119 protein-coding genes, 3 tRNA genes, 1 other RNA gene and 1 riboswitch (2 of these 124 only partly in view) are annotated in these 115,343 nt (G+C 39.3%); of the genes, 52 read left to right on the top strand and 71 right to left on the bottom strand.

The genetic code is table 11. The features are described 5' to 3' along the window. The 10 genes in view from murG to mraZ are tightly spaced (at most 28 nt apart) and all read right to left on the bottom strand, a layout consistent with a single transcriptional unit that may run on beyond the window. Nucleotides 1-444, bottom strand: the beginning of a protein-coding gene (murG, locus tag AC5NT5_RS03100; RefSeq protein ID WP_494513352.1) for an undecaprenyldiphospho-muramoylpentapeptide beta-N-acetylglucosaminyltransferase. The gene continues 633 nt to the left of window position 1, outside the view; the window shows 444 of its 1,077 coding nt (coding positions 1-444); the start codon lies at nt 442-444; the stop codon falls past the left edge of the window. Further along, nucleotides 441-1,616: a cell division protein FtsW gene (gene ftsW / locus AC5NT5_RS03095; RefSeq protein WP_024606332.1), complete on the bottom strand. Its 1,176-nt coding sequence runs from the start codon at nt 1,614-1,616 to the stop codon at nt 441-443. The genes murG and ftsW overlap by 4 nt, the downstream gene beginning before the upstream one ends. Next, complete coding sequence (murD, locus tag AC5NT5_RS03090; RefSeq protein ID WP_494513351.1) at nt 1,613-2,947, bottom strand: UDP-N-acetylmuramoyl-L-alanine--D-glutamate ligase; 1,335 nt, start codon at nt 2,945-2,947, stop codon at nt 1,613-1,615. The genes ftsW and murD overlap by 4 nt, the downstream gene beginning before the upstream one ends. After that, entirely contained in the window at nt 2,948-4,030 is a 1,083-nt protein-coding gene (mraY, locus tag AC5NT5_RS03085; protein ID WP_002957990.1) for a phospho-N-acetylmuramoyl-pentapeptide-transferase, read from the bottom strand. Then, complete coding sequence (locus AC5NT5_RS03080; protein WP_494513350.1) at nt 4,030-5,412, bottom strand: UDP-N-acetylmuramoyl-tripeptide--D-alanyl-D-alanine ligase; 1,383 nt, start codon at nt 5,410-5,412, stop codon at nt 4,030-4,032. Before AC5NT5_RS03080 ends, mraY begins: the two co-directional genes overlap by 1 nt. Further along, a complete protein-coding gene (gene murE, locus AC5NT5_RS03075; protein WP_494513349.1) occupies nt 5,409-6,887 on the bottom strand; it encodes a UDP-N-acetylmuramoyl-L-alanyl-D-glutamate--2,6-diaminopimelate ligase in 1,479 nt (492 codons plus the stop codon). The genes AC5NT5_RS03080 and murE overlap by 4 nt, the downstream gene beginning before the upstream one ends. Next, nucleotides 6,880-8,697 carry a peptidoglycan glycosyltransferase FtsI gene (locus AC5NT5_RS03070; RefSeq protein ID WP_002957987.1) on the bottom strand — a complete coding sequence of 606 codons (1,818 nt, stop codon included), beginning with the start codon at nt 8,695-8,697 and terminating at the stop codon, nt 6,880-6,882. The genes murE and AC5NT5_RS03070 overlap by 8 nt, the downstream gene beginning before the upstream one ends. Then, on the bottom strand, nt 8,694-9,020 hold the full coding sequence (gene ftsL, locus AC5NT5_RS03065) for a cell division protein FtsL (RefSeq protein WP_002957986.1): 327 nt from the start codon (nt 9,018-9,020) through the stop codon (nt 8,694-8,696). The genes AC5NT5_RS03070 and ftsL overlap by 4 nt, the downstream gene beginning before the upstream one ends. Beyond that, nucleotides 9,017-9,955: a 16S rRNA (cytosine(1402)-N(4))-methyltransferase RsmH gene (gene rsmH, locus AC5NT5_RS03060; RefSeq protein ID WP_024606338.1), complete on the bottom strand. Its 939-nt coding sequence runs from the start codon at nt 9,953-9,955 to the stop codon at nt 9,017-9,019. The genes ftsL and rsmH overlap by 4 nt, the downstream gene beginning before the upstream one ends. 28 nt (nt 9,956-9,983) lie before the next feature. Next, complete coding sequence (gene mraZ, locus AC5NT5_RS03055; protein ID WP_007582904.1) at nt 9,984-10,442, bottom strand: division/cell wall cluster transcriptional repressor MraZ; 459 nt, start codon at nt 10,440-10,442, stop codon at nt 9,984-9,986. Nucleotides 10,443-10,938: 496 nt separating this feature from the next. On the opposite strand from mraZ, the gene AC5NT5_RS03050 reads away from it, so the two are divergent. From AC5NT5_RS03050 to AC5NT5_RS03040, 3 genes are read left to right on the top strand one after another with little or no spacing between them, the layout of a single operon-like run. Further along, a complete protein-coding gene (locus AC5NT5_RS03050) occupies nt 10,939-11,277 on the top strand; it encodes a hypothetical protein (protein ID WP_002957982.1) in 339 nt (112 codons plus the stop codon). 6 nt (nt 11,278-11,283) lie between these two features. Next, nucleotides 11,284-11,739, top strand: a complete 456-nt coding sequence (locus AC5NT5_RS03045) for a threonine/serine exporter family protein (protein WP_494513348.1) — start codon at nt 11,284-11,286, stop codon at nt 11,737-11,739. Nucleotide 11,740: 1 nt separating this feature from the next. Further along, on the top strand, nt 11,741-11,983 hold the full coding sequence (locus AC5NT5_RS03040) for a hypothetical protein (protein ID WP_024596383.1): 243 nt from the start codon (nt 11,741-11,743) through the stop codon (nt 11,981-11,983). 3 nt (nt 11,984-11,986) lie between these two features. Here AC5NT5_RS03040 and AC5NT5_RS03035 read toward each other — a convergent pair whose 3' ends face one another. Both AC5NT5_RS03035 and AC5NT5_RS03030 read right to left on the bottom strand, forming a co-directional pair. Continuing rightward, the gene (locus tag AC5NT5_RS03035; RefSeq protein WP_494513347.1) at nt 11,987-12,961 is read right to left on the bottom strand and encodes a glutathione S-transferase family protein; all 975 of its coding nucleotides are present in this window, start codon (nt 12,959-12,961) and stop codon (nt 11,987-11,989) included. A gap of 21 nt (nt 12,962-12,982) precedes the next feature. Continuing rightward, nucleotides 12,983-13,825 (bottom strand): pirin family protein, encoded by an 843-nt coding sequence (locus AC5NT5_RS03030; protein WP_165743101.1) that lies wholly within the window; start codon nt 13,823-13,825, stop codon nt 12,983-12,985. Nucleotides 13,826-14,026: 201 nt separating this feature from the next. Here AC5NT5_RS03030 and AC5NT5_RS03025 point away from each other — a divergent pair, with 201 nt between their 5' ends. Together AC5NT5_RS03025 and AC5NT5_RS03020 are read left to right on the top strand one after the other, a co-directional pair. Then, a complete protein-coding gene (locus tag AC5NT5_RS03025; RefSeq protein ID WP_494513346.1) occupies nt 14,027-17,131 on the top strand; it encodes a bifunctional diguanylate cyclase/phosphodiesterase in 3,105 nt (1,034 codons plus the stop codon). 88 nt (nt 17,132-17,219) lie between these two features. Further along, nucleotides 17,220-18,107, top strand: coding sequence for a LysR family transcriptional regulator (locus AC5NT5_RS03020; protein WP_494513345.1), 888 nt, complete (start codon nt 17,220-17,222; stop codon nt 18,105-18,107). Nucleotides 18,108-18,110: 3 nt separating this feature from the next. Here AC5NT5_RS03020 and AC5NT5_RS03015 read toward each other — a convergent pair whose 3' ends face one another. Continuing rightward, on the bottom strand, nt 18,111-19,064 hold the full coding sequence (locus AC5NT5_RS03015; RefSeq protein ID WP_182670939.1) for a YihY/virulence factor BrkB family protein: 954 nt from the start codon (nt 19,062-19,064) through the stop codon (nt 18,111-18,113). A 127-nt stretch (nt 19,065-19,191) separates the two neighbouring features. Between AC5NT5_RS03015 and AC5NT5_RS03010 the strand changes: the two genes are divergently transcribed. Then, nucleotides 19,192-20,271 carry a mechanosensitive ion channel family protein gene (locus tag AC5NT5_RS03010; RefSeq protein ID WP_494513344.1) on the top strand — a complete coding sequence of 360 codons (1,080 nt, stop codon included), beginning with the start codon at nt 19,192-19,194 and terminating at the stop codon, nt 20,269-20,271. A 202-nt stretch (nt 20,272-20,473) separates the two neighbouring features. Here AC5NT5_RS03010 and AC5NT5_RS03005 read toward each other — a convergent pair whose 3' ends face one another. Next, a complete protein-coding gene (locus AC5NT5_RS03005) occupies nt 20,474-21,658 on the bottom strand; it encodes a hypothetical protein (RefSeq protein ID WP_289106521.1) in 1,185 nt (394 codons plus the stop codon). Between the two features lie 215 nt (nt 21,659-21,873). Here AC5NT5_RS03005 and AC5NT5_RS03000 point away from each other — a divergent pair, with 215 nt between their 5' ends. Next, nucleotides 21,874-22,422 carry a hypothetical protein gene (locus tag AC5NT5_RS03000; protein WP_289106522.1) on the top strand — a complete coding sequence of 183 codons (549 nt, stop codon included), beginning with the start codon at nt 21,874-21,876 and terminating at the stop codon, nt 22,420-22,422. A gap of 76 nt (nt 22,423-22,498) precedes the next feature. On the opposite strand, the gene AC5NT5_RS02995 is transcribed toward AC5NT5_RS03000, so the two are convergent. The 3 genes from AC5NT5_RS02995 to AC5NT5_RS02985 form a co-directional block, all read right to left on the bottom strand. After that, on the bottom strand, nt 22,499-24,493 hold the full coding sequence (locus tag AC5NT5_RS02995; RefSeq protein WP_494513343.1) for an AAA family ATPase: 1,995 nt from the start codon (nt 24,491-24,493) through the stop codon (nt 22,499-22,501). 7 nt (nt 24,494-24,500) lie between these two features. Next, on the bottom strand, nt 24,501-25,400 hold the full coding sequence (locus AC5NT5_RS02990; protein WP_494513342.1) for a tyrosine-type recombinase/integrase: 900 nt from the start codon (nt 25,398-25,400) through the stop codon (nt 24,501-24,503). 95 nt (nt 25,401-25,495) lie between these two features. Beyond that, the gene (locus AC5NT5_RS02985) at nt 25,496-26,134 is read right to left on the bottom strand and encodes a response regulator transcription factor (protein ID WP_289106527.1); all 639 of its coding nucleotides are present in this window, start codon (nt 26,132-26,134) and stop codon (nt 25,496-25,498) included. A 142-nt stretch (nt 26,135-26,276) separates the two neighbouring features. Between AC5NT5_RS02985 and AC5NT5_RS02980 the strand changes: the two genes are divergently transcribed. The 3 genes from AC5NT5_RS02980 to AC5NT5_RS02970 all read left to right on the top strand — a co-directional run bounded on the left by AC5NT5_RS02980 (nt 26,277) and on the right by AC5NT5_RS02970 (nt 29,753). After that, nucleotides 26,277-26,822, top strand: coding sequence for a hypothetical protein (locus tag AC5NT5_RS02980; protein WP_289106528.1), 546 nt, complete (start codon nt 26,277-26,279; stop codon nt 26,820-26,822). A gap of 17 nt (nt 26,823-26,839) precedes the next feature. Further along, the gene (locus AC5NT5_RS02975) at nt 26,840-28,483 is read left to right on the top strand and encodes a histidine kinase (protein WP_289106529.1); all 1,644 of its coding nucleotides are present in this window, start codon (nt 26,840-26,842) and stop codon (nt 28,481-28,483) included. Between the two features lie 145 nt (nt 28,484-28,628). Further along, nucleotides 28,629-29,753, top strand: a complete 1,125-nt coding sequence (locus tag AC5NT5_RS02970) for a DUF2628 domain-containing protein (RefSeq protein ID WP_494513341.1) — start codon at nt 28,629-28,631, stop codon at nt 29,751-29,753. 123 nt (nt 29,754-29,876) lie between these two features. On the opposite strand, the gene AC5NT5_RS02965 is transcribed toward AC5NT5_RS02970, so the two are convergent. Next, entirely contained in the window at nt 29,877-31,499 is a 1,623-nt protein-coding gene (locus AC5NT5_RS02965) for a hypothetical protein (RefSeq protein ID WP_494513340.1), read from the bottom strand. 62 nt (nt 31,500-31,561) lie between these two features. Here AC5NT5_RS02965 and AC5NT5_RS02960 point away from each other — a divergent pair, with 62 nt between their 5' ends. Continuing rightward, complete coding sequence (locus AC5NT5_RS02960) at nt 31,562-32,833, top strand: site-specific DNA-methyltransferase (protein WP_494513339.1); 1,272 nt, start codon at nt 31,562-31,564, stop codon at nt 32,831-32,833. 49 nt (nt 32,834-32,882) lie between these two features. Here AC5NT5_RS02960 and AC5NT5_RS02955 read toward each other — a convergent pair whose 3' ends face one another. The 3 genes from AC5NT5_RS02955 to rsmI all read right to left on the bottom strand — a co-directional run bounded on the left by AC5NT5_RS02955 (nt 32,883) and on the right by rsmI (nt 36,191). Further along, nucleotides 32,883-34,787, bottom strand: coding sequence for a DUF3258 domain-containing protein (locus AC5NT5_RS02955; protein ID WP_494513338.1), 1,905 nt, complete (start codon nt 34,785-34,787; stop codon nt 32,883-32,885). Between the two features lie 127 nt (nt 34,788-34,914). Continuing rightward, nucleotides 34,915-35,292: RNase P RNA component class A (gene rnpB / locus AC5NT5_RS02950), an RNA gene on the bottom strand. Between the two features lie 41 nt (nt 35,293-35,333). Next, complete coding sequence (gene rsmI / locus AC5NT5_RS02945) at nt 35,334-36,191, bottom strand: 16S rRNA (cytidine(1402)-2'-O)-methyltransferase (protein ID WP_024595588.1); 858 nt, start codon at nt 36,189-36,191, stop codon at nt 35,334-35,336. A 61-nt stretch (nt 36,192-36,252) separates the two neighbouring features. Between rsmI and AC5NT5_RS02940 the strand changes: the two genes are divergently transcribed. Genes AC5NT5_RS02940 through dolP form a run of 4 tightly spaced genes read left to right on the top strand, consistent with a single transcriptional unit; the run spans nt 36,253 to nt 39,711 of the window. Further along, nucleotides 36,253-38,130, top strand: a complete 1,878-nt coding sequence (locus AC5NT5_RS02940) for a penicillin-binding protein activator (RefSeq protein WP_494513337.1) — start codon at nt 36,253-36,255, stop codon at nt 38,128-38,130. A 24-nt stretch (nt 38,131-38,154) separates the two neighbouring features. Further along, nucleotides 38,155-38,526: a YraN family protein gene (locus AC5NT5_RS02935; RefSeq protein WP_002957970.1), complete on the top strand. Its 372-nt coding sequence runs from the start codon at nt 38,155-38,157 to the stop codon at nt 38,524-38,526. 32 nt (nt 38,527-38,558) lie between these two features. Continuing rightward, nucleotides 38,559-39,152, top strand: a complete 594-nt coding sequence (locus AC5NT5_RS02930) for an SIS domain-containing protein (RefSeq protein WP_002957968.1) — start codon at nt 38,559-38,561, stop codon at nt 39,150-39,152. Then, a complete protein-coding gene (gene dolP, locus AC5NT5_RS02925) occupies nt 39,145-39,711 on the top strand; it encodes a division/outer membrane stress-associated lipid-binding lipoprotein (protein ID WP_002957967.1) in 567 nt (188 codons plus the stop codon). The genes AC5NT5_RS02930 and dolP overlap by 8 nt, the downstream gene beginning before the upstream one ends. A gap of 60 nt (nt 39,712-39,771) precedes the next feature. On the opposite strand, the gene AC5NT5_RS02920 is transcribed toward dolP, so the two are convergent. From AC5NT5_RS02920 to zapE (AC5NT5_RS02885), 8 genes are all read right to left on the bottom strand, one after another. Continuing rightward, the gene (locus AC5NT5_RS02920; protein WP_002957966.1) at nt 39,772-40,209 is read right to left on the bottom strand and encodes a ClpXP protease specificity-enhancing factor; all 438 of its coding nucleotides are present in this window, start codon (nt 40,207-40,209) and stop codon (nt 39,772-39,774) included. After that, nucleotides 40,209-40,835 (bottom strand): stringent starvation protein SspA, encoded by a 627-nt coding sequence (gene sspA / locus AC5NT5_RS02915; protein WP_002957965.1) that lies wholly within the window; start codon nt 40,833-40,835, stop codon nt 40,209-40,211. The genes AC5NT5_RS02920 and sspA overlap by 1 nt, the downstream gene beginning before the upstream one ends. Nucleotides 40,836-40,915: 80 nt before the next feature. After that, nucleotides 40,916-41,665 carry a cytochrome c1 gene (locus AC5NT5_RS02910; RefSeq protein WP_002957964.1) on the bottom strand — a complete coding sequence of 250 codons (750 nt, stop codon included), beginning with the start codon at nt 41,663-41,665 and terminating at the stop codon, nt 40,916-40,918. Continuing rightward, on the bottom strand, nt 41,662-42,927 hold the full coding sequence (locus tag AC5NT5_RS02905; RefSeq protein ID WP_002957963.1) for a cytochrome b: 1,266 nt from the start codon (nt 42,925-42,927) through the stop codon (nt 41,662-41,664). Before AC5NT5_RS02905 ends, AC5NT5_RS02910 begins: the two co-directional genes overlap by 4 nt. Then, on the bottom strand, nt 42,927-43,517 hold the full coding sequence (gene petA / locus AC5NT5_RS02900) for a ubiquinol-cytochrome c reductase iron-sulfur subunit (RefSeq protein ID WP_002957962.1): 591 nt from the start codon (nt 43,515-43,517) through the stop codon (nt 42,927-42,929). Before petA ends, AC5NT5_RS02905 begins: the two co-directional genes overlap by 1 nt. A gap of 581 nt (nt 43,518-44,098) precedes the next feature. Next, on the bottom strand, nt 44,099-44,491 hold the full coding sequence (rpsI, locus tag AC5NT5_RS02895) for a 30S ribosomal protein S9 (RefSeq protein WP_024595789.1): 393 nt from the start codon (nt 44,489-44,491) through the stop codon (nt 44,099-44,101). Nucleotides 44,492-44,499: 8 nt separating this feature from the next. Beyond that, complete coding sequence (rplM, locus tag AC5NT5_RS02890; protein ID WP_002957960.1) at nt 44,500-44,928, bottom strand: 50S ribosomal protein L13; 429 nt, start codon at nt 44,926-44,928, stop codon at nt 44,500-44,502. Nucleotides 44,929-45,210: 282 nt separating this feature from the next. After that, the gene (gene zapE, locus AC5NT5_RS02885; RefSeq protein ID WP_002957958.1) at nt 45,211-46,299 is read right to left on the bottom strand and encodes a cell division protein ZapE; all 1,089 of its coding nucleotides are present in this window, start codon (nt 46,297-46,299) and stop codon (nt 45,211-45,213) included. 134 nt (nt 46,300-46,433) lie between these two features. Here zapE (AC5NT5_RS02885) and AC5NT5_RS02880 point away from each other — a divergent pair, with 134 nt between their 5' ends. From AC5NT5_RS02880 to AC5NT5_RS02870, 3 genes are all read left to right on the top strand, one after another. Beyond that, the gene (locus tag AC5NT5_RS02880) at nt 46,434-46,877 is read left to right on the top strand and encodes a Z-ring associated ZapG family protein (RefSeq protein ID WP_002957957.1); all 444 of its coding nucleotides are present in this window, start codon (nt 46,434-46,436) and stop codon (nt 46,875-46,877) included. 129 nt (nt 46,878-47,006) lie between these two features. After that, a complete protein-coding gene (locus AC5NT5_RS02875; RefSeq protein ID WP_024606350.1) occupies nt 47,007-48,359 on the top strand; it encodes a Do family serine endopeptidase in 1,353 nt (450 codons plus the stop codon). Nucleotides 48,360-48,461: 102 nt separating this feature from the next. Continuing rightward, on the top strand, nt 48,462-49,544 hold the full coding sequence (locus tag AC5NT5_RS02870; RefSeq protein WP_024595792.1) for a trypsin-like peptidase domain-containing protein: 1,083 nt from the start codon (nt 48,462-48,464) through the stop codon (nt 49,542-49,544). A gap of 86 nt (nt 49,545-49,630) precedes the next feature. Here AC5NT5_RS02870 and murA read toward each other — a convergent pair whose 3' ends face one another. The 7 genes from murA to AC5NT5_RS02835 are packed head-to-tail and all read right to left on the bottom strand — an operon-like array spanning nt 49,631 to nt 54,295. Beyond that, nucleotides 49,631-50,890: a UDP-N-acetylglucosamine 1-carboxyvinyltransferase gene (gene murA, locus AC5NT5_RS02865; protein WP_002957954.1), complete on the bottom strand. Its 1,260-nt coding sequence runs from the start codon at nt 50,888-50,890 to the stop codon at nt 49,631-49,633. Between the two features lie 13 nt (nt 50,891-50,903). Next, nucleotides 50,904-51,161, bottom strand: coding sequence for a BolA family protein (locus AC5NT5_RS02860; RefSeq protein ID WP_002957953.1), 258 nt, complete (start codon nt 51,159-51,161; stop codon nt 50,904-50,906). A 5-nt stretch (nt 51,162-51,166) separates the two neighbouring features. Further along, on the bottom strand, nt 51,167-51,460 hold the full coding sequence (locus AC5NT5_RS02855) for an STAS domain-containing protein (protein ID WP_002957952.1): 294 nt from the start codon (nt 51,458-51,460) through the stop codon (nt 51,167-51,169). Beyond that, a complete protein-coding gene (locus AC5NT5_RS02850; protein ID WP_039485391.1) occupies nt 51,453-52,133 on the bottom strand; it encodes an MlaC/ttg2D family ABC transporter substrate-binding protein in 681 nt (226 codons plus the stop codon). The genes AC5NT5_RS02855 and AC5NT5_RS02850 overlap by 8 nt, the downstream gene beginning before the upstream one ends. 5 nt (nt 52,134-52,138) lie before the next feature. Continuing rightward, complete coding sequence (gene mlaD / locus AC5NT5_RS02845; protein WP_002957950.1) at nt 52,139-52,687, bottom strand: outer membrane lipid asymmetry maintenance protein MlaD; 549 nt, start codon at nt 52,685-52,687, stop codon at nt 52,139-52,141. Nucleotides 52,688-52,700: 13 nt separating this feature from the next. Further along, nucleotides 52,701-53,480, bottom strand: coding sequence for a lipid asymmetry maintenance ABC transporter permease subunit MlaE (gene mlaE, locus AC5NT5_RS02840; RefSeq protein ID WP_335676691.1), 780 nt, complete (start codon nt 53,478-53,480; stop codon nt 52,701-52,703). After that, complete coding sequence (locus AC5NT5_RS02835) at nt 53,480-54,295, bottom strand: ATP-binding cassette domain-containing protein (RefSeq protein ID WP_080945050.1); 816 nt, start codon at nt 54,293-54,295, stop codon at nt 53,480-53,482. Before AC5NT5_RS02835 ends, mlaE begins: the two co-directional genes overlap by 1 nt. 255 nt (nt 54,296-54,550) lie before the next feature. On the opposite strand from AC5NT5_RS02835, the gene AC5NT5_RS02830 reads away from it, so the two are divergent. The 13 genes from AC5NT5_RS02830 to AC5NT5_RS02770 all read left to right on the top strand — a co-directional run bounded on the left by AC5NT5_RS02830 (nt 54,551) and on the right by AC5NT5_RS02770 (nt 64,473). Further along, nucleotides 54,551-55,519, top strand: a complete 969-nt coding sequence (locus tag AC5NT5_RS02830; protein WP_335676692.1) for a calcium/sodium antiporter — start codon at nt 54,551-54,553, stop codon at nt 55,517-55,519. 3 nt (nt 55,520-55,522) lie between these two features. After that, nucleotides 55,523-56,494 (top strand): KpsF/GutQ family sugar-phosphate isomerase, encoded by a 972-nt coding sequence (locus tag AC5NT5_RS02825; RefSeq protein WP_494513496.1) that lies wholly within the window; start codon nt 55,523-55,525, stop codon nt 56,492-56,494. Further along, complete coding sequence (gene kdsC, locus AC5NT5_RS02820) at nt 56,495-57,046, top strand: 3-deoxy-manno-octulosonate-8-phosphatase KdsC (RefSeq protein WP_007580311.1); 552 nt, start codon at nt 56,495-56,497, stop codon at nt 57,044-57,046. Beyond that, on the top strand, nt 57,043-57,597 hold the full coding sequence (gene lptC, locus AC5NT5_RS02815; protein WP_002957944.1) for an LPS export ABC transporter periplasmic protein LptC: 555 nt from the start codon (nt 57,043-57,045) through the stop codon (nt 57,595-57,597). Before kdsC ends, lptC begins: the two co-directional genes overlap by 4 nt. Beyond that, nucleotides 57,587-58,132, top strand: a complete 546-nt coding sequence (lptA, locus tag AC5NT5_RS02810) for a lipopolysaccharide transport periplasmic protein LptA (RefSeq protein ID WP_335676693.1) — start codon at nt 57,587-57,589, stop codon at nt 58,130-58,132. The genes lptC and lptA overlap by 11 nt, the downstream gene beginning before the upstream one ends. Further along, nucleotides 58,129-58,854: an LPS export ABC transporter ATP-binding protein gene (lptB, locus tag AC5NT5_RS02805; protein WP_002957942.1), complete on the top strand. Its 726-nt coding sequence runs from the start codon at nt 58,129-58,131 to the stop codon at nt 58,852-58,854. The genes lptA and lptB overlap by 4 nt, the downstream gene beginning before the upstream one ends. Nucleotides 58,855-58,923: 69 nt before the next feature. Then, nucleotides 58,924-60,423, top strand: coding sequence for an RNA polymerase factor sigma-54 (locus AC5NT5_RS02800; RefSeq protein WP_002957941.1), 1,500 nt, complete (start codon nt 58,924-58,926; stop codon nt 60,421-60,423). Between the two features lie 26 nt (nt 60,424-60,449). Beyond that, the gene (gene hpf, locus AC5NT5_RS02795; RefSeq protein WP_007580301.1) at nt 60,450-60,737 is read left to right on the top strand and encodes a ribosome hibernation promoting factor; all 288 of its coding nucleotides are present in this window, start codon (nt 60,450-60,452) and stop codon (nt 60,735-60,737) included. Nucleotides 60,738-60,741: 4 nt separating this feature from the next. Further along, nucleotides 60,742-61,194, top strand: coding sequence for a PTS IIA-like nitrogen regulatory protein PtsN (gene ptsN, locus AC5NT5_RS02790; RefSeq protein WP_024595797.1), 453 nt, complete (start codon nt 60,742-60,744; stop codon nt 61,192-61,194). 18 nt (nt 61,195-61,212) lie between these two features. Continuing rightward, entirely contained in the window at nt 61,213-62,058 is an 846-nt protein-coding gene (gene rapZ, locus AC5NT5_RS02785) for an RNase adapter RapZ (protein WP_002957938.1), read from the top strand. Between the two features lie 42 nt (nt 62,059-62,100). Further along, on the top strand, nt 62,101-62,373 hold the full coding sequence (locus AC5NT5_RS02780) for an HPr family phosphocarrier protein (protein ID WP_002957937.1): 273 nt from the start codon (nt 62,101-62,103) through the stop codon (nt 62,371-62,373). A gap of 131 nt (nt 62,374-62,504) precedes the next feature. Beyond that, entirely contained in the window at nt 62,505-63,863 is a 1,359-nt protein-coding gene (gene mgtE / locus AC5NT5_RS02775) for a magnesium transporter (protein WP_002957935.1), read from the top strand. Between the two features lie 202 nt (nt 63,864-64,065). Next, nucleotides 64,066-64,473: a protein disulfide oxidoreductase gene (locus AC5NT5_RS02770; protein WP_494513336.1), complete on the top strand. Its 408-nt coding sequence runs from the start codon at nt 64,066-64,068 to the stop codon at nt 64,471-64,473. 170 nt (nt 64,474-64,643) lie between these two features. Here the strand turns inward: AC5NT5_RS02770 and AC5NT5_RS02765 are convergent, their stop codons facing one another. Beyond that, nucleotides 64,644-66,821 carry a YgiQ family radical SAM protein gene (locus AC5NT5_RS02765; RefSeq protein WP_154903848.1) on the bottom strand — a complete coding sequence of 726 codons (2,178 nt, stop codon included), beginning with the start codon at nt 66,819-66,821 and terminating at the stop codon, nt 64,644-64,646. 131 nt (nt 66,822-66,952) lie between these two features. Continuing rightward, nucleotides 66,953-69,142, bottom strand: a complete 2,190-nt coding sequence (locus AC5NT5_RS02760) for a bifunctional diguanylate cyclase/phosphodiesterase (RefSeq protein ID WP_335676694.1) — start codon at nt 69,140-69,142, stop codon at nt 66,953-66,955. Between the two features lie 111 nt (nt 69,143-69,253). Here AC5NT5_RS02760 and AC5NT5_RS02755 point away from each other — a divergent pair, with 111 nt between their 5' ends. Together AC5NT5_RS02755 and AC5NT5_RS02750 are read left to right on the top strand one after the other, a co-directional pair. Next, a complete protein-coding gene (locus AC5NT5_RS02755) occupies nt 69,254-69,835 on the top strand; it encodes an SRPBCC family protein (protein ID WP_182715711.1) in 582 nt (193 codons plus the stop codon). Continuing rightward, nucleotides 69,804-70,691, top strand: coding sequence for a TIGR03899 family protein (locus tag AC5NT5_RS02750; protein WP_494513335.1), 888 nt, complete (start codon nt 69,804-69,806; stop codon nt 70,689-70,691). The genes AC5NT5_RS02755 and AC5NT5_RS02750 overlap by 32 nt, the downstream gene beginning before the upstream one ends. A 33-nt stretch (nt 70,692-70,724) precedes the next feature. On the opposite strand, the gene AC5NT5_RS02745 is transcribed toward AC5NT5_RS02750, so the two are convergent. From AC5NT5_RS02745 to AC5NT5_RS02705, 9 genes are all read right to left on the bottom strand, one after another. Next, complete coding sequence (locus AC5NT5_RS02745; protein ID WP_002957929.1) at nt 70,725-71,495, bottom strand: TIGR04219 family outer membrane beta-barrel protein; 771 nt, start codon at nt 71,493-71,495, stop codon at nt 70,725-70,727. A 3-nt stretch (nt 71,496-71,498) separates the two neighbouring features. Then, the gene (locus tag AC5NT5_RS02740) at nt 71,499-72,485 is read right to left on the bottom strand and encodes a DUF2333 family protein (RefSeq protein ID WP_024603343.1); all 987 of its coding nucleotides are present in this window, start codon (nt 72,483-72,485) and stop codon (nt 71,499-71,501) included. 8 nt (nt 72,486-72,493) lie between these two features. Beyond that, a complete protein-coding gene (locus AC5NT5_RS02735) occupies nt 72,494-73,003 on the bottom strand; it encodes a copper chaperone PCu(A)C (RefSeq protein WP_494513495.1) in 510 nt (169 codons plus the stop codon). 79 nt (nt 73,004-73,082) lie between these two features. Continuing rightward, nucleotides 73,083-73,409, bottom strand: coding sequence for a hypothetical protein (locus AC5NT5_RS02730; RefSeq protein ID WP_002957925.1), 327 nt, complete (start codon nt 73,407-73,409; stop codon nt 73,083-73,085). A 172-nt stretch (nt 73,410-73,581) separates the two neighbouring features. After that, nucleotides 73,582-73,788 carry a PspC domain-containing protein gene (locus tag AC5NT5_RS02725; protein ID WP_002957924.1) on the bottom strand — a complete coding sequence of 69 codons (207 nt, stop codon included), beginning with the start codon at nt 73,786-73,788 and terminating at the stop codon, nt 73,582-73,584. A gap of 9 nt (nt 73,789-73,797) precedes the next feature. Next, a complete protein-coding gene (locus AC5NT5_RS02720; RefSeq protein ID WP_494513334.1) occupies nt 73,798-74,478 on the bottom strand; it encodes a PspA/IM30 family protein in 681 nt (226 codons plus the stop codon). Nucleotides 74,479-74,701: 223 nt separating this feature from the next. Then, the gene (locus AC5NT5_RS02715; protein WP_182716915.1) at nt 74,702-76,075 is read right to left on the bottom strand and encodes an IS4 family transposase; all 1,374 of its coding nucleotides are present in this window, start codon (nt 76,073-76,075) and stop codon (nt 74,702-74,704) included. Between the two features lie 143 nt (nt 76,076-76,218). Continuing rightward, nucleotides 76,219-77,151, bottom strand: coding sequence for a tRNA dihydrouridine(20/20a) synthase DusA (dusA, locus tag AC5NT5_RS02710; protein ID WP_494513494.1), 933 nt, complete (start codon nt 77,149-77,151; stop codon nt 76,219-76,221). Nucleotides 77,152-77,274: 123 nt separating this feature from the next. After that, nucleotides 77,275-77,895 carry a MarC family protein gene (locus AC5NT5_RS02705; protein ID WP_002957920.1) on the bottom strand — a complete coding sequence of 207 codons (621 nt, stop codon included), beginning with the start codon at nt 77,893-77,895 and terminating at the stop codon, nt 77,275-77,277. Between the two features lie 95 nt (nt 77,896-77,990). On the opposite strand from AC5NT5_RS02705, the gene AC5NT5_RS02700 reads away from it, so the two are divergent. The 3 genes from AC5NT5_RS02700 (at nt 77,991) to AC5NT5_RS02690 (ending at nt 79,396) form a co-directional block, all read left to right on the top strand. After that, on the top strand, nt 77,991-78,428 hold the full coding sequence (locus AC5NT5_RS02700; protein ID WP_002957918.1) for a transcriptional repressor: 438 nt from the start codon (nt 77,991-77,993) through the stop codon (nt 78,426-78,428). Nucleotides 78,429-78,503: 75 nt separating this feature from the next. Beyond that, on the top strand, nt 78,504-78,971 hold the full coding sequence (locus AC5NT5_RS02695) for a chemotaxis protein CheX (protein WP_024595807.1): 468 nt from the start codon (nt 78,504-78,506) through the stop codon (nt 78,969-78,971). After that, a complete protein-coding gene (locus tag AC5NT5_RS02690) occupies nt 78,968-79,396 on the top strand; it encodes a secondary thiamine-phosphate synthase enzyme YjbQ (RefSeq protein WP_024589772.1) in 429 nt (142 codons plus the stop codon). Before AC5NT5_RS02695 ends, AC5NT5_RS02690 begins: the two co-directional genes overlap by 4 nt. A 234-nt stretch (nt 79,397-79,630) precedes the next feature. Here the strand turns inward: AC5NT5_RS02690 and AC5NT5_RS02685 are convergent. From AC5NT5_RS02685 to orn, 4 genes are all read right to left on the bottom strand, one after another. Continuing rightward, a tRNA-Gly gene (locus AC5NT5_RS02685) sits at nt 79,631-79,706 on the bottom strand. Between the two features lie 43 nt (nt 79,707-79,749). Continuing rightward, a tRNA-Gly gene (locus AC5NT5_RS02680) sits at nt 79,750-79,825 on the bottom strand. Nucleotides 79,826-79,868: 43 nt separating this feature from the next. After that, nucleotides 79,869-79,944, bottom strand: a tRNA-Gly gene (locus AC5NT5_RS02675). 261 nt (nt 79,945-80,205) lie between these two features. After that, nucleotides 80,206-80,751, bottom strand: coding sequence for an oligoribonuclease (gene orn, locus AC5NT5_RS02670; protein ID WP_004336052.1), 546 nt, complete (start codon nt 80,749-80,751; stop codon nt 80,206-80,208). A 121-nt stretch (nt 80,752-80,872) separates the two neighbouring features. On the opposite strand from orn, the gene rsgA reads away from it, so the two are divergent. Together rsgA and asd are read left to right on the top strand one after the other, a co-directional pair. After that, nucleotides 80,873-81,931 carry a small ribosomal subunit biogenesis GTPase RsgA gene (gene rsgA / locus AC5NT5_RS02665; protein WP_494513333.1) on the top strand — a complete coding sequence of 353 codons (1,059 nt, stop codon included), beginning with the start codon at nt 80,873-80,875 and terminating at the stop codon, nt 81,929-81,931. A 15-nt stretch (nt 81,932-81,946) separates the two neighbouring features. Beyond that, nucleotides 81,947-82,813, top strand: a complete 867-nt coding sequence (gene asd, locus AC5NT5_RS02660; protein ID WP_494513332.1) for an archaetidylserine decarboxylase — start codon at nt 81,947-81,949, stop codon at nt 82,811-82,813. A gap of 705 nt (nt 82,814-83,518) precedes the next feature. On the opposite strand, the gene AC5NT5_RS02655 is transcribed toward asd, so the two are convergent. The 8 genes from AC5NT5_RS02655 to AC5NT5_RS02620 form a co-directional block, all read right to left on the bottom strand. After that, nucleotides 83,519-84,268, bottom strand: a complete 750-nt coding sequence (locus AC5NT5_RS02655) for a HesA/MoeB/ThiF family protein (protein WP_494513331.1) — start codon at nt 84,266-84,268, stop codon at nt 83,519-83,521. A gap of 35 nt (nt 84,269-84,303) precedes the next feature. Then, nucleotides 84,304-85,839, bottom strand: coding sequence for a thiamine phosphate synthase (gene thiE / locus AC5NT5_RS02650; protein WP_494513330.1), 1,536 nt, complete (start codon nt 85,837-85,839; stop codon nt 84,304-84,306). A 10-nt stretch (nt 85,840-85,849) separates the two neighbouring features. Further along, nucleotides 85,850-86,641, bottom strand: coding sequence for a thiazole synthase (locus tag AC5NT5_RS02645; RefSeq protein WP_138488527.1), 792 nt, complete (start codon nt 86,639-86,641; stop codon nt 85,850-85,852). Nucleotides 86,642-86,646: 5 nt separating this feature from the next. Next, nucleotides 86,647-86,841: a sulfur carrier protein ThiS gene (thiS, locus tag AC5NT5_RS02640; RefSeq protein WP_290193181.1), complete on the bottom strand. Its 195-nt coding sequence runs from the start codon at nt 86,839-86,841 to the stop codon at nt 86,647-86,649. Nucleotides 86,842-86,848: 7 nt separating this feature from the next. Continuing rightward, nucleotides 86,849-87,850, bottom strand: coding sequence for an FAD-dependent oxidoreductase (locus AC5NT5_RS02635; RefSeq protein ID WP_494513329.1), 1,002 nt, complete (start codon nt 87,848-87,850; stop codon nt 86,849-86,851). Between the two features lie 105 nt (nt 87,851-87,955). Beyond that, a complete protein-coding gene (gene thiC, locus AC5NT5_RS02630) occupies nt 87,956-89,908 on the bottom strand; it encodes a phosphomethylpyrimidine synthase ThiC (RefSeq protein ID WP_494513328.1) in 1,953 nt (650 codons plus the stop codon). A 143-nt stretch (nt 89,909-90,051) separates the two neighbouring features. Beyond that, nucleotides 90,052-90,166: riboswitch (TPP riboswitch) on the bottom strand. 107 nt (nt 90,167-90,273) lie between these two features. Next, complete coding sequence (locus tag AC5NT5_RS02625; protein ID WP_010555269.1) at nt 90,274-90,672, bottom strand: META domain-containing protein; 399 nt, start codon at nt 90,670-90,672, stop codon at nt 90,274-90,276. Between the two features lie 126 nt (nt 90,673-90,798). Then, entirely contained in the window at nt 90,799-91,197 is a 399-nt protein-coding gene (locus AC5NT5_RS02620) for an acyl-CoA thioesterase (RefSeq protein ID WP_010555268.1), read from the bottom strand. 84 nt (nt 91,198-91,281) lie between these two features. On the opposite strand from AC5NT5_RS02620, the gene AC5NT5_RS02615 reads away from it, so the two are divergent. Then, a complete protein-coding gene (locus AC5NT5_RS02615; RefSeq protein ID WP_494513327.1) occupies nt 91,282-93,399 on the top strand; it encodes a TonB-dependent receptor in 2,118 nt (705 codons plus the stop codon). 285 nt (nt 93,400-93,684) lie between these two features. Here AC5NT5_RS02615 and epmA read toward each other — a convergent pair whose 3' ends face one another. After that, entirely contained in the window at nt 93,685-94,659 is a 975-nt protein-coding gene (gene epmA, locus AC5NT5_RS02610; protein ID WP_494513326.1) for an elongation factor P--(R)-beta-lysine ligase, read from the bottom strand. 56 nt (nt 94,660-94,715) lie between these two features. Next, the gene (efp, locus tag AC5NT5_RS02605) at nt 94,716-95,282 is read right to left on the bottom strand and encodes an elongation factor P (RefSeq protein ID WP_024596699.1); all 567 of its coding nucleotides are present in this window, start codon (nt 95,280-95,282) and stop codon (nt 94,716-94,718) included. Between the two features lie 41 nt (nt 95,283-95,323). On the opposite strand from efp, the gene epmB reads away from it, so the two are divergent. After that, entirely contained in the window at nt 95,324-96,337 is a 1,014-nt protein-coding gene (epmB, locus tag AC5NT5_RS02600; RefSeq protein ID WP_033031971.1) for an EF-P beta-lysylation protein EpmB, read from the top strand. Here epmB and AC5NT5_RS02595 read toward each other — a convergent pair. Further along, the gene (locus AC5NT5_RS02595) at nt 96,334-96,543 is read right to left on the bottom strand and encodes a hypothetical protein (protein ID WP_002960797.1); all 210 of its coding nucleotides are present in this window, start codon (nt 96,541-96,543) and stop codon (nt 96,334-96,336) included. The genes epmB and AC5NT5_RS02595 overlap by 4 nt on opposite strands. 71 nt (nt 96,544-96,614) lie before the next feature. Here AC5NT5_RS02595 and AC5NT5_RS02590 point away from each other — a divergent pair, with 71 nt between their 5' ends. Further along, entirely contained in the window at nt 96,615-96,905 is a 291-nt protein-coding gene (locus AC5NT5_RS02590; protein WP_002960798.1) for a hypothetical protein, read from the top strand. Nucleotides 96,906-96,952: 47 nt separating this feature from the next. On the opposite strand, the gene AC5NT5_RS02585 is transcribed toward AC5NT5_RS02590, so the two are convergent. Further along, nucleotides 96,953-97,444, bottom strand: coding sequence for a DUF3016 domain-containing protein (locus AC5NT5_RS02585; protein ID WP_138488524.1), 492 nt, complete (start codon nt 97,442-97,444; stop codon nt 96,953-96,955). A gap of 276 nt (nt 97,445-97,720) precedes the next feature. On the opposite strand from AC5NT5_RS02585, the gene galE reads away from it, so the two are divergent. Then, nucleotides 97,721-98,737 (top strand): UDP-glucose 4-epimerase GalE, encoded by a 1,017-nt coding sequence (gene galE / locus AC5NT5_RS02580; RefSeq protein ID WP_002960801.1) that lies wholly within the window; start codon nt 97,721-97,723, stop codon nt 98,735-98,737. 272 nt (nt 98,738-99,009) lie between these two features. Here the strand turns inward: galE and AC5NT5_RS02575 are convergent, their stop codons facing one another. From AC5NT5_RS02575 to AC5NT5_RS02560, 4 genes are all read right to left on the bottom strand, one after another. After that, nucleotides 99,010-99,132 carry a hypothetical protein gene (locus AC5NT5_RS02575; RefSeq protein WP_494513325.1) on the bottom strand — a complete coding sequence of 41 codons (123 nt, stop codon included), beginning with the start codon at nt 99,130-99,132 and terminating at the stop codon, nt 99,010-99,012. 132 nt (nt 99,133-99,264) lie between these two features. After that, complete coding sequence (locus AC5NT5_RS02570) at nt 99,265-99,387, bottom strand: hypothetical protein (RefSeq protein WP_494513324.1); 123 nt, start codon at nt 99,385-99,387, stop codon at nt 99,265-99,267. A gap of 303 nt (nt 99,388-99,690) precedes the next feature. Then, nucleotides 99,691-100,371: a Fe2+-dependent dioxygenase gene (locus tag AC5NT5_RS02565; protein WP_002960803.1), complete on the bottom strand. Its 681-nt coding sequence runs from the start codon at nt 100,369-100,371 to the stop codon at nt 99,691-99,693. 88 nt (nt 100,372-100,459) lie between these two features. Beyond that, nucleotides 100,460-102,640 (bottom strand): TonB-dependent receptor, encoded by a 2,181-nt coding sequence (locus AC5NT5_RS02560; protein ID WP_494513323.1) that lies wholly within the window; start codon nt 102,638-102,640, stop codon nt 100,460-100,462. A 217-nt stretch (nt 102,641-102,857) separates the two neighbouring features. Here AC5NT5_RS02560 and AC5NT5_RS02555 point away from each other — a divergent pair, with 217 nt between their 5' ends. The 6 genes from AC5NT5_RS02555 to AC5NT5_RS02530 are packed head-to-tail and all read left to right on the top strand — an operon-like array spanning nt 102,858 to nt 107,843. Continuing rightward, nucleotides 102,858-103,631 (top strand): DUF3450 family protein, encoded by a 774-nt coding sequence (locus AC5NT5_RS02555; protein ID WP_494513322.1) that lies wholly within the window; start codon nt 102,858-102,860, stop codon nt 103,629-103,631. Next, nucleotides 103,631-104,956: a MotA/TolQ/ExbB proton channel family protein gene (locus AC5NT5_RS02550; protein ID WP_494513321.1), complete on the top strand. Its 1,326-nt coding sequence runs from the start codon at nt 103,631-103,633 to the stop codon at nt 104,954-104,956. Before AC5NT5_RS02555 ends, AC5NT5_RS02550 begins: the two co-directional genes overlap by 1 nt. Beyond that, complete coding sequence (locus AC5NT5_RS02545) at nt 104,949-105,329, top strand: MotA/TolQ/ExbB proton channel family protein (protein ID WP_002960812.1); 381 nt, start codon at nt 104,949-104,951, stop codon at nt 105,327-105,329. The genes AC5NT5_RS02550 and AC5NT5_RS02545 overlap by 8 nt, the downstream gene beginning before the upstream one ends. Nucleotides 105,330-105,333: 4 nt before the next feature. Next, a complete protein-coding gene (locus AC5NT5_RS02540; protein WP_002960813.1) occupies nt 105,334-105,738 on the top strand; it encodes an ExbD/TolR family protein in 405 nt (134 codons plus the stop codon). A gap of 1 nt (nt 105,739) precedes the next feature. Beyond that, a complete protein-coding gene (locus tag AC5NT5_RS02535) occupies nt 105,740-106,396 on the top strand; it encodes an energy transducer TonB (protein ID WP_188162397.1) in 657 nt (218 codons plus the stop codon). 19 nt (nt 106,397-106,415) lie between these two features. After that, nucleotides 106,416-107,843, top strand: a complete 1,428-nt coding sequence (locus tag AC5NT5_RS02530; RefSeq protein WP_494513320.1) for a tetratricopeptide repeat protein — start codon at nt 106,416-106,418, stop codon at nt 107,841-107,843. A 630-nt stretch (nt 107,844-108,473) separates the two neighbouring features. Here the strand turns inward: AC5NT5_RS02530 and zapE (AC5NT5_RS02525) are convergent. Continuing rightward, nucleotides 108,474-109,583: a cell division protein ZapE gene (zapE, locus tag AC5NT5_RS02525; protein ID WP_494513319.1), complete on the bottom strand. Its 1,110-nt coding sequence runs from the start codon at nt 109,581-109,583 to the stop codon at nt 108,474-108,476. 59 nt (nt 109,584-109,642) lie between these two features. Here zapE (AC5NT5_RS02525) and rsuA point away from each other — a divergent pair, with 59 nt between their 5' ends. The 3 genes from rsuA (at nt 109,643) to AC5NT5_RS02510 (ending at nt 112,146) form a co-directional block, all read left to right on the top strand. Beyond that, entirely contained in the window at nt 109,643-110,341 is a 699-nt protein-coding gene (rsuA, locus tag AC5NT5_RS02520) for a 16S rRNA pseudouridine(516) synthase RsuA (RefSeq protein WP_200219905.1), read from the top strand. A 119-nt stretch (nt 110,342-110,460) separates the two neighbouring features. Continuing rightward, on the top strand, nt 110,461-111,114 hold the full coding sequence (gene rluA / locus AC5NT5_RS02515; protein WP_494513318.1) for a bifunctional tRNA pseudouridine(32) synthase/23S rRNA pseudouridine(746) synthase RluA: 654 nt from the start codon (nt 110,461-110,463) through the stop codon (nt 111,112-111,114). An 81-nt stretch (nt 111,115-111,195) separates the two neighbouring features. Then, nucleotides 111,196-112,146, top strand: coding sequence for a DUF3530 family protein (locus AC5NT5_RS02510; protein ID WP_494513317.1), 951 nt, complete (start codon nt 111,196-111,198; stop codon nt 112,144-112,146). On the opposite strand, the gene djlA is transcribed toward AC5NT5_RS02510, so the two are convergent. The 3 genes from djlA to AC5NT5_RS02495 are packed head-to-tail and all read right to left on the bottom strand — an operon-like array spanning nt 112,129 to nt 114,681. After that, a complete protein-coding gene (gene djlA / locus AC5NT5_RS02505) occupies nt 112,129-112,995 on the bottom strand; it encodes a co-chaperone DjlA (protein ID WP_494513316.1) in 867 nt (288 codons plus the stop codon). The two genes, AC5NT5_RS02510 and djlA, sit on opposite strands and share 18 nt — an antisense overlap. A 31-nt stretch (nt 112,996-113,026) precedes the next feature. After that, nucleotides 113,027-113,683 (bottom strand): N-acetylmuramate alpha-1-phosphate uridylyltransferase MurU, encoded by a 657-nt coding sequence (gene murU, locus AC5NT5_RS02500; RefSeq protein WP_494513315.1) that lies wholly within the window; start codon nt 113,681-113,683, stop codon nt 113,027-113,029. Continuing rightward, the gene (locus AC5NT5_RS02495; RefSeq protein ID WP_494513314.1) at nt 113,680-114,681 is read right to left on the bottom strand and encodes an aminoglycoside phosphotransferase family protein; all 1,002 of its coding nucleotides are present in this window, start codon (nt 114,679-114,681) and stop codon (nt 113,680-113,682) included. The genes murU and AC5NT5_RS02495 overlap by 4 nt, the downstream gene beginning before the upstream one ends. A gap of 100 nt (nt 114,682-114,781) precedes the next feature. Between AC5NT5_RS02495 and lptD the strand changes: the two genes are divergently transcribed. Further along, on the top strand, nt 114,782-115,343 hold the 5' portion of the coding sequence (gene lptD, locus AC5NT5_RS02490; protein WP_494513313.1) for an LPS assembly protein LptD. It continues 1,691 nt past the right edge of the window; the window shows 562 of its 2,253 coding nt (coding positions 1-562); the start codon lies at nt 114,782-114,784; its stop codon lies off the right edge, out of view.

Below are 115,343 nucleotides of genomic sequence, written 5' to 3'. Positions count from 1 at the left end.
AGCACTTGGAAATGCTGCTAATACACGTGTAGCCACCTTAGCTAGCAGTTTATTACTCATACCCGCTACAGCGTTTTGCTCGTGAATAACCAGCGGAATACCTAAACTCTTTGCGGCAATTCCCGTGGGTCCCGTAACATAACCGCCCATTGCGAGTACTACATCTGGGCGCTGTTCTTTCAATACCTTACGCGCTTGCAATACTGCATTAACTACCATGAATGGGGCTTTAATAAGACGTTTTAATCCGTTACCACGAACACCTTTTACATTAATAAAATCAATATCTATATTATGCTTAGGTACAACGCTTGCTTCCATTCGATCTGGTGTGCCAATCCAGCTAACTTGCCAGCCTTGCTGTCTTAAATAATCAGCCACTGCAATACCAGGAAAAATGTGTCCGCCAGTTCCACCAGCCACTACTACTAATTTTTTACTCATCGCTTGCCTCCACGTGAGGTGGCTTGTTTGGTTGCCATTTTGGTTTCAAAATCTACGCGCAATAAAATACCCGTGGCAATGGTCATAATTAACAAGCTTGAACCACCATAAGAAATAAATGGCAGGGTTAAACCCTTAGTTGGCAAAATACCCGCGCTCGCACCTACATTCACCATGGTTTGAAATGCAAACCAAATACCAATGGCAAACGAAAAATAGCCTTCGTATTCTTTGCCACACTTAAGCGCTTGTTGGCCTATTAATAACGCTCTAAATACTAAAGTAGCTAATACCATTAAAATACTTACAACGCCTATTAAACCAAGTTCTTCACCTATTACAGCAAAAATAAAATCGTTATGCGCTTCAGGTAAATATTGCAGTTTTTGTACACTGTTACCTAAGCCTTGGCCAAACCAACCACCTTGGCTATAAGCCATTAGCGATTGAACCAACTGATAACCCTTACCAAAAGGATCATCCCAAGGGTCTAAAAAGCCAACAACACGCGCCATTCGATATGGTTCAACAATAATCAGTAATACAACTAAACCGACGCCAGTTAGAATAAGTACAAAGAACTGCCATAATTTAGCGCCAGCTAAAAACAGTAAACCAACCGTTGTTACAAACATAACAACCACTGTACCTAAATCAGGTTGTAACAAAATAAGTAGCGCATACACTGCAAATACAGCTATTGGCTTTGCAAAGCCTTTAATATTTTCTTGTACTTCTTCGCGTTTTCTTACCAAATAACCCGCAATATAACTAAAAAAGTATAATTTAGCGGCCTCAGCAACCTGAAAACCAACAGGACCAATAGGTATCCATCGTTTAGCACCATTCACTTCACGCCCAACAATCAATACAGCTATTAACAGCACCATGCCTAGTATTAATAAATAAGGGTTGGATCGTTTCCACCAATCCATTGGCACACAAACACTTATCCAAAAAAGCACAAAAGACATTGCCAAAAACATGCTGTGGCGAATAGTAATATGGTATGGGTCATCAAATAACCGCTCAGCGGTCGGCATTGAAGCGCTGGTTACCATGATAAAACCAACGCCAATTAACATAATTACGCAGTACAGCAGCGGTACATCATACAACTGACCTGAAGGTTTTGGTGTTAATGCATCTCTTATATCGGCAAAAGCAATCATAGTTGCCCTGCCATAACACATTGAATAAAGTCATCACCGCGTTGCATATAGTTGTTATACATATCAATGCTGGCACATGCGGGTGCTAACAAAACAATATTGCCAGTACTACTAAGTACGTTGGCCAAAGCAACAGCTTCTTCCATATTATTAGTTAAATAGCTCTTATTGGTAATCGCAGCTACGTCACTTGCATCTTTACCAAAACAAATTAATGCTTTTACATGTTGTTCTATGTAGGGTTTAAGTGCATTTAAATCGGTGCCTTTAGCATCGCCACCTGCAATAACAATCAGGTTTTCACCATCACTAGCCAAGCTATCTATTGCAGCAATGGTCGCTCCAACATTCGTTGCCTTTGAATCGTTAAAATACTTTACACCGTTAAGCTCAGCTACAAATTGGCAGCGATGAGCCAATCCATTAAATTGACCTAACGCGTTCTTATATTGCGCTTTACTTACTTCAAACGGACTTAAAAGCGCCATTACTGCAAGCGTATTTAAATAATTGTGCTTACCCACTACCGCAAGCGTATCAACAGGTAAAAAGGCATCGCCTTTAAGCATAAAATGAGTTTCGCCATTATGCTGCGCTAAATGGTAATCACCTTGTTGAGCACCAAAGCTGATTAGGGGGGTTGTACCACGCTCAACTGGATGTGTTTGAATATCGTCTGCATTGACAACTATCAGCTCTGCACCGTCATAAATACTTAGCTTTGAGTCTATATAAGCTTGGTAACTGTCGTATCGATCAAGATGATCTTCAGACACATTTAATACCGTTGCACTTACAGGTTTTAAACTCGTTGTGGTATCTAGCTGAAAACTAGATAACTCAAGTACATACACATCAAAATCATCGTTGAGTAAATCAAGCACCGCTGTGCCAATATTCCCACCCAAAGCAACTTTATAGCCGGCTTCTTTTAATACTTCATAAGCGAGCGTAACCACGGTTGATTTACCGTTAGAGCCCGTAACAGCAACAACTGGTTTTGTATTAATACGTGCAAATAACTCAACGTCGCCAATCACTTCAACACCTGCGTTAATTGCATTTGCAACAGCTGGTATTTTTAAGCTAAGCCCAGGGCTTATAATGATCATATTGCTTGAACAAAGCTCAGCGTCATCTAAATTACCAAAGTGGGTATCTAGATTTGGCGCATGCTCTTTTAACCAATCAATCCCCGGCGGGGTTGCTCGGCTATCAACGACCTTAGGGGCGAGGCCATGAGATAATAGAAAACGCACAATGCCCAGACCGGTTACACCGAGTCCGAGCACTGTTATTTGTTTGTTTTTTATCTCGTTTAAATACTGCATTTATCGAATCTTTAAAGTAGCTAAGCCAGCAAGCACTAGCACAACAGAAATAATCCAAAAGCGCACAATAACGCGAGGCTCTGGCCAACCTTTTAATTCATAATGATGATGAATCGGCGCCATTCTAAAAATGCGTTGTCCGCGTAATTTATACGACCCCACTTGTAATATTACCGATAGTGCTTCCATTACAAATACACCACCCATAATAATAAGTAGTAACTCTTGGCGTACTAAAACAGCAATAATACCTAATGCACCACCAAGTGCTAATGAGCCAACATCGCCCATAAATACTTGTGCTGGGTAAGTGTTAAACCATAAAAAGCCAAGCCCTGCGCCCACAATGGCAGTACACACAACGACAAGCTCACTCGCCAGCGGTAAATGTGGAATATGTAAGTAAGCCGAAAAGTTAATATTACCTGTTAAGTAAGCAATAATTGCCAATGCTGCAGCCACCAAAATAATTGGCACAATCGCCAAGCCATCTAAGCCATCGGTCAGGTTTACTGCGTTTGATGTACCTACTATCGCAAAGTACGTAAGCACAATATAAAACAAACCTAATTGCGGTAATACGTCTTTAAAAAATGGAACAACAAGAGATGTCTCAGATGCTTGAGCACTAGTAAAGTACAAAGCAGTAGCTACAACTAATGCAATGACCGATTGCCAAAAGTACTTCCACTTAGCAATTAAACCTTTTGGGTCTTTACGAATAACTTTACGGTAATCATCAACAAAACCAACAATACCTAATGAGCCAATTACAAACAGTGTTGCCCACACATATTTATTTGATAAATCGGCCCAAAGTAGCGTGCTGGTAAAAATAGCCGCTAAAATAAGTAAGCCACCCATAGTCGGTGTACCCGACTTAGACAAATGCGATTGCGGACCATCGTCGCGAACTGTTTGACCTATTTGCATACGTTGCAAACCACGAATTAACTTAGGCCCTAAATAAAGAGACATAATTAACGCAGTTAAAATACCTAAAATGGCACGTAGCGTTAAATACGAAAAAACATGAAAACCACTAAAATACTGTGTTAAATACTCTGCCAGCCAAACTAACATTATGATACTCCATTGATGGCTTGTTGCTGGCCATTAACTAAATCGGTTACTAATAATTCCATGCGAGAACTGCGCGATCCTTTCACTACTATTGTTGTTTTTTTATTCACTTTATTAATACTTTCTTGAATTTTTTGCTGCATCTGTTCGCGGCTCGAAAAGTGGCGATTAGGAAGTTCAAACACATCACTTGCGTATTTACTTAACACGCCTAATGTAAATAACTCATCAATCCCTTGTTCAAGTGCATACTCGCCAACTTCTTTATGGTACTTACGTGCATCTTCACCAAGCTCACCCATATCTCCGAGTGCTAAAATGCGGTGACCTTGCATATCACTTAACAAGTCAATCGCAGCCTTTACCGACTTAACATTAGCATTATAGGTATCATCAACCACGGTAAGTAAATCAGACACTTCAATTAAATTAACGCGCCCTTTTACATCACCCATTGTGGCAAGTGCATTGGCTATTTCTTCAAGGGTTACATCAAATTCACTGGTCAGCGCCGCAGCGATAAGTGCATTACTAATATTATGCTTACCAGGTAGCGCCAAAGTAACATGCACTTGCTTGTTTTTAGTGCAAAGCGTAAAGCTTGCACGTGCATTGGCATCAAGCGTAATGTTCTCTGCCCAAATGTCTAGTTTTTCGGTTGTAGAAAAGCGTTTAACATTACGCCCTTCAAGTTTATCTAACCAATACTGGCTAAATTCACTATCGCAATTAACAATGGCAACACCGTCATCTTTTAGGCCATCAAAAATCTCACCTTTAGCTTTTGCAACGCCCATTAAGCTACCAAAACCTTCCAAGTGAGCTGCTGCAACATTACATACAACGGCCACATCTGGTTTTGTCATTGCCGTTGTGTAAGCAATTTCACCTAAGTGATTTGCACCTAGCTCAATAACAGCAAAACGATGTTGAGGATCTAAGCGCAATAACGTAAGTGGGACGCCAATATCGTTGTTAAAATTACCTTTAGTAGCTAATACATCACCGTGAACCGACAAAATTGCCGCACACATTTCTTTTACGGTGGTTTTGCCTACACTCCCTGTAATTGCAATTGTTTTAGGCGCCACTTGTGCCATAACAGCGGTGCCAATTGTACCTAGTGCAATACGTGTATCGCTTACTATAAATTGTGGAATATCTACATCAACTTTGTGCTGAACAATAACGCCTATAGCGCCTTTTTGTTTAGCCTCAGCTATAAATTTATGGCCATCAAAATTTGGCCCTTTAAGTGCTAAAAACACTTCGCCATCGCACACTGTACGAGTATCAGTATTTATATTAAGCACGTGTTGATTATCACCTTGATAATCGGTTGTTAGCACATTAGCTAACCAATCAAAATCCATTGGGATCATTGTGTTATCCCTCTTACTGCTTTTTTTAGTTGTTCTTGTACATAGCGGCGATCGCAAAAGTCGATGCGCTTATCGCCTATAATTTGATAATCTTCGTGGCCTTTACCTGCAATCAAAATAACATCATCAGCTGTAGCGTTTTCTATAGCAAAACGAATTGCAGTTGCTCTATCTGCCTCTAAATGTGCATTTTGAGGATGGGTTAGACCGCCTGCTACATCTGCAATAATGTCATCAGGATTTTCAGATCGAGGGTTATCACTGGTAATAATAATTTTATTAGCGTTTTGCTCAGCAGCTTGCGCCATTAATGCCCGCTTACCTTTGTCTCTGTCGCCACCGCAACCAAATACACAACTTACGCCACCTGGCACATGCAACTGCAATGCTTGTAATGCAAGTGCAAGTGCATCGGGTGTATGGGCGTAATCAACAACACACGTTGGCATGCCAGCTTGACTAAAAGCTTGCATTCGACCAGCGACTGGCTGTAACTGCGCACAACCAGCAACTAGTTGCTCAAGCGGATAACCTAGCCCTAGTAATGTAGCGAGCGCTGCCGTTAAGTTATATAAGTTGAATTCGCCAAACAGAGGCGATTCAATTGAAATATCACCCCAACTTGTCGACAACTGCGCCGAAATACCTTTACTTGAATATTCAACATCAGAAAAATAAACGTATCGGGCATTCTTAGGAGCTAAGTTTTTTCGGCCATAACAAATTAGGTTATTAAAGTCATACTTTTCAAGCCATTGCTCAGCTTGAAAGTCATCTTGATTGAGCACTACAACTTGCGGTTCAAAATCACGGAAAAGCATTAATTTCGCATCACCGTAACTTGCCATATCACCATGGTAATCTAAGTGATCGCGCGAAAGATTAGTAAACACAGCCGCTTTAAACTGACATTTAGCAACGCGTTGTTGCACTAACCCATGAGATGATACTTCCATGGCTACCAGCTTTTTATGCTGCGAATTTAAATCGCTCAAAATATGCTGTAAATCAACTGTTGAAGGCGTTGTGTTTATCAGTGGAATTAAGTTATCAGGATGGCCATAACCTAAAGTACCTATAATAGCCGACTCAGTACCACAAAATTGTGCTAAGTGGGCAATCATTGCTGTGGTGGTCGATTTACCATTTGTACCCGTCACACCAATTAAATCAAGAGTCTGACTTGGTTGGCTATAAAAGCGACTAGCTAATTCTGGAAGCTTTTTATCAAGCTCTGAGACTAAATACAGTGGCTCAAAACTGCTTTCAAATTCACATAATCTGTCAGCAATGATAGCTATTGCGCCATTTTCAATTGCTTTATTAATAAATTGTCCGCCATCAAGTGTATGGCCTTTAATAGCAACAAATACATCCCCTGGCGTTACTTCACGGCTATCAAGGCGTAAATGCTTTACCAGTTGCGAGGGCGCATCTATTTCGATGTATTTTAAAATATCCTTTAAATCACGCATCGTTATCTTTACCTTGTACGTACGCAACCTCTTCCTTGTCAGGCGCTACGTTTAATATTCTTAATGCGTTAGAGATGATTTCTGCAAATGCAGGGCCAGCGGTGGCACCTCCATAGTACACATCACCACCTGGTTCATTAATCATAACTACCACGGCTAAACGAGGATTACTTGCCGGTGCTACACCTGCAAAGTAACCTACATATTCATCACCATAACCACCTGCTACGGCTTTTTTAGATGTACCTGTTTTACCGGCAGCACGATACCCATCAACTTTTATGTTGCGAGCAGTACCGTCTTTTTCAAATACACTTTCCATCATGTGGACTACGGCTTCTACGTCTTTTTGTTTAAAAATACGTTCGCCTTCAGGTATATTATCTTGCTTTAAAATAGTCAGTGGTCGATTAACTCCACCAGCGCCTAACATGGTATAAAAGCGCGCCATTTGCGCAGTACTTACCGAAATTGCATAACCAAATGATAAAGTTGCAATTTCAAAGTCAGACCAACGACGATTTGGATAAAACAAACCGCTGCTTTCACCTACCATTCCAGTACCGGTGTCACTGCCAAAGCCTACTTTTTGATATAAGCCAACAAGGTAATCTTTAGGCACTAGCTGAGTAACCTTCGCAACCCCCATATTTGAGGAGTACTTTAGTATTTCGCGCAGTGTTAGTTCGCCGTGATTACGAGTATCTCTAACTAAACTACCACCTAAACGCATCCAACCTGGGTAGGTATCAATCGTGTCATCTGCCTGAATGGCGCCGTAGTCTAGCCCAGCTAAAATGGCTAGAGGCTTAACAGTTGAGCCTGGTTCAAACAAATCTGTAATTGCGCGATTACGACGCTTATGAGGTGCAGCATCGCTTAAGTTATTTGGATTAAATGAAGGACTATTTACCATTGCCAGCACTTCACCGGTTTTAACATCAACTACCATAGCTGAGCCCGATGTGGCTTTGTAAGTCAGTACAGCTGATTTTACAGCTTTGTAGGCAATAGCTTGAATTCGTTGGTCGATACTTAATTCTATACTTTCTGGCTCTACGCGCTCACGCTCGTCAAGCACTTCTACTTCACGCCCTTGTGCGTCTTTACGTATAGTGCGGCGGCCTTCCTCGCCCGTTAAAGCGTTTTCGTATAGCTTTTCAATGCCTTCAATGCCTTTACCGTCTATATTAGTAAAACCAATAACATGCGCGGTAACCTCACCGGCGGGGTAATAGCGTTTAGATTCATCTAGTAAATGAATACCTGGTAGGCGTAAATCGCCAATATAATTTGCTACAGCAGGAGTAACTTGGCGCTTTAAATAAACAAAGCGACGCGAGGGATCGTTTAAAAGTCGAGAGTTAATCTTCTTAGGATCAATACGCAGCACATCTGCAAGCTCACGCCAGCGTAAATCGTTTTTATAATAAAGTGCAGTACGCTTATCAAGCTCGGCGGTATTTTCAGCTAAAGATAAATGATCTTCGCCGCTTTTACGTGCTTGTTTAATTACTTTAGAGACTAACGACTTGTGCAATGCTTTAGGATCAGCATATACACTTACAACAGGCACACTTACCGCTAACTCTTTACCATTACGGTCAAAAATCATCCCGCGTTGCACATGTAGTTTTTCAACGCGCACGGTACGTTTGTCACTTTCTGAACGTGCTTTATCAGGTTCTATTACTTGTAAATAAGCAGCGCGAGATACGAGTGTTACAAACACCATAAACACAACTGCACACACCAGCATGAAGCGCCATGTGATTAAATTAGTGACTGGTTTTTTGCCTCTATTTCTCATTGTACTATTATTACCTGCTCATCTTGACTCGTAGGTCTTTTCATTTTCAATTGTGATGTAGCTACTTCTTCAATGCGTGCATGTTGCGAATAAAATTCTTCTTCAACAAGTAAGTAGCGCCACTCTAAATCGAGCTCATCGCGTTCTTGTAATAATTGATCTTGCTGTATAAGTTGGCCACGAGCTAAGTGGGTTGTTTGCACAACAGCTAAACTAGAAGCGAATATCACAACCAACAAGGCCGAGGTTAGCTTATTAGCTCCTAGGCCTTTTAATATTTCAAAGAATAAATTAGGTTGCCGATAGCTCGCTTTTTTACTCATCCCAACCTCTGTGCAATCCTAAGTACAGAACTACGAGAACGTGGATTACGCTCTACTTCTGCAGCACTTGGCTTAATAGCTTTACCCACTGCTTTTAACGTCAGATTTTTATTTATTTGTGCATCAGTTAAAGGCAGACCTCTGGGTAATGCTTCTCCCTTACTCTGTTTTCTAATAAACTGTTTTACAATACGGTCTTCTAAAGAATGAAACGAAATCACCACTAAACGTCCGCCTGGCTTTAGCACTTTAACTGCAGACTGAAGCGCAGTTTGAATTTCTTCAAGCTCACTATTAATGTAAATACGAATAGCCTGAAAAGTACGGGTAGCTGGGTGTTTAAACTTATCTTTTACCGGTACAGCTTCATCAACAAGGTCAGCAAGCTGCTTGGTAGTTGTGATTGGCGTGTGCTCACGAACTTCAAGTACTTTGTGTGCAATGCGTTTACCAAACTTTTCTTCGCCCAATTTTTTAATTACGTGGGTAATATCATCCAACTCAGCCTCTGCTAACCACTGTGCTGCACTGCGACCTGTTGTAGGGTCCATACGCATATCGAGTGGGCCGTCTTTCATAAAACTAAAGCCACGCTCAGCGTCATCTAATTGTGGTGACGAAACACCAATGTCTAATAAAATGCCATCGACTTTACCGATTAGATCGTTTTGCTGTGCTACTTCGTATAAGTTTGAAAATCGAGTGTGTGCAATTGCAAAACGTGGGTCATCAGCAAACTTTTCAGCTGATTGTATTGCTTGTGGATCTTGGTCAATTGCTTGCAGGCGACCTTCATCACCAAGGCGTGCTAAAATTTGCCCAGAGTGGCCACCACGTCCAAATGTACCATCCATGTATATACCGTCTGGCTTAATTGCAAGAGCATCGATGGTCTCATCCATTAATACGGATACGTGTTCAAATTGCGCTGTCATTAGCTATTGTGTGCCTTTTTTTGTGCCGTTAGAGTGTAAAATTATCTAAATCTTGGTTAGGTTCAAAATCACCAAGCCTTTCAAGCTCAGTATCTTGCTGCATTTGCTCGTGCCAACGCGCTTCATCCCAAATTTCAAACTTATTCATCAAACCAACCAGCATGATTTTTTTGCCAAGAGATGCATGGGCACGTAATGACGGCGCAAGCAAAATTCGACCATTTTTATCAAGTTGATACTCTGTAGCATTCCCGAGCAACATACGCTGCATTCGACGGGCTCGTGGGTTCATATTGGAGATTTTAGCTAAACGGCTTTCTATTTCGAGCCACTCAGCCAACGGATATAACCATAAACACGGTTCATTTAATGCGACGGTACAAATAACTGTCCCCTGATCTTCAGACAACAGAGATTCTCGGTACTTTGTCGGTACCGCAAAACGCCCCTTATCATCCAAACTCAGTGAACTCGCGCCACGAAACATAAAAAACCTACTTTGAAATTGTTTTATTCAATTTTTTGTTTATTTTATCCAATGAGATCCACTAAAAACCACTTTTCACCACAGTGCTCCAGTTTAGGGCTTGACAAGCCATTTTGTCAAGTAAGCTGACCAGCTTTAGTGAGTCTCAAAGCTAGAAAAAATAAGGGCTCAAGCGAAGCGTTTGAATTACGTGGGAAAAAGTGGGATTGAGGTAAAGAAAAATATCAGCTTTGCTTTTATAACTTTCTGTTTACATGCTTTGCTTACTGAATAACCAATGAATATTTACAATTTTTAAGGCGTTTTTATCCTCTTTGTAAAATTTACCTAGCCGTGTAGTAATAGTTACTGTTTATTTTAAAATACTAATTATCAAAAATTAAAAAATACAAACAAAACCTATCAAATTCAGTAAGTTAAAATGAATAACAAGTTTGGTTTAATCATTGCATCATCTAAATCACTATTTAAATTTTTAACTTATTAAGGATTGATTATGGCTACTGCAACGAATACGAAACCAAATACAACTTCAGATGTTAAGCCTGACGTTAAACTAACAAATACTGAGTCTCCTCTTACAGAGAAAGCAACATCAGCGGCGCACGATGCTGTAGATGCACTTTCTAGCAAAGCTGCAACAGCTGAAAGCAGTGTGCGTAAGGGAGCTTCTAGCTCAGCAGATGCATTGAGCGAAAAACAACTTATCGCACGTGAAAAACTAAGCGAATGTACTGCAAAAACTCGTGCTTTTGCTTCTGAAAATCCATTAGCAACTGCGGGTATTGCTTTTGCTGCGGGTATGCTAATCACATCACTACTTCGTCGTAAGTAATTAGTGATGAATAACCCACAAACAACAGCAACCAAGGATGGTAATGCGCAAGACCAAACTACTGAGCAACATAGCCAAAAGGACGATTGGCAAGATCATGTTGCAATGCTTTTAGAGTATTCTAAGCAGCTCAAGGATGATTACCAAACTCAAGGAAAGATCACCCACCAGCTTGCTAAAGCTGAATGGCGGTTATCGCTTAGATCGCTTGCATTGATCACTATATTTTTAGGATGCTTTGCCAGTGGTTTGGTTTTGTTGTGGGCAGGATTTCTAGGTGCTGTTGGATACGGTGTATACGATGTTTTTGGGTCGGTATGGCTAAGTATTGCAACAGCTACTTTGCTACAAGTTGCTTGTTTAATATGGCTTTGGAAAAATACAGTTTACTTAAGCAATAAAATTGGCTTTGGTAAAACACTTAAAAGTTTAAAGCAGCTATTTAACCTACAAGGAAATTAGTATGTTAGTTAACTACTTAATTAAAGCACCTAATGAAAACGTTGATGCTCTAAGTAAGCAAATGGATACGCGCAGTGAATTGAAACGCCAACATCATGCAGCGTTCCAATATAGACTAAAGCGTTTTGCCGTAACCAAAGTTGGGCTTTCAAGTGCCTTTATCGCAGGTGCAGCAGTACAAGCGGGTAAAAGCGAAACCAGCTTCGTAAGAAAATACGGCTGGCTAGTGAACTTGATAGCTTAAGCGCTAAACATTTCTACCGTGATCAGATAAGTAATCAATACTTGGACCACTTGGCACAACTTGTGTTGGGTTGATCATTGTGTGACTAAAATAGTAATGACGCTTAATATGATAAAAATCAACTGTTTCAGCCACTCCTTTAACTTGATATAGCTCCCTAAGGTATCCACTTAATGCAGGATAGCTTTCAATTGTGCGTAAATTACATTTAAAATGGCCAACGTACACACTATCAAACCGAATGAGTGTAGTGAATAGTCGCCAATCTGCCTCGGTGAGCCTATTACCTGTTAAATAACGCTGCTTGCTCAGTATCCCTTCTACTTTATCGAGTGCTTTGAATAAATCATTAAACGCCTCTTCGTATGCATCTTGAGTTGTTGCGAATCCCGTACGATAAACACCATTATTTATATTTGGATAAATCAACGCATTTAATTCATCAATTTTTGGTCGTAGTGCCTCTGGGTAGTAATCATCGTTATTACCTGTTAATTCATTAAATGCACTATTGAACATACGTATAATATCGGCAGACTCATTACTGACAATTTTATTTAGCTTTTTATCCCACAATACGGGTACGGTAACTCGCCCGGAATACTTAGGATTATTTTTTATATACACTTGATGTAAGTAGTTACTATTAAATAAAGCATCACCAGTACTGTGGTTTTGCGTATCAAAAGCCCAACCACTATCAAGCATATCAGGGCTAACAACCGACACCGTAATTAAATCTTGCAACCCTTTTAACGCTCTAAATATAAGCGTTCGATGCGCCCAAGGACACGCAAGTGACACATATAAATGATACCTGTTCGCTTGTGCTTTAAATCCGGCCTCGCCCGTTATTCCAGCGCTACCATCAACAGTTACCCAGTGACGTAACTGCGCCGTTTCGCGTTCAAACTTACCGTTACTTGAATCAGTGTCGTACCATTTATCTTGCCACAGGCCGTTAACTAATAATCCCATAAAACTCTCCTAAAAATACCGTTAAATTTTGCCAAACTCACCGTTTTGATAATCACGCACTGCTTGCTGTACTTCTGCTTGCGTCGTCATTACAAACGGCCCCATATGAGCAATAGGTTGATTAAGTGGATCGCCTGCTAAAACCAAAACACCAGCGCCGTGCTCAGAGCTAATATTAATATCACTCCCTGGTTCTAAAATAAGTAACTTACCCGCTGGTATTGTTTGATTGTCGCTCATTATTAGTGAGCCGCTATGAATATAAAGCATTACTTTTTGTTGGCTAAGAGGCTCTAAATAAGTGCTTTTACCAGCAGGTAATGTAATATCAGCGAGCGCCGCATTAGCAGCTAAACTTTGCAGCTCGCTTGCAAGCGTTTCACTTTCGAACTGCCACGATCCCGCAAGTGCTTTTAACGTCACGCCTTGCGTATTTGTAAAACTAGGAGCTGGGTTTTTAGTCGTATCTTGATAACGTGAATCACGCATTTTTTCTGCGCTTGGCATGTTTATCCAAATTTGAAAGCCATGCAGACCATCTATAGCATCAGCGAGTGGCATTTCACTGTGCATGACGCCGCGCCCTGTGCTCATCCATTGCACATCGCCTGCTTTAATTGCTTCTTTGTTACCCATTTGGTCACGATGTTCAAAGCCACCTTTTAGAATATAAGTAAACGTTTCAATTCCTCGGTGCGGATGCTCAGGAAAGCCTCCCATATAATCTTTTTTGTCATCTGACTTAAGTTCATCAATCATCAAAAATGGATCTAAATATTTACCATCAAACCCAGGTATACGGCTAATGCTCACGCCATCGCCATCTTGAGTTGCATAAGCTGTAAGTATTTTTGATATTTTCATTTTTTAATTCACTCTAAAGAATAAGTTTATGAGGCTATTAAATCATTCATTAAACAAAACAACTATGTCTTTAAATCGAGCTTAAGGTTCTAAAAAATAGAACGACATTGATTCACTGGTTACATTTTCAACCTTATAATTACTATGGTTATTTGGAGTGAATTTGGCTACAATTGTTATTGCAAAATACGAAACTAAGGAATGGTTATTTTTACTTATTCTCTCAAACATCAGCTTTATCGTTTGCTTATATTGCTAAGTATTCCGGGCACCGCTGTAATTATTTTTACTCTGCTGCTTGAACGCCACCACTCTATTGAGCAAAGTGAAAAAAAAGTAGAAAACATTGCTAAGCAATTAATTTTACAGCAAAAGCACTTAGTCGATGATATTGACCGTTTAGCGCGTTATTTGGCTAAAGAGGAAAGTAAGAAAGAAAATTTAGCAACGTCCTGCCCTAATTATTTTAATCAATTTAGAGCTATTTATGCCCATGTTGCCAATATCGGGATTATAGATCCAAATGGCATTGTTATGTGTACAACACGCGGATTAACCAAAACAATAAGTATTGCAGATCGTGCGTATTTTCAAAATGCCTTAAAAAGTAACCAATTGTCAGTAGGTTATTTTCAGCACGATAGAAACTTGCAAAAAAACACCCTTAACTTTGCGTTACCTATCATTAATAAAAAAAATGTAATTCAGGGCGTTGTAGTTATCGTTGTTGCGCTTGACTGGTGGAACAATGCTTTTAATAATATTGAACTGCCACCTGGCTCTATTGCTGCAATCGCTGATTCTAATGGAAAAATTTTAGCGCGTTACCCACCAACAACTGCAGCCCTTGGCGATAATATTGCAAAGACTTTATTAGCAACTGATTCTTCGATTGATAATGAGGCATCAACAAAAATAAAATCTATTAAGGGTGAAGATCGAATGCTTCATCACTCTATTATTTATAAAGATCCGAGTAATAACAGCTTAAATATACATATCGCACTTCCTATTACACATGCTTTAAAGCAAATAAATAATAATTTTTTTATAGCGATTGGTGTGTTTATTTTATCACTGCTAGTGCTATGTTTAATTGCACGTAAGCTGCTTAAAACCAGTATTATCGACCCAATTAATAATCTAACAAATGCAACAAACGTGTTGGCTAAGGGCGAAATGCCGTCACAAAAAATACAGCCAAATAATCCAGAGCTAAATACTCTCTATCAGCGCTTTAAATCAATGGCGCAAACCAGGTTAACAGCCGAGGCTAATTTAAAAAACAAGCACGATGAGCTTACCAGCTTGCTTAATACTCTACCCGACAGTTACGTTAGAATTAACATCCATGGCGATATTCTCAACATAACGGGGCAATTTAAGCCTCAAGTAAACCCAAACAGCACTGCAGCACCTCATTTATCATCAATACTTTCTCACAACAATGTGCAGCTTTTGTTATCGCAGTTATCTAAGCTTGATGTTTCGAGTAATTTAGAATTTACACTCGAAAAATCAGATCCTAAACGTAGCTTTGAAGCACGTATTAGTGCAATGCAAAGTAAAAATGAATACGTTGTTGTGCTAAGGGATATAACACAACGAAAAATAAATGAAGAAGCACTCCACCTTGCCTTGCTAGTGTATAACAACAGTAGTGAAGGCATGGCAATCACCGATCCAGCGGGTATAATATTTGATGTAAACCCTGCGTTTTGCAAAACGACTTTATATAATAAAGAAGAAGTTATTGGGCGCTCCTCTTCAATTCTTTCATCAGGAAAACATGATAAGAATTTTTACAATAAAATGTGGTCTGAATTACAGCAAACAGGCCGCTGGCAAGGCGAGGTTATTAACCGTAAAAAGAACGGGCAGCTTTACTCTGAGTGGCTCACAATCGATACGGTTTATGATACAAACAACGCACCTATTCGTCGAATCGCGATATTTACAGACCTCACTGAGAAAAAACAAGCCGATGAAACAATTTGGCGACAAGCTCACTATGATCACCTAACTGACTTACCAAATCGTTTAGAGTTAAAGGAGCGATTAAATCAACGATTTTCAAGCATTGTTACTCCCGACAATCAATTGGTTGTCATGCTTTTAGATATAGATCACTTTAAAGATATTAATGACACATTAGGCCATCACTATGGCGATAACTTATTAAAACTCGTATCGCAACGCATAGTCCAGTCGGCAAAAAATGCTGAGTTTGTGGCACGTATTGGTGGTGATGAGTTTGTTATTGTGTTTAATCGTATAAAAAGTACGCGTCATATTAATCAAATTGCCAGTAATATTTTGCTTAGCCTATCGTCGGCTTTGCATCTTGAAAACGAAGAATTATTTATTAGCGCCAGCATGGGCATAGCATGCGCCCCTAATGATGGTGAAAATACTGAACAGCTTTTAAAAGCAGCCGATCAGGCTATGTATAAAGCAAAAAGTAATGGTCGTAACTGTTTTGAGTTTTTCTCTGCTGACATGCGCGAATATGCACACGCACGCATGGTGCTATTAAAAGACTTACGAAGTGCCATAGAACTTGAGCAGTTTGAGTTGTTTTATCAGCCCATTGTTGCTTTGAATGATTTACATGTTCATAAAGCTGAAGCACTTATTCGTTGGCAACATCCCGAAAAAGGCCTAATTAGCCCTGTCGCATTTATTCCACTTGCTGAGGAAACCAGGCAAATAAATGCAATTGGCCAATTTGTATTTGCTCAAACCTTGCAAACGCTTAACGATATAAAAACTCTAACCGATGATACTTTTCAAATAAGTGTTAACGTATCCCCTGTGCAATTATCCACTCCAGAGAGCGGCATAGATGAATGGTACGATATGCTAAAAGCTGCAAAATTACCTGCATCCTCAATTGTCGCAGAAATAACTGAAGGCCTAATGATTAACCCCGAAGCATTAACGCAACGTCGCTTAAAAGAAATAGTAAAATCAGGTATGCAGCTTGCCCTTGATGATTTTGGTACAGGATATTCGTCACTCGCTTACTTACAAGAAATGGATACCGATTATTTAAAAATAGATAAACGTTTTGTTGATAATATCCAAGTAGGCAGTCAAGAACTTGCACTGTGTGAAGCAATAATTGTTATGGCGCATCAACTGGGCTTAAAAGTAATCGCCGAAGGAATTGAAACTAAATTACAAATGCAGCTATTACTTGAAGCCGGATGTGATTACGGACAAGGTTATTTATTTTCAAGACCTTTAAATAAAAGCAGCTTTATGGCACTTCTATCTGATAAAAAAGTCGCTTTATTAAAATAAATAAACAAAAAATTACTGTTACGCAATAAATAATGCGTCTGCGCGGTCAAGTTAAGCAATCAGATATAAGTAGTAACAGGATTTAAAAATGGCAAAAGCAACATTAGAGCAATGGCGAATGTTTAAAGCGGTTGTGGATCACGGCGGATTTGCAGGCGCAAGTGCGGCTGTACATAAAAGTCAGTCAACCGTACACCATGCTGTTCAAAAACTTGAAGCCGCCTTGCAAATTAAGTTGCTTGAAGTAAAAGGTCGTAAAGCATTTTTAACCGATAGCGGTAAACTAATTTTACGCAGAGCTGAATTTTTAATTGAAGAAGCAACTAAAATAGAATCGGTAGCGAGCACACTAAGCGAAGGCGTAGAAAGCACATTAAAAATAGCTATTGATGAAGTTTTTCCACACACCATTTTATACCAAGCACTTGCTAAAACGAGTGAACTTTACCCGCTTTTAAAGATTGATTTAGTAGAAAGCGTGCTAACCGGTGCAAACGAATTACTACATAACTCAGTGGTTGATTTAGCCATTTCATCAATCCCTATCTATGGAATTAGTTGCAGTACGTTATGCGATATAGAGTTTATAGCCGTTGCGCATAAAGACCATGTATTACACCAAGAAACTGAACAGCTCAACTTTCGCGATTTAAAGCTACACCGGCAAATAGTAGTTCGCGACTCAGCAACCCACACCAGTCACAATGATGGCTGGTTAGGTGCTGATATGCGCTGGACAGTCAGCCATTTACGCAACTCTATTGATATGGTTAGTCAAAATTTGGGTTACGCTTGGCTGCCAAAAACACAAATAGCACACTTAATTGAAAATAAAACGCTCATCCCACTTAATTTAGACCAAGGTACAACCCGTACTCTTAATTTATATTTAATGTGCAACGACAACGACAGGCTTGGTCCTGCAGCACAAGAGTTTAAAGAGCAGCTAACGGCTCTCACTAACTTAGCTAGCTAATAGCTATTCATTTTTTACATCGAGGTGATCTGCTACATAGGCCCCTCGCTGCCCACGCTCTTTAGCTGGGCCTATAGTACTGTCTTTACCTGTTTGCTGCTCAGTAGCTGCATTAATAACAGCACCTAATGTGATTATATAAGCGCTGATATACAACCACATCAACATGATCACTACACCACCTAGTGAGCCGTAAGTTTCGTTGTAACTAGAAAAACGCGACACATAAAATGAAAAACCTATAGATGCCAAAATCCAAAGTACAGTAGCAATAGACGAACCCATAGTGATCCAACGCCATTTGGCCGGTTTACGGTGTGGGGCATAACGATATAAAAGTACCAATGCAAAATTAAAGGTAAAAGCTAATAATGGCCAAGAGATGAGTTTAATTAATAAATCTATACTTTCTTTTAGCCCCACTAAATTAAGCACAATAGGTAAAATACCAATAATTAATAACGCAAAAATTGCGACAACAATCGCCCCTACCGAAAATAAAAAGCGTACTAATTGAGCTTTAAAAAATGAACGTTTTTCATATTCACGATAACTAATATTACACGCAGTAATAAGTGCTTGGCTGCCCTTAGAACTACTCCAAATGGTAAGTATAAGCGTACCAATTGCACTTAAGCTCAAGCTGGCACTTGATGTTTTTGCAAGGCTAGAAACCTGAGATAAGATTAGTTCACTGGTACTTGGTGGGAGCAAAGTAACTATTTTACTTAAATGATCACTTATATCTGCAGGGGATGAAAAGTATGCATACACAGATACCATCGCCGCAATGGCCGGAAAAATAGCAAGTAACGCATAAAATGCCACACCCGCTGCCACTATAGATAAGTTATCTTCACTCATTTGCTTAAAAATGCGCTTAACAATATCCCACCAACCTATAAAAGGGATATGACCAGGCTGCTCAGCTTGCTGTCCTCGTTTAGCTTCTTTCATTCTAAACCTCAATATTTGTATTACATTACTACAGCAAAATGTTTGCCAAGTTAAATAAAGTATTTGGTACTAAACTTGCTGTTACCTAATATTAACGATTATAAAAACCAAACACGGACGATAAGCCATGCCTAGTAGCCAATCAAACATTATAGCTTTAAGCAATACGCTTCCCAGCACACAAAGTTTTCAAGGCGATGTGTTTACGTGGCAGTTTTTTCATGAACAAGCTGTGCAATTACTTCATGCAACAGCGCAAATATTACCCACACTATTACTCGGTATAATACTTTTAGCATTAAGCTATTTAATTGCAGGGCCACTTTCTCGATTGCTTATAAAGCCTATTGACTACATGACTGACAGTAAACTAGTTCATCTAGTTGTTAGGCGCAGTATAAGCACTTTAATTATTTTATTTGGCGTGTACTTATTCCTGCGCTTAGCAGGGCTTACCGAGTTTGCTGTTGCCATTATGAGTGGAACGGGACTAATAGGACTTATATTAGGTTTTGCCTTTAGAGACATAGCTGAGAACTTTATCGCTAGTTTATTACTGAGCATACAAAGACCTTTTAAAATCGACGATGTAATTGAAGTAGACAATCGTTTAGGTGTTGTTAAAAAAGTAACAGCAAGAGCAACCACACTTGTTGATTACGATGGCAATCATATTCAAATACCCAATGCGACGGTATATAAAAATACCATTAAAAACCTGACTGCCAATCCAAAAATGCGCGGAAAAGTAGAAATTGGTATTGGCTATGATAACGATATACGCAGCGCACAAACCCTCGCCCTAGATATTGCCAATCAACAAAATGCGGTGCTTAGCGATCCACCTGCGCAAGTTTTAATAAAAAACTTAGGCTCATCTACTATTAACTTCGTTTTGTATTTTTGGGTTAATAGCGAGCAGCACAGCCCATTAAAAGTAGCTTCCCAGCTTATGCGCGAATTAGTCAATGAATTCACAAAACAAAACATCAGTATGCCTGATGACGCACGAGAAAGAATTATACTCACCGACCCTAGTGAAAATGTTTCTAGCTTAGAGGAAAAACAACCATCGCAAATACAAAGCGAAAAAAATGAAACAGTTGATCAAACTAAAACACTTGATGATGTGAGCAGTGATACCGACGAAATACGTGAACAAGCAGAGCAATCAAGAGACCCAGAACAAGGGAAAAATATTATTTAATAATGCTGAAGTTGTATTAACTAAAATTTAAACACAAAAAAGCCCGCAGCGTTAACTGCGGGCTTTTTTGTTGAATGAGTGAGTCAGCCTATAAGTTAACAGGGAGACTTAAATATAAACATAAAAATCAATACGTTATATTAATTATGGCAAACGTAAATGTAGATTTTGGCACACTATTTGGCACAATTCCAATTACGTATTAAGGTTTTAATAAAAGCCTTTTGAGCTTTTGTAACTCAGCTAATGATCCGCCCATTAATTTATCACCAAAACCTTTTACTTCAACCTTAGCAAGATTTCGAGATAGCCTCTTCTTCTCATTAGAATTATTAAGAGTAGATCTTAATCCAACCACGCCTGAATATTTTAGAGTATTAATTTCATAATCACTAAAGTATTTATTGTCGGTAATACTATACATTCTTACTTTATTTGATTTTTCAAGAATACTACAAATGTTTTTTAACTGAACCCTTAATTTGTCTATCTTAGGTCTTTTTAATTGAACTTCAATTCTGTTAAGTGAATCTGAACAATTAGATCCTTGTTGTAAAGACTTATTATATACTTGCAATCTAAACTCACTCGCACCAACTATCTTTGTCTCCATAACTGACTCACTATTAAAATAGTTATTTAACTTAGAAGAACCACTTATATTTATTATGGTATCTTTAACTGAATCACCTTTAAAATCTAATGCAAAATCAACTCTAGAAATTAAGGACTCATTAACTATCTCACTATAATTCTTACCTACTAATGACTTTAGCTTAGAGAAAAAAAACCTAAGATATTTCTCACTTGTAAATGCAGGGTTCCACCTTACCTTTAAATAATTACGCGCCTTTCCCTTTGGAGAGTAATCAATATAAAAGTGTTCATTTTCGTTAAAAGCTTTTCGATTATAATACCGACACTTCTGTTTTTTCTTAGATCTCTTTTCTATTAGATCTTCATTTGAAAGCTCTTGAATTAATTTTTTAACATGCCTTTTTTTTACATTTAAGGTTATAGCAAAAAAATCAAGGTGACTTGAAGACTCAACACCACAGAAGTCTTTTACTGTCTTTTTGTTTTCAGCTTTAGTTTTTATAAGATTATTTATCTTTGGATGCTTAAATGAATTTTCTTTTTTCAAGTATTTGTAGGTATCTAAGCTCCAAAAAACACAGTCAATTTCTCGATAATCATAACCGTATCTCGAAATAAACTGATCAATTGAGAACTCTTTAACTTCACTTCTACCTATTGAATAGGTATATATTTTATTACTATACTCAATAACAGTATCTATTAACGATAAACTAATCGAATGTTCACCTACCTCATCATGTCCAACTAACCTGATGTTATAATTGAGCAATTCATCTGTATCTTTCATGTTTAGTCCTAACCTTTAATGTGGACTTACTTTTTACAGATTTAAATTATTAAGATTACAGGCACTGTTTCGTCACCTTTGCAAATAGTCGTAACTAAAAGACACTTGACAAAAACCGTTCCAGAACTAAACTTAACCTCATTCGTTCCGAAACGATAATGAACACAAAAAAGTTCCAGAACGAAAAAGTATAATAATGAAATTGGAGTTTTATAATGAATAGAAAGAGCATTAAAATTTGGGAATGGTATATTTCACATAATGAATTATACAATAAGGAAATTGAACCAGAGTTGAAAATTGAAATAATAAATACAAAGGAAAAAATATCAAAATACTCAAAATCAAAAATAAATAATATAAACGAATTAATTGAGACATTAACATCATTAAAAACCCCAAGTGAATTATTAGAAAATGAGCTTGAAGAAAAACTCACAGGATTAAAAAATATTTTCAATCGAGTTAAACCACTTTTAAGAATGCTAGATAAAAAAATTTGGGATAATTACCTAGCTAGAATAAGAAAGTTAAAGTTCAATAATAAAAGAATAACAATATCTATAAACAAAGGTATTTATTCTAATCTGAAGAAAATACTAAATATAGAAAGTAATATAGATGAATCCAAATATCACGATCATCTTTTTGAGCAATTAATTGCAGAGCTAGAAAAGGTTGAACATATAGAACCAATAACATTATCTGAAAGGGACATTGGTAAATCTAAAGTATCAATTGTAAGACCGCTTACAAAAAAATAGTTACAGTCTCTATAGCAATTAAACAATTGTTGCAGCTACGAGCTAGAACACATAATCTGTTACAACCTCGACTTAATTAAAAACCTATGCGCCGTTTACAATCGCCTTTCAACTTCTGCTCTTCAAACAAAAACTCTAATACTTCAATTGATGTCGGCGCTTTATTCAAAAAACGCATTTTTCGTGCTATTACGCTAAAATCACCAGGAGTTATACGATCTAAACCAGCCAATTTAGCGCTCTCACTTTTAGCTAAGCTATTTTTGCCTGTTAATTTTAATACCATTCGTGATACTTGCTCTGGTGTTAAGTAATCTAGTTCAAGCTTGAAGTCACAACGGCGAAGTAAAGCTATGTCTAAACGCTTTTTAAAGTTGGTGGCGGCAAAGAAAGGAAGTTCAAACATTTCAAGGTTACACAATAGTTGGTTTACGGATTGAACCTCCCAGCTGTTTGTGGCGCCCTCTCGGCTTGAAAATAAACTATCGGCTTCATCAATAAATATTGCCGCACCTTCTTCTGTAGCCTGTATAAATAAGTTCTTTATATTTTGCTCACTCTCCCCCACCCATTTACTTAAAATATCTGAAGCCTGAACACTAATTAGCTCAAAACCAGCTTCTTGGCATACATGGTTAACAAACGCTGTTTTACCAGTACCCGCAGGGCCAAATAATAACGTTCTTGCACCATGATGGTTATTAAGGGCGTTGGTTATATCATTAAGGTTAGAAAACGAACCCTTTAAGTTAATATTGGTATGATCAAACTTCAGCTCTGGTTTGTAATGCATTTGGTTTAAATCAATACCCGATGCAACCATTACCCCTTCAACATATGAATCTATAAACTCTTGTGCAGCTTCGCTCTCATAACCACATAAACTAGCCCCATGGCTGGCTTTACTTATATTCGCCAAGCTTAGGTGTTTGTTCGAAACTACCTTTTCAATAAAGCTTTGGCTTACTTTTAGTTCATTAAAGTACCCTACGGCATGCTCTAAACGCTTTTCCTTTGTTAGCTGGGGCATTTCAAGTACAAAATCAAAACGCCGCACACAACTTTCAGGGATCTCTTCAATATGGTTCGTTATCCATATGGCTGCACCATTAGGTTCTTCAATTAAGCTATGCAGAAGTTCTTTTGGTTCACTAGAGCCAAACATGTTTACATCGAATATGTCTTCGCATTCATCTATAAGTAACACTCCATCACGGCGTTCCCCCATTAACCTACGTGCCATAGACAGGTTATGTATACGGTAACTAGTTGAAGACTTTGTGCCTAATTGCCTTTCAACTTGTGCATCAACTTCAGAGCTAGATTTAACCTTCATTAAAACTAAGTCAGCATTACTACATAAAGACTTAGCTAATTCAGACTTACCTGTACCAACAGCCCCATATATCAATATATTTAACCCGTTATTGTTTGAGCCCTTCCAACCACTTAATAAGCTTTTTAGGTGTAATGTATCCCTATGGCCAAAAGAGCTTAACTTGTAACTAGCTGGCTCTTCATTTTTTAAAAATAATCCTAATGCATCTTTAGCCTTGTATTGTTGGCTAGTAAATAAATAATGGGCAAGTGATTTAGGGAGTAATGGTAACTCATAGTCAAAAATACGGTTTTTATATAATCCAATCGATTCAAGTGCTTCTAAACACTCCTCTAACTCAACCTCTCCAAGCCCTAATAACACAGTGAATGCATCTGAATATGAATACGCAGATTTAGCAATAAACTGTTCTATAAACTTAAAAATGGTTGGTTTGAGAGTAGCAACAACAATAAACTCAATAAGTGAGTTAGCATTGCTTGGCAAGCCAATACTTTTGCTAAAGTAACGGCTGTTTTTTGAAAGTAGCTTTTGATCAAAGCCTTTGGTTATGTCTATAAATGACTCGTATAAATCATCCAAATCAATAGGTAAATTTGATCTTTTTGAGCCAGACAGTTGTTGGACTTCCCTCTGGCTATATTGTTCAAATGTATCATCATCAAACAAGCCTGACTCTATTAATTTGATACCATAATGGCTAGTAAATTGGCTAATTAGCAACTTATTCATAATCATCTCACCCATTCACAGATAAAGTATTAACAGCGCGTTTTAAACTATCCACGCCACGTTTATCGTATAGCTGTGTGGTTATAATGCTTTTATGCCCAGCCAACTTACTCACAGTCGAAATATCCACACCATTAGCCAAGAGTGATGAAATATAGGTCCGTCTCATATCATGGGGTGTAAACTTTTCCCCTAAAACATAATTAGTTCTGGTCGTTACAATGCTATATATAGTTTCAGGTGAAATACCACGAGCTTGAATAGCTCTACCATTTAAAACCACACAAAATAATGGCCCCTCGTTTTTACCACGAACCGTTAGCCATGAGCTTAAATACGCTAATACCCACACTGGTAAATACTGAGTTCTAGTACGGTTTCCTTTTCCCTTATGGATAACAACTAGCTGATCAGCCATTGAAAAGTCACTAAGCTTTAAAGCCGAAACTTCAGATCGTCTTAATCCCGCACCAACCATTAAAGCCAATAATGCAATATCACGTGTGCTAATAATTGAAGGTGGTGTGTGGGGCTGTTTTAATATGCTTTTTAGCTGTGTGGCTGTAAGTGACTTACCTTTTAAGCTTGGTTCTATATGAGGGAGTTTAAGTACATTAAACTTTTCTAGTTCGTGCTGCTCAATTAAATTCATTAAAAAAGCAGTTTTAGCTATGGCTTTAATAACTTGAAAAGTAAGTTGGATAGTTCTAGCTGACTTATTATTAAGTACTAAGCTTTGTTTGAGCGAAGAGAGCTGCTCAAAACTTAACTTGTGAAGTGGTAATGCGGCTAGCTTATCATGCAATAATAAAGTGTTTTTAACACTTTTTATCAGTGAAATAACTGCCTTTCGCCCTGTAGGCGCTAAGTTATTTAAGTAACATTCTGTAGGGGTGTAGTTGGACATAGTAGATACCTCTTATACATAAACGTATAGTCGGTATACATGACTAACCTCTTAAAACCATGGCTGTTTTTGACTGTTTAAGGCTATTTAATTCACTAACTCAAATCTTCAACACAAATCACATGCTCAGCTAAAGCTAGCTTTGTAAGCTGTATTTGTGATGTTAAATTCAGTTTAGTCATTATATTTGCACGATGAACATGAGCCGTCTTTGGCGTTATAGCAATTTTTTGGGAAACTTGTTTAGCATTTAGTCCTTGGGCAAGCAGCTTAAATATTTCAGATTCTCTCGGTGTAAGCTTACTTAAGGTACTTCCAATTACATTCTTTGAAAAATAGCTAGTATTTATAGATGGACTAAAAAAACGTTGTCCCTTAGTGACCGCATTGATAGCAATAATCAACTCATTTGCAGCATCTCTTTTTGAGAGATAAGCATCAACTCCGAGGCCCAAAGCTTTATCAATATATGATTTTTCTTCATACATACTAAGCATAATACGTTTAACTTGAGGTAATTTTTTACCAATAAATTCTGCTACTTCAAAGCCGCTTTTATCTGGTAAAGATATATCAATAACAGCACAATCAGGTACTGAGGTTTTCAAAATTGACTCACACTCTTTAAAACTATTTGCTTCAAAGACAACACTCCAGTTAGGGCTCTCCTCTTCAATTAAAGCTTTAAAACCTTCTCGAACCATTTGGTGATCATCAATTAATGCAAACTTCATTTAAACTCCTTTTTATATGAATTGATTGTAACCTTAATTCTTCTTACCTATATAAGAGTTTTTCTTACTTCACTAGGAATATTGCCAATTAATTAACCGCCAACTCCACAGTAAGCTCACTATAAATAACAGGGAGTTAACGATGAATAAAATAGCGAGCGAAACGGTACAATTTCATAATATTTCGGTGCTGCTCCATCATATCGGCGAGTCAAACTATCGACTAGAATGGACTAGTAAAATGACAAAGGGAGCGACTAATCTAGTTAAAACAGGTAAAAACAAATATGTTGTTATTCGAAAGTGGCCTAAATCTAAAGGTCTAACTGACGTAGTAGCTAACTTCACTTCGCGCAATGCCGCTTTTGTTCACTTTATAAAAAATGTCGATGTTATAAAATGTGATGACCAACTAGTACTTAAAGCAAAACAACAATGTTTGGACTTTTTTACCCATTGCGAACATATCAAACCAACCAAAAAAACAACATTCCCTAAACCGCGACTACAAGGAGCTTTAGGCAGAGAGGTTATAGTAAAACATAAACGTAATATGTCTGATGTTGCTCAAGGGTTTTTACTACAACTTATTGGGAATAAAGCTGAAATACAAGTAACACAACGTTATACTCTTTGTAATTCAAATCCAAAACAGCGATTTGATACAACACAAGTTTACTTATTATAAAAATGGAAATCAGCTTCATGGAAAGAGTAATAGCTGGTATTAAGCTACAACACCTTTTATCACAAATAGAAGCCATAACCCCAACACAAATAAAACGTTATCTTATTATTTGTGCTCTAATAATATTTCTTGCGCCAGCTGTTGAAATAGGCTTTTACCTTTTTTCATTCAACTTTGTCGTCTATGAAAACTTTGTTAGCTGGTACTTCCCTGTGGGGGTTAGAGTTGTATGCTATTTATTCTTCCCACTTCGATATTGGCCCGCCTTAACGATTGGCTTTACGCTTGGTCAAATAATATATACTTGGCACTTCTATGATGAAGCGCTCTCTGATATCCCATATCGCTTAGCTAAATACATGTTACTAGAGTATTTAATTTTATTACCTGTAATTGCAATAAAACTATTAAAAATACCAATCAATATTAGCACTGTAAAAAATGCAGTAATTGTGATTTTTGCTGCTATTTCATACCGCTTAATTCGCTCGACTATACTCATCGCATTCAGTGACAGAAATGATAAGTACAGATTGATCGCAGATGAAGATCGCTTCGAAATGATTCTGGCACATCAACTTGGCGGAATAGTCACTATTCTAATCATGTTACTGCTGTTTTTTTCGGGAAAGATGCTATACAAAAATTGTCGCAGCCTGCTCAGTAAAGATTCAATACAATTAATAGCGCAACTTATTATTTGTTTGTGCTTATTTATTACAGCTTACCAATTAGAGCCTAAATCTCTTTACCTTTTGAGAATGTTAGCGATATTTCCATTAATCTGGTTTAGCTATTCGTTTGGTGCATTAGGTGCTTTAAGTTACGGCTCAATAACGGTTATAACCTTACTGGTTAATGTGTACGGTTCAAGCCAAACTGAATTGATGCTAAATACACAGCTTTATATTATTACTTTTAGCGTACTAGCAATCTTACTGAGTGCATTTGTAACCGAGTTAAATAAATCTAAAGCCGCACTATTAAACCAAAACAAAGAGTTAATAGAACTCAGCACGCTAACTCAAAACTTAGCCACTAAAGTTGTCAATGTACAAGAGTCAGAGCGCAGTCAATTATCTCAAGAGTTACATGATGATATAGGTCAAAACCTTACTGCTTTAAAAACTAATATTGCAATTTTAGAAAAAAAATCAGCTACCCATAATGAGTTAGACAATACGATTTTGCGACTCAAAAATGTATCAAACCATATGTACGACTCTGTTTACAGACTTATGCACTGGTTAAGACCACGTTTACTAGATGAGTTAGGCTTAAGCACTGCGTTAAAAAGTGAGCTATTTTCAGAAAACTTGAAAGATGCAGGGGTTTCATACAATTGTAAAATTAATGGCTCCATTGATACATTGACTGAAGATTACAAAATAGCTATTTTCAGAATTTGCCAAGAAGCATCTACAAATACTATCAAACACTCACTAGCAACAGAGTTTTCAATCAATATAACTTACCTCGAAAATCAACTCGAGATTATCATTAGAGACAATGGTATAGGCTTACCCGAGCAATCAAACTCTATAGTTGGATTTGGAGTTTTAGGTATTGCCGAACGAGTTTCAGTGCTTAATGGAAAATGTTATTTCACTAATAGTAAAAACGGTGGTTTAACCATAAATATTAATTTCATTACACTATAGAAAACTATTAAAGCCCCATTTTTATATAAGAATTTTTCTTATATTTACTTTGAGCTATGGGTAATATGATGCCAGTCACTGTACAAGGGAGTTAGTATTGCTCTCCTGATCACCATCAATTACGTCCAATAGGTGATATATTAATATGAGTGACTTAAAGTTTAAAGTTGTATTCAAAGGGAAAATAAACGATGGAGTTAGTAAAGAAAAGGTTGGAAAATCGCTTTGTCACTTTTTAAAAATTAACCCCAAGCATCATGATAAACTCTTTGATGGTAGAAGCTACGCCATAAAAAAACAGCTAAGTGAAGAGCAAGCTCAACGAGTCAAGCAAAAGTTACTTTCGATTGGTATTATTTCAAGTGTTGTAGCTGACGAATCTCAAAAAGCTCACAAAGTTGAAACTCAGTTAGAAACAAACCATAAGATCAAATCAACCTTTTGGCGAGAGCGCTTCGAGATTTTAGATTCGCTGCCTCAAGTTAGCTCAATATTTTCTCTTGGTAAAACCCAAGAATTTAAGTCACTAGATAAAAAAAGCTCACATAAAGTCATGTTTAATATATATGCTTTTATTTTTGGTGCATTTTATTACTTTTTTAAAGGCATGTGGGAGAAAGGAATAATAATACTATTTATTTCAATGATATATACATTTTCACTGTCTATTATTGAAGAGGTTTTTGAGTTTCAAATTTATAGTGCAATTTATTGGGTTGTTCCCTCCTCAATTATAGCGGTAATTGCTACATTCGATTACTACAAGAAAGTTTCAGAAAATCAAAGGATCTGGCCTGCTCTTCATTCATTAAATAAAAAATTCATACTCATCCCCATAGTTTTAATCTCAATTTTATTATGTATTTTCCCCTTTATAGATATTACACCTGCGAGTTACGATCGCACTATTGCTAAAGTCAAAAATGGCTTCCTTGATTACAACGAAACAACAACTGTCGGTCATGCATTTGATAACTGGTCACGCTGTAACAAGAGTAAGTGGAGTAAATTTTTAACAAAAAACAAAGTAAATGTTGTCGAGTTTGAATGCATAACTAATGCGGGTAAATTGATGAAATTAGGCGATACAATTTATACTGAAAAATCACTGACCTTTCAGTTTACATTGAACTATGACGATAGTTTTCAAATAAACAGTATTAACTACAGTGATACCCTTCAAAGTGGTGAAAAAAAAGAAGGTTCAGCAACGGTTATCTTTGGTATACAATATTGGCTATATTTGGTTTACAGTAATAGCGACAACTAAACTGCATGCCTCTGCACTCCCCCCTCCAACTAACGTTAATATGTATTAACGTTAGTTGGTTAATTTTATAGTGTACAAGTGCTCTAGGTTATTTATAGTTTTTTTGGTAATATTGGATAGAATCTAACATCTTTTTAATACCCCTTCATCGAGTAACCATTCGATATCATTTATGAAATCGAGCCCTGTTACAGTAAATTGTTTGCATTTTGAAGTAACCATATTAATTAAGCTAGACTCCAAAATACCCTTATCAGCACCATACCCTGGCACCAATAAATACTTCTGACTCTTTTTCTGAACCGCCGTAATTTCGTGACTATTATTTGCAGCTATATCCAAAATTAAAAGGCGCCTAGCGATATCAATTCTCTCATTAGAAATAGTAAATGCGCTATTATCTTCTTCTACATACCCTAAACTTATGCTCACTGATGCAATACGTTCTATTTCTTCTTTAGGATAGCCGTCAGATTCGAGTAAATTAAAAATATCTTCTTTAGTGCTTGAATCACTTACTAAAATAGCGTGCTCAAACTCCACCGGTGTAAGAAATTCTATTACCTGTAACTCACGTCTAAGCCTAACTAAGATGCTTTTAACCTGAAAGAAAGACGAAGTGTTATTAAAAGATAGCATATGAGATAGATCACCTCTGAGCGAGGCGTAATAACCAGCCCCATCTAAATACTCAACAAAGCGAGCTGCTCCATACTTATCAAGCGTAAAATCTCTTGAACTTTTTGTCTGATCAACTACCTTATGTGAGACACTTCCCGAGTCTCCAGCGTAAAATTGAGACTGTATGAATAGTTTAGGTTTCGGTTCCCAATTATCTACATTATATGGAAGTATAAAATCATAGGCCCTTGTTTTACTCTTTCTTTTCCCATTTTCAACAACTTCTTCACTACCTACATTCACATCATTCAGATTAAAGTCTAAATTTGGTCTAAGACCAATAGCTGTAAGCTTTTTTCGTAAAAGATCTTCAGTAATATGCCCTCCTGTAGCAGAAACACTTCCCCTAACTTTAAATATGGTACAAGCATTGAGTAAGTACTTCCCTAGGTTTTCACTTTCAGATGCGGAGCTCAATGCGATATAGGAATGGCATACAGCCCATAATTGCATTACTTCCTCTAAGTCTTCAAGAATCAAGGCAACGTACTCTTTTAAAAGCACCTTTGAATAAAGAGATAAATCAAAAAAAGGCTCTGTCTTGACTGTTGCATTATGCGGTTCACTAGCCCCAACAAAACACGACGCTAAAGACTTAGCAATATAATCAGACTTTGTAGTCGCTGGAATATCAATCAGTCGGAAAGTAATATTTTTCTTTGAGTTATTTTTTTTGGGGATAAGAGCCTTGATGTCATCATCTTTCAATTTAATTAAAAAATGATTTTTTAAATTGTTGTCAGTCGCACCTGTAGTTAAAAATAATAAGTTGAAGACAGCTTCAAAAAAGTTGCTAACGCGCTTTTCATCTTGGGCAAAAGAATCACCAGTAATCAATGAATTAGACACTGATATTACTGCATCGCATAACTTATCAATTTGGCAGAGTTCATGATCAGAGAAATTATCTAGATGATCTGAAAGGTCATGTATGCATTTACAAAGTGATTTGATCTCTGTACTAAACTTACTACTGTCTTTAATTCTCTCTAATTTGGCTGTAAGCCATTGATCAAACTCGGCTAACTTCTCAGAAGTATCCAAATTTTCAGGGCGTAAAAGCATCTTTAATCCTTTTGTTAAAACTGACGCATAACGTTATAATATCGTGATACTAAGGGGTTTACATGTCAATAGAAACAAAAATCAGTAAGTTAGCAAAAGAGTTAGGACTAGATACTCAACAGCAATTTGTGTTTGAAACAAGCCAAGAGTTAACTGATATTTCAGTTAACTTAGCGGATTATGATGCGAACCTCTTTATCGGTGACAATTTAGTTTACTTAAAAGAGTTATCAAAACAACAACCTGAAACTATAGACATTTGTTATATAGACCCGCCCTATAACACAGGTTCTAAATTTTTATACAATGACAACAGAAAATCTGAAGCTACTGGTATTTTCGGTACACATTCATCTTGGATGAGTTTTATGCTGCCACGCTTAGTTACAGCTAGAGATATAATGAAAAAAACTGGCGTAATAGCTATAAGTATTGATGATTATGAACATACTTATTTAAAGCTCTTAATGGATAGGATTTTTGGTGAAGAAAACTTCATTGGTAATATAGTTGTATGCCGTTCTAAAAATGGTAAAGGGAGCAAAAAGAACATAGCTTCGAATCATGAGTACTTACTTATCTATGGCAAATCGAAAGAAGTTAAACTCCGAGGTCAAAAAGACGATACTGCATATGATAAAAATGATCGCTTTGGAGATTATAGGGTTGATGGTTTATTTAGAAAAAAGGGTGAGGCTAGCTTAAGATCTGATAGACCAAATATGTTTTATCCACTTTATTATAACCCAGAGTCAGGAGAAGTGTCGGTTGACCTCATCGATGGGTGGAAAAAAGTATACCCCCTAGATTCAAAGGGTATCGAAAGAAGGTGGCTTTGGGGTTTAGAAACTGCAAAACAAAGGGCTTGGAAATTGTACGCTAGTAAGGGTGGGGTTATATATGTTAAAAATTATGCAGGTAATGATAACGAAGAAAAACGAATAAAAATAAGAACAGTTTGGTTGGAACCTAGTTTTTATACTGAGCGCGCCACAAACGAAATAACTAAACTATTTGGTTCTAAAGTTTTTGATACTCCAAAACCTATTGATTACATTAAAAAAATAATTGATGTATGTTCTGATAATGATTCTTTAATTCTAGATTTTTTTGCAGGCTCAGGGACAACGGCTCAAGCTATGTCTGAATTGAACGGCATGGATAACGGAACTCGAAAATGTTTATTGATGGAGGAAGGCTGTGAAATTCCCACAAATCACTCAGCTAGATTAAAAGGGTTTTCGCGTGTTGCTGATATTACAGAGCAAAGATTGGAGCTTATAAAAAAATCAAACCCCTCTTTCAAATATCACGTAACAAACTTGACTGACTAAAAATAGACCGCTTAACTTAAGCGGTCTATTCGCTTTTATTTTCTCGTCTTTATTTATTTATAAATAAAGAATTCACTACTTTTGCTAACATTTTCAGATTAGCTCCACCATGTGTGTACGTATCAGTTATCCCACCTTTTGAAAGTTCATGACCAACAACTTGCTGAATCAGTGAGAGATCAAACATGTGGTTATTGCGTATATTACTTATGAACGTATGTCTAAAGCTGTGATAGCTGCGTAGCTCATCTAATTCATTCACACTGGGTATTTCAAGCTCTATAACTAAACGACCAAACCAACTAGTGATACTCTCTGCTGATGTTATTTCATAAAGAATACGTTCTTGCGTTTGCTCTACATACTCTAAAAAGCCAAGCTCGATTAATCGTTGATGGATAGGAATTTTACGTTTGGCGTTACTTGTTTTAAGGCGTTGTGATTCGTGTTCATTAGTCACTAAAATGTAGTTAATACCATCTTCAATACGGATATCAGGTTTTCTTAACTGGTAAATCTCTGTGCGCCTTGCACCTGTATACATAGCTAATAATAGTGACCACTTTTGCCACGAATGTTTTGTTTGCATTGCGAATGCTTCAAACTTATTAAGCTCTTCGCTATTAAAAACACCACGTATACGCTGTTTAAAGTCTCGTTTTATAGTACATGGTGAATGCTGAATATATTCAACAGTATCTTTTTTAGCATACGCGAATATCCCCTGTAACCACTTGTAATAGCCTTGAACAGTTTTAGGTGTAACTAAGTCATCTTCTGGCACATCGAAGTCTAGGCACTCTTGCAGGCTCATTTTTCTGTATGGTGCGAGAGTCTTTTTAGGTAGCTGATAACAACGGTCAATGAAACGACCGATATCACTCGCTTTGTAACTTTCAATTGCTTTATCTTCACTCAGTAAACACCATGCTTTGTAGTGACGAGCATATTCTTTTACAAGCCTATCGCTTAAACCTGCATTAATTTTAAAATCTAAAAACTCGGTATACACTTCAGAAAACAGTGGGCCTTGAGTTTGGTGTTTTTCTTCACTTGGCTGACTTTCAGCTATGGTGTGTGAGCTTTTATTAAACATTGAATCTAATAAATGTTTTTGCTCTAAGTCTTTAGTTAAGCAAGAGGCTAAGTATTTAGCCTGCAGATTTCTTGAGGTTTCTAGCATACTTTTAAATGCTGAATACTCTAATGACCCATGCTCAAACTCTACATCGTGTTTGTTTAGGGTTTCTATTGCATCAATATTATCGGCATAAAAGTTATCGTTTTCATCTGAGTCATCAAATAAGTCTTCATCTGTTTCAACCTCAGAACTATTAAACATACCAGCGAGTAAAAACGTATCTAATTGACGTGCAAGCTGACGAACACTTTTTTCAATTTGTTTGTTAGCTACAATATCGGCATTACTCAAACCACTATTTTTAAGCGCCATGTACTTGCTGACTAAAACATAAATATTGAGCACTTCGTAATCATTGTTTTTTAAAGCTTCAACCAATAATTCACCTGTCTCACCATCTGCAATAGAAAGCATAATGTTTGCTGCGGTTCTTAAATGTGTAGGTGAGTGATTGTTTAGCGGCTTAGCTTTAATGCCATTTATAGAGTGTGCCGTTGAAGCATAACGTTGTTCTTCTTTTGCTATTATTTTTTTGCTTAGCTCATGGGTAAGTTTTTGCTTCATATGAATTAAGATACGTTTTGCTTGAGTGATTAAAGTTTCAGTATCTATATTGTGTCGATCACTCGCAAGTATTTTTAGTTTATCTAGTTCGGGTTTGACTAACTCTAGAAAGTTTAAAGCATGATGAAGGTGTTTGGTTTTAAGTGAAATGCGTATATCGGAGCCGATAAATTTACGGGGGAAAACATAACGAAAATAATAACGCTCTTTTCGTAGTATGAGGTGTTCGGGGAGTTTGATATGTCTCATTAAGTTACCTATGTGTAAGTAACGTATTGAGTTTATTTGGCACACTATTTGGCACACTTTTGAAATTATGTGCCATGAGATTAGTGGTTCAAGCGTAAGCACCTAATAAATCAGATGCTTACGCTTGAGTTTGAGTCAGCCTATAAGCCGGGTTTTGTCCTTTCCGAAGAAAGTGATAATCATTCGTCTAGGCCATAAATCGCTCTATGGCTCAAGCAACCTACCCGGTTCTCACGTGGGCCACGCGTTCATTATTTAAAATGATAGAACCCTATTTGGTCTTGCTCCGAGTGGAGTTTACCTTGCAACCGACTATTACTAGCGGCCCGGTGCGCTCTTACCGCACCCTTTCACCCTTACCAATCGAGATTGGCGGTCTCCTCTCTGCTGCACTTGTCGTGGGCTCACGCCCCCCAGCCGTTAGCTGGCACTCTGCCCTATGGAGCCCGGACTTTCCTCCCCCTGATCATTTTCGTCACAGGCAGCGATCATCTTGGCTGACTCGGCGCGCAGTATACATGAGGCTAATACCAAGCGCAGTAAAATTTACTCTTTTTCTTCAATAATTGTTTTATATAAAGCGTTTTTCTTCATACCAAAGTATTCGGCTACAACGCCACAGGCTTTTTTCATTGGCATTTCACTTTCAAGAAGTGCCAACATTTTGCGCGCTTCAGGCGGAACATCGTCTATTTGCTTTGGTTTGCCCGCAAGCATCAGCACTATTTCGCCGCGCTGCTTAGTAGGATCATCAGTTAAAAACTGTTTAAGCTCACTTACACTACCATTAAAAAATGTTTCAAAGGTTTTGGTTAGCTCTTTAGCAAACACAACTTGCTGCTCATCACCAAGGGCTAGTGCTAAATCATCAAGGCTTGCCATAATACGGTGCGTACTTTCGTACATTATGCTGGTAATGCCTGAGTTAACAGCTTCGGTAAAAAAGTCTTGGCGAGCTTTGCTTTTAGCTGGCGTGAAACCAATAAACTGAAAGCGGTCAGTTGGTAAGCCTGAACAACATACGGCTGTAATTGCAGCACATGCACCTGGAACAGGTGTAACATGAGCGCCTTGTTCGCGACATAGATTTACAACCGCATAGCCTGGATCACTAATTAGCGGTGTACCAGCGTCAGATACTAAAGCAATATTTAAACCTTGATTAAGTTGATCAATAATTTGTTGTGCTTTTTGCTTTTCGTTATGGTCGTGTAATGCAAACGTTTTTGCCTTAATTCCAAAGTGGCTAAGTAGCTTGCCGGTATGGCGAGTGTCTTCAGCAGCTATTAAGTCAACTTGCGATAATGTCGCAATGGCACGGTGACTTAAGTCGTCATAATTGCCAATTGGGGTGGCAACAATGTAAAGAGTGCCAATTTTCTGTGAATTCTCCTCATTTAACATTGAGGTCTCCTGCGTCAGTCAGTAATATAAGCAAATCGCGTTAACGTATTGGGAAATCATTGTGCGACTTAAACTAGTTAGTCTATTAATTATATTGTCAGGGTTATCGGCGTGTAGCACAACCGAAAAACCAACTAAAAACAGCGATAACGTAAGTAACCGCACTAATGCACTGAAAAATCAGGCAACCAGTGCGCAATCTATCTACCAATTGGCGCAAAACCGCCAAGGTGCCGATAAAATACAGTTATTGTATAGCGCCCGTGATGCCGCAATTAGTGAGCAAAACTGGCCTTTGTTAGAGAAAATAGGTAATGAGCTTGAATTAACCGCAAGTGTTGATCAAATCCAAAACCGTCTTTATATTGCATTTGCACAAAAACAACAGAATAAGAATGATCAAGCTTTGGTGATTTTACAATCGCTAGACGGACAACTTACTCAACCTGAGCATTTTGCTTGGCATCAGTTTTTAACAGCCAGTATTTATGCATCGCAAAATTTTCCAAAAAAAGCTGCCCCCTATTTCTTTAGAGCTTCTGAAACAGCCACAAAAAATAATATAGAAATCCCTCAGCTCAATCAAAATTTGTGGGATAACTTAAAACAGCTCTCTTCATATGCGCTTGAACGTTTTAACCGTGGTTCGGTTATCCAGCAAGGCTGGGTAAACCTTGGTCTATACTATCAAGTATATGCAAGTAGTGGCGTGGAGCTAGACCAAGCAATTAATAATTGGCGCAGGCGCTATATTGGGCATCCGGCTTCTTCTGTATTACCTGAACAAGACGAAATGCTTACTGAGCTCGCCCCTATTAATATAGAGCGTTTAGTTGTGTTGTTTCCACAATCAGGCCCTAACGAACGCTTAGGTGATGCGCTTAAAGCCGGTGTGTTAGCTGCACTTGATACGCAAACTATCAACGACACAATTTTTATTGATGAAAACCTAAGCACTGAGGAAATCGCAGCGCAACTTGAAGAAATAAAGCCTGATTTTGTAATTGGTCCTCTACTTAAAGCAAATATTGATAAACTAGCCAATGCACAAACTCTTATTGATACTCCGGTACTGCATTTAAACACCTTTGATGGTGAACGAATTTCGCTTCAACATTATTACTTTGCATTGAACCCTGAGCACGAAGTACAGCAAGCTCTGGAACACTTTTTAACTAAGGGCTATCAAAAGCCTATGCTGCTTGCGCCAAATAATGCAAATGGCCAACGTTTAGTTGATTATTTTAACCTACAGTGGCAACGCTACAGCGAAACCAAGCCACAAATCGGTTTTTATAACGATAAAAAAGATATGCCGAACACAATTACCAGCTTATTAGAAGTTGATAAGTCAAAAAATCGCATACAAACAGTTAAAGCATTATTTAAGCAAGAAGTAGAAAACGAAACGCGTTCACGCAGTGATATAGACGTTATTTATATTTTGGGTGATGCAATAGAAACTCGCCTAATTAAACCTTACCTTGATGTAAACGTCAGTACATTTGCTGATCGTATCCCACTTTATGCAAGCTCTAAAAGTCATAGTAAACAAATTGACAGTACAGACAAAGGCGACTTAGACGGCCTATACTTCACTGAATTACCGTGGATGCTTGATTCACAAATTAAACAACATAATTTACGTCAGCAGTACAACTCTCTATGGCCAGAGCAAATTGATATTAGCCAACGCTTATTTGCAATGGCATACGATGCAGTATCAATATTACATGACATTAGACAGTTAAGCGTAATGCCAGGTAATCAATATAGTGGTTTAAGCGGTAAGTTATCTGTTAATACCAGTGGCCATATAGAACGTATGCTCGACTGGGCTCAATATACAAACCGTCGCATTAAGCCTGTGCAATTAGAAACACAACGCCCGGTACCATTGTTTATGCAATCAGCGGGTGATATACAAACTATAAATTAAACTTTATTAAGTTAAGGGGGCGGCATGTCGTGGTTTAAAGAGCTGTGGCACAATAGTCGCGAAAAAGGCCAGTATTATGAGCTTGAAGCGCAAAAATACTTAGTTACTCAGGGCTTAACACCCATTGAACGTAATTATTACTGCCCCTTTGGCGAGCTTGATGTCATTATGAAAGAAGGCGACACCCTTGTATTCATTGAGGTCAAGTTTCGCAAAAATAATGCCCGTGGCGGTGCCAACTATGCACTTAGCCCACAAAAACAAGCTCGATTAAAACGTAGTATTTATCATTACTTAGCAGCTAAAAATTTAACTAACCAAGCACTAAGAATTGATTATGTAGCCATTACAGGAGAAGCATCTCCTAATATTAATTGGCTTAAAAATGTATTTTAAACGCAAATACAAAGATAAATTATTGGTAGGCTATGCAAGACACAATTAAAGAAATTTTTACAGAAAGCATTCAAGTTCAAATCGCTGCTGGTGAAGTGCTACCTAGTGCGCTTGAGTCAGCTGCATTTACTATTGCACAAAGTCTGATCAACGGAAATAAACTCATTTGCTGCGGTACTGCAAATTGCCACATGCTCGCTCAGCATATGGCGGGTGTATTGGTTAATCACTATGAAACCGAGCGTCCTTGTTTGCCGGCAATTGCTCTATCGCAAGAAAACGTTAATCTTGGGCAAAGTACTCAGGTAGACGATCACGATACATTTGCTCGTCAAGTCCGCGCTTTTGCCCAGCAAGGCGACTTATTGCTCGTACTGGCTATTAACGGTAACGAAAAGCATGTTATTTCTGCCGTTGAAGCAGCACTAACTAAAGATATGAAGGTCATAGTTATGGTTGGTGATGATGGTGGCGAGTTGGTTGGCCTACTTGGCCCTAACGATGTTGAAATTAGATCCCCATCTAAACGCCCTAGCCGCATTATCGAATCCCATTTAGTTAACTTACATTGTTTAAGCGAACTGGTTGATTTAACGCTTTTCCCTCAGGATGAAAATTATGTTTAAACGCTCTCTTATTGTTTTAGGTACTGTTGTATTACTACAGGGCTGCGCAGCTGCTGTTGTTGCAGGTACAGCCAGTGCAGTAACTGCAGCGAACGATCGCCGTACCATTGGCTCTCAAATTGACGATAACAATATTGAAATAAAAGCCAGTATTGCACTTAGCGAAGTAGAACGCCTTGAAAAGTTTGCCAATATAAGCGCTGTAAGCGTTAACGGTATTGTTTTACTTGTAGGCCAAGTATCTAATGAAGAAATGAGAAACGAAGCACAGCGTACCATTGAGGGCGTTTCAGGTATTCGTAAGATACATAACCAAATTCGTATTGGCTCAAATATTGGTATTACTACACAAACGCATGACTCTTGGTTGACTTCTAAAGTAAAAGCTCAGCTACTAACAGCAAAAGACATTAGCAGTAATAACATTAAAGTAGTTACTGAAAACGCTGAAGTATTTTTAATGGGTTTAGTATCTGACTCTGAGTCTACTCAAGCTGTAAACATTGCCCGCAATGTTTCTGGCGTAGAGCGTGTAATTAAAGTATTTGAATACTTGTAAACACAAAATACAGACATAAAAAAACCGCTTATTAAGCGGTTTTTTTTTGGCATTTACTTATTATTTAATAACGCGTAAATGAGAGCCTTTTTTCTTCTGTGGCTTTTCTGGTGGTGTTTCATCAATAAATTCAGCTGATGAATCAACACTTTCAAGCTCAGGCACAAAATCGTCTTCGTCCTCTAAAAACTCATCTGCAGTAAAGACTGTTCCTTCGCCATTTTCACGCGCGTATATTGCTAGCACAGCACCTAGAGGCACATACACTTGCATTGGCTGACCACCAAAGCGCGCATTGAAGCTAAGTTGGGTTAAGTCTAACGAAAACTGTGTGACCGCTGATGGACTTATGTTTAAAACAATTTGTCCGTCTTGAACAAACTGTGTTGGCACTTGTACATTTGCAAACCCAGCGTCTACCACTAAATGCGGTGTACACTCGTTATCGACTATCCAATCAAAAAAAGCACGTAATAAATAAGGACGATTAGGCGTCATTATAAACGGATCTCACGCTCAGCTTCAGTTAAAGAGGCTTGGAATGACTCACGTTCAAATAAACGGATCATGTACTCTTTAAGCTCTTTAGAACCTGCACCATTAAGCTCAATACCAAACTCTGGTAAACGCCATAATAGTGGAGCTAAATAACAGTCTACTAAGCTAAACTCTTCACTCATAAAGTAAGGTGCTTCGCTAAAAATAGGTGCTACAGCAAGTAATGCTTCTGTTAGCTCTTTACGAGCTTGAGCAGCATCTGACGTATTGTTACTGATTTTGTCAGCTAGGCTGTACCAATCAGTATCAATACGATGCATCATTAAGCGGCTACGACCACGCATTACCGGGTAAACAGGCATTAGTGGAGGATGAGGAAAACGCTCATCAAGGTATTCCATGATGATGTTTGCCTGGTATAAACCAAGCTCACGGTCAATCAGTGTTGGCACTGTGCCGTAAGGGTTAATTTCGTGAAGTGCTTCTGGCAAGTTATCTTTTTCAGCCAAATGAATATCTACACTTACACCTTTTTCCGCAAGTACAATACGTACTTGGTGGCTATACATACAGTTAGCACCAGAAAAAAGGGTCATTACAGGGCGCTTATTGGCAGCTACGGCCATGCCTATACCTCCATTAAATAACTAAAACAGCAAAAGGGGCTTAAGCCCCTATTGCAAAATTACCTTTAAAAATGTTCAACTTAATGAACATCTCTCCAGTATTCTTTCTTAAGCATAAATGCCAAGATAAATAGAATTATTAAGAATCCTATTACCTTAATACCTAGCGCTTCCGATTCAAGACGTGAAGGTTCACCCACGTACTCAAGGAAGTTTGTTAAATCACGAGCCGCTTGGTCGTATTCATCTACGCTTAATTCACCCGTACCATCAGTTTCAGTAGCAATAACTTTGGTCACAGTGTGTCCATGTTCTTCTACTTCTTTAGTGATAGGCGTTGGTAAACCTTGTAGTTCTTGAAGAACATGAGGCATACCTACCGATGGAAAAACAATATTGTTAACTCCAAACGGGCGAGATTCATCTTTATAAAACGATTTTAGGTACGTGTAAATATAATCTGGTGATTTTACACGTGCAATAAGAGTTAAATCCGGCGGAGCCGCACCAAACCATTTTGCTGCATCGTCTTTTGTAATTGCGTTGGTGATATGGCTACCTACTTTAGAGCCGTCAAAAATTAACTGCTCTAAACCAACTTCTGTTGGGATACCGATATCACGAAAAGTACGCTCATAACGTTGATACTGCATTTGGTGACAACCAAGACAGTAGTTCATGAACAACTTTGCACCGCGTTGTAAAGATGGTTGATCAGTAAGGTCATTATTCGCTTCCATTAAAGGAACCGACGGACCTGCTGCCATAACCATGTTAGGCAACAAGTTTACTGATAAAGCAAATAAACCAATAATAAGCTTCTTCATCATTTCGTTAACCTCTCTGGCAATGGCTTAGTTTTTTCGTTCTTACTGTATACAAACAACAGTACGAAGAACATAAAGTAAGTCACAGTACAGATTTGAGAAATAATCGTTTTCATATCAGTTTGTGGAGTTGCACCCACCCAACCAAGAAGAACGAAAGTTACAACAAAGCCTGCAATGTTCCATTTATGGAAACCACAACGGTAACGAACCGATTTAACTCTACCACGGTCTATCCAAGGTAGTAATGCAAGTACTACAATCGATGCACCCATCGCCGCAACACCGATTAACTTATCAGGGATTGCACGTAAGATTGCATAGAATGGCGTAAAGTACCAAACCGGGAAAATATGCTCAGGTGTTTTAAGTGGGTTAGCTGCCTCGAAGTTTGGACCTTCTAAAAAGAAGCCATTCATCGCCGGCATAAAGAAAACAACCCAACAAAACAGTATTAAGAAACCAACCACACCCACAATATCTTTAACTGTGTAGTAAGGGTGGAACGGTATCGCATCAACAATGTCTTTTTTGTTAGTGTAATACTCATGGAATTTAAATTTAGGCTTATCCTCTTCAGCTACTGAGCCTTTCTTACGTTTAATCTCAATACCTTCAGGGTTATTTGAACCCACTTCGTGTAGAGCAACAATGTGTAAGAAAACTAAGATTACAATAACCAGTGGTAGTGCAATTACATGTAATGCAAAGAAGCGATTAAGCGTTGCACCTGATATTACGTAGTCACCACGGATCCAAAGTGTTAAGTCATCACCAATAACCGGAATAGCACCGAATAATGAAATGATTACTTGTGCGCCCCAGAACGACATTTGGCCCCATGGTAATAAGTATCCCATGAATGCTTCAGCCATTAGCGCTAAGAAAATGAACATACCAAATAACCACAGTAATTCACGCGGTTTTTGGTAAGAACCGTAGATCATGCCACGGAACATATGCATATATACAACGATGAAAAACGCTGATGCACCTGTTGAGTGCAAGTAACGTAGTAACCAGCCATATTCTACATCACGCATGATGTACTCTACCGAAGCAAAAGCACCTTCAGCAGACGGAACAAAGTTCATCGTTAACCAAATACCTGTTAGGATTTGGTTTACTAGTACTAACATGGCTAGTGAGCCAAAAAAGTACCAGAAGTTAAAGTTTTTAGGTGCTGGATACTGTGCAATGTGCATGTTCCAAACACGTGTCATTGGGATTCGGTCGTCTATCCAACCAATAATCTTACCAAACATTAGGCTACCCCTCTTTCTTCGCCCACTAAAATAGTGGTGTCATCTAGAAAAGTATAAGGTGGTATTTCTAAGTTTAATGGTGCAGGTACCGATTGAAATACTCGACCAGCCATATCAAATTTAGAACCGTGGCACGGGCAGTAGAAACCGTCATCAGTCCCTTCTACTTTCTCACCAAAATTACCTTGTAAAAAGCCTGGTGAACATCCTAAATGCGTACAAATACCTACAGCCAAAAATATTTCTGGACGTAATGAACGGTAATCATTTGTTGATGATTCTAATTGTTGTGGCTCTTGCGATTGCGGATCACGAAGTTGACCTTCATGTTCTTTCATCTGCTCAAGCATTTTTGGGGTACGTGATACAACCCATACAGGTTTACCACGCCACTCGACACGTATTAATTGTCCAGGCTCAAGTTTGCTGATATCTACTTCTACAGGCGCACCCGCAGATTTAGCTCGCTCACTTGGATTCCAAGACGCAATAAAAGGAACAGCAGCCCCAGCCGCACCAACACCACCTACAACAGAGGTAGCTATGGTTAAAAAGCGACGTCGGCCATTGTCTACAGGCGCATTGCTCATCCACTTATCTCCACTATGATTCTCAACACTTGCTATATTGAGAACATCAGTTACAGCAGGTTAATTATTCGAAATTTTTAAAATAGAAGCGATCATAATTAAAACCCTTGATTAAAACAAGGTTATTCAAAGCCCCATGCTCGAATAAACCTGACTTGATCAAAAATTTGATTAAGCTAGCTCGAGAATAAAGCCGAACGACTATAATAACGCTTCTGTAAAAACAATATACTGACCGAGATCAACACCACTAAGAGGAAACAGTAAAAACTGTACATAGTGTCGTTAAACTCACTCATTTTACTTCCACGCCAATTGTAGCAAAAAATTCCACCAATTAACTGATGGATTTAAACTAATTACGATAATTATTTAACTTTTTTGCAGCTATCTGAGTGTTTTTTAACTTTCGTTCGATTAATACGCAGTTATTAATAAATTTGATCATCATTAATTACAGCAATACCAAGTATGGCGACCGCTATAAACAAATTTAAATTAAGTAGCAAATGTAAACTTTTTGATTTGAAAACAAAAAACCCAGCATAAGCTGGGTTTTTGAATTCTTGATAACGTATAGATTAACGTTTTGAGAACTGTGGACGCTTACGCGCTTTCTTAAGACCCACTTTCTTACGTTCAACTTTACGTGCATCACGTGTAACAAAACCTGCTTTACGAAGTTGTGGACGTAGTGACTCGTCAAACTCCATAAGTGCACGAGTGATACCGTGACGGATAGCACCAGCTTGACCAGTTGTACCACCACCAGAAACGGTGATGTAAAGGTCAAATTTTTCAGTCATATCAACTAGCTCAAGAGCTTGATGAACAACCATGCGTGCTGTTTCGCGACCAAAATACTCTTCTAGAGAGCGTTTGTTGATTACGATGTTACCAGTGCCTGGGCGTAAGAATACGCGAGCACTTGAACTTTTACGACGACCTGTACCGTAGTATTGATTTGCCATGATGGTGCTCCTTAAATGTCTAGAACCTGAGGCTGTTGTGCAGCATGGTTATGCTCAGTACCTGCGTAAACTTTAAGTTTACGGTACATAGCGCGGCCTAAAGGACCACGTGGCAACATGCCTTTTACAGCTTTCTCGATGATCATTTCAGGCTTTGCAGCTTGAAGTTTATCAAAAGTAGTAGACTTAAGGCCACCTGGAAAACCAGAGTGAGCGTAGTACACTTTATCTTTGAATTTGTTACCAGTTACAGTAACTTTTTCAGCGTTGATAACGATGATGTAATCACCAGTATCTACGTGAGGAGTGTATTCAGCTTTATGCTTACCGCGTAGGCGGTGAGCGATTTCAGTAGCGATGCGACCTAAAGTTTTACCTTCAGCGTCAACTACGTACCAGTCACGTTTTACTGTTTCTGGTTTAGCAACAAACGTTTTCATTTATAAAAATCCAATGTTTTTCAATTAAAACCACAAGTAGTTAATATTAACTACTGCTCTAAGTTTGCTATAACCCCTTCGAGTTTTAGACTTTTGCGCCGCTCACAAGTGGCTAGACTATATGAGGACATAGAACGCAACGTGGCAGACGCGGGAGTATACCAGCACTTAAAACACATTGCTACTCGCCGGTTGTTTTTTCCACAAGAAATTTCAGAAATAAGAAGTACTATATATGTACCTCTTTTTTATAGTTGCCCTATTACACATTTACTTACTTATTTAAACTAAATGCTCTCTAGCTAAATATTCTAAGGATTGCATTTCTTGTAAACGACTAATACAACGCTTAAATTCAAAGTTTAAATTACCTTGGGTATAAAGTTCGGTAATAGGTTTTTCAGCCGATATAATTAAAGTTACATGGCGCTCGTAAAATTCATCCACTAAAGCAATAAAACGTCTAGCAGCATCATCATTAGTTTGACCTAGCTGTTTTACGTTAGAAATAATCACCGTATTGTATAAGCGGCTAATCTCCATGTAATCGACCTGGCTACGTGCTGTTTCGCACAATTCACTAAACTCAAACATCACAACGCATTTAGCTACTTTACGCGTTTTGATTTTTCGCCCTTCTATCTCTATCGGCTCATCTAATTGCCCTGGCTCTGGCGATAACTTATCGAAGTACTCAAATAGGTTTTTATCCGCATCTTCATCTAACGGACTATGAAAAATTTCAGCTTGCTCTAAAGTACGTAAGCGATAATCGATACCTGAATCTACATTAACTATCTCGGTATTTTTTTTAACAAGCTCAATAGCTGGCATAAAACGAGCTCGCTGTAAGCCATTTCTGTAAAGTTCATCAGGCACTATATTAGAGGTTGCTACAAGTACTATGCCCCGTGCAAATAGCGCTTCCATTAAGCCACCTAATAGCATGGCATCAGTAATGTCTTGTACAAAAAACTCATCAAAGCAAATAATGTCTGTTTCTGCTTTAAAAGTGTCAGCGATTTTTTCTAATGGATTAGCCGTATTATTTAGCTTTTTAAGCTCGTTATGCACTCGGTGCATAAATCGATGAAAGTGCACACGCATTTTACGTGTGCCCGGTAATGATTCGTAAAAAGTGTCAACTAAATAAGTTTTACCACGCCCTACTCCCCCCCAAAAGTACAAACCTTTTACAGGCGCAGGTTCTTCTTTACTAAATAGCTTAGCAAAAAAGCCTTTTTGTTTTGGCTTTGTCTGAGTTAGGTCATCGTATAGACGTTGTAAATGGCGCACAGCATTTTCTTGTGCTGCGTCGTGTACAAAGTCATCTCGCTTTAAGTCTTGTTGGTATGTTTGCCAAGGAGTCATATCTATTTACAGTTAAAACACAGTTTAATTTGCAAAGCATATTAACACGCATCATAACTCGGGGTATATTACACTTAGTATGATTTATAATTGAATCGGCATTCGTTAGTTATTTTCCCAAAGGGGTAGTTTTTATGGGCACAGTTATGTGGGTAGGTTTGATTGTTATTGTTGCTGTTGTAGCATTTTTTATTGGCGCATTTGTTACTAAAAAACAGTTCAAACAAGATGAATTAAAAGAGCAAGCAGAGCAAGCTGAAAATGCGTTAGAGCAGTATCGCCAAGATGTAGCTGATCATTTAGCGAATACTGGTAAGCTCGTAAATAAAATGAAAGAAAACTATGATCAACTGCTTAGTCACGTTGAAGAAACAAACCAGCTTCTTCTAGAAGATAGAAATAAAGCACCAGCTGAACCATTCTTTTCAAAAGAAACAACAGAACAACTGCAGGCTTCATTAAAAGAGCGTCAATGCGATCGTTCTACAGCCGCAGCACAACCAGCTGATTATGTATCAGGTGAATCAGGTTTATTTGCTGGTCAAAATAAAGTTTCAGAACATTCTAAAGCATCTTGATGAACTTTTTTTTGACCCCATAGTCTTTAGATATAACAGCTTTGTTGTTTTATCTTAATAAACCGAAAAGGGCTGCTGTAAAGTAGCCCTTTTTGTTTTGCTTTATCTTAAGTGGAGTTACCCCTGACTATGAAAATGAAATTATCACTTATCAGCGCAGCTATTTTATCTACAAGCTTGTTAATGAGCCCAGTAGCGTCTTATGCAAAAATGCCAATTGCAGTAAATGGTCAACAACTACCAACTCTTGCCCCCATGCTAGAGAAAATATCTCCAGGTGTTGTAAGTATCCAAGTTTCAGGCTCAAAAGAAGTACGCCGCCGTGCAGATCCGCTTGAATACTTTTTTGGACAGCAACAGCCTCGCAGTCAAAAGCGTCAATTTAGTGGATTAGGCTCTGGGGTGATTATTGATGCTGATGAGGGTTATGTAGTCACTAATAATCACGTAATCCAAGATGCCGAAAAAATGGTAGTAACCCTCGAAGATGGCCGTGAATTTGAAGCAACTAAAATTGGTACTGATACAGAATCAGACATCGCTCTTTTACAAATAGACGCTGATGACTTAACTGAAATAAAACTCGCAAATTCAGACAGTTTACGAGTGGGCGACTTTGCTGTCGCTATTGGTAACCCATTTGGACTTAGCCACACAGTTACATCTGGTATTGTTAGTGCTCTTGGTCGTAGTGGTTTAAATATTGAGGGCTACGAAGATTTCATTCAAACCGATGCTGCTATTAACCAAGGCAACTCTGGTGGTGCATTAGTTAACTTAAACGGTGAATTGATTGGTATTAACACTGCGATTTTAGGTGCTTCTGGCGGTAACGTGGGTATTGGTTTTGCCATTCCATCAAACATGATGAAAAACTTAGTTGATCAAATTGTTGAACACGGTGAAGTACGCCGAGGTTCGCTGGGTATCTCTGGCCGCCCACTTGATGCAGGCCTTGCTAAAGCGCAGCAACTTGACGTTAAACAAGGTGCTTATGTAATGCAAGTAATGGACGACACTGCTGCAAGTAAAGCAGGTATAAAAGCAGGTGACGTAATTGTTAGCATTAATGGCGGTGATATTAGTGGTTTCCATGAACTACGCAGCAAAATTGCTACGCTAGGTGAAGGCCGCGAAATAAAACTAGGTATTTACCGCGATGGTAAAATTAAAACGGTAAAAGTAACTCTTGATGGTGCATCAGGTGTTACAGCGACTGGCGAAGAGCTGCATCCTGCGTTCCAAGGCGCGACACTTGAAAACGTGCAAAAAAATAGTAATAAAGGTGTTGAGGTTACGTCTGTAGACCCTCGCTCACCTTCTGCCCGTGTTGGCCTTGAAGAAGGTGATATTATTATGCAAGTGAATCGCCAACGAGTAGAGACTATTCGTGATATGAATAAGATTATCGAAAACACCAAAGGTAATATCGTACTTGGCGTGCAACGTGGTCGTGAGTCTATATTTATTTTAATTCAGTAATAAATAGCACTATTAATGTAATAAAAATAACAGTGGCACTTGCCGCTGTTATTTTTTTTATGTCATCATAAAGAGATTGCTCACTTACATAATAAGAAAACTGTGCTGAAATTAATAAAATTTATTCTTCCCCCTTTATTTGCAGGTCTAAGTATTGCTTTTTTAGTGGTTTTTTTCAGCCCTAATATGCGAGCCGCCTTACTTCCTAATGTTCCCCTTCCAAGCGCGATGAGTGCGAGTCACCTGAGTTTTTCTGATGCAGTTAAACGAGCAGCTCCTTCTGTAGTTACTATTTTTTCAGAAAGCATTTCCAAAGAGCCTCGTTATAAAAGAAAAAACACGGTACAAGAGCTAGGCTCTGGCGTCATTATGTCGCAAGACGGTTATATTCTTACTAACTATCATGTTGTTAATAATGCAGACCAAATTATGGTTATCTTAACCGATGGCCGACGCTTTTTTGATGTGCAACTCATTGGTTTTGATACCATTACTGATTTAGCCTTACTTAAAATCAATGCAGATCACCTCCCGGTGATTCCCGTAAACGATAGCTATGTATCAAATGTAGGCGATGTTGTACTTGCTATAGGCAACCCGCTTAACTTAGGGCAAACAATCACTCAAGGCATTATTAGTGCAACGGGTAAGCAAAAAATTACAGATAGCCCTTACAATAACTTATTGCAAATGGATGCAGCTATTAACGTGGGCAACTCCGGCGGCGCATTAGTTAACTCCAATGGTGATTTAGTCGGCATTACTTCTGCACAATTTAAAACGCGTGAGAACTTGAATATTCAAGGAATATTTTTTGCGGTTCCTTACTCACTTGCTAAAAAAGTGATGGGTAAACTCATTCGTCACGGTCGGGTTGTGCGCGGCTATTTAGGCTTTGAAGGCACAGCAGTAGATAGTACGGGTAAAGAAGTAAACGACAGCCTAACGCCGGTTACCGGCATGCGCATTACTAATTTAGACCCTTTGGGGCCAGCATGGCAAGCGGGTATTGAAGAGCAAGATATCGTCATTAAAATTGCAGGGCTTTCGGTAGCAAACCCACAAAAAGTGCTTGAAAAAATAGGTAATACGGAGCCCGGTAAAGAAATAGAATTTGAGCTATACAGAGATGGCAAAATAGAAAAAATCATGGTGGTGGTAGCTGAGCTTGAAACAAAGCTCTAATAAAGAGTAATACCAATCGTCAATAAAAAGGTCGGATAGCAATTTGCGTATCCGACCTTTTTTAAATAGCTTAACTAGTTATCTACTTAGCTACTTCTACGTTTAATGTTTGCACCCAACGCACTTAGCTTATCTTCAATGCGCTGATAGCCTCTATCAACGTGATAAATACGGTCAACAACCGTTTCACCCTGTGCCACTATACCCGTTAAAATTAAGCTAGCTGAAGCGCGTAAATCGGTTGCCATCACTTGCGCACCCGTTAAGCTTTCAGTCTCACCACAAATTGCGGTATGCCCTTCTAAACGAATATTAGCGCCCATACGCTGCAACTCTGGTACATGCATAAAACGGTTTTCAAAAATCGTTTCTGTGATCGTTGCACTACCATTTGCTACTACATTCAATGCTGTAAACTGAGCTTGCATATCCGTAGGAAAACCTGGGTGTGGAGCTGTTTTAATATTCACGGCTTTAAGTTCTCGGCCGCGCATATCAAGATAAATACTATCGTTATGTACTTCTAGGTGCGCATTCGTAGCACGTAGCTTTTCAATCACAGGCTCAAGAGAATGAAAGTCTGTATTTTTACAAAGTACTTCACCGCCAGCCATTGCTGCTGCGACTAAAAACGTCCCAGTTTCAATTCGGTCAGGTAAAATACTGTGTTCACAGCCAGCTAAACGCTCAACGCCTTCAACTTCAATGCGGCTAGTACCTGCACCTGTGATTTTAGCGCCCATAGCAATTAGGCAGTTAGCTAAATCAATTATTTCAGGCTCGCGTGCCGCATTATCAAGTATGGTTTTACCATCAGCGAGGGCCGCTGCCATTAATAGGTTTTCGGTAGCGCCTACACTTACCATTTCCATAAAAATTTCAGCGCCTTTTAAGCGACCATTAACCTTGGCATTAATATAACCATTTTCAACGTTTATTTGTGCGCCCATGCGCTCCAAACCTTGAATATGGATATCAACAGGGCGAGCACCAATAGCGCACCCACCAGGTAAAGACACTTGAGCCTCACCAAAACGTGCAACTAGAGGGCCTAATGCAAGCACAGAGGCGCGCATTTGCTTTACTAAGTCGTAAGGCGCTAATGTTTTATTAACCGTTGCACCGTCAATTACTAGCGTATCGCCCTGCCAATTAACATCTGCACCTAAAGTTTTTAATAAGGCTTCAGTGGTCACTATGTCGCGAAGACGCGGTACATTAGTAAATATACTTTTACCATCAGCTAATAGTGAAGCAAATAAGATAGGAAGTGCGGCATTTTTAGCGCCCGAAATAGTCACTTCACCAGCAAGTGAAGTGCCACCTTGAATTACAAATTGATCCATTAGGAGGCCCTAGTTATTGCGGTAAAATGAATTTTTGTTCACGCTTCCACTCTACAGGAGTAAATGCACGAATAGATACTGCGTGAATTGTCCCATCTGAAATTGTATTCATTAATGGACCATAAACTAGCTGCTGCTTTTTAACTCGGCTTAAACCGTCAAAGCATTCGCCTACTGCAACAACTTCATAATGACTACCATTGGCTTTTACATGTACTTCAGCTAATTGAAGTTCTTCGCGTAATAATGTTTCGACTTGGCTAGTTTCCATAACTCTCACTCAAATAGGGTTGTAACCTGACCCAATTGCATTAAATTTTGCAATTGCTCAGGTAGGTTTTGCAATTCAAGGCGAATGCCTTGCTGCTTTAATTCTGCAAAAGAGTGAATTAACCAAGCTAAGCCTGCTGTGTCAACCCTTGATACTCCACTTAGGTCGAAATAGATGATTTTATGCTTAGTTAATAACTTATTGTTCAGAAGCTGTTCATCGCCAATTGAATTTCGAGTAAGCTCACCGCTTACTCCAAAATGTTGTCCATCAACTTGGCTTATTGCCAATTTAGTCATTCGAGTTACTGCCTCTAAACTGAACTGGTAGCTGACTCTTTTGCTCTAAAAGGTTACTTACATTATCAATACCTTGCTGACGCAAAATACCTTGCAGCTCGCTTTGCTTTGCATCCAGTAAACTAATACCTTCGGCAATCATATCGTACGCGCGCCATTCACCGTCGCGGTCTTCGCGTACTTTAAAATCGATTCTGATATCAGGTTTACCGTCTTCAATAATTTTAGTCTTAACAACAACGACGTCTTTACCTTTAAACGCTTGCTCTGCACCAAACTCAACTTTCTGGTTTGTGTATTGAGTAAATACACCTGCATAAGTAGCAACTAAGTACTCTCTAAATACACCAATAAAGCGTTGAATTTCTTTAATTGCTTTGGCCTTTTCAGCCTCGTCGGTAATTGCACGAACTTTAGATACTTCACTGCCAAGTACACGAAGTGCTGCATATTTATAGTCGATATAAGGCATTAATTCTTCTTCGACTATTACGCGAAGGTATTCCTGATCTTTAACAATTAATGGCTGATCTTTTTTAATGCGCGCAAATGTATTATCGGCAACTTGGCGTACCATTTTATTAGGATCGACTAATTTCACATCTGCTGCACTTACGCTTTGAGTTAGCGTCATTGTGCCAATTGCTACAATAGCTAAAAACTTTTTCAACATAATAATTACTCACTACCTTGGTTGAATAAAAACTGCCCGATTAATTCTTCAAGTACAATGGCAGACTTAGTATCAGTGATTGAATCGCCATCACCTAGTGCTTTACTTTCCACACCAAATAAATCGTCAATTGCTTCATCTTGCTTGTTTTCTGTCACTGTTTCGCCTAAACAACGTTGCTTAGCAGAATCTGGAGAAATTACAGGGTGAATACCTAAGTACTGCTCACCTAAAATACCCGACGTTAAAATAGAGATTGAGCTTGTGTCTGAAAAACGACATAAGTACTGTGCGTCAATGGTCATATTAACGACTGGTAAAAACTCTTGTGGGTGAACATAAATTGATTCAACACGGCCAATTACAACACCACCTACTTTTACTGGCGCACGCGCTTTTAACGAGCCGATGTTTTCAAACTTGGCATTAAGCGTATATGTTTCGCCAGAGCCACTAATACCTGAATTGGCAACTTTAAGTGCAAGCATCGCAAAAGCTAAAATGCCAAGTGCTACAAAAAAACCAACTAAAATTTCTAATTTCCGTGAATTCATTATCTATACCCTATTAGCTGGTAAACATTACCGCTGTCAAAATAAAGTCAAAACCTAAAACTGCTAATGACGAATGAACAACCGTTTCGGTGGTTGCTTTGCTGATCCCTTCTGAGGTCGGCACACAGTCATATCCTTTATAAAGCGCAATCCAGGTCACCACTATGGCAAATACAAAGCTTTTAATAATACCGTTTAGTACGTCTTGCTGAAACGACACTTGCGATTGCATGATTGACCAAAAACTACCTGTATCAACCCCCAGCCAATCTACCCCCACTAAATGAGCGCCTATAATTGCTACAGCTGAAAATATCAATGCAAGCAATGGCATGCTTATAAAACCCGCCCAAAAGCGCGGTGCAATAATACGTTTTAGCGGATCGATTGCCATCATCTCAAGTGATGAAAGTTGCTCTGTTGCTTTCATTAAGCCAATTTCAGCTGTCAAAGCGCTACCTGCGCGTCCTGCAAATAATAATGCAGTAACAACCGGGCCTAGTTCTCGCAATAAGCTCAGTGCCACTAACGGCCCTAAACTATCCTCAGCGCCATAACCAACCAATACGGTGTAACCTTGTAAAGCCAACACCATACCGATAAACAAACCCGACACCATAATAATGAGTAACGATTGCGAACCAACCATATAAAGCTGGCGAACAAGTAACGGTGTGCCTTTTTTAAAATTAGGAACATGCGCTAATGCACTAAACAGCATATAAGCAGAACGACCAAGGGCCGCAAAGCGTCCTAGCGTTTTATGTCCTAGCTTTTGAAATAAATCCAACATTATGCTTTTTCTCCAAGTAGTTCGTCTGCATAAGCCTGAGCCGGAAAGTGAAATGGTACAGGGCCATCCGACAAGCCTTTTAAAAACTGTTGAACTAAAGGAGATTCATGATTACGCATTTCATCTGGAGTACCAGAACCAATTACCCCTTGATCGGCGATAATTATAACGTGTTCGGCAATACTCATTACCTCTGTTACATCGTGCGTCACGATTAAAGACGATAAACCTAATACTTCGTTGAGCGACTTAATTAGCTTAACCAATACGCCCATCGAAATAGGATCTTGCCCTGCAAATGGTTCATCGTACATGATTAGCTCTGGATCAAGTGCTATAGCGCGTGCAAGTGCAGCACGCCTTGCCATACCGCCGGATAACTCAGATGGCATTAAATCTTTAGCGCCACGTAGTCCAACCGCTTGCAGTTTCATTAACACAACTAATCGAATCAGGTCTTCACTTAGCTTTGTGTGCTCTCTTATAGGAAACGCGATATTGTCAAATACCGACATATCAGTAAACAACGCACCACTTTGAAAAAGCATACTCATTTTAGTACGTGCTTCGTATAACTCTTTACGAGACATTTTAGGAATGCTGCCACCTTCAAATAAAATATCACCTGAATCTGGTTTAAGCTGACCACCAATTAAACGCAACATAGTGGTTTTGCCAATTCCGCTTGGCCCCATAATCGCAGTAATTTTACCTTTAGGAACGCTAAAACTCATATTTTTATATATGGTTCTATTGCCTCTCGAAAAGCTAACATCCTTGACTTCTACTATTGATTGCGACAAGTCGCTCTCCATAAAAATGTTCACTAGTGCCCCTATTTTAAAGCTTTTTTGTCAAAGATGGAAAAAACAATTCGTAAGATTTTGTAATACACCCATGAAAAGGATTATAAGACTCGCTCAAAACAGCTTAACCCCGGCTTAAATTTTTAAATTAGCTGTTTAAAAGCAACATTGTTACCTAGTTGACCTTACTCTTTTATTTATACTTTCATCTTGGCTTTTGTTACTATTCGCGCCATCCGTATTTTGTATAACTGGCTTAACACAATGGTTACCTCGTTTGTTATTTTAATTCTTGGTTTTGCAGCTCTTGTTTGGAGTGCCGATAGGTTTGTTTATGGGGCTGCGGCTCTTGCTAAAAACTTTGGTGTACCTACACTTATTGTTGGTTTGACCGTTGTAGCCATGGGCTCTTCAGCCCCTGAAATGATGGTTTCAGCCTCTGCCGCTTTGGCTAACAAAACCGACACAGCCGTTGGCAATGCTGTTGGCTCTAATATTACAAACATTTTACTTGTGTTAGGTATCACTGCTCTATTTCGCCCTCTTTCAGTTTCATCTAGTACGTTAAAACGTGAAATGCCATTAGTGATGCTCGTATCTTTAGCTACTTGGTATGTGTTCTCAGATAACTACTTTTCATTTAGTGAAGGTGTTGCGCTTTTAGTTGGCTTTATCGTATTCATCGGTGGGTTAATCATTGTATCTATGCGTGCAAAAAACCAAGATGACCCATTTGTCTCAGAAGCCTGCGACGATGTACCAAACGATGTACCTACTAAAAAAGCGGTATTTTGGTTAATTGTCGGCATGGTACTCTTGCCGGTTAGTTCTCATTTTTTAATCGGCTCAGCTGTTGATATTGCTAAATACCTCGGCTTAAGCGACTTAGTCATTGGTTTAACAATTATTGCCATTGGTACTAGCTTGCCTGAACTTGCCGCCTCGGTTGCAGGTGTACTTAAAAATGAAGATGATTTAGCACTAGGTAATATTGTTGGCTCAAACATATTTAATATTTTAGCTGTATTACCTCTAGCAGGTATTATTAATCCTTCAGCAATTGATCCATCGTTAGTAAGCCGAGATATATTAATTATGATTGGTGCAACACTTGCTCTTATTATTATGTCATTGAACTTTAGAGGCACCCAGCGTATCAATAGGGTAGAAGGCGGCTTATTGCTAATAGCGTTTTTGGGTTACCAAGGGTATATTTTTAGTCAAGTAGGGTAAATGATGGCAACGCTAAACTTTATTGAACAAGGCCTTCGCGTTTTAGATGTTGAGCGCCAAGCACTTAGTGATATTGCACAATATGTAGATGAAAATTTTCATAACGCGTGCCAATTAATGTACGACTGTGAAGGCCGTATTATTGTTATTGGCATGGGAAAATCAGGCCATATTGGCAATAAAATAGCGGCAACCCTTGCAAGTACTGGCAGCCCAGCGTTTTTTGTTCACCCTGGTGAAGCAAGTCATGGTGATTTAGGTATGATCACTAAAAATGACGTGGTAATGCTTATTTCTAATTCAGGGGAAACCAGCGAAGTTTTAAATATCATTCCGGTTTTAAAACGACTTGGTGCCAAAATGATAGCGATGACTGGCAATACACAATCAACTATGGCAACCCTTGCTAATGTACATGTGTGCATTAAAGTAGAAAAAGAAGCTTGTTCATTGGGTCTAGCCCCTACATCAAGTACCACTGCAACGCTTGCGATGGGCGATGCCATGGCAGTTGCATTATTAGAAGCTCGCGGCTTTACAGCTGATGACTTCGCGCTATCTCACCCAGGTGGTAGTTTAGGCAAGCGCTTATTACTTACTTTAAAAGATGTTATGCACAGCGGCGCAAATACACCTATTATTGATGTTTCACAAACAGTTAAAGATGCTCTAATAGAAATGTCAGCTAAAGGATTAGGTATGACAGCCATTGTTGATGAAAATCAGCAACTCGTAGGGTTATTTACCGATGGTGACTTACGTCGCATTTTAGAACAAAGAATTGATATTCATACAACACAAATAGATGTTGTTATGACTAAGTTATGCACTACAGCTACGCAAGATATTTTAGCCGCTGAAGCGCTCAATATTATGGAACGTAAACGTATAAATGGCCTAATCGTCGTCAATGAGAAAAACCAACCTATTGGCGCATTAAATATGCAAGACCTATTAAAAGCAGGAGTGTTATAAATGCAATTTGAAGAACTCTATCAACCGCTGAGCGATGATGCAAAAGCACGCGCTAAAAAAGTAAAACTACTTATATGCGATATTGATGGTGTATTTTCTGATGGCCGTATTTACCTTGGCAATCAAGGTGAAGAGCTAAAAGCATTTAATACAAAAGATGGTTTTGGCATTAAAGCACTTATAAACAGTGGCTTTGAAGTAGCTGTTATTACTGGTCGTCATTCACAGATAGTACAACAACGTATGAGCAGCTTAACCGTACAGCATATTTATCAAGGCCAAGAAAATAAGCTCATTGCCTATCAAGAATTAAAAGATAAACTCAACCTTAGCGATGAACAAATTGCTTATATTGGTGATGACGGTCCTGACATGCCTGTTATGGAGTTAGTAGGCTTTGCCGTTGCAGTAAATGATGCCCACCCTCTTATTAAGCGTTTGTCACATTATGTAACGCAAATGCCTGGTGGTTTTGGCGCTGTGAGAGAACTCACCGATTTGCTCATGCTTGAAAATGGTAAAGCATTGACTACACAAGGCACTAGTTCATGAATGCAGCGCGCATAATATTAAGCGTTTTATTCATTAGCTGTATGGTTTGGCTTTGGTACCCTTATTTTACACAAACAAATATTGTGCCTCAGGCTGAGCCTGAAGTTGTTGCTAAGCCTGATTACATAGCTATTGAGCTCAAACAGACAGCCTATGATGAGCAAGGTAAAATTAGCCACAAAGTCACTGCGGCTAAAATGGAGCTATACCAGCAATTAGGTTTCACGTTTTTTGAAAAACCCATTTTTACTTTATATAACGAGCAACAAACGTGGCAAATAAATGCAGACGAAGCAACATTATATGAAGATAAACAATTAATTTTAGAAGGTAATGTGGTTGCCAAAAATTTAACCGATAACGCCATGATAGACAAAATCAATGCTGATAATATTCAGGTTGATATAAAGTTATTAACAATGCGTTCGGAGCAACCCGTCATTATCACTGGACCCAATTTAAAAATCACCGGTAAAGGCCTAGAAGCCGACTTGAAAACCGAAGTGATAAAACTAATTAACCATACGCGAACCATATATTATGACCAATAAAATATTAAAATCATTTATAATTCCTACACTTATACTAGCGTTTAATAGTAGTGCTGCAGAGCAAAACACGCAACCTGCTGCCAATCAAATTTCAATAAGTGCCGACAAGCAAGAAGGTCAATTGAAAGCTAATGTGGGTATTTTTGAGAAAAACGTTGAGATTATTCACGGTAATCGCCGCATTACAGCCGATCGCCTCGAAGTACACAAACGTGATGAACTTGGTGATAATAAACAATTATTAATTGCCACAGGTAGCCCTGCGCACTTTGAAGAAAAGCAATCAGACGGCACGACTATGAGCGCCAGTGCTGACGAAGTACGTTATGATGTATCTAAGCGTTTTTTAACGCTTGTTGGTAATGCACAAGTATCGCAAGCCGGACAAAAAATAAATGCTAAAAGCATTACCTACGACATAGAGCAGCAGCTCATCAGTGCCGAAAAAGATGAAAACTCAACTGACCGCGTTCACACAATTTTAGTACCGATCGAAACTAAAAAAAGTAAAAAAGGCGATAAAGGTCAACCATGAGCACATTAAAAGCAGAACTATTGGCAAAAAGCTATAAAGGTCGTGAAGTTGTAAAAAACGTCGGCCTTGAAGTACAAGCTGGCAGTATAGTTGGCTTACTTGGCCCTAACGGTGCTGGTAAAACAACGACTTTTTATATGATTGTAGGGCTTGTTCCTAGCGACAAAGGTAAAATATCTATTGATGATAACGATATTACTCTTTTACCTATGCATAGTCGTGCTAGATTAGGCATAGGCTACTTACCACAAGAGTCATCGATTTTTAGAAAGCTGACTGTTTATCAAAACTTAATGGCCATTTTAGAAACGCGCAAAGAACTAAATAAACAAGCCAGAGAAGACACGCTCAATAACTTATTAGATGAATTTAGCATACAACACATTCGTGATAGCCAAGGTATGGCATTATCGGGGGGAGAACGTCGTCGTGTAGAAATAGCACGAGCGCTGGCAGCAGATCCTAAATTTATATTACTGGATGAACCGTTTGCCGGTGTTGACCCTATTTCGGTATTAGATATAAAGAAAATAATAGAACATCTTAAAAATCGTGGGATTGGTGTATTAATTACCGACCATAACGTAAGAGAGACCCTTGATGTTTGTGAAAAAGCCTACATTGTTTCTCATGGGGAGCTGATTGCATCAGGTACTCCAGAACACGTATTAAATGATAAAACAGTACGCGATGTTTACTTAGGCGAGCAATTTAGGCTGTAACATTTACGCCATGTCTTTAAGCATCTGCTAGTATTAATTATAACAACATAAAAGGATTGTTAGAGATACATGAGGCAATCACTACAGCTGCGCATGGGCCAGCAACTTACAATGACTCCACAGTTGCAACAAGCTATTCGTTTGTTGCAACTCAGTACATTGGATCTCCAGCAAGAAATACAAGAAGCTCTCGACAGTAATCCACTATTAGAGGTTGAAGAGGCAGACTATTCCGAAGACGCTGCTGGTAAAAACGAGCAAAAAGCTGATACCGATGACATAACTGTTAGCGCATCTGCTGATGATGCTCCGAGCGAATACGAACAAGATACTGGTGAAGCACTTGCAAAAGACACGCTAAGTGACGACATGGCTATGGATGTCAGTTGGGATGAGTACATGAGTGCCGCTCCTGCAGCCTCATCAGGTCCAATGCCTGAAGACGAATCAATATACCAAGGCGCCTCTACTGAAACGCTGCATGAGTATTTAATGTGGCAATTACAACTAACGCCATTTAGCCCTACCGATGAAGCCATCGCTATTGCGATTGTAGAGGCCGTCGATGATTCAGGTATTTTAACACTAAGCTGCGAAGAGATTTTAGAAAGCTTTAATCAAGAAAACGAAGATGATAACGAAGTTGAACTTGATGAAATTGAAGCGGTATTAAAACGCATCCAACTGTTTGATCCTGTTGGTATTGCTGCACGTAGTTTACAAGAGTGTTTGTGTATTCAGCTTAATCAATTTGATAAAGAAACACCTTACATTAATGAAACGAAAATGATTTTAACCGAGCATATTGATCTATTAGCAGCTCGCGACTATCGTACATTAATGAAAAAAACAAAGCTTAAAGAAGAAGAGCTTAAAGAAGTAATGACACTAATACATACTCTCAACCCAAAACCTGCAGATACTATTGTAAGGGAAGAATCTGAGTATGTTATTCCTGATGTGTCAGTTAAAAAAATTAAAGGCCGCTGGGTTGTCGAATTAAACCCAGATAGCATGCCTAAAATTCGTGTTAATAGCCAATACGCAGCAATGTCTCGCACTGTAAAATCAAGTGGCGACAGCCAGTTTATTCGCTCACATTTACAAGAAGCTAAATGGTTTATTAAAAGCTTAGAAAGTAGAAACGACACGCTATTAAAAGTTACTAATTGTATTGTTAAGCAACAACAAGGCTTTTTTGAACATGGCCCTGAAGCCATGAAACCAATGGTTTTAAATGATGTTGCTGAAATGGTAGAAATGCACGAATCGACAATTTCTCGCGTAACTACTCAAAAGTACATGCATACACCCCGTGGTATATTTGAGCTTAAATATTTTTTCTCAAGCCATGTAAGTACTGAAAACGGTGGTGAATGTTCATCTACAGCAATACGTGCGCTTATCCGAAAATTAATCGCAGCAGAAAACTCAGCAAAACCATTGAGTGATAGCAAAATAGCGGATATATTGGCTGAGCAAGGAATTAAAGTAGCGAGACGTACAATCGCAAAATACCGCGAATCTCTTGCTATTCCACCGTCAAATCAGCGTAAAAGTCTGATTTAAGACGCTAAACTAAGAGGGTAATGCTTATGCAACTAAACTTAACTGGTCGTCACGTAGAATTAACCGATTCACTAAGAGACTATATTAATACTAAATTTGCGAAGCTTGAAAGACACTCTGATCATATTAATAATGTTCATGTCATTCTCGATGTAGAAAAATTAAATCAAAAAGCAGAAGCCACAATACACGTAAGCGGTGCTGAGCTATTTGCCTCTACAGAACATCAAGATATGTATGCCGCTATTGACTCGTTGATCGACAAGCTCGATCGCCAAGTAATCAAACACAAAGAGAAGCTTGCTCGACACTAATATGATGAAATTAAGTTCACTTATATGCCAGGACTGCAGCAAAGCTGCGGTCCTTTTTAATAGCAAAAAAAGAATTTTAGAGTTCATTAGCGAACTTGCTCACGACAAACTTCCGTATTTACCGCAACAAGATATTCTTAATGCTTTAATGAGCAGAGAGAAATTAGGTAGTACAGGTATAGGACGTGGCATTGCTATTCCTCATGGAAGAATGAGCGGTGCAGAAGAGCCTTTGGCTTTAGTGCTCGTTAGCGAAACTCCAATAAACTTTGATGCAATCGATAATCGCCCTGTTGATATTTTCGTCGCACTCATCGTACCAGATGGCGATAACCAGCAGCACTTAAAGACTCTAGCAACCATTGCTGATAAACTAAACAACAAAGATTTTTGTAAACAGTTACGCAGTGCAAAATCTGATACTGAGCTTTACCAAGTTATTGTCGATCAATCATAGTTTTATAAAGGGTGTTAAATGGAGTTAATTATCATAAGCGGCCGTTCCGGTTCTGGAAAGTCGGTTGCTTTGCGCGTTGTAGAAGATTTAGGTTATTATTGCGTAGATAATATTCCAGTAAACCTACTACCTTCATTAGTTCGCAGTGTGTCTGATAGCTACGATAAAATTGCTGTTAGCATAGATGTGCGCAACATACCTAAAGAACAAGATGAATTTAACGATATTCTTGAATACTTACCAGGCTTTGCAAACCCTACGTTATTTTATTTAGATAGTGACGATCAGACATTGATCAAACGCTTTTCTGAAACACGCAGATTACACCCACTATCAATAGACTCGTTGCCCCTTGATTTAGCCATCAAAAAAGAAAAAGAATTACTTGATGTATTAACCACTCGCGCCGACTTTATGATAGATACGACTGATTTAAGTGTTCATCAACTCGCTGAATCTATTCGTGAAAAGATTTTAGGTAAAAAAGATAAGCAACTGATTGTCACATTTGAATCATTTGGTTTTAAACACGGTATACCAAAAGAAGCAGACTACGTATTTGATGCACGCTTTTTACCAAATCCACACTGGGAACCAGAGTTGAAGCCTTTAAATGGGTTAGATCAACCGGTTAAAGACTATTTAGCTAATCACAGCATAGTGCAAAAATTCACATGGCAAATTCAAACATTTGTACAAACGTGGTTACCGCATTTAGAACGAAATAACCGCAGTTATTTAACCATTGCTATTGGGTGTACAGGTGGGCAACATCGCTCTGTGTATTTAGCGCAAACTATCGGTGAAAGTTTTGCAATGACACATCCCAATGTAAAAATTCGCCATCGCGAACAAGAAAAATAATATAGCTGAATAATCACCTGTTCAGCTTAGGTAGAGTAAGTTATGCATTGTGAAGATACCTTTTTAATAAAAAACAAATTAGGCTTACACGCCAGAGCAGCTACTGTGCTTGCGCAATTAGCAGTACAATTTGATGCTACAATCACATTATTCCAAGATGACAAAGAAGCAGCAGGCGATAGCGTACTTGCATTAATGTTACTTGAAAGTAGCCAAGGAAAAGAAGTTAAAGTTGTTTGTAAAGGCCCTGATTCTGAGCAAGCTTTACACGCTGTTGGAGAATTAATAGCACAACGCTTTAATGAACAAGAATAATCTGTTTTATAAAAACAATATTCGCATTACTAGTGCTTCAATTAAAACAGATATATAAAATAAATAGGTTAGTAACGCCAGTTAACTCACCTCCCCCCATAAAGTAATATAACAATTTATAAAGGACGCCAATGCCAGAAGCTTTTGAACAAGATTATCCACTACAGCAACTAAAGCAGGTGACGAAGTCACTCAATAGTGGTCAATTTGTTCAAGTTAGACGCATGCTCGCAAAAACGGCTCCTTGTGATACCGCATTATTATTAGAATCATCACCGCATAAAATTCGCCGACTGCTTTGGCAATTGGTCGATCCTGATGTGCAGGGTGATGTTCTTGAAGAATTATCTGAAGATGTTCGTTTAGGCATTATTGCCCAAATGGAACCTAAGCACATTGCCGCCGCAACTGAAGACATGGGCCACGATGACTTAGGTGAAGTATTACGTAGCCTGCCAGATACCGTCTATAAAGACGTTGTTAGCGCGATGGACATTCAAGACCGTGAACGTGCCACGCAAGCACTGTCATATCAAGAGCGTTCAGCAGGTGCGCTAATGAACACCGATACGGTGACCATTCGCCCTGATGTAACACTCGATGTTGTACTTCGTTATATTAGACTGCGTGGTGAGTTACCAGAGGGTACAGATGATTTATATGTTGTTGATAAACATAACTGCTTTATAGGCGCTTTATCGCTGAGTACATTATTAACTAATCCGCCAGAAAAAATTGTCCGCGATTTAATGGATGAAGATTGTGAGTCTATCCCAATCTCAATGGATGAAAGTGAAGTAGCGCAATTATTTGAGCGTCATAATTGGATATCGGCCCCAGTGGTGGACGATAACGACCAACTCCTCGGTCGTGTTACTATCGATGACATCGTTGATGTAATCCGAGAAGATGCCGAGCATAGCTTATTAAGCCTAGCCGGTCTTGATGATGAAGAGGATACATTCGCGCCAGTACTAAAAAGCTCTAAAAAACGCTCAGTTTGGCTAGGAGTTAACTTACTAACCGCACTTGCAGCTGCTTTTGTAGCTAGCTTTTTTGAAGGCACTTTAGATGTGCTCCCTATTTTGGCTGTGCTTAACGGTATTGTCCCTTCTATGGGTGGTGTTGCTGGTAGCCAATCATTAACGCTTGTTATCCGTGGTATTGCAGTAGGTCATATAAACCAAACAAACCAACGTTTCTTGATGATGAAAGAACTGGCCATTGGCGCGCTAAACGGTATTTTGTGGTCACTATTAATTGCGGGTGTTATTGCGCTATGGCAGTGGGACTTTATGCTTGGTGGCGTACTCGCCTTCGCTATGTTTATGAACTTAGTGGTGGCAGGTGTTGCTGGTGCAAGTATTCCAATAATTCTTAAAAGAATGAATATAGACCCTGCTCTTGCAGGGAGTGTGGTGCTAACCACGGTGACTGATATTGTTGGTATATTCGCCTTTTTAGGTACTGCTACATGGTTGCTGATATAAATTAAACGCTTTAAATGTAAAAAACTACAGCAAAAATACTTAGGGTAAATCAGTAGCTATGGCAACGGATACCAAACATAAAAATGACATACCTAAAAAAACGCTAAAACAAAAAAGCGTATCCATATTAAAAAGTCTACTGGTATATGGCTCTATATTTTTCGTCATTTATACCGCCGTCAATTGGTGGCGGCAACCTGTCATGCCAGCAAATCCTCAATTACAATTAATCGACTATAAAGGGCAAAACATTAATTTAGCAGCAATGAGCCAAGATAAACCCACGCTTGTGTATTTTTGGGGAACTTGGTGTCCTATTTGTAGTATTACCTCCCCTGCCATAAACGAACTCGCAAACGAGAATAAATACCCTGTTGTGAGCATCGCGCTAAAATCAGGCTCTGATCAAGAGCTGCATGATTATTTAAATGAGCAAGGCTACAGCTTCAGTACTGTTAACGATCAACACGGGGAGATATTTTCCGATTGGCAGGGACAAGTCACGCCATCTTATATAATCTTAAAAGATAATAAAATGACGCAAGGACTCACCGGCATTCAGCCGTTATGGTCACTTAAATTGCGTTTGTGGTTATCATCAATGCTTTAAAAAAAAGCTAAACTTAGCACAGGATATCTAAAGAGAGGGGGGCTCTAAAACCTCACTCTTTATCACCTACAATAATATAGATAATAAAGAGCAAAGCTGACTTAATTTACGTATACAAAAGCTAAAAAACGCGTACCGCAATTAGCCTTATCTATTAGCGAATAAAATTACTAACGTGTGCTTTGACGATTAGCGCCCACTTTTGGCTTAGTGTTTGCCTTTTTAAATTGGCTAAAACCAGTATGTCGCGTTAGTGCCGGACGCCCACCTTTTTTACCACCTTTACCTGATTTTTCATCGCGCCCTTCTTCTGGCACTAAACAGTTAGGCCCTTTACCAATTAAATTAGCTTTACCCATTTTACGTAGAGCTTCACGTATCATTGGCCAACCAGCTGCATCGTGGTAGCGTAAAATAGCTTTATGTAATCTACGTTGGCGTGCGCCTTTAGGTACTGGAACAACTTCTGAGTTGTTTTTTATATTACGTAAAGAGTTCATCTCTGTATGGTAAATAGTCGTCGCATTAGCCATAGGTGATGGGTAAAAATTTTGTACCTGATCAAGCTTAAAGTCGTTTGATTTAAGCCATAAAGCCATGTTTACCATGTCTTCATCTTTTGTACCTGGGTGAGCAGATATAAAGTAAGGAATTAAATACTGCTTTTTACCGGCTTCTTTAGAGTACTTATCAAATAGTTCTTTAAATTGATCGTACGCTCCCATACCTGGTTTCATCATTTTTGATAATGGACCATCCTCTGTATGCTCTGGCGCTATTTTTAAGTAACCGCCTACATGGTGCGTTACTAATTCTTTAACGTAACGCGGGTCGCGTACAGCTAAATCGTAACGTACACCTGAAGCAATCAATACCTTTTTAATACCCTTAACTTCACGTGCTTTTTTATACAAATCTATTGTTGGCGTATGATCTGTATCCATGTGTTTACAAATATCTGGATATACACATGATAAGCGTCTACAGGTACTCTCGGCCTTTTTGCTCGTACAGCGCAGCTTATACATATTCGCCGTTGGGCCACCTAAATCAGAAATAACACCAGTAAAGCCGGGAACTTTATCTCTAATTTGTTCAATTTCTTCAATAATAGATTCTTGTGAACGACTTTGAATAATGCGCCCTTCATGCTCTGTAATTGAGCAAAACGAACAACCACCAAAACAGCCACGCATAATATTAACAGACGTTTTAATCATATCGTAAGCAGGGATTTTAGCATCACCATAACTTGGGTGAGGAATACGCTGATACGGCAAACCAAATACAGCATCCATTTCATGTGTTTCTAATGGATATGCTGGCGGGTTTACCCAAATAGAGCGATCGCCATGTCGTTGGTAAAGCGCCCTTGCACAACCAGGGTTTGTTTCTTGGTGTAAAATGCGCGAGGCATGGGCGTATAGAGGTTTGTTAACACTTACTTGCTCATAAGCAGGTAACTTAACATAGGTTTTTTCCCACGGCTTAGGACGTGCAGGCTGGACCATGATTGGTTTTGCCGCTTCTGCTTTTAAATCAATACCCGCTTGTTTAAATTCAGATTTACTACAGCCAACATCATCCGCGCCATATGGGTTTGGAATAGGGTCTATTTTACCAATTTTATCAATAGCGGTAGAATCACTGCCACGCCAACCAGGTAGAGGCTCTTTTCGAATAACAGCCGTGCCGCGAATATCCTGAATCGTATCCATCGTTTCACCCGCCGCAATACGGTGTGCAACTTCAACTAGCGGGCGCTCTGCGTTACCGTAAATTAAAATATCGGCTTTTGCATCAAACAAAATACTACGACGTACTTTTTCCTGCCAATAGTCGTAATGAGCAATACGGCGAAGGCTGGCTTCAATACCGCCAATAACAATTGGGATACCTTTGTATGCTTCACGGCATTTTTGCGAGTAAATCATCACGGCGCGATCTGGGCGCTTACCGCCAACGTTATTAGGCGTGTAAGCATCATCGTGGCGCATGCGTTTTTCCGCTGTATAGCGGTTGATCATCGAATCCATGTTGCCGGCTGTTACACCAAAAAATAAATTCGGTCTGCCGAGCTCCATAAATGCATCTTTAGAGTCCCATGCAGGTTGGGCAATAATCCCCACTCTAAAGCCTTGCGCTTCAAGTACACGGCCAATTACAGCCATACCAAAACTAGGATGGTCAACATACGCATCGCCACTAATTATTATTATGTCGCAGCTATCCCAGCCAAGTGCATCCATTTCTTCACGTGTAGTTGGTAAAAATGGCGCGGTGCCATAACATTCAGCCCAGTATTTCGGGTATGAAAATAAGGCGCGCTTAGCTTTGAGTGTGCTCATAATTGTGGCCGTAGAATAACAAAAGGCGCGAATTATACCCTACTAAATTCTTTATATATACAAAGTAGTCAAAGCATATCGCGCTTTAAATTCTAAATCGTTCATTAGCTTAAATAATAAGTTAATCTTTTTTAGCGTTTATTTATAAATTCTATCAATTCATGCTCAGGCATTGGTTTAGCATACATAAAACCTTGTACCTCATCACAGCCTAAGTTTTTTAAGAACTGAGCTTGTTCTTGTGTTTCAACGCCTTCAGCAATCGTTTTTAAACCCAACTTAGCACCAAGAGAAATAACTAAGGCGGCAATAGCGCCAGTGTCATCATTTGGCAGATCCTTAATAAATGCACGATCTATTTTCAATCTATCCAAGGGTAAACTTTGTATATAACTAAGCGATGAAAAGCCAGTCCCAAAGTCATCAATAGCAACTTCCATCCCTAGCTCTTGAAGCTCTCTAAGTGTATTAATAACAGTTTCGAGTTCATCCATTACTACGCTTTCTGTGACTTCTAATTCTATGTTTTTTGGCTTAACGCCATATTTTAATAATGTATTTTTAACGTTTTGAGCATAGCCTTTTACTTTAAACTGCGGAACAGACACATTAACCGCAATACAAATTTCGGTACCCATATTTTCTAGGCGCTTTTGTTGTTGGCAAGCTTGCTCTAAAACCCACTGCCCTATATCAACAATCAAGCCCGCATCTTCTGCAAGTGGAACAAATACCGCTGGCGATATATACGACCCATTACCGGTGGGCCACCTAAGTAATGCCTCACACCCAATTAAAGACAAGTCATCTAATGAAAGTTGAGGTTGATACCATACCTCTAACTTGTTTCGAGCAAAATCATGGCGTAATTGTCTAATAATTCCTATGCGCCAAGCCATTTTATCTTGCATGTCGATATTGTAATAAACGCCTTCTTTATGCTTTGCTTTTTTAGCTTGGTCAAGTGCAATATAAGCAACTTTAAGTGTATCAATCCCGCTACTTTGAAAGTCTTGCTGTTGGCATAAACCCAATCTAAAATCGATAGGCAATGTATGCTCTTCTGCGCAAAATGGAACACCTAACTGCTCATTCAATTTTTTTAAGTCGAGTTCATCACGGCGAATAATAAAACCAAAAACATCAGCACCAATACGAGATAGTAACTTAGCTGTTGGGTAGTTTTCTTTTAACCTTTGCACAATGCCAATTAATACTTTATTGCCGACCTCTTGCCCTAAGCCATTATTAATATCTGCAAAATTAACTATATCAAGTAGTACAAATACATAATCATTCACGTGCGGCTTTTGATAACGCTCTACCCGTTCAATAAAATTGGTACGATTTGAAATACCTGTAAGCACATCTTTATAAGCTGCATCTCTTAACTTTACAAACAGCCTTATATTATCCAGGGCCACACTCACATTTGTTAAGAAGATTTCAGCAAACTGCAATTGTGCTTGCAAAGGAACATGGTCACATTCTATATATAAAGCCGCTTTTCTATGCTTACTTTTTAATACAAATGTTGCACTTGAGTCTGTATGTTGATGCTTTGATAAATCAAAACACAACTCAACTTGTTTAAATACTTTGCTATCAACATTAATTAATTTTTCACCAAAGTAGTCTTCGTAATGCCCACAACCACCTAATACTTGAATAAAGTCATCGCCGTCTAATTTGCTGCACACAAGCCCTCGAGGTGAACACTTTAAAATAATACTCATGTGCTTGATGATTTCTTTGCATAGTTGCTTAATATCAGTAAGCCCTAAAATAGACTTTGATGCAGAAACAATCGTGTTCATTGCATCACTTTGATATTCAAGCTGGCATACCTGCTCGTAAGAGCGAATAGCGGTTATGAGCGATGTTACTAATTTAGAGCGAGTGAGTTCTGTTTTAGTTTTATAATCATTTATATCGTATTCACGTATTACTTTTTCTTCTGGTATATTACCAGCTTGCCCTGTTCTTAAAATAATTCTCACATGTTGATTATTTAATTCGTCACGCACCCTTTTTACAACCTGCAAGCCAGCATCGTCAGTTTCCATAATAACGTCTAAAAAAATAACTGAAATATCGTTATTTTCAGCTAAAATCTCTATTGCTTCAGCTCCCGAATAGGCATCATGAAATCGCAAGCCTGCCCCCAAAAACTCAACCCCAGACAAAGCTAACTTTGTCACAGAGTGGATCTCAGGTTCGTCATCAACAATTAAAATATCCCAAAACTTAGTCGGCTCAATTACTGCATCATCTTCATAGTCTTGTTCAAAAAATAAAAAATCGTTTTGATCTGACGACATTCGCTCTCCTAGGTAGCAATTTATAAATTATTTTTGGTTTATAATCTAATTCATACTATAGTCGATTAATAAAAAGTTGTTGTATTTCAACTCAAAAAACTAATAAAAGGTGTGCTTATTAAACCATTAAAAATATTGATCAAAGGCGTACTGTTATTGCTATTGGTATTAGTACTGGTAGGGCTGATACTTCCCCAAAGTTATAATGTAAATAAAACAATAGAAATCAATGCAAATATTGACGCAGTAAAACCGCTAATTACTGACTTTAATCAATGGCAAAAATGGTCTCCATGGGAAAAAGTAGACCCCAGTATACGTTTTACCTTGGGCGAACCAAGCTCTGGCCTAGGTGCTCATCAGTCTTGGAAAGGAAAATGGGGGTATGGTGAAATGATCATAACTTCGGTGAATCAAAATAAGGTCAGCTTTAATATACTTTTAAATGCTGAGCATATTATTAGGGGGACTTTTAATTTTAGTGAGCAAAACGGTATCGTCACTTTAATATGTAAGATTAACGGACAAACAACCGCCCCTTTAATATCGGGTTACACCGCAATTTTGAGCGAATATGTGCTCCGTAATACAGTTTCAATGGGGTTAAATAACCTTAAAACTGTTGCTCAGCTTAGTCATTCACAAAGGACAATGCACAGTCATGCCAGTCAAGACAGCACAAGCGAGAATTAACCTTGCTAACATTATCGAATCCTTACTTGGTTACCCTATAACAAAAATAGGCAGTAACGGAGTACTGCCTACCCCCGAACAAAATTACGATATTAAAGGCCAAGTTAAGCCGCTTTATCATATCAACAGTGAAAACTCTGTTTTAGCTCGTGCCCAAAAGCGCCAAGATTTATTACTAATAAAACAACAACAAAATATAGAGTCAATTTTAGCAATGGCTATGGGGTTTTGCCCCGATGTAGCAAGTACTAAACAACCCGATGCTGACTGGGTAGAGCATTTTATCGCACTGTGCGAGGATACTTCAAATGCGTCAATGCAAACTTTATGGGCCAAAATTTTAACGGGAGAAACACTCAACCCTGGTACGTTTTCAATTAAAAGTCTGCAAACATTAAAGCATATGACACAGCGAGAAGCTGACTCTTTACAAAAATGTGTGTCGCTCTCAGGCTATAACGAAAAAGACGACAGCCACTTTATATTACTCGGCTTTTACAAAAAACCGTCATTGTTTGATTTGCTACGAAAAGGCAATAAAGTATCTTTAAATTTAGGAAAAACGGGTATTAGCTTTCCTGATATTTTAACGCTCATGGATCTTAATTTACTGTATAGAAAAGAAATTGAATCTGCAGTGCTTAAAGCGGGGCAAGAACTTACCCTTTCATTTTTATCGCAAAAAGTAACGTTAAAAGCAAAAAGCAGTGATTTGGTATTAAGCTATTATAAATTCACGCAAACAGGTGATGAGTTATCTAAACTCATTAATTTTCCTGTAAATAAAATTTATAAGCAGTTAATTAATAATGCGCTGGAGGGAGAGTTTGATTTAGCGTGGCACGCAATAAAATAATATGCCACGCTTTGTTTAATTAGAAAATACTAATTAAAAGTGAACCTGAATACCCGCAAATGGGCCTGATGCATCAATATCAGTAGTAATATCATCTACATCATCAAGTTCTAATACCATAGAGCGGTAACCTGCTTTAACAGCAACATCTACTGCTAGGTTATCAATAAGTTCCCACGCTACGCCTACTTGGTAATCTTGTACTTTGCTATCGTCAATAGCCAAAAAGCTACCTTCAAAAAATACACTTAAACCAGTAAATGGTAAGCCTGCTTCGGCACGGCCATATGCAAGAGGAACAAAACCAGAGAAGTCTTTTGTTTCGGTAAAGTTAGTACCACCATTTTGAGTAGTACCATTTACAACAATATCACCATCAAACTGCTTAGCATTTAAACCTAAGTCAATTGAGATTAAATCGTTATCAAAAATCTCATAATAAAAAATGTAATCGATGTGTGTTAAATCACTTACAGTATTTACCGTAGAGCCTACAACATAATCAGAGCCATTAAAGCTAAATGTATCTGTAAGTAGCGCAGAACCATTTAACTCAAGCTCGGTATACTTTAATTTAATATTTGGAACTAATGGTACAGGGTGCTCAAGTGCCGCGTAGTAACTTACAAAAGTCTCATCTTCAAAATTAAAATCTTGAGATGCATTATTTTTATAAGAAAATTGACCATCGTTATCTGACTTCCACCCATCAACACCTACGTATAAACCTAGTAGAGTGTCAGCTTGCGCTGCTGGTGCTAAACATGCCATTGAAAGGGCTGCTGCTAAACAATACTTTTTCATTTTTTATCCTTGAGCTAGTAGTTCGCTGAGTTCGATTAAAGCCGCATTGGCTCTAGAAATATAATTTGCCATAACTAAAGAATGGTTTGCCACATAGCCAAAACCATTGCCGTTTAAAATAAGTGGGCTCCATACTGTTTCTTGAGTCGCCTCAAGTTCACGTATGATTTGTTGTAAGCTTACACGTGCATTTTTCTTTTCAAGTACGTCATTAAAGTCATACTCTATCGCTTGTAAAAAATGCAGTAACGCCCAAGTAGCACCGCGCGACTCGTAAAACACATCGTCAATTTCTAACCACGGTGTTCTTACTTGCTGCTGCAGTGGCGCAAGAGTTGCTTGTTTATTAGATGAATTACCCGCTAAATCGGTGTTCACTTTTTCTTGGCCTACACTGGCACTTAAACGTTGGCTTAAGCTACCTAAACGTTTCTCAGCTTCTTTAAGCCAACTACGTAAGTTATCTGCTCGTGCGTAAAATTGGCTATCGCGCTCATGCTCATTAGCAATTTGTCCACGATATACCATTAAGTAGTCAATACCTTTTTGGTACTCACCTTCGGCACTTGGCCATGCCCATGCCTCAGAGCTTATATTAAACTGCGGCTGCGCCTTTTTAAGGGCTTCATGTTCCGTTGATTGTGATTGAGAACGGCTAAAATCTTTTCGCATAGAAAGCGATAAATCACGTACCATTTCTAGTGCGCCATATTCCCACGCTGGCATATCATCCATAATAATACTTGGTGGTATTACATCATTTGATAAGTAGCCACCCGGTTTATCTAGTAAGGTATTGGCTACCGTAATTAATGTAGAAGTAGTTACATAACCCGTTACTATTTTTTCATTACGAAGCTGCGCTTGCTCTTTCGCGTTTGCAACAACGTCAAAACGTGAAGGTTCTGTGCTCCAATAAACAGCAATTGCGTAAAAAATGATAAGCAGTAAAACAATTATTCCTGCTATTTTTCCTTTATGTTGCGACATGTGTACTCCTAATGATGAGCGTGTTGAGTAGATGGTTTTGACTGCTTAGCTTGCGCCTCAAGCGACACGACTTGAGCATTAGTAAATAAGCGATTACCGTCACTAAAATATAGTGTGAGTTTACGTTCTTGTCCTACTTTTAATAGCTCTTGTGGTTCAAATGCCATTAAATGATAACCGCCAGGCTGAAAGCTGACACTTTCGTGCGCCTTAATTTCAACCGATTCAACTTGTTGCATTTTCATCATGCCGTCTACATGTGAATGCTCGTGTATTTCAACACGCCCTAAGCCATCAATAGTTGCCTTAGTTAAAGTTGCTGCGGCTCCACTGTGATTAATAAGGGTTAAATAACCTACAGTTGAAGTACTGCCAGGTAAAAACTCTCTAACTTGCGCGTTAGTTACTTCGAGCACAGCCACATCAGAACCATGATCGTATCCTGAGTGCGCCGCCAACGATGACGAAAAAAAACTAAATATTAATGCAGAAGCCATCGAAAAACATAGTTTCGTCATCATTATTATCCTTATGAAAACTTTAAATTACAGGCTAAATTTAACATAGTTAACCTATAATAGTCAGTCAAATTAAGGATTAAGAGGCTACTTTTTTGTTATCGGCAACAAGCCAACACAACACTGCAACAAATAGTAACGGCCATGCAATCATTATAGATCCGAATAAAAGCGCTAAAACAGTCCCTGCTAATGCCACTACACCGGCACCAACTAATCCCATAGTAATTAAAGCCACTACCGCAACTACAGCAATAATTGCGGCCAAAGCACCTACAAGCTCGAGCCCAGCCCAACTAATGTCAGCAATCCATAACGGCAACTGCCAAGAATCAATCTGCACAAACGTTATTAAATCAGTAAACAGTAATAAATAGATAATTACACATACTGCCAAAGCTTTCATAGTAATTCTCCTTATACCAACCGGCTTATACATGAGGTCTATTTAACGATAAGAAAATTGCGCTATAACTAGGCAAAAATTTTTATACTTAGCTGTTCTAAATTAAAATTTTTAACAACGTTATAGGGTGATTTAATTCGTTAAATTGTTCAAATATTTATGCCTGTTGGTATTAATACTCTTTATTTTCAAGACAGCAATGCGCTATAAAATAGCCAAGTGCAACTGCAAACGGAAAACTCAAAAACAATAAAATAGTAACTACGCGTGTTGCCCATACCGGAAAGTCCAATCTATGGGCTAAACCACTACAAACACCCGATATTTTTTTATTCAGAGTATCTTTATACCAACCTTGTTGACGATTAAAGCTGTTCATAGCAATCTCCTAAGCAGTGTGTTTTAAATTAGTATTTAAGTTCGCCTTTAAGCGAGCCAACTCAGCATCAACTTTTTCATTTTTAACTAACGACTCAATTTGGGCACTGGTAGAACTTGCTGTATCAGTCAGCTCATAAGCCTCTACTTGAGCTTCAATACCTTCAACACGCTGCTCTATTTGTTCAAAACGAGACAACGCATGAGCTACTTTATCGCTTTGTAGTTGCGTACTGATTCGCCCTCTAGCAATAGCAACATTATGGCGTTGCATTAACTGAGCTTGCTTAGTTTTAGCCATAGCCATTTTTTGCTGCAAGCGTTCACAATCAGACTTAATTTTTGCAATAGACTCTTGCAATGTTTCTAGTTGAGTTTGCTTATTTTCAATGCTTTCGTTAACGCGTTGCTTCTCAAGTAAAGCTGATTTAGCAAGGTCATCACTGCCCTTCTCAACCGCACGTTCTGCTTTTATTTGCCAAGCTGCTAATTCTGTTTTTTTAGTATCAATTTGGCGATTAATTACTTTCTCTTCACACAATAAAGCGGCTGCTGTACTACGACACTCATTCAATGCATCTTGCATCTCGCTAAGCATTAGGTTTAAAAGTTTTTCTGGATCTTCTGCTTTATCAAGCATGGCGACAATGTTTGATTGAATTACATCATTTACGCGGTTAAAGATTCCCATGGTATTCTCCTGTTGATTTTTAATTAATTTCAACAAGAAGATTCCAAGAGTTGTGCCAAGTCCATCAAAACAAAAATAAAACATTTAAAATCATAATGATAAACAATAATCACTCTAAATTTTAGTGACTTTAAGCTGAACAACATAGAGTGTAATTGGCCAATAAATTATGATTTTGACTAATTTTTAGGATCAAAAAAGCCACTCGAAAGCTGTCTCTTGATCACAAGTCTGACTCAAGAGATTTTGCTAAATCGTAGCCTTCCAGGATGGCTTGTAACTTAAGCCACCCTTGCCATAACACTTTCACAGATGCACGCCCTGTGCGCTTGGTATCTTTCCAGCCTCCTAACTTTGCCAGTTCCTGATACGCCCATGACATATTTGGAGCAGTTTCAGGCAATGGTGTTTTTATTCTCTTTAACCACAATAACTTCCATGCTTTGGGAGATAACAGTTGTTCACAACTTGGAGAATCAGGCTGCTCATTGGTGAACTTTAGTTGCAATATTCGCGTCGCAATAAAGCCATTAATCGTCACCAATCTTTCCATGTTATCTTGGCTTTGAAGGCGTAAACTTTCGATATCCGTGCCATCACTTTTCCAGACTTTATGGTATTCCTCTACAAGCCAACGGTGCTCATAGTAGGTGATGATAGCTAAGGCGTCTTCTTTGCTGGTGACTGGTTCACTGGTTAATAGGTGCCAGCTTAAGCCGTTCTCAGCGTTTCCTCTCTCTGCACTGCCGACATAGTAAACTGGGAGGGAGCGTCCTTTCTTATTGTAAGGCGCTTTGAGTGTCACTGGCGCATAGGTGATATCCAGTGTTGCGCTTCGGGCTTTTCTTCCTCCTTTTTGTGCAATGTGGATGTGTTTGGTGCCTGCACTCATCAGCTCGCTTGCAAACGCATAGAGCTTATCCTCACCTTCTTCAATATGACGACTTTGCATCGAGCGTACGACGAATCGTTGCTGCTCGGTCAGTTTATACTGCAAGTATTCGTAGATGTCCGCTTCGCGGTCACACACCGATATCACGTTCGCCATTTGTCCTTGCAGCCGCTCTGCCATCGCTCGTGACGCTGACTCCCACTTGTAACTTTCTTTTTCTTCGTAAGAAGTCGTCGCGTGTTTTTCTCTTTTTCCAATCGTGTTGATATCACGACTCCAGCGAGACTGTTCAATTAATCCCACAACTTGCTTTGTGTCTGGCGCAAACAGTAATACGCTATGAGCTAACAAGCCTCGTTGTTTTGCTCCTCGTCCGACATGACCCAAATCATCTCGAATGGAGGAATGTTTATAAATTAGTGTGGTCGTGTCTTCTAATGCGAGCAACAAGTTATGACTTTTTGCTTGTTCAACCGTGGCTTTAAAGCCTGACTCTGCTATAGCCGTTGCGTCAATATTCTCGTTGCGTATAAAGCGGTAGGCACCTTCCATATCGGCGGGGGATTGAGTGATGTTTACAAGTGGTTTTCCTGGTTCATTTGCAAGCGTTGATGCTAACTTTACCAGACGCGCTGTTCTTCTTGGATCACCTAAGTCCGATTTACCGAATTGTTGTTTTGCCCAATGAGTATGTTCGTTAATCATAATGTGCCCTCAAACAAGATTTGAAGATCTGATCATGACATTGAGATTTAGTTCAAAAAAATCCCCGCTAATTTCTTAGCAGGGATTTGTGTATAAGAGACAGCTCGAAAGTGGCTAAAATTTAGAATTTTTAAAGCTTAGTTTTATTCTGGTACAAAGCTTAATGCTTTATCCATTACCGATAAATCAGCTTGCTTACCGTGACCACTTTCAGAAAGGTGGCGTCTAAAACCTCGCGCACCAGGCTGCCCCTGAAAAATACCAAGCATGTGACGTGCAATATGCCAAAAATTAGCACCCAAACGCATTTCTTCTTCAATGTAGTCATACATTGAACGCACTACGTCGTGGCGTGACTGCGTGTTTGCAGCATCACCATAAATTTTCTCATCAACGTCATTGAGTATAAATGGGTTGCTGTAAGCCTCACGCCCAATCATTACACCATCAATATGTTGCAAATGTTCTAGGCTCTGCTCAATTGTTTTAACACCGCCATTTAGGCTTAAGTCTAGCTGCGGATAATCTTTTTTAAGTTGATAAACACGTGGATAATCAAGCGGTGGAACTTCACGATTTTCTTTCGGACTTAAACCATTAAGCCATGCTTTACGAGCATGAATAATAAAATCATCACACCCTACTTTATGAGACGCTTCAATAAGCGCACATAAAAACTCATACGAATCTTGCTCATCAATACCAATACGCGTTTTAACGGTAACAGGAATGCTTACTTCGTTTTTCATTGCTGCTACGCACTCAGCAACTAATTGAGGTTCAGCCATTAAACATGCGCCAAATCGGCCATTTTGAACTCTGTCTGACGGGCAACCTACATTTAAATTTATTTCGTCATAACCACGCTCACCTGCAAGTTTTGCACATTGCGCAAGCGCTTTAGGATCAGAGCCACCAAGTTGCAGCGCAACTGGGCCTTCGTGTTTATTAAAATGTAAGTAGTCGCCTCGACCAAATAAAATAGCCCCTGTGGTTATCATTTCAGTATAAAGCACAGTATGTTTAGTCATTTTGCGATGAAAAGTACGACAATGGCGATCAGTCCAATCAAGCATGGGGGCCACAGAAAAGCGTCTATCCAAAGTACATTTATTCAAAGCAAACCTCAGGGTATTAAAGTTATTAAGCACAGCTTAAAAGGCGCTGCATTTTACACAAAAGCCTAGCGAGCATCAATGTTAAGAGAAAACCTGCAAGCCAAAATAATGGGCTATACCATTTAAAATATTGGTAACCGCAACCGAGCTTAAAATAAGCCCCATAATTCTACTTATTATACTTGCACCACTATCACCAATTAATTTATGTACATGTGTTGCAAGCAGTAACAAAACCAGTACAACCGCTAATACAGCAAGCATCATCGAAGACGTTAGTAACTGCTCAACCCAGGTATATTCTTCATTACGAGTCATTAATACGGCGCCTAACATAGCGCCAGGGCTCGCGATAGAGGGAATCGCAAGCGGAAAAATAGCGGTTTCAGTGCTGTCCCGTACACTTTTAATTTCGGCTTCTGGTTTACTTTCACCAAATATCATTGAGAGCGCAAAAATAAGTAATATGATACCGCCGGCTATTTGAAAAGCCGAAAGCGGAATTTCAATTGCGTTAAGTAATTGCTCACCTGCAAGTACAAAAAATAAGAGCACTAATGCAGATACGCCTACCGCTTTATATATAACTTTACGTTTAAATTTCTCATCATCACCACGTGTGACTGCAATAAATACAGGTACAGTACCAATGGGGTCAATAACCGCAAAAAAGAAAATAAATATAGCTAATAGTTCGTGCATTACTGGGTTTCCTAGGTAAAAAGCGCTTAATAAAAACGCTGCAACTACAACACAGTATGTTAGTATATCACGGTAGCATAAGGATAAGAGTAATGATGAATATAGAATCACTCGTAAGTAAAGCAAAACAAGTTTGTGACAACCGTGGCGCGCGTTTTACGCCTATCCGCGAGAAAGTATTTCGCCTATTAGCCAGCGCACAAGGTGGTGTTGGTGCATACGATTTGCTTGAGCAATTAAAAATAACTGAAACGGGTGCTAAACCTGCAACTATTTATCGTGCATTAGACTTTTTAGCTGAGCTAGGTTTTATTCATAAAATTGAAAGCACAAATGCATTTATGCTGTGCCATCATTTTGATCATATACACCCAGTACAATTGTTAATTTGCGATACCTGTGGTTTTGTCAAAGAGTTACACTCGAGTGTAATTTCGCATGAGCTAAATAATTTAGCTGCCGAAGGTGGGTTTGTTGTATCAGGGCAGACAATAGAAGCACATGGTAAATGTGAATCTTGCAGAGCATCATAATCCTTCAAAGTTATCCTTAGTGACTATACTCAAACTATATAGTCATTTCACAGAACAAATTTAAGAGTAGCCACTATGAATGTAGAATTCATCAATCCCTTTTTATCTTCTTTAATTAATGTTTTGAGCACTATGGCTCAAACTCAATTAAAACCGGGTAAACCTCGCATTAAAACTGATGAGATAGCCTGTGGTGATGTATCAGGTTTGATTGGCATGGTTGGCCCGCAAACGCGAGGATCATTTTCAATAACATTTGATGAAGAACTAGCATTAACCATCATGGAGCGTATGCTTGGCGAACGCCCTGATGCTATAGATGAAGAAGTTACTGATATGGTTGGCGAAATAACCAACATGGTAACAGGTGGTGCTAAAAATTTACTTGGCGAGAAAGGCTTCGACTTTGATATGGCAACGCCTATTGTGGTATCGGGTAAGGGTCATACAATTACTCACAAAAGCCAAGGTAAAAAAATCATAATGCCATTTAGCTGTGATGCTGGTAATGCAAACATTGAAGTTAGTTTCGATAAATTATGAGTTGGCAGCAAAAGCAAATTACATTAAAGCCTCGCCCGCGAGGTTTTCATATAATCGATGACGAAATATTGTCTCAGCTTCCAGAACTGGCGAGTTACAAAATAGGCTTGTTGCACTTATTTATTCAGCATACCTCAGCGAGCCTTACAATAAACGAAAATGCAGACCCCACTGTTCGTATGGACATGGAGAGCCATTTCAATAAATTCGTTCCTGAGCGTCAGCCTTATTATCGCCACGATTATGAAGGTGACGACGACATGCCTGCACACATAAAAACCAGTACGTTAGGCTGCGAGTTAAGTATTCCTATTTCAAATGGTTATTTAGCGTTAGGTACATGGCAAGGTATTTATTTAGGTGAACATCGTGATTCTGGTGGCTCTAGACGAGTTATAGCAACTATTCAGGGGGAGCTTTTTTAACTCAAGCTTCTCGGTTTAAAATGTTAACCTCTGTTTTTCTTCAGCCATACCCTCATAGATTCAAAATACGCCACTCTATAGACGTAAATCTTAGGCGCGCGAAGTAATAATTTCTAACAACCAAAACTTTAATGCTGAATATTGTACATAGAATAAAGTAGATAAGAGAGATTTTAAATTATAATTTTATTTATGATTTTTAATACAGAGAATTTTGAAAGGATATAAAAATATTGGAGCGGTACACGAGGCTCGAACTCGTGACCTCGACCTTGGCAAGGTCGCGCTCTACCAACTGAGCTAGTACCGCATTTTACTTCTTTTAATCACTACAATTTCTTTTGGTTAGAAATTGGAGCGGTACACGAGGCTCGAACTCGTGACCTCGACCTTGGCAAGGTCGCGCTCTACCAACTGAGCTAGTACCGCATTATATTTTCATTCAACACTACAATTTCTTTTGGTTAGAAATTGGAGCGGTACACGAGGCTCGAACTCGTGACCTCGACCTTGGCAAGGTCGCGCTCTACCAACTGAGCTAGTACCGCATTTTTTATTTCTTCAGTTATTTTACGTTGGTGCGCGACGGGTCGCGTTCAACATTCTAGCAACTGAGCTAGTACCGCATTTTTTATTTCTTCAGTTATTTTACGCTTAAGCGCGACGGGTCGCGTTCAACATTCTAGCAACTGAGCTAGTACCATATTTATTGATGGTAATTCAATCACTCAAACACACTAACCCCGCGTGGGTTATCGTCTTGAGCGGGGCAGGATTCTACAATAATCCGATGTGTTTGCAAGTGTTTTTTACAAATTAAAGAAATTTTCTCTATAGACTTTTAATTCCATAATCGAATCTTTAATGTCATCCAAAGCAAGGTGCGAGCCTTTTTTATTCACTTTTGCAAGCACTTCGGGTTTCCAGCGACGTGCTAATTCTTTAATAGTACTCACGTCAAGATTGCGGTAATGAAAAAAATCTTCAAGTTCACGCATGTATTTATTCATAAAGCGGCGGTCTTGCCCAATTGAATTACCACACATTGGTGATACACCTGCAGGCACCCACTGTTTTAAAAAATCTAACGTTTGTGCCACGGCATACTCTTCATCGAATGTACTTGCTTTACAGCGCGCTGTTAAACCCGACTTACCATGCTGCGTAGTACACCACTCGTCCATACCATTTAGTAATTCATCACTTTGATGAATAGCTATGGTTGGCCCTTCAGCTAATATATTCAGGTCTGCGTCAGTGACAACCGTCGCAATTTCGAGTATTTTATCGGTCTCTGGTTCGAGTCCTGTCATTTCAAGATCGAGCCAAATTAAGTTTGATTTATTAATAGTCATAATTACCTAAGCGGTGCTTTCCTTTAGATCCAACGCATTTCGATATATCATATTAGCATCAACCGTCGAGCTAAAGCTTTTTTTAGGAAAAGCGACATTTAACTAAGGTTATAGGCCTCCAGTGGCAAAACAGAAAAAATTAAGTAAAGGCCAATCGCGTCAGATCAAGGCCAACCACCAAAAGCGCATTAATAGCGCAGACTCAAGACCAGCTAAAAAAGGCGCGCAAGAGTGGCAAACCGATAATTTAGGTCAGGTCGAGAGCGCAATTGTGATCAGTCGTTTTGGCCAACACGCCGATGTCGAAACTGAAAATGGCGATGTACTTCGTTGTAATATACGACGTACCGTGTCAAATTTAGTGTGTGGTGATGAGGTATTGTTTCGCCGTGCCAAAGTAAGTGAAGGTGATTTAGCCGGAGTAATTGAAGCCACGCAAGAGCGTCGCTCGCAACTTACCCGCCCTGACTTTTACGACGGCGTAAAAGTTATTGCGGCTAACATTGATCAAATACTCATGGTATCGGCGGTATTACCTGAGTTTACCCCAAGTATTATCGACCGCTATTTAATAGCCTGTGAAGATATGGGTATTGAGCCAATTTTAGTACTCAATAAAATAGATTTAATTGATGACGCAGGTCTTAGCGAAATACAAAAAGTTCTCGATATCTATCGTAAACTTAATTACCAAGTACTCCTTGTTAGTAATATATCGGGTAATGGTATTGATGAATTAAAAGAAGTACTTGTTGGTAAAAATAACATTTTTGTTGGTCAAAGTGGTGTGGGTAAATCAACCCTCGTTAATACTGTATTACCTAACGCTGAAATATTAACTAAAGAAGTATCTGAAAACAGCGGCCTAGGCCAGCACACAACAACTGTTTCACGCCTTCACCATTTACCAAGTGGCGGTAACCTAATCGACTCGCCAGGAATTCGCGAATTTGGTTTATGGCATTTAGATGTTGAGCGTGTAACCTGGTGCTTTAAAGAGTTTAGAGAATTTATAGGCGGATGCCGCTTTAGAGACTGTAAACATTTAAACGATCCGGGCTGTATAGTTAAAGAAGCTGTAGCAGATGGCAAAATTTCTCAATTGCGCTTTGACAGCTACCACCGAATTTTAGAAACAATGGCCGATGGCCGTGCAGGCGCCCGTGCGCCTCGCGTATAATTTAGGATAAATACTGTGAGTTTAGACAAATTTAAAATCGCAATGCAGTACGCAATGCCAAAACACTTTATTTCACGCGTAGTGGGTAAATTAGCCGCAGCTAAAGCAGGTGCTTTAACAACGACTTTAATTAAACTATTTATTAAGCAATATAAAGTAGATATGAGCGAAGCCCAATACCCAGATCCGGCTCATTATAAAAGCTTTAATGAATTTTTTACTCGCCCTTTAAAAGACGGCATGCGCCCAATGGTAGAAGATAGCAATATCATCATTCATCCAGTGGATGGCGCAATCAGCCAGCTAGGCGATATTGTTGGCGGACAGCTAATACAAGCTAAAGGTCACGATTACAGCTTACAAGCGCTACTAGGCGGCTCACAAGATGATACAACACCATTTTTAGGCGGTAAGTTTGCAACGATTTATTTAGCACCTAAAGATTACCACCGTATTCATATGCCAATTGATGGCACACTAAGCAAAATGATTTACGTGCCAGGTGATTTATTTTCAGTAAACCCACTTACAGCGCAAAACGTGCCTAACTTGTTTGCGCGTAACGAACGAGTAGTAGCAATTTTTGAAACTGAGATTGGTCCGCTTGCAATGGTACTTGTTGGCGCAACAATTGTAGCCAGCATAGAAACTATTTGGGCCGGTACTGTCACGCCACCAGCTGGTGGCGATGTATTTAGTTGGAAATATCCAACCACTGGCGATAACGCTATCACGCTTAAAAAGGGTGAAGAGATGGGTCGCTTTAAATTAGGCTCTACTGTGGTACTAGCATGGGGTGCTGATAAAGCTGAAATATTGGAAGATCAACTACCTGAAGTGGTTACTCGCTTAGGTACTGCGTTTGCAAAAATTAACGACTAAAATCAATCGTTAATTTGAAATTAAAAAACCGCGTTTATTTAAACGCGGTTTTTTATTTTTGTAGGCGCAAAGCCTGCTTACGCGAAAAGCGCAGCGCGCTCTGAGCCTCTTTGTGAATAAATTACTTAAAATCTTATTGCACAAAGAGAAGCAAAAGAGGAGTAAATGAGAAGACATAAAACATAGTAATTATTTATTTTTACTTCTCTAAAGCGCAGCGCCCTCTTAACCTCTTTGTGAATAAATCACTTAAAACCTTATTGCACAAAGAGAAGTAAAAGAGGAGTAAATGAGAAGACATAAAACATAGTAATTATTTATTTTTACTTCTCTAAAGCGAAGCGCCCTCTCAACCTCTTTGTGAATAAATCACTTAAAACCTTATTGCACAAAGAGAAGTAAAAGAGGAGTAAATGAGAAGACATAAAACATAGTAATTATTTATTTTTACTTCTCTAAAGCGAAGCGCCCTCTTAACCTCTTTGTGAATAAATCACTTAAGATCTTATTGCACAAATAGAAGTAAATGAGAAGACACCAAAGCATAGAAATTACGAGCTTTGCTCGTCACGCCAGCAAGCTGTGCGTCAACAAGCTTGGTGCAAAAGTTTGATATATTGTAGGCGTGAAGCTTGCTCACGCGAAAAGCGCAGCTTTTAATTCTTTAACGCTACATTTAATAAAAGGCACAAGCCCCTCAAAAACTTATTTACCACACTCTTTACACTCTGAATCTTTAATCACTTTAAAGTGCTGTTGTTTTAAAGTGAGCGCATCAAAGGTTATAAACACACCTCCCTCTGCATGCCCCAGCAATAAGTTGAGCGTAAGTTGCGCCTGGATAGAGCCTATTACACCAAGTAACGGGCTAATAACCCCAGCGTTACTGCAATTGATAACCGGTGTAGCTTCGCCCTGTGGAAAAACACAGCCATAACATGGGCTATCACTTTGCCTAAAATCAAAGCCCATTAATTGCCCTTTGGTTGCGAGTGCAGCACCCGAAATTAACGGTGTTTTATTGCTAATACAATAACGGTTTACACTATAGCGAGTACTAAAATTATCAGAGCAATCAAGTACGATGTCAGCACCTTTGAGCATGTTAGCTGCATTACTCTCATCTAGCTTTTGACAATGCGTTACTATGTTTATTTGATTATTAAGACTCGCTAATACTTTACCCGCTGCGGCGACCTTGCTTTGTCCTAAGTGATTTATTTTATAAAGCACTTGGCGCTGTAAGTTTGAAAGCTCAACCTCATCATCGTCAATTAAAATAAGCGTTCCAATACCTGCAGCGGCTAAATATAAAAGCGCTGGGCTACCTAGACCACCAGCCCCCACTACTGCAACCGTTGAGGATTTAAGTGCTAATTGCCCTTCAAGCCCAACTTCTCTAAGCAATAAATGGCGGCTGTAACGCAGGGTTTCTTTATCGCTTAGCTCACTCACGTTTATCAGCCTTATTAGTATTACCCTTGTTAGTTTTAATTGGCACTGCTTATGGCCACTTGCAGAGCGCTTATAGCCTCTACGTAATTATCAGCTTCGGTAATCGCACGCACTACGGCAACACTGCCCACGCCTGTTTTAGCTACCTGCTCAGCACGGCTTAAATCAATGCCGCCTATTGCTACTGTTGGGTAGCTTTGCATAAGAGGTACAAATTTAATGAGCTTTTCAAGACCTTGTATTTGGCCTGTCATATCTTTTGTTGTGGTTGGGTAAATAGCACCAAATGCCATATAACTAGGGCGATAATTATGCGCACGCAGCATTTCATAAAAACCATGAGTAGAAAGCCCAAGCCTTAACCCAGCATCTTTAATTTCCGCTAAATTAGCAATGTCTAAATCCTCTTGCCCTAAATGCACGCCATATGCACCGTGCTTAATAGCTAACTGCCAGTAGTCGTTTATAAATACCTGTGCGTTGTATTTCTTGCCCAGCTCAACAGCTTGCTTAATGAGCCCATCAAGCTCATCTTGCGTTTTATTTTTAACGCGTAACTGCGCTGTTTTAATGCCTTGTTGTAAGCATTTTTCTAACCAATCTGTGCTATCTACAACCGCATATAAGCCAAGCGACTTACTTTCACAAGGTGCAAAATCAGCAGCCATATTAAAATCAAGCGGCACATCAAAATCAAGCTCATCACCCAGCCAGCTCCCCGGCTCAATCACTTGTGGGTAGTCAGCTAAATTAGTGGGGAACGATGTATGAGCAACCGGTCCAATCCCTTCGCCATAGCGTACCGACTGTTTTAGCCCTTGGTTTATATATGCTTTAGCTAAAATAAAGGCATCTTTTAATGGGTAGTCTTTAGCTAAACACGCAGCAATGACCGAAGCCATGCTACATCCGGTGCCGTGGTTATGCGGTGTTTGTATTTTTTGATTACCTAACCAATATTCTTCGCCATTTTGTGTATTACTATCAATACAATAATCAATGCAGTAGCCACTTGGGTAATCCCAATGCCCGCCTTTAATAACAACGGCTTTTGCACCCCAGCTTAATAGCTTATTAGCCGCTTCTTTTATTGCAGCTGGGCCAATTAAATACACACCGGTTAATAACTGTGTTTCGTGGGTGTTTGGGGTTATTACATCCACCAGCGGCAGTAAACATTCTTTTATTGCACTTACCGTGTCCTCTTCTGTTAGTAAGTCACCGCTTGAGGCAATAGCGACAGGGTCATATACAATAACGGGAGGCACAGGCCACTTAGCTTTATAATGACTTATATGTTCGCTGATCAGCTGAATTTGCTGCACATTGGCTAACATGCCAATTTTTATAACTTTGGCTTTAATGTCTTTTTCAAGCGCTAGTAACTGCGATTCAATAATATCGGTAGACACCGCATTAATAGCTTCTACGCCTAAACTATTTTGTGCAGTAAGCGCCGTAATTGCCGTGCAGCCATGTACACCAAAACTTTGCATTGCTTTTATATCAGCTTGAATGCCTGCACCGCCGCCCGAATCAGATCCGGCAATTGTCCACACTACGTTATTCATATTTTTTCCTTCACTGCTGATGCCAAAATGGCATACCCATTGTTGGGGTTGATGGGGCTGCAACGTCTTTTTCAGGCATTGCTTTTGCTTGATATGCAAAGCGCCCTGCTTCAACTGCGGCTTTAAATGCGCGGCTCATAGTAATTGGGCAGCCCGCCCCTGCAATGGCTGAATTTAATAATACCGCATCATACCCCATTTCGAGTGCTTGGCAGGCATGCGATGGCAAACCTAAACCTGCATCTACTATTAATGTGGTATCGGGTAAACGCTCTCGAATAGTTTTTAAATTATAGCTATTTAACAAGCCTTTACCGGTGCCTATTGGCGCCCCCCACGGCATAAGCACCTCACACCCTAGCTCATTTAAGCGCTGGCAAAGTACTAAGTCATCGGTGCAATAAGGCAATACTTTAAAGCCATCATTAATTAATATTTTTGTGGCTTCAAGTAACGCAAAAGGGTCAGGCTGTAAATTGTAATCATCGCCAATCAGCTCCAGCTTAATCCAGTCGGTGGCAAATACCTCTCGGCACATTTTTGCAAGCGTTATGGCTTCTTTAACACTGTGGCACCCGGCGGTATTAGGCAGTATTTTTAAGCCTGTATTTTTTATTAACTGCCAAAAGTCATCACCGGCTGCTGCACTTTGTTGGCGCCTAAGCGACACGGTAACAATTTCAGCACCAGAGGCGACTATCGATTGGGTCATAATATCAGGCGACGGATAAAGCGCAGAGCCTATTAATAAACGGCTATTTACTTGCTCACCATAAATAGTTAAACAGTCTTTAGTTTGCATAAGCTTTATCCGCCTTGAATGGGTGACAGCAACTCAACACTGTCGCCTTCATTAAGTACATAGTTACTGTGCTGACTTTGTGGAATAAATTCGCCATTAACAGCCACAGCAAAAGGCGCAACTGCACCAAAACTTTGAAGTACCTCAACGAGTGCTTTGCTATTAACATTAAGTAGCTCGCCATTAATTGTAATGTTCATTTTATTCTCACTCTATTCGTGAAACTACTTGCGCCACTAATGCCGGTGCCAGCATATAACCATGACGATATAAGCCGTTAATGCTAATTACATTACCAACTTGTGTTACTTCTGGTCGGTTATCGCTAAATGCAGGGCGTAATCCGGCTTGAATATTAAGTAGCCGTGCTTCGGCAAATCCGCTGTGTACGGTATAAGCCGCTGAAAGTAACTCAAGAGTTGATCGCACTGTTGCGGCGCCATTGTCTTGCGATTCTATTTCGGTCGCACCAATTACATATTCATGATTAGGTTTAGGCGCTATATAAATTGGGTAACGCGGATGCATTAAACGCACAGGTCGCGTTAAATTCACTTCAGGTGCATATAGTCTTGCGACTTCACCGCGCACACCTCTAAGCGGTTTATCGCTTTTAGCACCAAGCCCACGACAATCTATAATGTAGTCAAATGGTCGATTATTTATTTCACCGTTTTTAATGGTTACGCGCTGGTTAAACACACACTTAACTTTGCGCTTGTTGAGCATGGTAAAACTTGCTTTATAAAAGGCTTGGTTATCTATTTGCCCCTCACAGGGTAAAAATAGACCTTGGTTAAACCGATTAGCAAGCTCTGGCTCTAACTGCGCTATTTGCTGAGCATTCAATGCCTGAGCGCTGTGCCCTGCTATGGGCTTTATTCTCTGAGTAAAGCTTTGTAGATCGCCTTTATCTTGCTGATGCGCAACAACCAATGTGCCTTGCTGCTGAAAAAACACATCCCCCTCAAGTTCACTCACTATTTCTGGCCAGCGCTTCATTGAATCAAGCCCCATTAAAGCTAAATCAGCCTCGCATAACACCGATTCAGCCAGCGGTGCCAGCATGGCTGCTGCCACTTTACCGGCGCTATTTGGGGTTTGCTCATCGTCTGCTTCAAACACCGTTACATGATGCAACTTACTTAGCTCAAGGGCAGCTAAGCGCCCTGCTAAACCAAAACCCACCACAGCAATGTTATAAAACATAAAACCTCCAAAGCAGTTATTAGTAGGTGCGAATTCACTCGCACTTCTCCAATATTTAAAGAAGCGAGATATAAAACCTCACCTACATCTGCATCTAACTTCTTGCTATACCGCTTTGTGGTAAATTTCTGAGCCTGTTTGCTTAAACTGGGCAGATTTAGCTTTCATTTCGGCTTCTACATCAATCATTTTGATTTCAATAGCCTCGCCAGCGTCATTTGGATCAATACCGCGTGTTTCTAAATCTTTAGCGTAATCGCGCACTTCTTGGCTAATTTTCATTGAGCAGAATTTAGGACCACACATAGAGCAAAAGTGAGCCACTTTACCTGACTCTTGCGGCAGGGTTTCGTCGTGATATTCGCGAGCACGGTCTGGATCTAAACCTATATTAAATTGGTCATGCCATCTAAATTCAAAGCGTGCTTTTGATAGCGCGTTATCACGCTCTTGCGCACCTGGGTGACCTTTTGCTAAATCGGCGGCGTGCGCTGCAATTTTGTAGGTAATTAAGCCTTCTTTTACATCTTCTTTATTTGGCAGGCCTAAATGCTCTTTAGGTGTTACATAACAAAGCATTGCACAGCCGTACCATGCTATTTGGGCCGCCCCAATACCTGAGGTGATATGATCGTACCCTGGTGCAATATCGGTCGTTAACGGCCCTAAAGTATAAAAAGGCGCTTCGTCGCAATGCTTTAATTGCTCATCCATATTGGCTTTAATCATGTGCATTGGCACATGCCCTGGGCCTTCAATAAATACTTGTACGTCGTGCTTCCACGCAATTTTAGTCAGTTCACCTAGTGTGCGCAGTTCACTAAACTGCGCTTCATCGTTGGCATCAGCAATAGAACCTGGGCGAAGGCCATCACCGAGTGAAAAACACACATCGTATTGTTTTAAAATTTCGCAAATGTCTTCAAAGTGCGTGTATAAAAAGTTTTCTTTGTGATGCGCTAAACACCACTTAGCCATAATTGAGCCACCGCGCGACACAATACCGGTTACACGTTTAGCGGTCATTGGTACGTAACGAAGCAGTACACCGGCATGAATAGTAAAGTAATCAACACCCTGCTCGGCTTGTTCAATAAGCGTATCGCGGAAAATCTCCCACGTTAAATCCTCAGCCACACCGTTTACTTTTTCAAGCGCTTGATAAATCGGTACTGTGCCAATAGGTACAGGCGAGTTACGTACAACCCATTCGCGCGTTTCGTGAATGTAACGCCCCGTTGACAAGTCCATCACGGTGTCTGCGCCCCAGCGGGTAGACCACACCATTTTTTCTACTTCTTCTTCAATAGATGAGCTAACCGATGAATTACCAATATTGGCATTAACTTTTACTAAAAAGTTACGACCTACAATCATAGGCTCTGTTTCTGGATGGTTTATATTATTTGGTAAAATAGCGCGACCGCGGGCTATTTCGTCGCGTACAAACTCTGGGGTAATAAATTCAGAAATACTCGCACCAAACGACTCGCCTTTATGCTGCGCGGCAAGTAATTCTTTACGGATTTCTGCACGCCCCATATTTTCGCGAACAGCTACGTATTCCATTTCAGGGGTAATAATCCCTTGGCGTGCGTAGTGCATTTGCGTTACGTTTTTACCAGCGACACCACGGCGAATTTTTGGAAGGTGATCGAAGCGAATATGATCCAACCCTTCATCTGCCATGCGCTGCTGCGAAAACTGCGACGTCACTGATTCTAAAATTTCAGTGTCACCACGGTTTTCAATCCATTGTTCACGAAATTTTGGTAAGCCTTTACGCACGTCTAGTTCAAAATTAGGATCGGTATACGGGCCCGACGTATCATAAACACGTAGCGGATCGTTTGACTCATAAACAGGGTTTTCATCTGTGCCACCAATAAACGTATCACTTAATGTGATTTCACGCATACCAACGCGCACGCCAGGTTGAGTGCCTTCAACGTATACTTTATGAGAATTTGGGAACGGTTGACCCGTTAAGTTATAAATATATTCAGACGCGGCAGCACGAGTTTCTCGGCGTGACGCTTTATTTGTAGTATTTGACATGACTTGCCTCATTGCTTAAGGGTTGTCTTGTCAGATATTCCGAGGAATAGAGAAAGATCGTAAAGTAGCGTACATGCTACTTTGCAGCCTAAAATAAACAAAATCACTTTATTGTGCGCATAAAAAAAGACGCACAAGCGTCCCATTTTAGGCAGCTTGTTCCCTACGCAGGTATTAACCTGATCAGGTTCACGGATCCCGCTTTCGCGATCTCAGCCAAAAACTAATTACTTAGCTTTGGCACTCCGACAAGTATTGATATATAAATTCTGTTCGTTAATTTGAAGGTGTTATCCATCAAATCTGCGCTGAGTGTACGTCAGTTAAAAACTGCCCGCAAGGGGCTGTTTTTCAAAAACTTAAAATTATTTAGGGATAAACACAAATGTTTGCTCGCCTTGCATGACTAATTGCTGGTCTTGCATTTTAAGCTCTGCACCTTGCTTTAAGGCTTGTAATAACTGCTGCTCAAACTCATCAAGGTCTTCGCCGCACGACTTGCGCGTCATTCCTAATTTACTTACGGTAAGGTTACTTTCTTCAAGCGAGCCTTCACCAAAAAATTTGTTACAGCCAGCAAAACCGTTTACTTGCAGTGCTTCAATAAAGCTCATTGATGCATTAAACGAAGGTGGAATTGCTAAACCATCAACACGTGATAATTGCCATTGGGTGTATTTAAGCTGCTCACTGGTAACCGTCCCTGTTGATGCGCAACCAACACATAAACCGACTATAAGCATCGGTATTGCTGCTAATTTCATGCTACTACTAACTAATTGTCTAATTAATGTAATTGTAACAATATTTATGCCCTTTATCCGTTAAAAATGCATGTTTTAAATGTAAATTTTTGTTCTATGATAGTTCAAAAGTTATGCGATTAAGTACTAAGTTGTAGTTTTAAATACGTTATCTATTTGCTCAGGTAAAAACGGTCTACCTTTTTCATTAACAGACGTTCCTATAACCAGTGCATTGAGCATTACTTTTTCATCGCTTTTACGTATAACCGTTTGCTTAAACGCAAATTTTAAACGACTAATACGCTGCGGCTCCACAGCCACATAAAATTCATCACCTGGTAATAGTGAATGTTTATAGTCCATTTCGCTGCGCATCACGACTAGGTTAATTTTATCTTTCGCTAATTGAGCAAAATCAATACCGTGTGCGTACAAGAATTCATGGCGAGCATGCTCTAAATAATTAAAATAAACACTGTTATTTACGATACCTTGTAAGTCACATTCGTAATCACGTACTTTGAAGTCAACTTTAAAGGTCATATTAGTAATCCTGATTATTTAACGTATAATTGCCGCGTTTATAGCACATGTGTTTAAATAATTGCTACCATACGAGTCCCTAAAATGGAGTTAAGTAACCCAATGAACTTACGTTTGTCTTTAATTACTGCCGCACTTTTACCGCTGCTTGGTGCACCAATTGCAGCTAACGCTGATGATAGCGACCTAGAAAGAATTGTTGTAACCGGCGATTTTCAGCGCGAAAGCATTCAAACTTTAAGCGCGAGTGCGAGCTTATTCAGCGAAGATGAAATTAATCAACGTGGTGCAAGTTACTTAGACGAAATGTTAGGCAGTACCGCCAATGTAAATTTTGCATCTGGTGCGTCGCGCGGTCGTTATATTCAAATTCGTGGCGTGGGACTTCGTTCACAATTTGTAGATCCTATTAATCCATCTGTAGGCTTAGTAATTGATGGTATTAACTATTCTGGCCTTGGTGGCAGCTCATTATTATTTGATATAGACCAAGTAGAAATTTATCGTGGCCCACAAGGTACACGCTTTGGCGCAGACGGTATGGCTGGTATGATCCAAATGGGTTCAGCTAAAGCCACAAGCGATCCAAGCTTAAAATTACAAGTAGGTGCTGGCACATACAACACACGTGAAGCAGGTATTGCAGCAAGCACAGGCTTAACAGATGACACCAGCGCACGCGTTAGCTACTTTCGCAGAAAGTCAGACGGTTACGTAGATAACCTGTACTTAAATGACGAAACACAAAATCAAGACGAACAAGTAGCCCGCTTTAAATTAAACAGCCAGCTAACAGAGCATTTAAATACTGAGTTAAACCTTCACTATATTGACATAAACAACGGCTACGATGCGTTTACGCTTGATAACAGCCGCAATAGTGTAGCCGATGAACCAGGGAAAGATAATCAACAAAGCTACGCAATAGGTATTAATAATACTTACACGGGTTTTGATTTATTTGATGTAAACCTAAACCTATCGGCTATTGATTCCGAGTTGCTTTATAGCTTTGATGAAGACTGGGTATGTAACGATACAAGTGAGCCAAAGTTATGTGCTGCTGGCTTACATCCAGATGGATACAGCTCAACTGATTTATACAGCCGCGATCGCGATGACCAATCTGTAGATTTACAGTTTAATTCTAAAACGGGTAACTGGGTTGCGGGTATTTATTACCAAAACCGTAACGTTGATTTAGAACGCCAGTACACATGGTTAGCAAGCCCATTTTCTTCAACTTACGAAACGAGTAACGTTGCAGTATATGGTCAAGTAGCGACTCCAATTGGCCCTAAAACAACATTAATTACAGGTTTACGTGTAGAGCAATACCAAGGCGACTACACCGATAGCAATGGCTTTATACAAGATACTGACGATGTAATGGTTGGCGGTAAAATAGCACTTGAATATCAAGTAATTGATCGCACTATGATCTACACCAGCATCACCCGTGGCTACAAAGCTGGCGGTATTAACTCAGAAGCGCTTGCTAAAGCAAAAGATGAAGGCTTAAACCTAAGCGCTGATTTTTTCCAGCAACACACCAGTTTTGACCCTGAATATTTATGGAGCGGTGAATTTGGTGTTAAAGGTTCATCACTTGATGACAAATTTACACTTCGCTTAGCTGCATTTTACATGCACCGCGACGATATTCAGTTAAAAGCATGGCAAGTAGAAGGTCAGCAATTTACCGGTTATGTTGATAACGCAAGTTCTGGTAGCAACTACGGACTTGAAGTTGAAGGTAGTTACCAACTAACTGATAATCTATTTTTAACAGGTAGTGCTGGTTACTTAAACACTGAAATTGACGACTTTGTAACGCAGTCTGGTTTAAACCAAGACGGTCGTGAACAAGCACAGTCACCTAAATACCAGTATGCGTTTACTGCACGTTACAACTTTACTAACGCATTTTACGGCATGGTTGGTATTGAAGGTAAGGACGATTACTACTTCTCAGATAGTCACAATTCACAAGCACCAAGCAGCAACTTAGTTAATTTAAGCTTTGGCTACGAAGCTGACATGTGGGCAGTACGCGCATGGGCTCGTAATGTGTTTGACGAAACAGTCCCTACACGTGGTTTTGAATTTGGTAATGACCCACAAGATGGTTACGCAACGCATACCTATACACAATTAGGTGAGCCTCGTGTAGCAGGTGTTACCTTTACACTTAATCTGTAAAGCATAGCCGTTGGCTTTCAACTAAAAGCTATAGCAAGCAATAAAAAAACACCGCATTTAAATTAAACGCGGTGTTTTTATTTGTAGGGGAGGCTTTATACCTCGCTTATTTATAAATTTAATTTACATGAGCGCGAAATAAATTCGCACCTACAGGTTTGGCGTATGGGGTTGATGTTTATTGTAGGTGAGGTTTTATACCTCGCTTATTTATAAAGTTAAATTACACGAGCGCGAAATAAATTCGCACCTACAAATATTCCACCTACGCCTACAAGCTAAGCATTACGCTCTTGGCACATCAAACGCTATTACGTCTTTAATTTTCTCTTTATTTGTTGCGAGCATTACAAGCCTATCTATACCCAAAGCCACCCCTGCGCACTGAGGTAATCCATGCTCCAGCGCTTTAATTAAACGCGTATCCATTGGTACTTGCTTTAAACCGTTGTTAGCGCGGTATGTGTTATCTTCATTAAAACGTTTAGCTTGCTCACTGGCATTTGTTAATTCGTTAAAGCCATTCGCCAATTCCATATTTTTATAATAAAGCTCAAAGCGCCCTGCTACACGTGTATCGTGTTCACAAATTTGTGCAAGTGCAGCTTGAGAAGCTGGAAAGTGATACACAAAACATGGCTTATCTTGTCCTATTGTGGGCTCTACTTTCATACAAAATAATAATTGCAGTAAGGTATCTTTATGCGTTTCATTTTGGGCTATATCAGCAAATCCATGCTCACACGCTAGTTGCTTTAATTGCTCTATGTTCGCTGTTAACGGATCGAGGCCGAGTGCTTTTTCAAACGCTTGCTGATAGGTAAGTCTAGTTGCAGGCGCGACACCTAAAACAAGCTGCATTAGCTCATCCATTTCATCCATAAGTGCAAATTCATCAAAGCCTGGGCGATACCATTCAAGCATTGTAAATTCAGGATTATGATGACTACCTGCTTCTTCATTTCTAAATGCTTTACAAAGCTGAAAAATAGCGCCTGAGCCTGCTGCTAACAAGCGTTTCATAGCAAACTCTGGAGAAGTTTGTAAAAAAAGAGGGAGCCCACCAGCATGCCCTGGACCTACAAATGTGGTGTTAAAACTGGCCAAATGCACATCGGTTACACTGGCACTGCTTAAGCTCGGCGTTTCTACTTCCATTACATCACGTGCATAAAAAAACTCACGAATGCTACGTAATATCGCTGCACGTTGTTTTAGTGTTTCAATGCTTGCGCTTGGGGCCCAAAGATCTGCTGACATATTTTCTCCAAAAAAAATCCCAGCTTAAGCTGGGATTTTATAAACAATGTTAAAGCTTACTTAACACGGCTTACGTATTCACCGTTACGAGTGTCTACTTTAATTACTTCGCCAATTTGTACAAATAATGGAACTCGTACTACAGCGCCTGTGCTAAGCGTTGCTGGTTTACCACCAGTACCCGCTGTATCACCCTTAAGGCCAGGATCTGTTTCAGTGATCTCAAGCTCAACAAAGTTAGGTGGTGTAACAGCAATAGGGCTGCCGTTCCATAATGTAATTGTACATAAATCATTTTCAACTAACCATTTAACTGCATCGCCTAGTGCTTTTTCGTCAGCAGCAATTTGCTCAAATGTTTCGTTGTTCATGAAATGCCAAAATTCGCCGTCTGTGTATAGATACGCTAAATCGGTATCCATTACATCAGCACCTTCAACTGATTCACCCGATTTAAAGGTTTTTTCAAGCACCTTACCAGAGATAAGTTTACGGATACGAACACGGTTGAACGCCTGGCCTTTACCAGGTTTTACCATTTCATTTTCTAAGATACTGCAAGGCTCGCCGTCCATCATAATTTTTAGGCCGCCCTTGAACTCGTTGGTGCTATAATTCGCCATCGTTTCCTCTATTTATATTTTTTCGAGTAATCTACATGCCAATGATACAAAGAAATGAAGCAAATTTGCATAAAAACTGGCAAAAAGAATTAGCAAATGTAGTTACCTGCCCAAAAACCTTGCTTGAAATGGTCGGTTTATCGAGCCAAGTCCATGAAAACGACCTAAAAGCCCGTAGTTTATTTCCGGTACGCGTGCCTATCCCTTTTATAAAAAAAATACGCAAAGGCGATCCAAACGATCCTCTTTTATTGCAAGTCATGCCACGCCATCAAGAATTTTTGACTAAATCGGGTTTTAATAAAGATCCCCTACTTGAGCAAGATAACGAACAACCCGGCCTTTTACATAAGTATAAATCGCGTGTTTTAGTAATGTTTAAAACCGGCTGTGCAGTCAATTGTCGTTACTGCTTTAGAAGGCATTTTCCGTATCAAGAAAACCAACTTAATAAAAAAAGCCTGCTTGAAACACTAAGCTACATAAAATCTGATGCCAATATAAACGAAGTGATTTTAAGTGGTGGCGATCCGCTGATGGCCAAAGACGATGCAATAAGTTGGTTTTTAGATGAGCTTGAGCAATTACCACAAATTAAACGAATGCGAATTCATAGTCGTTTACCAGTAGTTATACCCACGCGGGTTACCGATGAGTTATGTGAGCGATTAGCAAAATCGCCATTAAAAATTATTTTTATTAATCACATAAACCACGCCAACGAAATAGACGCTGACTTTAAAGCTGCTATGCAAAAGCTTAAACAAGCAAACGTAACGCTTTTAAATCAAGCTGTAATTTTAAAAGATGTGAACGATACGCTCGATGCGCAAATAAATTTAAGCGAAGCGTTATTTGACGCAGACGTATTGCCGTATTATTTGTATTTGCTCGATAAAGTTGAAGGGGCCAGCCACTTTGATATTAACGAAGAAGACGCGATAAAAATAATGGCAGAGCTATTAAAAGCCCTGCCTGGATTTTTAGTGCCTAAGTTAGTTAGAGAAATAGGTGGTCAAAAAAGCAAAACACCTATCGATCTTAAGCTAATTTAAACGTATATATTTACGTTGTTACCCAATGATGCAGTTACCGACTTAGCCGGTGTTTGTGCACTTGACGATTGTGCAGCACCTTCAATAAGTGCAAGTGCTGCTGCGCCATCTGCTAGTTGCTGCTTTTTAGATAAAGCAGCGCTATAAAGCTCACTGCCTTGGCCTGAGCCAGAAACAGCGGGTAAACTTGTGCCTGATATATTCATATAACAAACCTGACTTTTAAATGTAATCCAAGTATTATGTCGGCCATGCAGTACAAAGCTTTAGGAAAACCATGGATTCAATTATTGAACAACTCAATACTAATTTAAAAATTGTTTATCGTCAGGCGCTTGATGCCGACAAAAAACTCGATGAACTACAACAGCAAGGCCATGGCAAATTTAAAGCCTTATTTGCACAAGATGCTGGTTTTAGCTTTGAAGCTAAACGCTTTAAGCCGTATGTTCTTGACGTAGCCGCTGACGTTGAAAGCTTATCTAACGATGGTTTTGATGAAGAAAAACTTAAAACAACCGTTATTAAGTTACAACAAATACTCACGCTGTTAGCTACTTTTAAGTAAAGCTTAAAAATAAAAATGCCGCTATTTAGCGGCATTTTTATTTTAAGTTAATCTAAACTTGGTAATATTTGCTCACCAAACCATTCTGTTAATAAGCGTTTTTCGTAATATAGTGATTCTTCGCGGCCCATTTTAATTTTATCCATAAAGCCCATATCTTTGAGCTCCACATCAGTATCTTTACTAAGCACTGTACCGTCGTTATCGGTTAACGAATAATTAAGCTTAATTCGTGGAAAGTATATTGGTTTTACTACACGAATTTCCTCCATACCACCATAACGCACATCTCCCGCTAAATCTAAATCAGTAAACTCTACGTTTAACTTATAATCTTTTGGTAGTTGCTCAGCTAATTTAGACATATGTTTTTCAAAACTTGCCGCAATACTTTTGTGATACGAGCCCTTAGCTTGGTTAGACGCTCGCACATCACGATAATCATTAAAGTCATTCCATTTAACAACAGACTCACCAGCATGGGCAAGCGCAGGTAATGCGATACACATTGTTGTTGCTATTTTTTTAACTAAATTCATATCTTTCTCCAAAGAGGTAACCAATCACAAAAGTGTGGATTGGAGTAAACCTAGCATTAGCTATTACTAAAGCTATTTTAGCAATTGTTTATTAACTATAACTTAATCTTACGAATCAAGTGTTACTTGTTTTGCACAAAATGTAATCAAAAGTATTTAATGTGCTGATATCAAAAAAATACGATTAAAATCATATAAATTACAGATAAAACATGTAAATCACCTCTATTTATGGTGAAATTAACTTAATTGATAAAAGGTACCCACGGAGCTTTCATGACTATTTTAGTAACCGGTGGCGCAGGCTATATTGGCTCGCACACTGTTTTAGAACTTTTACAGCAAGGTAACGATGTTGTTGTTATTGATAATTTAAGTAACTCATCACAAGAATCACTTGCGCGCGTAAAAAATATAACAGGTAAAGAAGCCACTTTTTACCAAGGCGATATTCTCGATAAACCCTTTTTAGATTCTGTATTTGCAAAACATACGGTTGATAGTGTTATACATTTTGCGGGTTTAAAATCAGTAGGCGAGTCGGTTGCAAAGCCAGTTGAGTACTATCAAAACAACGTTCAAGGTACGCTTACGCTTGTTGATGCGATGCGCGATGCGGGTGTATTTAAATTGGTATTTAGCTCGTCAGCCACGGTTTACGGCGACCCAGCAAGCTTACCAATCAAAGAAGATTTCCCTGTAGGCGGTACTACCAACCCTTACGGCACATCTAAGTTAATGGTTGAAATGATGCTACAAGATATCGCTAAATCAGATGAGCGCTTTGCGTTTGCTATTTTGCGTTACTTTAACCCAGTGGGTGCACATGAGTCGGGCTTAATTGGTGAAGATCCTAATGGTATTCCAAACAATCTTTTACCGTTTATCGCACAAGTAGCGGTAGGTAAATTAAAGCAACTCGCTGTATTTGGTGATGACTACGACACAGTTGATGGCACTGGTGTGCGCGACTATATACATGTTGTAGATTTAGCGATTGGCCACTTAAAAGCGCTTGATAAAATTGCCAGCAGTACGGGTGCATTAGTTTATAACCTAGGTACTGGTAATGGTTACTCTGTACTACAAATGGTTAATGCATTTATTAAAGCTAGCGATCAGGCTGTACCCTATCAGGTTTCACCTCGCCGCCCTGGTGATATTGCAGCGTGTTATGCAGCGCCAGAAAAAGCACTTAATGAACTTGGCTGGGAAGCAGTGCGCGGTATTGATGAAATGATGCAAGATACCTGGCGCTGGCAGTCAAATAACCCTAACGGTTATAAAGGTTAAGCAAAAACGGCAAGTGAGCAAATATAGAAATTACGAGCTTCGCGCGTCACGCCAGCAAGCTGCGCGTCTACAGGTAATTTAACCACAGCGTTAAGTTTTAATTGTAGGCTTAGCGCTTGCTCACGCGAAAAGCGCAGCTTTTAAAATTGATTGTTACTTACTTTTTACTTCTCTAAAGCGCAGCGCCCTCTTAGCCTCTTTGTGAATAAATCACTTAAAACCTTATTGCACAAAGAGAAGTAAAAGAGGAATAAATGAGAAGAAACCAAAACCTAGAAATTACGAGCTTCGCTCGTTACGCCAGCAAGCTGCGCGTCTACAGGTAATTTAACCACAGCGTTAAGTTTTGGCTGTAAGCGTAGCGCTTGCCACGCGAAAAGCGCAACTTTTAACATTTAAAACTGCTTGTTACCTACTTCTGGCTTCTCTAAAGCGCAGCGCCCTCTTAACCTCTTTGTGAATAAATCACTTAAAACCTTATTGCACAAAGAGAAGTAAAAGAGGAATAAATGAGAAGAAACCAAAACCTAGAAATTACGAGCTTCGCGCGTCACGCCAGCAAGCTGCGCGTCTACAGGTAATTTAACCACAGCGTTAAGTTTTGGTTGTAAGCGTAGCGCTTGCCACGCGAAAAGCGCAACTTTTAACATTTAAAACTGCTTGTTACCTACTTCTGGCTTCTCTAAAGCGCAGCGCCCTCTTAACCTCTTTGTGAATAAATCACTTAAAATCTTATTGCACAAAGAGAAGTAAAAGAGGAATAAATGAGAAGAAACCAAAACCTAGAAATTACGAGCTTCGCGCGTCACGCCAGCAAGCTGCGCATCTACAGGTAATTAAACCATAGCGTTAAGTTTTGGCTGTAGGCGTAGCGCTTTCTCTCGCGAAAAGCGCAGCTTTTAATTACTTATATTTAAATACTTATATCCAGTATTTAATAACGAGTATATTCGTTATGTCTGTGCCCACTGTCTTAGTAAGTTATGGTACACACCTGTTAATTGAATAATCTCTGGGCTATCTTCTACTTTGCTGCGCAAACTTTGAATCGACATATCTAAATCAAATAACAAACCACGTTTTTCGTCGCTGTTTACCATGCTTTGCAGCCAAAAAAATGAGGCTAATCTGCGCCCACTCGTTACTGGCATTACACGATGTAAACTCGTTGAAGGGTATAACACCATACTGCCTGCGGGCAGCTTTACACTGTGTGAGCCATAAGTGTCTTCAATAACAAGTTCACCGCCCTCATAGTCTTCGGGGTCGTTAATAAATAACGTCATTGATACATCTGTACGAATTTTTACTGGCGTACCCGGCACTTGTCTAATTGCATTATCTACATGTACACCAAACGATTGCCCGCCTTGATAGCAATTAAATAACGGAGGAAAAATTTTTGCAGGAAGTGCTGCCGACATAAACAAATTACTACGCGCAAGTGCTGCCATAATAATATCGCCAAGCTCTTGGCATTCAGGACTATTTTCAGGTAGCTGTAAGTTATTTTTTGCTTTGGTTGATTGATGACCTGCGGTAATACTGCCATCGGCCCACTGCGCTTTAAGCAAAACCTCATGGCAATACGCCACTTCTTCTTTCGTTAATAGCTCTGGAATTTTAACTATCATGTGCGCCCTCTCACATTTTCATCAAATAATTAAGGGCAGGTAATAGGCCTGCCCTTATGCTTACTTTTATTTTTTAATTTTTTTTAAATTAAAAAGAGTAGCTCGCTGTTAAACTAAACTTACGACCATCACCTGGTACAAAGTGTCCACCACCTAACTGATCAACGTAATCTTTATCACCTAGGTTTTCACCATTAAGCTGCAGGCTCAAATCTTTTGATATTTCATACGCAACCATCAGGTCAAAAATAGTATAACCTGGCGCACGAGAGCGTGTTGACGTAGTGCCGTTGTAACGCTCACCTACATACTGCGCACCTAAACCAAACGATAACTTATCCGACATATCGTACGTAGTCCAAACACTCGCGCTATTTTTAGGCGTACGTGCAAGCTCGTTACCAATTTGTGTTGCGTCGTCGCCTAATGCTTTAGTTACTTCGCTATCTTGGTAAGTGTATGAAGCAATTACAGTCCACTCTTTAGTAATTAGGCCCGTTGCTGAAAGCTCTAAACCTTGTACACGCTGTTCACCACCGAGTATTTCGTCACTTGAGCTATCTGCAAATGGGTCATCAGTACGGGCATTGGTTTTTTCAGTACGGAAAAGTGCAGCATTAGTTTGCAGGCGACCATCCATTAGGCTCCATTTAGTTCCTAATTCATAACTGCGGCTTTCTTCTGCGTCTAAATCAGCTGCATTTGAACGCGTAGATACCGTTAGGCTTTCCGCCGATGGGTTAAATGAATTACCTGCGCCTAAATATACACTGCCGTTTTCTGTAGGTTTATAAACTACTGCAGCATTCCAGCTAAATAAGTCGTCACTTGTAGAAATTAAAGCGCTTGGATCATTGTAATCGTTGTGATAATCCGTAGTGAAGCTATCAAAGCGAATTCCACCTGTAACTTCCCATTGCTTGTTAAGCGTCACTGTATCAAATGCATAAATAGCTTGGTTTTTAGCTTTAGCTTCAATGCTTGTACCGTCACGGCCGTACACACCCGTAAATGCAATTGTTGCATCAGGGTTGTATAAGTCGTTACGTATTCCATCTTCAATTAGGTTATCAGGCGTAGTTGCAACAAAGTTATGGCGTGTAAACGTTTCATTTGCAAGTTCAACACCCACTACTACGTCGTGAGTAAAGCCAGCAAATTCATAGTTACCAATTAAATCAACTTGAAGTGCAGCAAGTGAATTTTCAGTATCACGTGTTTTTTCATCTGCAAAGGTAATATCAGTGTCTGTTGTAACCGAGAAATAACGCGGTGCAGTTGTTACTGACTCACGCTTAACTTTACCTAAACGACCTTGCACACGTAACGTAGTATTTTGAGAAAAATCATACTCATAACGAGCTGTTGTTGAGTAAGCTTCAATATCTTCGTAATCACGGTAAATATTACCGTAAAAGTTATCAAAGTCGACAGGAGAAGGTGAGCGTGCACTATCTGCAAGTTCAGCTACTGGCGTATCACTGTAAACCCAAGGAATACCATAATCTGGTAAATTGTCTTGGCGTTGATACTCTAGGTTTAAATCAAAACGGCTGTTTGTACCAAGCCCTGTTGCAAATGCAAACGCAACAGCATTTGTTTCATTTTCAACATGGTCACGACCTGCAACATCACCTTTATCAGTAAGAAGATTGATACGTAGTGCGCTTGTATCGTTTACTTGAATGTTAGTATCAAAACGACCACGGTAATCGTTTTCTGTACCTAAACGTAGAGAAACGTCGTTAAAGTTGTCTAACTTCGCCTTTTTACTTTCTAAATTAACACTACCACCTGTTGCGCCACGACCTGAAACTGCAGAGCCTGGGCCTTTTGCAACTTCAACGGCTTCAATGTTGTAAATATCACGTGTGTAACCTGCAACATCACGAATACCATCAACAAAAATATCATTTGTTGCACTAAAACCACGAATCGACATGCTATCGCCAGTAGGTGAGCCACCCTCACCTGCTGCTAAAGAAATACCTGAAACATTACGCAAAGCATCACGTAGGCTATCTACGTTTCTGTCTTTCATTACCGCTTGGTTGATTACTGTTACCGTTTTAGCTGTATCGAGTAGCGGTTGAGTGTATTTATGCGACGTTGATTTTTCTACAACATAACTAGACTCAGTTTTAGTTTCTGCTTTGGTTACCGATAGTTCTTGAACATCCTGTGCACTTGCCCAAGTTGAAAGCGTAGCTGTAACAACCGCTGCAATTGGCTTCACGTACGCATTTCCTTTATTCGATGGCTTACTCATGGTTACTCCGTAGTTTTTATTAAGCACTTAACTATTGTTAATTTAAGGTACATATTTAATTTCGGCGAAATCCTACCACTCAAACAACGCAATGTAAACGATAACTGTTATCAATTGCATTGTTATGTGAATTCCTATATTGTATACACACTCAAAAATTAACAGTAATTACGTCCTTGTAATTGCTTGTCGTAACTTTCAGGATTGTTGTTAAGTAATGCGAAGCTTAATTAAACCAATTAGCGTAGTTATCGCGCTTTGTAGCACTATGGCAGTAAAAGCCGACACTGTTAGTGAGCTAGAACAACTCGTTAATAAATGGCTACAAATAGAAAATCAAAACACAGAATTAAATACTCATTGGCTTGAACAAAAAAGCAGTATGGAGCAAACCTTAACGCTTCTTAATGCCGAGCAGCAGCAACTTAGCGAGCTTAATCAGCGTAGAAAAAAAAGCACCAGTGAGCTTGCCCAAAAACGCGAACAGCTTGTAACTCAGCAATCAGAACTTGAAAATGATCAACAGCAATTAAATGATCAACTAGCACATATTTCTGGGCAATTACTTTCATTACAAGTGCAACTCCCCCCGCCACTTTTAAGTAGTTGGAAAAACGCCGGTGATTTAAGTGACTCACAACTCAGTACAACTGACAAATTACAAACAGCACTAAAAATGCTGACTCTACTTAATGATTTTCAACAACGTATTTCTATTCACGAAATGGCTATTAAGCATCCTGACGGGCAAGAAGTATGGGTTAAGCAGCTTTATTTAGGTGCAGCTCAAGCATGGTTTGTAAGCGAAGACTTAAGTTACGTAGGTATTGGTTTTCCAAGTGACTTAGGTTGGCAGTGGGAGTTTGATTCAAGCATTAATGCAGAACAAGTTGCACTGGGTATTGCTGTACAGCAAAAAAAGCGCGCTGCTGATTGGGTAACACTCCCAATATTAAGTTATGTAAATAAAAACCAGCAAGGGGCTAAATAATGGCTACTAACAGCATAATTAAAGTATTTAGCGCCACAGTTTTACTTTTTAGTGCAAACATATCTTTTGCAGCTAGCAGTGATGATGCTAAGCAAAGTATTTTAAGTGATATTAAAACAGCGCAGCGTACTCTAAGTAAAACTCAAAATAGCATTTCAAAAGAGCAAGCAATCCTTGCAAAGCAAATTTTTACCAAGCAGCAATCGCTCAGTAAATTACGCGAACAAGCAGCCGTTAATCGCCGCCTAGCTGACGAAAACACATTAAGCCTCGATCAGTTACAAACCCGACTAGACACTTGGCAACAGCAGCAGCAATACCAATTAAACTTACTTAGCCGTTTTGTACGCCAAAATACCAGCAATAGTGCGAGCAGTAACGAGTCGGCTAATAGCCAAAACGAGTTATTAAACCGTGTTGTATCGCAAATTAATAATCAAGAACAGGCACTTTATCCACAGTTTAAAAAGCAATCGGTTGTGCTAAGTAATGGCGAATTAAGCCAAGCTAATACCCTTCAAGTCGGGCCTGTTGCATGGTTTAGTACGCAAACACCTAAACTTATGGGTTTATTAAATTTGGATGATGAATCTAATGCATTAAAAGTAGCGTTAGTACAATCAACAAGTGACGATAACCCACTCGATAATACTTTAAAGCAAAACGGTGTAGGCTCAACATTACTTACTTTTGATCCTAGTTTAACGCACTTAGTGACTAGCCAAGCCCAACAAGAAAGTCCGCTTGAACACCTAGAGAAAGGCGGTTTATGGGCTATCCCTATTATTTTATTTGCCTGCTTTGCACTAACCATTGCGCTATTAAAAGCCGCGCAACTACTGCGTTTAAGTAAAATTAAAATGCACTCTCAAATGCAATTACAGCAATTTTTTAAAGCTGAAAATAGCAGTGAATTTGCAGGCATGCAGCAGCAGTTATTTAACTTAACGCTGCAAAGCGAAAAAGGCCAAGTACGAGACGATCAATTATTTAATCAGTTAATTCATGATAAGCATAAACTCGATAACTTTATTGGCGCTATTGCCGTTACGGCTGCAGTAGCCCCACTACTTGGGTTATTAGGCACTGTTAGCGGCATGATCGAAACATTTAAAATGATGACTTTGTTTGGCTCAGGTGACCCAGAAGTTGTATCGGGCGGTATCGCACAAGCACTTATAACAACCGAACTGGGTTTAGTCGTTGCTATACCAGCACTCGTTTTAAATGCACTGTTATCGCGTAAAGCAAAAGCGTATTACAGCCAACTAGAAGGCTTTGCATTACAGCTAAGCCAACTAGAAAAAGGAGACAACAATGTTTGAAAAAATAGTTAGTAACCCTATTTGCTGGTGTATTCTTTTACTCGCTTTATTTGTATACCAGCTGATTTTTCATGACTTACTGCACCTTAAACAATACCAAGCGCAGCGCAAAGGTTATTGGCAAGAAGTTAGCTCTATTTTAACTGCAGCGCTTCCGTTACTTGGTTTATTAGGCACCATTGTTGGTTTGCTTGATACATTTAAAGTAATGGCGCTGGGCCATAACGAGTTAATGAGTGACGCCATTGGTGATGCATTGCTAACAACTCAATTGGGCCTTGTGTGCGCTATTCCCGCGTGGTTAATGCAAGCTTACTTAGCATATTCACAGCGTAATCCTAAATTACATACGTTAAGTAAGCAGTTAGGGTAACACTATGCAATCACGATTAAAGCACAAGCTAGAGCAAGAAGCGGGGCAACATATTGATATGTCGCCGCTACTTGATGTGGTATTTATATTGCTAATATTTTTTATTGTTACAACCGTATTTGTGCGCGAAAGCGGCGTTGAGGTTGATAAACCACAAGCCGTATCGGCCAGTCGTCTTGAGCAGCAAGTTATATTTTTAGCAATAACCGACAACCAACAAGTATTTTTTGATGGCGGCCAAATTGGTGTGGCTGGTGTACGTAGTAGTGTCGAGCAAATGTTAAAACAGCAACAACGCCCTGTAGTTATTCAAGCTGATAAAACAGTACCTACTGAATTACTTGTTCAAGTAATTGACGAAGCAAAGCTGGCAGGCGCAGCGCAAGTTAACTTAGCTACGAAACAATAATATGCACACGATTAACCCGCTTCAAAAAACAAAAAACAATCGCCATCCGCTGTTTGCATTTGGCCTTAGCCTCATTGTGCTTAGTGCTGCATTACTGCTTTTATGGCTTGGGCAACTTGCTGAACACCATATACAAGACAAAGTGGTTGTACGTGAGATTGCCATGGTGGCACTGCCACCTCCCCCTCCTCCATCTATATCGCAACAGCAAACAAATGAGCCAATGCAAAGCTTAGCGGTAGAAGGTGCAGGCGCGTCAATTCAAGCCGTAAAAATTAAGATAAAGAGTGATTTAAGTATTGTAAAACCCGATACACCCAACGTAAAAGTAAGCGCGCCACAATGGCAATCAATGAGTATAAATTGGGATGCATTTAGCTTAAATCAACTCGATGGTCTCCCCACTTTACTTACTCCCGTCAAGGCCGTTTTACCAAAAAGCTTAACCCGCCGAGGTGTTGATGTATTTACTGTAAAACTCGATGTATTTATTGATGAAAGTGGCAAGTTAAGTTTAATTGAGGTAGTACAAAACCCATACCCTGAACTTAAACCAGCTATCGACAAAATTATTAAACAAAGCCGCTTTAGTGCACCTAAAAAAGAAGGTGAAACCGTACGCGCTCGCTTTATTTGGCCAATCGAATTTAAACCTTAAGCCTATTAAAATGAAAAATATGAATATATTTAAAACGCTAAAACCATTAACTCGCGCAGTTATCACTACTTTAATGTGCTCACTCCCTTTATTAGGTGTAAGTAGCGTGCATGCAAGCGCTGCTAGTACGCCATTGAAAAGTGCGCCACTAAAAGTAACTCTATCGCCTAGCGATCCAACATGGCAGTTGGCTATAAATAACAAATTACTAGGCCCTACAGAGGTTCTTATTGAGCCGACCGAGCGCGGTTTTGCTCGCCAAGTACAACCACTATTACAAGCCGGTAATTACAGTGAAGTTGCGGCGCTATTTAAAGGCCGAGATATAAGCCAAGATAGCACTGCTTTAAACTTATTACGTGCACAAGTACTGCTTTCAACAAAAGACTTTAATAACGCTGAACTAGCTTACCTAGCGTGTTTAAAAGCTTCACCTGATTTAGTAAAAGCACACCAAGGTTTAAGCCTTTTATACATGCAACAAGCAAAGTATGACAAAGCACAAACACACCTAGTTCACAGTATTGAACTTGGCCAAGCTGATGCACAAAGTTATGCGCAACTTGCTTATATACACGTGCAGCATAGCCAACCTTGGAGCGCAGTAGCGGCGTACCGCCAGGCGCTAATGCTAGAGCCAGAAACAAGCCAATATCAACAAGGTCTATTGTTTGCGTTAATTGAATCGGGTGATTTTAGTCAGGCAAGTGCATTACTAAAAGAATTACTTAATAAAAGCCCTGATAAAGCTGAACTTTGGCTGCAACGTGCGCAAATAGCGTTACAACTTGATCAAAAAAAGCAAGCGCTTGCTGCTATTGAAGTGGCCTTAAAACTCAACCCTAAAGATACCAGTAACCAGCTTTTAGCAGCCCAGCTGCATTTAACTGAAGGCAGCACTGAACGCGCAGTGAGTTTATTAAAGCAAGGTTTAAAACACGCCACTAAACAGCAGCAAGTTGAGGTTATTAATACCACGATGCAAACTTTAGGCTGGCTTGTATCTCAACAAAAATGGGGGTTAGCTAAAGAGCTAATAGGCAGCGCAAAAAGATTAACTAAGCAGCTACCCCGTGATGAACAAGCGCAGTTTTCTGTATACAGCGCACAAATTGCTATGCAACAGGGTAATACTAAACGTGCTCTTAAAAGCTTAAATAACGCACTTAAAATAAACCCGAATTTAGGTGATGCCCTACTTAGTTTAGCAAGTATATATCGTAGTAAAGGTCAACTTACCCAAGCTAAACTTATGTATGTTCGTGCACAAGCTCTGCCTGATTACCAACTATCGGCGTGGCTTGGATTATCGCAAATAGCAATTGATTCTAAAGACTACCCGAGCGCGCTAAAGCATCTTAGAAAAGCATTACAAGCCAATCCACAACGCCAGGACTTAATTACTAATATTCGCGCCCTTGAGAATATAGTGCGCCAAGAAGGGTAAGTTTAACACCGTGGTTAAATTTACTTGTATAAGCACAGCTTGCTGGCATGACGAGCAAAGCTCGTAATTTCTATGCTTTGATGTTTTCTCATTTACTCCTCTTTGTGCGATAAGATCTTAAGTGATTTATTCACAAAGAGGTTTAGAGGGCACTGCGCTTTAGAGAAGTAAAAATATATAATTACTATTGTTTTATGTCTTCTCATTTACTCCTCTTTTACTTCTCTTTGTGCAATAAGATCTTAAAGGATTTATTCACAAAGAGGTTTAGAGGGCGCTGCGCTTTAGAGAAGTAAAAATATATAATTACTATTGTTTTATGTTTTCTCATTTACTCCTCTTTTACTTCTCTTTGTGCGATAAGTTTTTAGATAATTTATTCACAAGGAAGTTTAGAGGGCGCTTCGCTTTAGAGAAGTAAAAATACATAATTACTATTGTTTTATGTCTTCTCATTTACTCCTCTTTTGCTTCTCTTTGTGCAATAAGAGCTTAAGTGATTTATTCACAAAGAGGTTTAGAGTGCGCTTCGCTTTAGAGAAACCAATAAGTAAGCAAAGTAATCAGTTATAAATATTAAAAGCTGCGCTTTTCGCGTGAGCAAGCTCGTTTACAATATATATTAAAGCGTTACCAATTTTGCATTTCGACTATGCGTGATTGCGTGCGCGCATATTCAAAGCTCAACTTTTTACCTTTATATAAATGTTCAATGTCGGTTTGCGCATTTATTACTAGCAATTTATGGCAATCGTAAAATTCATCGACTAAGGCAATAAATCGCCGTGCTTCGTCGTCAAAAGTGTGCTCATCAAGCGTTTGTTTTTCGCGCTGATAACTATCTTCTATACCATGAACAATAACTTTACCCGTTGCTTTAGCACCCATTTGCGGCACGTTCGATACATATAACACATCAAATTGCGTTGCTAAAAACATATAATCGTTAGCACTACGCGGGCCGGAGCATAGAGCCATAAAATCAATCATCAAGGCGTTATCGGCTCTTAATAAATAAGGTAAATCGCGCCCATGCACACTAACTGTATTGCTGCATGTTACAGCCGGATACGAAGCTAAAAACTCATTCTTAAAATCGTGATTTGATAAATTAATAAAATAGTGACGGCTGTTTTTACCATATCTAAAGCGGTGATCGTCCTCCCCTGCCACGTTAATTATATGGCAATGGTTATTAATTAAATCGATAGTAGGTAAAAATCGCGCTCGTTGCAGGCCGTTGTAATAAAGCTGCTCTGGCTTTGCGTTCGATGTGGCCACCAGCACAACACCTTGTTCAAACAACGCATTGAACAATCTGGCCATAATCATGGCATCGCCAATGTCGCTCACAAAAAACTCGTCAAAACACAGTACTCGAATATTTTTAGCCCACTGTTTTGCTATTAGAGTTAGTGGATTTTTTTGACCTTGTAGCTGCGAAAGTTGGGCATGCACTTGTGCTATAAAATGATGAAAATGCAGTCGCTGCTTTTGCTCAATAGATAGGTTTTTATAAAATAAATCCATTAACATGGATTTACCACGCCCTACGGGTCCATATAAATAAATGCCTTTTATTAAGGGCGCTTTTTGCCACCATGATGTGTGAGCTTGAAGTTGCTCGCTTAGCGTATTTAAAGCTTCCACCGCATTTTGCTGCGCTGCATCAAAACACAGTTCACCTGTGTCTATTTTTGCTTGGTAAAGGCTTAAAATTTGTGTGCTCTGCACTGTCATGGTATTTCACTATCGGCTATAATCGCGCCCATTGTAGCCGACTAAAAATGTGAACCAAAATGAAATTCCCTTGCCGCTTAGATAAATTTATTAGCCACTTAGCTGAAATACCGCGCACCCAAGCTCGCGCTAGTATTAAGCGAAAAGAAGTAAGCGTTAATGGCGAAGTAATCACATCACATAATTTTCAGCTAGCCCAGCAAGATGAAGTACTGCACCAAGGTGCGCCTTTGGTATTTTTAGGTAAGCGCTATTACATGCTAAATAAACCTGTTGGCTATGTATGCGCTAACAGCGATGAGCTTCATAAAACTGTTTTTGACTTACTTGATGAGCCAAATATGAGCGACTTTCACGTAGCAGGTCGTCTTGATATAGATACCACCGGGTTAGTTATTATTACTAATGATGGCGATTGGTCACATAAAATTACGTCGCCTAAAAACAATAAATTTAAAACCTACCTAGTAGAAACTCAAGAGCCTATTACCGATGAAGCACTTGAGCAATTACGTACAGGTGTCATGCTGCATAACGAAAAAGATTTAACCCGCCCAGCTATTGCCGAACGACTTGCTAATTACGGACTGCGTTTATCAATAAGTGAAGGAAAGTATCATCAAGTTAAGCGTATGCTTTACGCGGTAGATAACAAAGTGGTTGAGTTACATCGCGAGCAGATTGCGGGGATTACCCTAGATGAAAACTTGGCTAGTGGTGAATATCGATTATTAACACCCGAAGAAATTAAGTTATAAAAGCGCTTCAAAGGAGCTAAGGCTTGGACTATTAGTTAAAACAATATAGCCAAACTTTTACTTGAGCCTGTTGGCTTGCTCTACTAAAATAGCGCCCTTCAAAATTACTAAGGTCGGCCGTGTTAGTTAACTACAATCCCCCTATGAGTCCGTATTTAACGATACTTTTTCAGGATGACGACTTACTGATAGTTAATAAACCAAGTGAGTTATTAACTGTCCCAGGTAAAGATCCTAAACATGCCGACAGCTTAATTAATCGTGTTAATCGTGTTTTTCCAACAGCAAGAATAGTGCACCGCTTAGATATGGCGACTTCTGGCATACTGTGCCTTGCCATGAATAAAGCGGCGCACAGACATTTAAGTATGCAGTTTCAAGAGCGCGAAACAGCGAAACGTTATATCGCACGTATATACGGACACCTTGAGGCTGAAACAGGGTCAGTAGATTTACCCCTTATTTGTGATTGGCCTAATCGCCCTAAACAAATGGTTGATCACGACAGAGGTAAACCTTCACTTACGCATTTTAAAATACTTGAGCGTGAAGAAAATGCAACCCGTGTAGAGCTAACCCCCATCACTGGTCGCTCGCATCAGTTACGTGTGCATATGTTAAGCCTGGGTCACCCTATTTTAGGTGACAGGCTTTACGCCCATAAAGAGGCACTTGCTGCGGCTCCTCGCTTACAGTTACATGCTCAAATGCTGCAATTAAAGCACCCCGTAACTGAGCAAGTACTTACTTTTGAAGCTGATCCAGAATTTTAACCGACGCAAATACTTCGTAAATTATTAAACTTTTAGATAACCTTGCCGATACCTAACTAATTGTCATTAGTTAGGTGCGTTATGCTATTTACACGGTTTTTAAAAAGGGCTTTTTATTTACAGCTCAGCTGTGCGCTACTTTTAGCTAACCCCATCCGCGCGGCTGAACATGTTGCCCTACCTAGTTTATCAAGTATTGAAAATAGCGATATTGAGCGACTACTTCCAAGTGATGAAATAAAGCCTATATTAGCGGGTGAAACAGAATTTTTAAGCCTTTACAGCGAATATATGAGTAGTAATTTTAGAGGTATTGTAATACTTATACCCGATTGGCACTCTTCACCAACCAATAACTCCGGTATGAGCTACTTGCGCAAAGAGCTTAATAATTTAGGCTACAGCACCTACGCAATGACAGTGCCCGACATTGATTGGCAAGCAAGTAAAATGGCCAAAGCTACGCCTAATGAAGAAGATACAGCGCCTAGTAAAGCCGATGAACCTGTATCCCCCAACACAGCAACAAGCGCACAATCACAGCCTGCAAAAATAAAAGAAGAACCTCATTACGTTAATGCAATTGAAAAAGTAACTGACGACATACTTGATAACTACAAAATAAATCTCATTTCTCGATTTAATGCGCTGTACCAAACTGCAATGGAAGATTCGAGTAACATAGTTGTTATTGCACAAGGTACTAGTGCTGGCGTGTTGCTGGAATACTATGCAGATTTTCCAGACGAGAGGCTGGATGCGTTTATAAGTTTAAGCAGTTACTTACCTAATACTAAACGTAACGAAAGTTTGAGCCAAACAGCGTCACTTGTTACACCCGCCTTGCTTGATATTTACTACGCAAATGACAGCACAGACATTGTAATGAGCCTTAAAAATCGTCAGCGCTGGGTTAACCGAAATTCAAAGTTTGATTACCGCCAACGCCAATTGTTTGGCCTGCGCGATCAACCCGATCAACACGCACGCCTATCAAAAGAAATAGACGGGTTTTTACGCCGACTTTTTTAAATACTCATAAGCGGCTTGAATATCTTGGCTCTTTTTAACAGCCAATTCCATCATGTGCTTTGGTAAACCTTGCGATACTAATTTATCTGGATGATGTTGCGACATAAGCTTACGGTACGCTACCTTTATATCACGTTGCGTTGCATCGCTATTTAAGCCTAATAACGCCAATGCTTGCGCACGGTTCATATTATTATTTGGCGGTACATGGTGGCCAGAACCCTCACGGTAACTACTACTTTGACCTTGGCTTTGTTGCTGCTGATTAAAGCGCTGTTGTTGCTTTCTAAAGTTAAACTCAGCTTGGTAACGTTTTAATACAAATGCAAAGTGTGTTTTAGAAATGCCTAGCTGTTTACTTACCTCTGCTAATAATTGCTTTTCTTGTTCGGCTAATACCCCGTCAGAAAACGCCATTTGAATTTGTATTTCTAAAAACAACTGTATTAGATCGTTTCGTTTAGCAAAGCGTTCTTTAAAGTCGTGTACTGTTTCTTTAAGTGAAAAGTCGCTCTCTTTACCTGACTGAAATGCATGTTGTGCTTCGCGGCGCTCTTCCTCCTTTAAGCCCATTTCGTCCATAAACAAGTTAGCCGCTTTTATGTGTATTTCGCTCACTCGGCCATTCGACTTGGCAATGTGCCCCATAACAGCAAAGCAGCTTGAAAAGAACAAAGCTTGGCGCTCGTTAACATCGTCACCACTAAATAAGCTAGAAAAACCGCCTGCTTTATCAAAGTTATTTTTTAAGCTTTTATCGAATAAATGTCCTAGGTATAAACCTAAAATAGCACCAAATATTTTGCCAAACATAAAGCCAAAACAAAAACCGAGAATTTTTCCCCACATCTATAATACTGCCTTCTTAAAAATTGAGTTGTTACGCCTCAAGGCGCCTGTTTAATTGGTTTAAACGCTCTGGTGTACCAATGTCATCCCACTGCCCTATGTAGAGCTCAGTAGAGACTAAATGTTCGTTTAGCTTTTCACGTAAAATAGGCCCTAAAGGCCGAATACCTTGCGTTAACCCTTTAAAAAAATCAGCCTGATAGCGACCAATCCCTGAAAATGTATATTTTTGACTCTCGCCCGACAAATGGCTCAACGCAAAGTCGCCATCTGGATTATGAGGCGGGTTTTCTATAAGCACTATGTGCGCCTCACCGGGTTGTAAATGAAGTTGCATTAGCGCACTTACATCATAATCTGTGAATACATCGCCATTTATTACAATGAACGAGTCACCCAACAGCGGTAACGCTTCAATAATACCGCCGGCTGTTTCAAGGCCTCCTTCAACTTCTTGGCTATAAAGTATATTTACGCCCAATTGACTGCCATCTTTAAAGTAGTCTTTTATTCTATCACCCTGCCACGCAAGGTTTATTACAATATCGGTAATGCCGGCTGCTTTAAGGTTATTTATATGGTGCTCAATAAGTGGTTTTTCTGCCACTTTTAACATTGGCTTTGGCATATTTTGCGTTAGCGGCATCATTCTTTGCCCGCGTCCTGCTGCTAAAATCATCGCCTTCATGAGCGCTCCTTTGCCAACTTTTCAGTCACTTTTGGCACTATGGTATTTTTTGTCCATTCACTCAATGCTTTAAGCTCTGGATAATTTGCTGCTACTTCAATAATGTAATCAAGAGTCGGTAAAATATTATCTAAATAACCTGTTTTACCATCGCGTAAATACAATCGACAAAATATACCCGCAGCCTTTAAGTGGCGTTGTAATCCGGTTAAATCAAACCAATATTTAAACTCATCGAATGAAGTGTGAGTCAGTAAATTTTGAGCTATAAATTCTTGATAAGCAAAATCAAGCAAACTTGTTAATTCTTGCTCTGGCAATTTAAAGTAGCAATCGCGCAGTAGCGATACTAAATCGTAGCAAAGCGGCCCGCGTACAGCATCTTGATAATCTATAATGGCCCACTGGCCGTCACTATTCATAATATTACGGCTATGGTAATCACGATGAACGGTAACCGTAGGTTGCTCAAGCATGGCCTTTATTAATAGCTCTGAACTTGTTAGCCACATTATTTTTTGTTCTGCACTAAGTGACTCATTAATAAAGTCGCTTACTAACCACTGGCTAAATATATCAAGCTCTAGCTTTATAAAATCTTCGTTATACGCTTGCATAGCAGAAGCTGTGGGCGTTTTTGCCCACTGAGCACTTAAACTAATTAATGCTTGGTAATGCTCGGTGCGGTTTGCATCATCGAGCATGTCGGCTAGGTGCGTACTGCCTAAGTCACTGAGAACAAAAAAGCCCTGTTTCTCATCACTTGCAATAATAGTGGGAAGTAAAAAACCTTGCTCAACAAACACCTGATTTAGCGAAATGTAAGGTTCGTTATTCACTTTTTTTGGATCTGAGTCCATCACTATTAAATGTTTATTATCGTGATTTAAACGATAATAACGGCGAAAGCTCGCATCTCCCGTGATCGCGTTTAAAGTATGCGACTTGGCATTAAGGTGTGTGTTTATAAATTGTTGTAAATTCTCAAAGCGTGTCATTTTATTAGATATCTATTTTTATAGGTCAATTACTGTAATTGCCATTATTTTCCTTTATTATGTGTATATTATATTAAACACAAAGTATTAAGGTCGATAAATGAGCAAAACCTGGGGCATATTGATGCTAAGCGTAGTTAGCGCACCATCGCTTGCCGAAACTGAACTGGCACACAACCTTTGTGGCATTTCAATGCAAACCAGAGCTTGGCAACCACTTGAAGGCCTTAACCTTGGTGAAGTTGATATCCAAGCTGATGATGTTGAGCTGCTTGGCACTCAAAGCGCTGAATTTACCGGCAATGTTGATATTAACACCCTTAAGATGAGTTTGTCCGCACAAACTGCGTTGATAGACAAACAGCGTGGTTTATTAAATGCAACGGGGCCAATTACTTATCAAGACTACGTAAGTAAAGTAAACAGCACCGGATTAAATGCCGATTTAAATAATTCAGAAGTCAGTTTGTTAGGCGCCGACTACAGCCTAACCGAACAACAAGGTAAAGGCGGCGCTGAAAAGCTCACTGTTAATCAGTCTGGCCTATTACTTATGAATGCAAGCTTTACTACTTGCCCAAGTGACACCCCAGCATGGGAAATTGAAGCTGACGAAATAAACCTTTCACGCGAAGAAGGCTGGGGAGAAACATATAACGCCG

Source organism: Pseudoalteromonas sp. J2K-J599 (genome assembly GCF_059295115.2).
The sequence above is the reverse complement of the archived record's forward strand: the minus strand, read 5'-3'. Positions and strand labels throughout refer to the sequence as shown.

Bases quoted from the DNA above. Each gene is read 5' to 3' on its own strand.
- ftsW (WP_024606332.1), bottom strand. From the start codon at position 1,616: ATGATTGCTTTTGCCGATATAAGAGATGCATTAACACCAAAACCTTCA.
- murD (WP_494513351.1), bottom strand. From the start codon at position 2,947: ATGCAGTATTTAAACGAGATAAAAAACAAACAAATAACAGTGCTCGGA.
- mraY (WP_002957990.1), bottom strand. From the start codon at position 4,030: ATGTTAGTTTGGCTGGCAGAGTATTTAACACAGTATTTTAGTGGTTTT.
- AC5NT5_RS03080 (WP_494513350.1), bottom strand. From the start codon at position 5,412: ATGATCCCAATGGATTTTGATTGGTTAGCTAATGTGCTAACAACCGAT.
- murE (WP_494513349.1), bottom strand. From the start codon at position 6,887: ATGCGTGATTTAAAGGATATTTTAAAATACATCGAAATAGATGCGCCC.
- AC5NT5_RS03070 (WP_002957987.1), bottom strand. From the start codon at position 8,697: ATGAGAAATAGAGGCAAAAAACCAGTCACTAATTTAATCACATGGCGC.
- ftsL (WP_002957986.1), bottom strand. From the start codon at position 9,020: ATGAGTAAAAAAGCGAGCTATCGGCAACCTAATTTATTCTTTGAAATA.
- rsmH (WP_024606338.1), bottom strand. From the start codon at position 9,955: ATGACAGCGCAATTTGAACACGTATCCGTATTAATGGATGAGACCATC.
- mraZ (WP_007582904.1), bottom strand. From the start codon at position 10,442: ATGTTTCGTGGCGCGAGTTCACTGAGTTTGGATGATAAGGGGCGTTTT.
- AC5NT5_RS03050 (WP_002957982.1), top strand. From the start codon at position 10,939: ATGGCTACTGCAACGAATACGAAACCAAATACAACTTCAGATGTTAAG.
- AC5NT5_RS03045 (WP_494513348.1), top strand. From the start codon at position 11,284: ATGAATAACCCACAAACAACAGCAACCAAGGATGGTAATGCGCAAGAC.
- AC5NT5_RS03040 (WP_024596383.1), top strand. From the start codon at position 11,741: ATGTTAGTTAACTACTTAATTAAAGCACCTAATGAAAACGTTGATGCT.
- AC5NT5_RS03035 (WP_494513347.1), bottom strand. From the start codon at position 12,961: ATGGGATTATTAGTTAACGGCCTGTGGCAAGATAAATGGTACGACACT.
- AC5NT5_RS03030 (WP_165743101.1), bottom strand. From the start codon at position 13,825: ATGAAAATATCAAAAATACTTACAGCTTATGCAACTCAAGATGGCGAT.
- AC5NT5_RS03025 (WP_494513346.1), top strand. From the start codon at position 14,027: ATGGTTATTTTTACTTATTCTCTCAAACATCAGCTTTATCGTTTGCTT.
- AC5NT5_RS03020 (WP_494513345.1), top strand. From the start codon at position 17,220: ATGGCAAAAGCAACATTAGAGCAATGGCGAATGTTTAAAGCGGTTGTG.
- AC5NT5_RS03015 (WP_182670939.1), bottom strand. From the start codon at position 19,064: ATGAAAGAAGCTAAACGAGGACAGCAAGCTGAGCAGCCTGGTCATATC.
- AC5NT5_RS03010 (WP_494513344.1), top strand. From the start codon at position 19,192: ATGCCTAGTAGCCAATCAAACATTATAGCTTTAAGCAATACGCTTCCC.
- AC5NT5_RS03005 (WP_289106521.1), bottom strand. From the start codon at position 21,658: ATGAAAGATACAGATGAATTGCTCAATTATAACATCAGGTTAGTTGGA.
- AC5NT5_RS03000 (WP_289106522.1), top strand. From the start codon at position 21,874: ATGAATAGAAAGAGCATTAAAATTTGGGAATGGTATATTTCACATAAT.
- AC5NT5_RS02995 (WP_494513343.1), bottom strand. From the start codon at position 24,493: ATGAATAAGTTGCTAATTAGCCAATTTACTAGCCATTATGGTATCAAA.
- AC5NT5_RS02990 (WP_494513342.1), bottom strand. From the start codon at position 25,400: ATGTCCAACTACACCCCTACAGAATGTTACTTAAATAACTTAGCGCCT.
- AC5NT5_RS02985 (WP_289106527.1), bottom strand. From the start codon at position 26,134: ATGAAGTTTGCATTAATTGATGATCACCAAATGGTTCGAGAAGGTTTT.
- AC5NT5_RS02980 (WP_289106528.1), top strand. From the start codon at position 26,277: ATGAATAAAATAGCGAGCGAAACGGTACAATTTCATAATATTTCGGTG.
- AC5NT5_RS02975 (WP_289106529.1), top strand. From the start codon at position 26,840: ATGGAAAGAGTAATAGCTGGTATTAAGCTACAACACCTTTTATCACAA.
- AC5NT5_RS02970 (WP_494513341.1), top strand. From the start codon at position 28,629: ATGAGTGACTTAAAGTTTAAAGTTGTATTCAAAGGGAAAATAAACGAT.
- AC5NT5_RS02965 (WP_494513340.1), bottom strand. From the start codon at position 31,499: ATGCTTTTACGCCCTGAAAATTTGGATACTTCTGAGAAGTTAGCCGAG.
- AC5NT5_RS02960 (WP_494513339.1), top strand. From the start codon at position 31,562: ATGTCAATAGAAACAAAAATCAGTAAGTTAGCAAAAGAGTTAGGACTA.
- AC5NT5_RS02955 (WP_494513338.1), bottom strand. From the start codon at position 34,787: ATGAGACATATCAAACTCCCCGAACACCTCATACTACGAAAAGAGCGT.
- rsmI (WP_024595588.1), bottom strand. From the start codon at position 36,191: ATGTTAAATGAGGAGAATTCACAGAAAATTGGCACTCTTTACATTGTT.
- AC5NT5_RS02935 (WP_002957970.1), top strand. From the start codon at position 38,155: ATGTCGTGGTTTAAAGAGCTGTGGCACAATAGTCGCGAAAAAGGCCAG.
- AC5NT5_RS02930 (WP_002957968.1), top strand. From the start codon at position 38,559: ATGCAAGACACAATTAAAGAAATTTTTACAGAAAGCATTCAAGTTCAA.
- dolP (WP_002957967.1), top strand. From the start codon at position 39,145: ATGTTTAAACGCTCTCTTATTGTTTTAGGTACTGTTGTATTACTACAG.
- AC5NT5_RS02920 (WP_002957966.1), bottom strand. From the start codon at position 40,209: ATGACGCCTAATCGTCCTTATTTATTACGTGCTTTTTTTGATTGGATA.
- sspA (WP_002957965.1), bottom strand. From the start codon at position 40,835: ATGGCCGTAGCTGCCAATAAGCGCCCTGTAATGACCCTTTTTTCTGGT.
- AC5NT5_RS02910 (WP_002957964.1), bottom strand. From the start codon at position 41,665: ATGATGAAGAAGCTTATTATTGGTTTATTTGCTTTATCAGTAAACTTG.
- AC5NT5_RS02905 (WP_002957963.1), bottom strand. From the start codon at position 42,927: ATGTTTGGTAAGATTATTGGTTGGATAGACGACCGAATCCCAATGACA.
- petA (WP_002957962.1), bottom strand. From the start codon at position 43,517: ATGAGCAATGCGCCTGTAGACAATGGCCGACGTCGCTTTTTAACCATA.
- rplM (WP_002957960.1), bottom strand. From the start codon at position 44,928: ATGAAAACGTTTGTTGCTAAACCAGAAACAGTAAAACGTGACTGGTAC.
- zapE (WP_002957958.1), bottom strand. From the start codon at position 46,299: ATGACTCCTTGGCAAACATACCAACAAGACTTAAAGCGAGATGACTTT.
- AC5NT5_RS02880 (WP_002957957.1), top strand. From the start codon at position 46,434: ATGGGCACAGTTATGTGGGTAGGTTTGATTGTTATTGTTGCTGTTGTA.
- AC5NT5_RS02875 (WP_024606350.1), top strand. From the start codon at position 47,007: ATGAAAATGAAATTATCACTTATCAGCGCAGCTATTTTATCTACAAGC.
- murA (WP_002957954.1), bottom strand. From the start codon at position 50,890: ATGGATCAATTTGTAATTCAAGGTGGCACTTCACTTGCTGGTGAAGTG.
- AC5NT5_RS02860 (WP_002957953.1), bottom strand. From the start codon at position 51,161: ATGGAAACTAGCCAAGTCGAAACATTATTACGCGAAGAACTTCAATTA.
- AC5NT5_RS02855 (WP_002957952.1), bottom strand. From the start codon at position 51,460: ATGACTAAATTGGCAATAAGCCAAGTTGATGGACAACATTTTGGAGTA.
- AC5NT5_RS02850 (WP_039485391.1), bottom strand. From the start codon at position 52,133: ATGTTGAAAAAGTTTTTAGCTATTGTAGCAATTGGCACAATGACGCTA.
- mlaD (WP_002957950.1), bottom strand. From the start codon at position 52,687: ATGAATTCACGGAAATTAGAAATTTTAGTTGGTTTTTTTGTAGCACTT.
- mlaE (WP_335676691.1), bottom strand. From the start codon at position 53,480: ATGTTGGATTTATTTCAAAAGCTAGGACATAAAACGCTAGGACGCTTT.
- AC5NT5_RS02835 (WP_080945050.1), bottom strand. From the start codon at position 54,295: ATGGAGAGCGACTTGTCGCAATCAATAGTAGAAGTCAAGGATGTTAGC.
- AC5NT5_RS02830 (WP_335676692.1), top strand. From the start codon at position 54,551: ATGGTTACCTCGTTTGTTATTTTAATTCTTGGTTTTGCAGCTCTTGTT.
- AC5NT5_RS02825 (WP_494513496.1), top strand. From the start codon at position 55,523: ATGGCAACGCTAAACTTTATTGAACAAGGCCTTCGCGTTTTAGATGTT.
- kdsC (WP_007580311.1), top strand. From the start codon at position 56,495: ATGCAATTTGAAGAACTCTATCAACCGCTGAGCGATGATGCAAAAGCA.
- lptC (WP_002957944.1), top strand. From the start codon at position 57,043: ATGAATGCAGCGCGCATAATATTAAGCGTTTTATTCATTAGCTGTATG.
- lptA (WP_335676693.1), top strand. From the start codon at position 57,587: ATGACCAATAAAATATTAAAATCATTTATAATTCCTACACTTATACTA.
- lptB (WP_002957942.1), top strand. From the start codon at position 58,129: ATGAGCACATTAAAAGCAGAACTATTGGCAAAAAGCTATAAAGGTCGT.
- AC5NT5_RS02800 (WP_002957941.1), top strand. From the start codon at position 58,924: ATGAGGCAATCACTACAGCTGCGCATGGGCCAGCAACTTACAATGACT.
- hpf (WP_007580301.1), top strand. From the start codon at position 60,450: ATGCAACTAAACTTAACTGGTCGTCACGTAGAATTAACCGATTCACTA.
- ptsN (WP_024595797.1), top strand. From the start codon at position 60,742: ATGAAATTAAGTTCACTTATATGCCAGGACTGCAGCAAAGCTGCGGTC.
- rapZ (WP_002957938.1), top strand. From the start codon at position 61,213: ATGGAGTTAATTATCATAAGCGGCCGTTCCGGTTCTGGAAAGTCGGTT.
- AC5NT5_RS02780 (WP_002957937.1), top strand. From the start codon at position 62,101: ATGCATTGTGAAGATACCTTTTTAATAAAAAACAAATTAGGCTTACAC.
- mgtE (WP_002957935.1), top strand. From the start codon at position 62,505: ATGCCAGAAGCTTTTGAACAAGATTATCCACTACAGCAACTAAAGCAG.
- AC5NT5_RS02770 (WP_494513336.1), top strand. From the start codon at position 64,066: ATGCCAGCAAATCCTCAATTACAATTAATCGACTATAAAGGGCAAAAC.
- AC5NT5_RS02765 (WP_154903848.1), bottom strand. From the start codon at position 66,821: ATGAGCACACTCAAAGCTAAGCGCGCCTTATTTTCATACCCGAAATAC.
- AC5NT5_RS02760 (WP_335676694.1), bottom strand. From the start codon at position 69,142: ATGTCGTCAGATCAAAACGATTTTTTATTTTTTGAACAAGACTATGAA.
- AC5NT5_RS02750 (WP_494513335.1), top strand. From the start codon at position 69,804: ATGCCAGTCAAGACAGCACAAGCGAGAATTAACCTTGCTAACATTATC.
- AC5NT5_RS02745 (WP_002957929.1), bottom strand. From the start codon at position 71,495: ATGAAAAAGTATTGTTTAGCAGCAGCCCTTTCAATGGCATGTTTAGCA.
- AC5NT5_RS02740 (WP_024603343.1), bottom strand. From the start codon at position 72,485: ATGTCGCAACATAAAGGAAAAATAGCAGGAATAATTGTTTTACTGCTT.
- AC5NT5_RS02735 (WP_494513495.1), bottom strand. From the start codon at position 73,003: ATGACGAAACTATGTTTTTCGATGGCTTCTGCATTAATATTTAGTTTT.
- AC5NT5_RS02730 (WP_002957925.1), bottom strand. From the start codon at position 73,409: ATGAAAGCTTTGGCAGTATGTGTAATTATCTATTTATTACTGTTTACT.
- AC5NT5_RS02725 (WP_002957924.1), bottom strand. From the start codon at position 73,788: ATGAACAGCTTTAATCGTCAACAAGGTTGGTATAAAGATACTCTGAAT.
- AC5NT5_RS02720 (WP_494513334.1), bottom strand. From the start codon at position 74,478: ATGGGAATCTTTAACCGCGTAAATGATGTAATTCAATCAAACATTGTC.
- AC5NT5_RS02715 (WP_182716915.1), bottom strand. From the start codon at position 76,075: ATGATTAACGAACATACTCATTGGGCAAAACAACAATTCGGTAAATCG.
- dusA (WP_494513494.1), bottom strand. From the start codon at position 77,151: ATGCTTGATTGGACTGATCGCCATTGTCGTACTTTTCATCGCAAAATG.
- AC5NT5_RS02705 (WP_002957920.1), bottom strand. From the start codon at position 77,895: ATGCACGAACTATTAGCTATATTTATTTTCTTTTTTGCGGTTATTGAC.
- AC5NT5_RS02700 (WP_002957918.1), top strand. From the start codon at position 77,991: ATGAATATAGAATCACTCGTAAGTAAAGCAAAACAAGTTTGTGACAAC.
- AC5NT5_RS02695 (WP_024595807.1), top strand. From the start codon at position 78,504: ATGAATGTAGAATTCATCAATCCCTTTTTATCTTCTTTAATTAATGTT.
- AC5NT5_RS02690 (WP_024589772.1), top strand. From the start codon at position 78,968: ATGAGTTGGCAGCAAAAGCAAATTACATTAAAGCCTCGCCCGCGAGGT.
- orn (WP_004336052.1), bottom strand. From the start codon at position 80,751: ATGACTATTAATAAATCAAACTTAATTTGGCTCGATCTTGAAATGACA.
- thiE (WP_494513330.1), bottom strand. From the start codon at position 85,839: ATGAATAACGTAGTGTGGACAATTGCCGGATCTGATTCGGGCGGCGGT.
- AC5NT5_RS02645 (WP_138488527.1), bottom strand. From the start codon at position 86,641: ATGCAAACTAAAGACTGTTTAACTATTTATGGTGAGCAAGTAAATAGC.
- thiS (WP_290193181.1), bottom strand. From the start codon at position 86,841: ATGAACATTACAATTAATGGCGAGCTACTTAATGTTAATAGCAAAGCA.
- AC5NT5_RS02635 (WP_494513329.1), bottom strand. From the start codon at position 87,850: ATGTTTTATAACATTGCTGTGGTGGGTTTTGGTTTAGCAGGGCGCTTA.
- thiC (WP_494513328.1), bottom strand. From the start codon at position 89,908: ATGTCAAATACTACAAATAAAGCGTCACGCCGAGAAACTCGTGCTGCC.
- AC5NT5_RS02625 (WP_010555269.1), bottom strand. From the start codon at position 90,672: ATGAAATTAGCAGCAATACCGATGCTTATAGTCGGTTTATGTGTTGGT.
- AC5NT5_RS02620 (WP_010555268.1), bottom strand. From the start codon at position 91,197: ATGACCTTTAAAGTTGACTTCAAAGTACGTGATTACGAATGTGACTTA.
- AC5NT5_RS02615 (WP_494513327.1), top strand. From the start codon at position 91,282: ATGGAGTTAAGTAACCCAATGAACTTACGTTTGTCTTTAATTACTGCC.
- epmA (WP_494513326.1), bottom strand. From the start codon at position 94,659: ATGTCAGCAGATCTTTGGGCCCCAAGCGCAAGCATTGAAACACTAAAA.
- efp (WP_024596699.1), bottom strand. From the start codon at position 95,282: ATGGCGAATTATAGCACCAACGAGTTCAAGGGCGGCCTAAAAATTATG.
- epmB (WP_033031971.1), top strand. From the start codon at position 95,324: ATGATACAAAGAAATGAAGCAAATTTGCATAAAAACTGGCAAAAAGAA.
- AC5NT5_RS02595 (WP_002960797.1), bottom strand. From the start codon at position 96,543: ATGAATATATCAGGCACAAGTTTACCCGCTGTTTCTGGCTCAGGCCAA.
- AC5NT5_RS02590 (WP_002960798.1), top strand. From the start codon at position 96,615: ATGGATTCAATTATTGAACAACTCAATACTAATTTAAAAATTGTTTAT.
- AC5NT5_RS02585 (WP_138488524.1), bottom strand. From the start codon at position 97,444: ATGAATTTAGTTAAAAAAATAGCAACAACAATGTGTATCGCATTACCT.
- galE (WP_002960801.1), top strand. From the start codon at position 97,721: ATGACTATTTTAGTAACCGGTGGCGCAGGCTATATTGGCTCGCACACT.
- AC5NT5_RS02575 (WP_494513325.1), bottom strand. From the start codon at position 99,132: ATGTTAAAAGTTGCGCTTTTCGCGTGGCAAGCGCTACGCTTACAGCCA.
- AC5NT5_RS02570 (WP_494513324.1), bottom strand. From the start codon at position 99,387: ATGTTAAAAGTTGCGCTTTTCGCGTGGCAAGCGCTACGCTTACAACCA.
- AC5NT5_RS02565 (WP_002960803.1), bottom strand. From the start codon at position 100,371: ATGATAGTTAAAATTCCAGAGCTATTAACGAAAGAAGAAGTGGCGTAT.
- AC5NT5_RS02560 (WP_494513323.1), bottom strand. From the start codon at position 102,640: ATGAGTAAGCCATCGAATAAAGGAAATGCGTACGTGAAGCCAATTGCA.
- AC5NT5_RS02555 (WP_494513322.1), top strand. From the start codon at position 102,858: ATGCGAAGCTTAATTAAACCAATTAGCGTAGTTATCGCGCTTTGTAGC.
- AC5NT5_RS02550 (WP_494513321.1), top strand. From the start codon at position 103,631: ATGGCTACTAACAGCATAATTAAAGTATTTAGCGCCACAGTTTTACTT.
- AC5NT5_RS02545 (WP_002960812.1), top strand. From the start codon at position 104,949: ATGTTTGAAAAAATAGTTAGTAACCCTATTTGCTGGTGTATTCTTTTA.
- AC5NT5_RS02540 (WP_002960813.1), top strand. From the start codon at position 105,334: ATGCAATCACGATTAAAGCACAAGCTAGAGCAAGAAGCGGGGCAACAT.
- AC5NT5_RS02535 (WP_188162397.1), top strand. From the start codon at position 105,740: ATGCACACGATTAACCCGCTTCAAAAAACAAAAAACAATCGCCATCCG.
- AC5NT5_RS02530 (WP_494513320.1), top strand. From the start codon at position 106,416: ATGAATATATTTAAAACGCTAAAACCATTAACTCGCGCAGTTATCACT.
- zapE (WP_494513319.1), bottom strand. From the start codon at position 109,583: ATGACAGTGCAGAGCACACAAATTTTAAGCCTTTACCAAGCAAAAATA.
- rsuA (WP_200219905.1), top strand. From the start codon at position 109,643: ATGAAATTCCCTTGCCGCTTAGATAAATTTATTAGCCACTTAGCTGAA.
- AC5NT5_RS02510 (WP_494513317.1), top strand. From the start codon at position 111,196: ATGCTATTTACACGGTTTTTAAAAAGGGCTTTTTATTTACAGCTCAGC.
- djlA (WP_494513316.1), bottom strand. From the start codon at position 112,995: ATGTGGGGAAAAATTCTCGGTTTTTGTTTTGGCTTTATGTTTGGCAAA.
- murU (WP_494513315.1), bottom strand. From the start codon at position 113,683: ATGAAGGCGATGATTTTAGCAGCAGGACGCGGGCAAAGAATGATGCCG.
- AC5NT5_RS02495 (WP_494513314.1), bottom strand. From the start codon at position 114,681: ATGACACGCTTTGAGAATTTACAACAATTTATAAACACACACCTTAAT.